The following is a 115,343-nucleotide window of genomic DNA, read 5'->3' on the forward strand; positions in this document are numbered from 1 at the left end:
GCGTGTCATGCGGCTGGCTCAGATCGAGCGACGTCATGCGCAGCACCAGTTGGTGCAGGAGCGGCGTCATCATCACCACGGAACAGCGGCCGGCAGCGTAGTCGTCCGGACGGATGGCAACGTCGGGGTGGAAATAGAGATTGCGCAGTTCCGCGTCGGTTTCGATGATGACCTGATGCGGCACGCCGCTCGGGACCCAGACGGCGTGGCTTGGCGGGACGATCCAGATGTTGTCGTTGCTGAGGAGGCGCAGCACCCCCTCGACGCCCCAGGCGAGCTGGGCGCGCGGGTGCGAGTGGGGCAGGACACCGTGCCCGGCCTGCATGCGGATGGAACGTGCGAGTACGGGCCTGGCCGGATCGAGATCCCCGGTTGCTTCAGAAGGCTCCGAGAATGGCGGGTCGGCGACATGCTTTGTCATGATGATGGTCTAACGCAAAAGGCGCCGGATCGCTAGAGTGGGACAGCTATCGGGGGCAGGGTGCCTCCGTCCCTCCAGGATGTCGGTGCGTGATGTCGAAGCCTGCCTTGCCCAAACTGCCCTTTGTCGTGTTTATCGCCTGCCTGGTGGCCGGTGTCGCCGTTGCGATCGTGCGGCCCGGAGGGCTGACCGGGGCGGAATCCTTTACCGTTGGGGCGGTGCTGGTGACGCTGTCCCTGTGGGGGACGGCCCTGGTGCCAGGCTATGTCGCCAGCATGATCTTCTTCGCGCTGGTGCTGGTGGGCGGCGTGGCCAAGCCGGACCTGGTGTTCTCTGGATTCGCTTCGTCGGCGGTGTGGCTGATCATCTCCGGTGCGGTGATTGGGGCTGCAATCGCGGTGTCAGGGTTGGGCGACCGGCTGGCCCGGGCGATGGCGCCGGCACTGACAACCAGCTATCCGCGGCTGATCGGTGGGCTGATGGCAGTGTCGGCCCTTCTGGGCTTCCTGATGCCGTCGTCGGTGGGGCGGGCGGTGGTGATGGTGCCGATCGGCATGGCGCTGGCTGATCGTTGCGGTCTCGCCAAGGGCTCGAAGGGGCGCAGCGGTGTGGCGGCGATCCTGGCGCTCGGATGCAACATGCCGAGCTTTGCGATCCTCACGTCGAACATCCCCAACATGGTGCTGTCAGGCTCGGCCGAGACGATTCTGGGGCTGCACCTCGGCTACATGAACTATCTGGTGCTGCACTATCCGATCCTGGGGCTGGTCAAGGCGGTGCTGGCGGTGTGGCTGGTGCTGCGGCTGTTTCCGGACGCGGTGCGCACTGGTGCGGCGGTGGTCGAAAGTGGTGCGGAGACGGCAAAGACTGTGGATTTCCGGCAATATCGGGTGGCGGCGCTGCTGTTGGTGACCCTGGCCTTCTGGATGACCGACACGTTGCACGGGGTGAACTCGGCCTGGGTTGGCATTGTCGCGGCGGTGCTGCTGATGCTGCCGGGCATCGGCGTGGTGGATCAGCAGCGCTTCAAGACATCGGTGGATTTTGGCCTGGTGTTGTTCGTGGCCGGTGCGCTGGCGCTGGGCTCGGTGGTGAATGCCTCCGGTCTCGGGCGGATGATGGGTGAGGGGCTGCAGGCGCTGATGCCGCTGGCGCCGGGGCGGGACTTTGTGAACTTCGTGTCGCTGGCGGTGATCTCCTGCATCACGGGTCTGTTCACAACGGTACCGAGCCTGCCGGCCGTATTGACGCCACTGGCCGAACAGTTTGCGGCCGCGACCGGCTTCAGCCGCGAGGCCGTGGTGATGAGCGAAGTGATCGGCTTCTCGACGGTGCTGTTTCCCTATCAGGTGGTGCCGCTGATCGTGGCGATGCAGCTCGCAGGCGAGCGGACCAACCACCTGGTGCGCGTGACGCTGCCGTTGGCCGCCATCACTTTCCTCGTCCTGGTGCCGCTCGATTTCCTGTGGTGGAAGCTGCTCGGCTGGATCTGAGCGCCGGCCGAGACCCTTGCGGGTTTCGACACGGCACTTGGGCGAGGCGGGTCAGTCCTTCAACACCACGCCCGGAGGATCGGGCGGCAGGGGGATGAACTCGGTCTCGCCGACGATCTCGGGGAAGCGGCGGGCGCGCCAATCGGCCTTGGCCGCTTCGATCCGGTCGCGTGAAGAAGAGACGAAGTTCCAGAAGACGTGGCGCTTTTCCGGGAAGGGCTCGCCACCGATGACGGCGAGGTGCGCGCCGTGCGGAGCCGATATCACGATTTCGGCGCCGGGCTTGAAGACAACCAGACGACCCGGCTCGAAGGCGCCGGTCTGGCCCTCCACCTCTACGGTTCCGGAGATGACATAGAGGCCGCGCTCGGCGTGTTCGGCGGGAATCTTGAATCGCGCCCCGGGCACGACGACGAGATCGGCCTGCATCAGGTCGGAATAGACCGGAACCGGCGACGTCAGGCCGAAGCCGGCGCCAGCAACCAGGGTGAGTTTGGCGCCATCGCCTTCGGTGACCGGCAGCGAGGGGGCGTCGTGGTGGGTGAAGCCGGGCGCGCGGTCTTCCTCGGAGCGCGGCAGGGCGACCCAGATCTGCAGGCCGGACAGCCGTCCGCCGCGGGCATGCATGGGCTCCGGAAAGCGTTCCGAATGGACGATGCCGCTACCGGCCGTCATCCAGTTGACCTCGCCGGAGCGGATGGTTTCGAAATGGCCGGCGCTGTCGCGGTGAACGATCTCTCCCTCGAAGAGATAGGTGAGCGTCGAAAGGCCGATATGCGGATGAGGGCGAATGTCCTCCACCTGTCCCGGGCCGAACAGGGTGGGACCGAACTGGTCGAGAAAGATGAAGGGTCCGACCATGCGGCGCAGGCGCGAGGGCAAGGCGCGGCGGACTTCGAAGCCGCCACCGAGATCATGCACTGTGGGCAGGATCACCTGATCGACGGGAGAATCGGCGGGGGCGGAAGACAGGCTCATGGGGACCTCGTCGATGGGAGAAGTGGCACGGCGCCAAATATGCAGGCAGCATCCGAAAGACAGGTGAAAGGCTTGTCCAGTCACGCTTTCGCGAGGAGCGGAATTAACTGCGGGGCGGTGACGGGGACATGAGCGCCGGAAACGCGGGGCCTGTGGAAAATACGGCTCGGAAAAATACTTATATCGATTTAAAAACAAAAACAGGGCCGAAGCCCTGTTTTCAAGTTCCGCGTGTCATCCCATAAAGCAAACCGGCTAAATGACCTCCCAATCAACCAGTAAGCGGCAGCGATTTACGCGCCTATACGGGACTATCCTCCCAAGACTCAGACCGCGATGCTTGGAACGCACATTTTTTACCTATAAAGCGACCCCATTGACTGGAGCATTACGCTGTGTGGCAGTGCGTTCCTTGTTTATGGTGGGTACCATACACATAGTTTTTTCGTTTGTCATCATTTTGTGCACAAGCAGCTGCATTTTTTTGCGCCCAAAATCGAGATGCGGAATCGGTCCCAAGGCGGTCCGCTTTCACGATATTTCTGCAGTTGGCGATTGCCGGTTCTGGTTGTGATTTTCCCTGCAGTTCTGCCAATTTGTGAGGATTTTGTGGTGTTCCGTTTGGCGTCTTGACCAAATTGCGGAGCGCCAAACTTTCATGACCCTGCCCGCAGCGTCCCGCTCTTGTGTTTTGAGCGGTAATGCGCTTTTTGTGTGCCGCGTTTTGTCGAGTGAACACGAGGATTCCATGCGTCTCAGCCGCTATTTCCTGCCCATTCTCAAAGAGGCTCCCAAAGAGGCCGAGATCGTATCGCACCGTCTGATGCTGCGCGCCGGCATGATGCGCCAGCAGGCAGCCGGCATCTACTCGTGGCTGCCGCTCGGCTACAAGGTTCTGATGAAGATCGAGCAGATCGTGCGCGAGGAGCAGAATCGCTCCGGCGCCATCGAGCTGATGATGCCGACCATCCAGTCGGCCGACCTGTGGCGCGAAAGCGGGCGCTATGACGCCTATGGCAAGGAGATGCTGCGCATCACCGACCGTCATGAGCGCGAGATGCTCTTCGGGCCGACCAACGAAGAGATGATCACCGACATCTTCCGCACCTATGTGCGTTCCTATCGCGATCTGCCGCTCAATCTCTATCATATCCAGTGGAAGTTCCGCGACGAGGTGCGTCCCCGCTTCGGCGTGATGCGCGGGCGCGAGTTCCTGATGAAGGACGCCTATTCCTTCGACGTCGACCAGGCGGCGGCCGAGAAGGCCTATGCCAAGATGTTCGTCGCCTACCTTCGCACCTACAAGCGTCTCGGCCTGACGGCGATCCCGATGCGGGCCGACACAGGCCCGATCGGCGGCAACCTCAGCCACGAGTTCATCATCCTGGCGTCGACCGGTGAGAGCGCGGTGTTCTGCGACAAGGAACTGCTGGATACGCCGGTGCCCGGCGAAGACGTGGATTTCGACGCGGACATGAAGCCGATCGTCGAGAGCTTCACCAACAAGTATGCCGCCACCGAAGAGATGCACGACGAGGCCGCCTTCAACGCGCTGCCGGAAGACCGGCGCGTTTCGGCGCGCGGCATCGAAGTGGGCCACATCTTCTATTTCGGCACCAAGTATTCCGAGCCGATGGGCGCCAAGGTTGCGATGCCGGATGGCACCGAGAAGCCGGTGCACATGGGCTCCTATGGTGTGGGCGTGTCGCGTCTGATCGGCGCGCTGATCGAGGCCAACCATGACGATGCCGGCATCATCTGGCCGGAGTCGGTGGCACCGTTCGGGGCCGGCATCATCAACCTGCGTCCGGGCGATGCGGCCGTGGATGCGGCCTGCGACAAGGCCTATGCCGAACTCAGCAAGGCCGGGCTCGATCCGCTCTATGACGACACCGACGCGCGCCCCGGCGCCAAGTTCGCCTCGATGGACCTGATCGGTCTGCCCTGGCAGATCATCGTCGGGCCGAAGGGGCTGGCCGATGGTGTGGTCGAGCTCAAGTATCGCCGTACCGGCGAAAAGCAGCTGGTTTCTCTGGATGCGGCGATTGCACGCGTCACAGAAAAGGCCTGATTGTCGGAAAGAAGACGACTCCAGTCACCCAATCCGTGGATAGGGCTCGCGCGACCCCTCTGGGTCGCGCCTGTTTTTGATAGTCTGGTCGGGTTCGGAGTTTGTCCCCGGTGAGTCGGCGGTCGCGCGTGCGGCAACGGCGGCACCTCACGGGTTGGAGGTATTGGATGAGCGAGGCGAAAGCGGGGCGGCCCTTTGCCCCCTTCGAATGGAAGCTGGCCGGGCGCTATCTCAAGTCGCGCCGCAAGGAAGCCTTCATTTCCGTGATCGCCGGATTTTCATTCGTCGGCATCATGCTGGGGGTGATGACGCTGATCGTCGTGATGGCCGTGATGAACGGCTTCCGCGGCCAGCTCATGGAGAAGATCCTCGGTATCAACGGTCATGCGGTGGTGCAGCCGATCGATACGCCGCTGACCGATTATGATTCCGTCACGGACCGTCTGTCCAAGGTGGATGGAGTGAAGCTGGCCATGCCTTTCGTGGAGGGGCAGGTGCTGGCGTCGGGGCCGGCTGGCGCCTTTGGTGTTCTGGTGCGTGGCGTGCATGCCGCGGACCTGCAGAAGATGCCGCTGCTGACCGGGCCTGAGCATGTGACTCTCGGCAGCTTCGACAATTTCGACAATGGCGCTGGGATTGCCATCGGCGAGCGCCTGGCCGAAAGCCTGGGCGTGACCGTGGGCGACAAGGTGACGTTGATCAGCCCCAAGGGGCAGGCGACGGCGCTGGGCACGACACCGCGCGTCAAGACCTATCCGATCAACGCCGTGTTCAAGATCGGCATGAGCGAATATGACTCGACCTTCGTTTTCCTGCCGATGGCGGAGGCGCAGAAGTATTTCATGATGGATGGCAAGGTCAGTGCCATCGACGTGTTCGTGAACGATCCCGACAATATCGGTCCGATCAAGGACAAGCTGACCATCGCGACGGAGCGTCCGGTGCTGATCACCGACTGGCGCCAGCGCAACGTGACCTTCTTCTCTGCGCTCGAAGTGGAGCGCAACGTGATGTTCATGATCCTGACCCTGATCGTGCTGGTGGCGGCGCTGAACATCGTCTCCGGCATGACCATGCTGGTGAAGGACAAGGGCCATGACATCGCCATTCTGCGCACCATGGGCGCGACGCGCGGAGCAATCCTCCGGGTGTTCCTGATGACCGGATCGGCCATCGGCGTGGCTGGCACGATTGCGGGCTTCCTGCTGGGGCTTGTCATCTGCCTCAACATCGAGAGCATCCGCCAGTTCATTTCCTGGCTGACGACAACCGAGCTGTTCTCGCCGGAGCTCTATTATCTCAGCAAGCTGCCGGCGGAGATGCAGATGGGTGAAACGGTGTCGGTGCTGCTGATGGCCTTGGCGCTGTCCTTCCTGGCAACCGTATATCCGGCCTGGAAGGCCGCTCGCCTCGACCCCGTCGACGCCCTGAGATACGAGTGATGGTGACCATGGAAACGCTGATCACCGGCGTCGAGCCGCCGATCCTCAAGCTTGACGGCATCGAGAAGTCCTACAAGGAAGGCGAGGGCACCTTGCCGATCCTGAAGGGCTGTGACTTCAACCTGTTCGCCGGCGAGATCACGGCGCTGGTGGCGCCGTCGGGCGCGGGCAAGTCGACGCTGCTGCATATCACGGGGCTGCTCGAGAAGCCGGACAAGGGCGAGATCACGCTTGGCGGCAGGGCCTGCGGCAAGCTGGACGACAAGGCGCGCACGGCGATCCGGCGCAATGACATCGGCTTCGTCTATCAGTTTCACCATCTACTGCCGGAGTTCACGGCGGTGGAGAATCTGATGATCCCGATGATGATCGCGGGCGTGGACAAGAAGGAAGCGCGCAAGCGCGGCCTGGAACTGCTCGCCTACATGCGGCTTGAGAAGCGCGCCAGCCATACGCCGGCGGAGCTTTCCGGCGGCGAGCGGCAGCGGGTGGCGATCGCTCGTGCGGTGGCCAATGCCCCCAAGGTGCTGCTGGCCGACGAGCCGACCGGCAACCTCGACCCCAAGACGTCGCATTACGTGTTTGAAGCGCTGGAAGCCCTGGTGCGGGCGACTGGGCTTGCCGCCATCATCGCCACGCACAATCACGAACTGGCTCGGCGCATGGATCGCCGGATCACGCTCGAAGACGGCAAGATCATCGAGCTGGAGTGACGGGGCAACCGGTCAGAGGCGGCTGGCAGGTCTTGTCTCCAGCAGGCCAGGGCCTTGGCCCGATCGCTTCGTTTTTGAGCCTAGCTAAAATAAGGGCGGCGAAAGGTCATCACACCTCTCGCCGCCCGATTTCATTCGTCTTGAGGCGCCTGAAGCGCCGATCAGTTCCGGTAAGCCACCATGGCGCTGTTCCAGGAAACGCCATTGTTCTGGATGCGGAAGATCATCGTGCCCGGCTTGGCAGCCTGTTCGACGCGACCGGCGAACTTGAAGGTCGAGCCGAGGAAGGTCGCCGAGCCCGTGAGCTTGCAGTCGGCGCTGACCGACGAACTGAACTTGGCGGTGTAGGATCGATTGGCGCTCAGGTTCTTGCAGTTCGCCGAGATGCCGCCGGATGTGTTGACGTTGGCCGTGCACATGTCCTCGCCGTCCGTCCCGAGGAAGGTCCAGCTTCCGGCCAGGCTCGCGGTGGTGCAGGCGGCGTTGGCATTGCCAATCCCAAGAGCGAACAGGGCAGCGACGATTGGGGTGATCTTCATGTGACTCTCCATATACTTGGGTTCAATGTTGCAAATCTGTGAGCGGGCTCGCTTACAGAGCCCAAAATGACGTTTGGCTGGGCATCAGGCCCGTCCCCTCAAGGAGACTGCAAGGCGAAGTGTTCGAGCCCCTCCATGAGCTCAAGGGGCAAGCCTCACCGTACAAATCCATTGGAGGGGCAGGCCGCGAGGGTGGGGCATCAGTGGCCGCAGATCAAGCGCCTCAGATCCAGATTGTCCGATCCAGACAAATTTAGACGCTCGCCGCCGACTGGCCGCAATTGCAGGGAAAAGCTCTCCAACGAAACCGCCTTGTCGCATCCCCCGATGAGGATCTCATGACGGCAGCGCTTGGAGTCGCGTTTCCGCTCGTGAGAGGGTTTTGTTTCTTCCCCGCTTCCGTCCCCTGCCAATCGCGCGAGGAGAGGACTAGAATGGGGTGAGTCCAACTTGAAGTCGCCCACATGGTGACTGTCGCGCGTTTCGCTGGAGCCAAAATGTCCCGCATTGCCTATGTCAACGGTCGCTACATTCTTCACTCAGATGCCTCAGTGCATATCGAAGATCGGGGATATCAGTTTGCGGATGGCGTCTACGAGGCCTGCCAGATTCAGGATGGTGCCATCATCGATGTTCGGCGGCATCTCGATCGCCTGGACCGGTCGCTTTATGAGCTCGACATGGACTCGCCGATGGAACGAGGCCCGCTGGTGGCGGTGCTGCGCGAAGTGGCGCGGCGCAATCGCGTGCGTGACGGACTGCTCTATCTGCAGGTGACGCGTGGTGTGGCGCCGCGCGATCATGCTTTCCCGAAGGATGCAGTGCCGTCGCTGGTGGTGACGGCCAAGTCGATCAATCCGGCCGGAGCGCAGGGCAGGTTCGAGAAGGGTGTCTCGGTGGTGACGGTGGCCGACAACCGTTGGGACCGGGTCGACATCAAGACCGTGGGGCTGCTGCCAAACGTGTTGGCCAAGCAGAAGGCGCGTGCGGCCGGCGCCTATGAGGCCTTCTTCGTGGACAAGGACGGCTTCGTGACGGAAGGCTCGTCGACCAACGCCTGGATCGTTACCAAGGATGGCAAGCTGGTGACGCGGCCGGCTGAGCACGGCATCCTGCGCGGCATCACCCGCACGGTGGTGCTGGATCTTGCCGCGGCAGAAGGTCTTGCGGTGGAAGAGCGGCCCTTCACGGTGGAAGAAGCGCAGACGGCGAAGGAAGTGTTCATCACGGCTGCATCGACGATTCTCGTTCCCGTGGTGCGGATCGATGATCGCACCGTGGCAAATGGCGAGCCCGGCCTGACGGTTGCCCGGCTGCGCAGTCGCTTCCAGGAGTTCGCCGAGAGGACCCCGATTTGAGGGCGCATCAGGCTACCGCATCGGGCAAATTTGTCACAGACTGATACAAAGGCGAGGGACAGCGGCGGCGAATGGTGGTGAAATGCATTCGCGACTGGAAATTTCCCTGACCGCCGGACTACAAAATCAGGGTTCGGGATGTCGTCCGACACGAATCCTGAAGACTGATGTCAACGATACGAAGTCGAAAAGGCCGAGCAAAAAAATGGCTGAGCGAGCCCAAAATCTGCAGGACACGTTTCTGAACCATGTCCGCAAGAACAAGATTTCGCTGACGATTTTCCTCATCAACGGTGTGAAGCTGCAGGGTGTCGTGACGTGGTTTGATAACTTCTGCGTCCTGCTTCGCCGCGATGGGCATTCGCAACTCGTCTACAAGCACGCGATTTCGACCATCATGCCGGCGCAGCCGTTGGCCCTGTTCGAGGGGAACGAGGAAGCCAGCTGATCCTTGAAGTCGAGACATTGACGACGGTGTGCGATGTGCCGGTCGCATGCCGTCGCTTGCATTTGTATTGAATGTCCTGCCTTTCGTGCCCATGTGAGACGGGCTGCGATGTAGCGGTCCGCAGGCTTTGTCGGGACGCGTTGAGCAGTTGCAGGACGCCGCCGATTGGCGGCGCGTGAGATATTTATAGCCCGTGCGGGAGACGATCTGCCTGAGTGCGGAGCACGGGCCATTGGGCTGACAGGCCCATCGGGAGGTCGCTTGACCCAAGAAACAGATTCTGAAGCCGACGAACACGAGGTGCGCGGGCCGCGTCGGAGCATCGACCGGCAGGCGGTGCGATCGCGGGCGCTTGTGTTGGTGCCCGATTTGCGCGTGCGCCCAAGCAAGGAGGCAGCGGAAGCCGCTCAGGCCGTCCGCGATCTGGATGCGCGCGTTGATGAGGCCTATGGCCTGGCGTTGGCCATCGATCTCGACGTTGTCGATCGCTTTGCCGTGTCCATCAGCCAGGCCAAGCCAGCGACGCTGTTTGGTTCGGGCAAGGTGGAGGATATCGCGGCCAAGGTGAAGGAGGGGGACGTCGATCTTGTGATCGTCGACCATGCTCTCACGCCAATCCAGCAGCGCAATCTCGAAAAGGCCTGGAACGCCAAGGTGATCGACCGTACAGGTCTGATCCTGGAGATCTTCGGCGAACGGGCGCGGACGCGAGAAGGCCGGTTGCAGGTCGAACTGGCGCATCTGCAATATCAGAAGTCGCGACTGGTGCGGTCCTGGACCCACCTTGAGCGGCAGCGCGGTGGTTTCGGCTTCCTCGGTGGTCCCGGTGAAACGCAGATCGAAGCGGACCGTCGGCAGCTGCAGGAAAAGATCTCGCGGCTTGAGGAAGAGCTGGACCAGGTGCGCCGGACGCGCGACCTGCACCGTCGGCAGCGCAAGAAGGCGCCGCATCCGGTGGTGGCGCTGGTCGGCTATACCAACGCCGGCAAGTCGACGCTGTTCAACAGGCTGACCAATTCCGACGTGTTTGCCAAGGACCTGCTGTTCGCCACGCTGGATCCCACGCTCAGGCGGATCAAGCTGCCGCACGGCACCGACGCGATCCTGTCGGACACGGTGGGATTCATCTCCAACCTGCCGACGCATCTGGTGGCCGCTTTCCGGGCGACGCTGGAAGAAGTGATCGAGGCGTCGATCATCCTGCATGTACGCGACATTTCCCACAAGGACACCGAAGCGCAGGCGCAGGACGTGGCCGATGTGCTGAAGCAGCTTGGTCTCGATCCCGACGACCGGGTGCGCGTGATCGAAGTGTGGAACAAGATCGATGCCGTTGAAGACGGGCGTCGGGAAACGCTGCTGGCGCAGGCCGCAACGACCGGGCCGGATGGCCAGGAACGGCATGTGGTGTCGGCCTTGACTGGCGAGGGGCTGCCGGCCCTGCTCGAGGCCATCGAGGGGCGGCTCTTGGGCGACAGGCCGGTGCATCGTCTGACACTGGATCCGAGCGACGGCGCGGCGCTTGCCTGGCTCTATGGCCATGGCGAGGTGCTGGAGCGGGACGATCGTGGCGAGGACGGCCTGAAGCTGGCTGTCCGCGTGGCTGAGAAGTTCCAGGATGCCTTCATGGCGCGCTACGGGACCATGCTGCAGGACAAGCCTGAACTTCAGGATCATGAAATCACGCAAGAGTGAGACAGTCTTGAAGACCTGACTCGGGCATATGGCGTTAATCAGCATTCAGTTGGTTCGTTCAAATGGATGCTGAGATCATGGGTAACCTGACGCGACGGTCTTTTCTTGCTGCAATGCCTCTGGCGCTGACTGCCTGTGCGACCACGGGCGCTCCAGTCGTGCCGATTGCCAAGCCGATTGCCTCGGGCGAGCCCGGAATCCGGCGCTATCCGTTGCCGTCCGCGCAGTTTGTTTCGATGTATGGCGAAGTCGAGGACGGCGGATTTGTTGTGCCGGCGGCTGACCTGACACTGATCAATCCGGCGTTCCTGCGGCAGGAGGTGGACTATCCGACAGATGAAGCGGTCGGTACGCTGATCGTCGATACCCCGAACCGCTATCTCTATCTCGTCATGGAAGGCGGTCGTGCGCTGCGCTACGGCGTCGGCGTGGGACGCGAGGGCTTCACCTGGAATGGTCGGGCGGTGATCCGCCGCAAGGCGCAATGGCCGAGCTGGCACCCGCCGGTGGAAATGCAGGCGCGCGATCCCAAGGCGGCGCTCTGGGCCAACGGCATGCCCGGTGGTCCGGACAATCCACTCGGCGCGCGGGCGCACTATCTCTATCAGGGCAAGGTGGACACGCTCTATCGCATCCACGGGACCAGTCAGCCCTGGACCATCGGCACCAATGTGTCCTCGGGCTGCATTCGCCTGATCAATCAGGACGTGATGCACCTTTATGAACGGGTACCCGTGGGGACCGAAGTGCTGGTGTTGCCGGCCGATGGCGGCGCGACGGCCGGTGCCTGATTTTCGAGGAAAAACAAAGGGGGCGCAGCTGATGGCTGCGCCCCCAATTTTTGTCCGCGCGGTCGCTCAGCCCATGCGTTCGGAGGCGTAGGAGCCAGGCGAGGCGGGGAAGACGACAGTACGGTTGCCGTTGATGAAGGTGCGGTGATGGATATGCGCGTGAATGGCGCGCGCCAGCACCTGGCTTTCCACGTCGCGCCCGATGGAGACGTAGTCCTCGGCCGACTGGGCGTGGGTGACGCGGGCGACGTCCTGCTCGATGATCGGGCCTTCGTCGAGGTCGGCCGTGACGTAATGGGCCGTGGCGCCGATCAGCTTCACGCCGCGCTCGAAAGCCTGCTTGTAGGGGTTGGCGCCCTTGAAGGACGGCAGGAAGGAGTGGTGGATGTTGATGATCCGGCCCGACATCTTCTTGCACAGATCGTCCGAGAGCACCTGCATGTAGCGGGCGAGGACAATGAGTTCGGTGCCGGTCTGCTCGACCACGTCCATCAGGTGAGCTTCAGCCAGAGGCTTGTTCTCTTTGGTAACCTTGATGTGGTGGAAGGGAATGTCGTGGTTGACGACCACCTTCTGGTAATCGAAGTGGTTGGACACCACGCCGACGATATCGATGGGCAGGGCGCCGATCTTCCAGCGATAGAGCAGGTCGTTGAGGCAATGGCCGAAGCGCGAGACCATCAGCATCACCTTCATGCGCTCGGTGGAGTCGTGCAGGTTCAGTGACATGCTGAAGCGCTCGGCGATGGGCGCAAAGCCGGCCTGCAAGTGATCCAGCGTCTTGCCTTCTTCGGACATGAAGGAGACGCGCATGAAGAACTTGCCGGTGCTGAGATCGTCAAACTGCGAGCTGTCGACGATGTTGCATCCCTCGGCGGCGAGATAGCCGGAGATGGCGGCAACGATGCCGCGTGTCGTCGGGCATGAAACCGTCAGAACATACTGACTCATCAACGTGCGATCCTGTTCTCGTGACCCGACCGGAACGACCGGGATTATCGGAAAATCTCTCTATCGCGGGACGATGGGCCGGGACAAGCCGCAAGGTGGCCGCGTCAATGACTGTGTCGATTTAGTGCAAGGCGTGAGCCTGCTTGTCGGTGTGTTCTCCCAAGTTGGGCGGACGGGAGCATGGCAATTCGCGACTTCGGGAAAATACGCAAAATTTGCGCACGACCCCTGGAGGTGAGGCCGCTAGGATTCGTCCTGTCCGGTCGCAAGGCAGATCGGAACCCAATTGCTCTGACGTCAGATGGAGGCGCTCGCCATGTCCACCTTGATCCTGCCCGGCCTCTATGGCTCCGGACCTGACCACTGGCAGCGGCTCTGGGCGCGAGAGATTGCGGGCGCAAAGGTTGTTGAACAGGCCAACTGGGACCTGCCCAACTTTGATGACTGGCTGAGGACCGCGGCTGCTGCAGTGGAGGCGCATCCGGGAGCGGTTCTGGTTGGCCATAGCCTTGGTGCCATCCTGGCGGCGCATCTCCTGGTGCGGCGGCCGGACCTTGATATCGCCGGCGCCTTGCTGGTGGCTCCGGCAGACGTGGATCGTCACTGTCGAACCCCTGGGCTTGGCGGATTTGCACCGCTTCCGCTCGCTCCCTTGAATGTACGCGCGGTTGTGGTTGCCAGCAGAAATGATTCCTGGATGGCTTATCCCCGTGCGAAGGCGCTGGCGCGCATGTGGGAAGCGGAACTTCACGATGCCGGTCGGCTCGGGCATATCAACGCGTCCTCCGGCCTTGGTGGTTGGGAGGCGGGCAAGGCGCTTCTGGCGCGTGTGAATGGCAAGGGCGTGCAAGGTGGCGTTGCCCACCGCGTGTCCAGTAGTGATCAGGCGTTTGCGGCGGCCTTCTGATCGAAGGACAGCAATACGTTCGTGCGGGCGTCGTCTCGGCTTGGACCGAGGCGGCGCCCGTGGTGTTTGTGCGGACGCCGATTTACGTGGTGACCATGATATCCAAAGCGCTTGGCATTTGATGAAATGCTTGGCGAAGCTATCGAATTTTTGGGAGACAAAAGATCGATCGCGCGCCATAGTAGCCATGATCGGCGATTGCCTGCGGTGGCTACCTGGTCGAGGGGATGGAGTGGTGATTGATGGAGAACTTCCCGTCAGTCCGGCGGCAGTAATGAGGATTTAACGAAAGATTCAACCAAATTGCCGGCAGGATGCGTGCAGGCAGCGGCAGCTGCTGCAGTCTGTCGGAAATCACGCGGGGTGCGATTCGCCCCTGGTCGAAGTGGCCCTTCGGCTTCGGATCGTGCCTGGACAACATTGAGAGCGGCAGTCCTGCAGATCGGCAGAAAATCCGGTTGCAGGTCCGTTTCGGCAAATTGATCGACAAGGCCGCGCAAAAAGCTGTGGCCGCAAAGCGATCTCTCGGGAGGAGCGTCATGAGGGAAGAATCAATGAGCAACCGGCGTCTTGCACGCAACGCCATGGCTTTCGTTTTGGCCGGTGGCCGCGGCAGCCGCCTCAAGGAACTCACCGATCGGCGCGCCAAGCCGGCCGTCTATTTCGGTGGCAAGAGCCGCATCATCGACTTCGCGCTGTCGAACGCCCTGAACTCGGGCATCCGGCGCATTTCGGTGGCGACGCAGTACAAGGCGCACAGTCTGATCCGTCACCTGCAGAACGGCTGGAACTTCTTCCGTCCCGAACGCAACGAAAGCTTCGACATCCTGCCGGCGTCGCAGCGTGTGTCCGAGGACAAGTGGTATCTCGGCACGGCCGATGCGGTGACCCAGAACATCGACATCATCGAAGCGCACAACATCGAATACATCATCATCCTCGCGGGCGATCACGTCTACAAGCAGGACTACGAGATCATGCTCATGCAGCATGTGGACTCGGGTGCCGACGTGACGGTGGGCTGCATCGAGGTGCCGCGCATGGAAGCCACGGGCTTCGGCGTGATGAAGATCGACGAAAGCCAGCGCATCATCGACTTCATCGAGAAGCCGGAAGATCCGCCGGCGATGCCGGGCAAGCCGGATGTGGCGCTCGCCTCCATGGGCATCTATGTGTTCAAGACGTCCTTCCTGATCGACATCCTGCGCAAGGATCAGGACGACCCCAACTCCAGCCATGACTTCGGCAAGGATCTCATCCCGGATCTGGTGAAGAATGGCAAGGCGATCGCCCACAAGTTCTCCGACAGCTGCGTGCGGTCCTCCACCGAGTTCGAGCCCTACTGGCGTGACGTGGGGACGATCGACGCCTTCTGGGAAGCCAACATCGACCTGACCGATTTCACCCCGGCGCTTGACCTTTATGATCGCACCTGGCCGATCTGGACCTATGCGGAGATCGTGCCGCCGGCCAAGTTCGTGCACGACGAGGACGGTCGACGCGGCGCGGCAACCAGCTCGATGGTGGCCGGTGCGTGCATCATCTCCGGTGCGCGCATCGACAAGTCGCTGCTGTTCACCGGTGTGCACGCCCATTCCTATGCCGATGTCGAGCATTGCGTGGTGATGCCCTATGTGCAGGTGCATCGCGGCGCACGGCTGAAGCGCTGCGTCATCGATAAGGACGTTATCATTCCGGCCAATCTGGTCGTGGGTGAGGATCCGGTGCTGGATGCCAAGCGATTCCGTCGGTCCGAGAATGGCATTTGCCTGATTACGCAGGACATGATCGACCGACTCGATCTCTGATCGGGAATCAGTCCTTTCCGAGCCATGTTGCCACCGCGCCTTTGTTTTCACCGAGGCGCGGTGGCATGCAAGCTGAGCATGGCCCGCGCGGCGTGGAACGAAATTTGTTGCCAGTGGTGCACAGATTGGCCAGTTTTTTCCTGCCGGGTTCCAAAGTCTTGAATTCACGTGTATTCCAGAGAGCCAGCGGCTGCCGTTGTGCGGGCGCTGGTGCGTGTTGAGGCACAAGCTGCAGGTCGGCTGTGCCGATGCGACGACAGCCAAGGTGTTGCCAAGGTCGGAGACGAGAAATTGCGCATATTGTTCGTAGCCTCCGAATGCTTCCCCCTGATCAAGACGGGTGGCCTTGCCGATGTGGTCGGCGCCCTGCCGTTGGCGCTGGCGCAGCTCGACTGTGACGTCCGCGTGCTGGTGCCGGCCTATCCGGGGCTGCTGGGCAAGCTGCACGGCTTCTCGGAAGTCGCCCACTATGGCGAGCTGTTCGGCGGTCCGGCGCGGTTGATTTCGGGCGACACGGCGGACGGCTTGCATGTGCTGGCGCTGGATGCGCCGCATCTCTACGACCGGCCCGGCAATCCCTATCTCGGTCCTGACGGACGCGATTGGCCCGACAATATCCGTCGTTTCGCGGCTCTGTCTGCGATCGGTGCGTCGATCGGTCGATTCAGCGTCGGCGGCTGGAAGCCCGACATCGTGCACTGTCACGACTGGCAGACCGGTCTCGTGCCCGCCTATCTGATGGCCGGCGAGGCGGATGGTCGGCCGAAGACCGTGTTCACCATTCACAACATCGCCTTTCAGGGCAATTGTGGCCGCACCGACTTCGACACCTTCGGACTGCCCAGCAGCTTCTATACGCCGGCCGGTCTTGAGTTCTACGGCCAGTGCTCCTTCCTGAAGTCGGGTCTGGTGTTCTCGGATCGCCTGACGACGGTGAGCCCGACCTATGCCCGCGAGTTGCGCACGCCGGAGTATGGCATGGGCCTCGAAGGCGTGCTGAACGACCGCTCGCGCTTCCTCTCGGGCATCATCAACGGCATCGACACGACGCAGTGGGACCCTGCCAGCGATCCGCATATTGCGGCGAGCTTCAGCGCCAAGAAGCCGCTCGGCAAGGCGCGCTGCAAGCTGGATCTGCAGGAGAAGATGGGACTGGCCACCGATCCGGACGCGCTGGTGATCACGGTGATCAGCCGTCTGACCGGGCAGAAGGGGCTGGATCTCCTGATCGCCCACATCCCCGACATCATCCGCCGGGGCGGGCAGATCGCGGTGCTGGGCTCGGGCGAGCCGGGACTCGAACGCGCCTTCAACGAGGCGGCTGCGGCCCATCCGGGTTCGGTGGCGGTGAAGATCGGCTATGATGAAGCGCTAAGCCATGTGCTGCAGGCCGGTGCGGACGCCATCCTTGTGCCGTCGCGCTTCGAGCCTTGCGGTCTGACCCAACTCTATGCGCTGCGTTACGGCACGCTGCCGGTGGTGGCGCGGACGGGTGGTCTCGCCGATACGGTGATCGACGCCAATGACGCCTCGATCCGTTCCGGCACGGCGACTGGTCTGCAGTTCGCGCCGGTGACGGTGAGCGGCCTCGGCTTTGCTATCGAGCGTCTGTTCGAACTGTTTGCCGACAAGAAGAACTGGAAGAAGATCCAGGCGCGGGCCATGACGCATCCGGTGGGCTGGGAAGACTCGGCTGCCGACTATGTGGCGCTCTACACGGACTTGCTCGTGTAATTTTTGAGGCGCGGACATGAACCTAGCCATCCGGTCCGGTCGACCCTTTCCGTTGGGAGCGCACTATGATGGCGATGGCGTCAACTTTGCCATTTTCTCGGCCAATGCGACACGGATCGAGCTTTGCCTTTTCGCGCCCCTGACGGGGCACGAATATGCCCGTCTCACGCTGCCGGAATGCACTGACGAGATTTTCCACGGCTATGTGTCGGGCCTCGGGCCGGGCACCACATACGGCTTCCGGGTGCATGGGCCCTATGACCCCGAGCGGGGGCATCGGTTCAACCCGCACAAGCTGGTGATCGATCCTTATGCCAAGCTGCTGACGGGGCGTCTCAGGACGTCCGACATGATGGCGGGCTTCCAAACCTTCACCCAGGACGACACCACTTTCGATTTGCGCGACAGCGCGCCGGTAGTGCCGAAGGCGATTGTGGTTGATCCGGCCCTCGATCCCTTTGGGCATCCGCGGCCGGACCACAAGTGGTCGGATACGATCATCTATGAAGGGCATCTGCGCGGCATGACCATGCAGATGGATGGCGTGCCGAAGGAGATTGCCGGCACCTATGACGGCTTCGCGTCGCCCGTGATGATCGAGCGTCTGGTCAAGCTCGGGATCACCGCCGTCGAGTTCCTGCCGGTGCAGGCCTATATCGACGAGGGGTTCCTGATCCGCAAGAGCCTCAGCAACTACTGGGGTTACTCGCCGCTTTGCTATTTTGCGCCGGAGCCGCGCTTTGATCATGGTCCGCGCGGGGCGGGGATGATCCACCGCTTCCGCAACATGGTCGACCGGCTGCACGAGGCGGGCATCGAGGTGATCCTCGACGTGGTCTACAACCACACCGGCGAGGTGGATCAGTTCGGCCCGACGGTATCCTTCCGCGGTATCGACAACGCGTCCTATTACCGGCTCAACCCGGATCGGCCGCGCTGGTACATCAACGATACCGGCACCGGCAACACGGTGAATGCCGGCCATCCGCGCGTCGCGCAGATGATCCTCGACAGCCTGCGCTATTGGGTCACCGTGATGGGCGTCGATGGCTTCCGCTTCGACCTTGCCACCACCATCGCCCGTGAGCCCTCCGGTTTCGATCCAGAGGGGCGGCTGCTGACGGCGATGCGGCAAGACCCCGTACTGTCACGTGTCAAGCTGATCGCCGAGCCTTGGGATATTGGTCCCGGAGGTTATCAGGTGGGGCATTTCCCGCCCGGCTTTGCCGAGTGGAACGATCGCTATCGCGACACGGTGCGCCGCTACTGGCGTGGCGACGAGGGCATGGCGCCGGAACTGGCGTCGCGCCTGCTCGGCTCTGCGGACATGTTCGACCGGCGCAACCGGCGGCCGTTTGCCTCGATCAACTTCGTGACGGCTCATGACGGCTTCACGCTGCATGATCTCGTGTCCTATGCCAGCAAGCATAACGAGGCCAATCTCGAGGATAATCGGGACGGCCATTCCGACAACAAGTCGGCCAATTATGGCATCGAGGGACCGACCGAGGCGCCGGCGATCGTGGCGGTGCGCAAGCGGCAGATGCGCAATCTGATGGCGACGCTGCTGCTGTCGCAGGGCACGCCCATGGTGCTGGCGGGCGACGATGCGGGCAACACGCAGTTCGGCAACAACAACGCCTATTGCCAGGACAATCCCAACGGCTGGGTGCGCTGGGTCAACCCCAAGGATCCCGAGTTCTTCGCCTTCGTCGCCCGGGTGATCAAGATCCGCAAGGACTACCCGATCTTCCGCCAGTCGCGCTTTCTGCATTCCAAGGCGCGCCCGGACGACGGGCTGCTGGATGTGGAATGGGTGAGCAAGAGCGGCCGGCCGATGCAATCGGCGGAATGGAACAATCTGCAGTTCAAGTGCTTTGGCGTGGTGTTGCGCGGTTCGTGGCTGCCGCATCTGGAAGACGATGGGCAGGCGGTGCTTCTGGTGATGAACCCGCACCGGACCCTGCGCCGCTTCGTGCTGCCGAAGGGCAAGGACGGGCACGGCTGGAAGCCGATTCTGACGACGCAGACGCCCACTGGCGAACCACTGCAGGCGCCGGTGCGCGCCGTCGGGTTCATTCAGGATGTGGCCGAACGCACGTTACTGGCTTTCGCCGAGGTGCCTTTGGCTTGATGCCAAGCCGGGCGCCTGAGGTGCGGCCCTGATGATTTCGGATGTCACGGTTGCGTGCTATCCGTTTGCAAGAAGAATGGTTCTGAAGGGGATTGTCCCCGGGGAGAAGCAGATGAGCGTCAAGACGGTTGCCACCAAGCCGATCGAAGGGCAGAAGCCCGGCACGTCCGGCCTGCGCAAGAAGACCAAGGTTTTCATGCAGCCGGGCTATCTTGAAAACTACGTGCAGGCCATCATCGAGGGCGTCGGCGGTTTTGCCGGCAAGACGGTGGTGATTGGTGGCGACGGGCGCTTCTTCAACGACACCGCCATTCAGGTGATCATCAAGATGGCTGCCGCCAATGGTGCGGCACATCTGGTGATCGGCCAGAATGGCCTGTTCTCGACGCCGGCGGCGTCCAATGTGATCCGCAAGCGCGGCGCCTTCGGCGGCATCATCCTGTCGGCCAGCCACAATCCCGGCGGTGAGGATGGCGACTTCGGCATCAAGTTCAACGGCTCCAACGGCGGGCCGGCGCCGGAGAATGTCACCGACCTGATCTTCGCGGCGACCAAGTCGATCAGCGCCTACAAGATCGTCGAGGCGCCGGACGTGGATCTGGGCAAGCTTGGCACGTCCAAGGTGGGCGAGACGGTGATCGAGATCGTCGACCCGGTGGTCGACTATGTCGCACTCATGGAAACGCTGTTCGATTTCGACAAGATCGCCGCCATGTTCAAGGCGGGCTTCACGCTGCGTTTCGACGCCATGCATGCGGCCACCGGCCCCTATGCCAAGGCGATTCTCGAGGGACGGCTCGGCGCCAAGCCGGGCTCGGTGGTCAACGCGGTACCGCTGCCGGACTTTGGCGGCGGCCATCCGGACCCGAACCCGATCTATGCCAAGGAACTCTATGACTATATGGCGAGCCCGAATGGTCCTGACTTCGGGGCTGCCTCGGACGGTGACGGCGACCGCAACATCGTCATCGGTCGGGGCGCGGTGGTGACGCCGTCGGACAGTCTGGCGCTGCTGGCGGCCAACGCGCATCTCGCCAAGGGCTATTCCAAGGGGCTGGCGGGCGTGGCTCGGTCCATGCCGACCTCGGGCGCCGTCGATCGTGTGGCCGCCAAGAAGGGCCTTGCCTGCTACGAGACGCCCACCGGCTGGAAGTTCTTCGGCAATCTGCTCGATGACGGCAAGGTGACGCTGTGCGGCGAGGAAAGTGCCGGCACTGGCTCGGACCATGTTCGCGAGAAGGACGGCCTCTGGGCGGTGCTGCTGTGGCTGAACATCCTGGCGGTGCGCGGCGAGAGCCTGAAGGCGATCCAGGACTCGCACTGGGCAGAGTATGGCCGCATGTTCTACACCCGCCACGACTACGAGGCGGTGGAGACGGCGGCGGCCGAAGGGCTGGTCAATCGCCTGCGCGACATGCTGCCGACGCTGCCGGGCACCAAGGTTGGCGACCTCGTGGTCGAGAGCGCCGACGACTTTGCCTACAACGATCCGGTGGACGGTTCGGTGACCAAGAAGCAGGGCCTCCGCATCCTGTTCAAGGGCGGCGAGCGCGTGGTGTTCCGCCTGTCGGGCACCGGCACCGAGGGGGCGACGCTGCGCGTCTATCTGGAAAGCTTCGAGGCCGATCCGGCCAAGCATGGTCTCGACGCGCAGGTGGCGCTGGCGAAGGTGATCACCGCTGCCGATACGCTGGCCGAGATCAAGGCCCGCACGGGCCGCACCGCGCCGGACGTGATTACCTGAGCCGGTCGGAGGCGTCTGGCGAAGAACGTCCTGATGCTGCAAGCGTGACGGGGTGGCCAAATTGTCGCCCCGTCATTGGATTCTTTTTTGGCAACACGCCTAAATCTTGAATGGTCAAGCCTGTTGCAGCGCAGTAAAAGACCTGCGAACCGCACCAGCGCGGAGGAAGGCGTGCCGCTGCTTATCGTTGATACCATCGCAGACCTGCGCGAAACGCTGGCACCCCATCGGCGTGCCGGTCGTCGGATCGGCTTTGTGCCGACCATGGGCTATCTGCACAAGGGGCACACCACACTGGTGGATCGGGCGCGCGAGCATGCCGATGTCGTGGTCGCCTCGATCTTCGTCAATCCGCTGCAATTTGCGCCGACCGAGGATTTCGCCCGTTACCCGCGCGATCTGCCGGCCGACAGCCGATTGCTGGAAGAGCATGGCTGCGACATTCTGTTTGCGCCCTCGGTCGAAGAAATGTATCCGCGCCCGATCGCCACGCATGTGGAGGTTGGGGGGCTTTCCACGATCCTTGAAGGCGAGCGCCGGCCGGGGCATTTCCGTGGCGTGGCAACGGTGGTCGCCAAGCTCTTCGGCATCGTGCAGCCGGACGTGGCCTGTTTCGGCGAGAAGGACTACCAGCAACTGGCGGTGATCCGGCGCATGGTCGCAGATCTGTCGCTGCCGGTGGAAATCCTTGGGGTTCCGACGGTCCGCGAGGCGGATGGCGTCGCCTGTTCTTCGCGCAATGTCTACCTCTCGGCTGACGAGAGGGCGCTGGCGCCCGTGCTGAACCGGTCGTTGGCGGAGGCCGAGGCTGCCATTCGCGACGGCATCCTAGATCCCGAGGCCATCGAGGCACTGATCCGGCGGGTGCTGGCAACGGTGCCGGTTGCCGAGCCGGACCTGGTGGCCGTCTGCCGCGCCGACGACCTCGGTCCGATTGATCCCAAGGCCCCGCCGGGTGCCATTGCCATGATGCTGGCCGTCCGCATCGGCCGCACGCGCCTGCTCGACCAGCGCGTGGTTTCCCTTTCCGCATGACCCAACAAGGACATAAGCCATGAGCGCACCGATCCGGTCCAAGCGTCGCACCATCGCCGACATCAAGGCGCTGAAGGGCGTCCGTCCGATCGTCAGCCTGACGGCCTATACGGCGCCGATGGCGCAGTTCCTGGACCCGCATGTGGACTTCCTGCTGGTGGGCGATTCGCTGGGCATGGTGCTATATGGCTTCGAGACGACGCTGCCGGTGACGCTGGACCTGATGATCGCCCATGGCGCGGCGGTAGTGCGCGGCTCCAAGGCAGCGCTGGTTGTCGTCGACATGCCCTTCGGCTCCTACCAGGAGAGCCGCGAGCAGGCCTTCCGCTCGGCGGCCCGGATCATTGCCGAGACGGGCGCTCAGGCGGTGAAGCTTGAGGGTGGGGAAGAGATGGCCGACACCATCCGCTTCATGACCGAGCGCGGCGTGCCGGTGCTGGGGCATGTGGGGCTCACACCTCAGCTGGTCAATGTGTTCGGCGGCTACAAGACGCAGGGGCGCAATCAGGCGCAGGTGGCCAAGATCATGGCTGATGCGGCTGCGGTTGCCGATGCCGGCGCCTTTGGCTTCGTGCTTGAAGGCACGCTGGAGCCGGTGGCGCGCGACATCGCCGCCCGGGCGCCAGTGCCGGTGATCGGCATCGGCGCTTCGCCGCAATGCGACGGGCAGGTGCTGGTGACCGAGGACATGCTGGGCATGTTCAACGAGTTCCAGCCGCGGCATGTGAAGCGCTATGCGGAGCTGGGCGTGGAAATCGGCAAGGCGGCTGCTGCCTATGCCGACGAAGTGAAGGCCCGGACCTTCCCGGCGATCGAGCATACCTTCCAGCCGAAGGCCTGATCGCGAGTTTGATTGCGAGATGAGGACCAAGCCCTTCGCCGGCTGCATCAGGCAGCTGTCGCCTTAGGCAAAAACGCGTATAATGTCCCCCTGTCTCTGTGGAAGGGACCGGGGAGGACGAGCATGTACATCGGCGGCATCGGGATCGGAAGCGCGGTCGCGATCTATTTCATCATGTGGTGGCTGAGCCTGTTCATGGTGCTGCCCTGGGGCGTGCGCTCGCAGCATGAGGCCGGCGAGATCACGGCCGGCTCCGAGCCGGGTGCCCCGGCCGTTTCGCATATCGGCAAGAAGCTGGCCGCCACCACAGTGCTTTCGGCGCTGTTTTTCGGCGTGTTCGTCTGGGTGATGAACTCGGGCCTGACGCTCGACATGCTGCCGGGGCCGCAGGTGCATCACGTTCAATGATCAGTCGGTTGCGGCGACACCCACTGGTGCCGCCGCCGTTTGCCTGTCAGCCGGCAACCGCATTCAGGCGGTCAAACCCGGCCGCGAGATCGGCGATCAGATCGTCCACGTCCTCAAGGCCGATGTGCAGGCGGATGAGCTGGCCCGGTTCGTCCCACTTGGTGGCCGTGCGCGACTTGCGCGGATCGGCGACGATGGCAAGGCTCTCGAAGCCACCCCAGCTGTAGCCGAGGCCGAACCAGGACAGGCCATCGAGCATGGCCTTGACCGCGTCGAGCGACGGGGTGCGGGTGACGAAGGACAAGAGGCCCGAGGCGCCCTTGAAGTCACGCTTCCAGAGCGCATGATCTGGATGCGAGGGCAGGGCCGGGTAGAGCACCTTGGCGACTTCCGGTCGCCCCTCGAGCCATGTGGCGACCTTCAACGCGCTTTCGAAATGGCGGGCAAGGCGGACGCCCATGGTGCGCAGGCCGCGTGTGGCCAGATAGACGTCATCAGGGCCGACGCAGAGGCCCATGGACCCATGATAGGTATGCAGCTTTCTCCAGGCGCGCGCATTGGCGGCGACGGTGCCAATCATCACGTCGGAATGGCCGACGACATATTTGGTCGAGGCCATGAAGGCGATGTCGACCCCATGGTCGAGCGGGCGGAAATAGACGGGCGTTGCCCAGGTGTTGTCCATGATCACATAGGCGTCGTGCCGGTGGGCAACTTCGGAGATGGCGCCGATGTCCTGGATTTCGAAGGTGAGCGAGCCGGGCGACTCCGTCAGCACAGCCTTTGTGTTTGGCTTGAAATGGGCTTCGATGCCGGCGCCGATGTGCGGATCGTAGAAGCTCGTCTCAATGCCGAAGCGGTTGAGCACCGTGGTGGCGGCATAGCGGCCCGGATCGTAGGCGCTATCGGACATCAGAAGATGATCGCCGGCGTCGAGGACCGACAGCAGGGCGGTGGTGACCGCACTGAGACCCGAGGGGCACAGAACCGTGCCAGCCGCCCCGTCGAGCGCGCTGAGGGCATCGGCGAGCGTGTCGGTGGTGGGGCTGCCGCGGCGGCCATACTGATATTTCTGGCGCCCGGACATCATTGTCTCGACATCGGGGAAGGTCACGGTGGAGCCGTGGTAGACCGGCGTATTGACGAAGCCGTGGAACTCGCGTGGCGCGCGTCCGGCGTGGGACAGTTTGGTGAAAGTACCCGCGGAAGAAAGATTGTGCTTGTCGTCTGACATTGAAACTCGGCTCTTGAATCTGCCGCCGGGCCGAAGGAAGGCATCGGTGGTCACAGGCTCGGATCGGCGCGGGAGGCGCTTGGTGCCAATTGATGGCCAAACCATAGCGGTTTCAAGTCCGCCAGACAGTTTTTCGCACAAGGAGGTGTGATGCTGGGGGCTCGCGAGGTAAAGCGCTGAAATTGTTGCATGATGCACATGCAGTAATGTGCATACAAATGGCGCCCAATAAAATCCTGGAGTTGATTGTATAGTATTGTCTCGCCAGGGCTGGCGCTCGGCAATAGTAGGTTACATGAAAATACTCATCTGCCGAATATCTTGAGTTTTCAGGATAATGTCTGCAAATTTGGCTGCGTGATGAAAAAATCATCGGAAATTTGCCGATATAATGGGCGGTCTATTTTATGGTCATTTTTTGCGCTGCGGCGATTGACCCTCGGTGCAATTTGTAATCTATTGTTATCGATCGTCGCCTTTCGGGGCGGCGGCTGCTTGGGGATGGTCTGTGGTTGGGGAGTCAACGGATTTTCTGATCATTTCAATCTAATTTTGGAATGGACCGTCTCAAATCAGCATTGGTCGTCACTGAACGGCCATAATATCAGTCGCGGCGCGAGTTGACGTTCAAGCAAGAAAGCAAACAGCTCGCGGGAACGATTTTGTAGCGGATCGAATGCAGGGGAGCACTCCGAATATGTACGGCAAGTCTTTGAAAACCATCCTCCTTGGTGCGGCTTTTGTGGGCGCTGGCTCGCTCGCAGCTTCGGCTGGTACGCTTGACGACGTCAAGGCGAAGGGTTTCGTTCAGTGCGGCGTCAACAACGCGCTGGCTGGCTTCTCCGCACCCGACGACCAGGGCAACTGGAAGGGTCTCGACGTTGACTATTGCCGCGCCGTTGCCGCTGCCGTCTTCGGCGACCCGACCAAGGTGAAGTTCACCCCGCTCTCCGCCAAGGAGCGTTTCACGGCCCTGCAGTCGAAGGAAATCGACATGCTGGCCCGCAACTCCACCGCCACCATGAGCCGGGACACCTCGCTCGGCATCACCTTCACCGGCGTGAACTATTACGACGGTCAGGGCTTCATGGTGAAGAAGTCGCTCGGCGTGTCTTCGGCCAAGGAACTCAATGGCGCCTCGGTCTGCGTGCAGTCCGGTACCACCACCGAGCTCAATCTGGCTGACTACTTCAAGGCCAACAACATGACCTTCAACGCGGTCGTGTTCGAGAAGCAGGAAGAAGTCGATGCCGCCTATGACGGTGGCCGTTGCGACGTCTACACCACGGACGCCTCGGGCCTCTATTCGATCCGTCTGAAGATGACCAGCCCGGACGACAACGTCGTTCTGCCGGAAATCATCTCCAAGGAGCCGCTCGGGCCGGCCGTTCGTCAGGGCGACGACCAGTGGGAGTCGATCGTTCGCTGGACGCATTATGCGCTGCTGACCGCCGAAGAGTTCGGCGTGACCCAGGCCAATGTCGAGGAAATGAAGACCTCGACCAATCCGGACGTGCAGCGCCTGCTCGGCGTTGGCGAAGGCGTCGACTTCGGTACGCCCATCGGGCTGACCAAGGACTGGGCCGTGAACGTCATCAAGGGCGTCGGCAACTACGGCGAAGTGTTCGAGCGCAACGTGGGCCAGGGCTCGCCGCTCAAGATCGCCCGCGGTCTGAACGCGCTGTGGTCGAAGGGTGGCCTGCAGTACGCCCCGCCGATCCGCTGATTTGATTGTCGGGGTGTCCGAGTGATCGGACACCCCGGTTTCTTATCAGGGGTCCTCAGCCCAGCGAGGGGTTTCTGTTCCTAGGCCATTGCTTGGCTCCGGGGCAAGACCCAAGGCGCGGTCGGGTTTTGTGCGTTCTCCTGCCGGCGTTGTCGATGGACGGCTTGTCTGGTTGGACATGTGCCAGTTCAAAGAGTTAGTGCCGTTTGTTCAGGCGTTGTCCGAACAGCGGCAGCGTTTTGGTGCCTGGGGAGCGTGCACGTCGATCGTCGTCTGTTTTGGCCCATCCGCCGCACTGTCGGCGGTGCCTTGCGAGGCCTTGGATGACGTCCCAATCTTCAAAGTCTTCCGACTCCCGCCCGACGTTGCTCCGGGCCGTCCTCTATGATCCCGATGTGCGAGGTATTGCCTTCCAGGCCCTCGTTCTTCTGGCTCTGGTGGTGTTCTTTGTCTGGCTTTCGTTCAACACGGCCAACAATCTCCGCGCCGCGAACATTCCCTTCGGGTTTGATTTTCTCTGGGCGCGTGCCGGTTTCGACATCTCGCAGAAGCCGATCGACTATACGCTGGACTCCACGCATTCGATGGTGTTCTGGGTCGGCCTGATCAACACGCTGATCGTTGCCGCGCTCGGCATCTTCTTCGCCACCATCATCGGCTTCGTGGTCGGCATTGCGCGCCTGTCCAAGAACTGGTTGCTGGCCAAGGTCGCCACCATCTATGTGGAAACGCTGCGCAACATCCCGCTGCTGCTGCAGTTGCTGTTCTGGTACAAGGCCGTGCTGTCGGTCTTGCCGGGACCGCGCCAGGGCTATGTGCTGCCGTTCGCGAGCAATCTCTCCAATCGTGGCCTGACCATGCCGCGTCCCGTCACGGGCGACGGCTTTCAGTGGGTGTTCTGGGCGTTTTTGCTGGCGCTCCTGGTGGTCATCTACGTTTCGCGCTGGGCCAAGGCGCGCCAGATGGCAACCGGCCAGCCGTTCCCGACTTTCTGGGCCGGGCTTGGCATTCTCGTCCTGCTGCCGGGCATCGTCTACGTGGTGCTTGGTGAGCCGTTGACCTTCGAGATGCCCGAACTCAAGGGCTTCAACTTCCAGGGCGGCATGGTCGTCAAGCCGGAACTGATCGCGCTGACGGTGGGCATCTCGCTCTATACCGCGTCCTTCATCGCTGAGACCGTGCGAGCCGGCATTCTCGCCATCAGCCATGGCCAGACCGAGGCGGCCAACGCCCTTGGCCTGCGGAGCGGCCTGACGATGCGGCTCGTGGTCGTGCCGCAGGCGATGCGCGTGATCATTCCGCCGCTGACCTCGCAATATCTCAATCTGACCAAGAACTCGTCGCTGGCGGTCGCCATCGGCTATCCGGATCTGGTGGCGGTGTTTGCGGGCTCGACGCTGAACATCACCGGTCATGCCATCGAGGTGATTGCCATCACCATGGCGGTTTACCTGACAATCAGCCTGCTGACGGCTGCGGCAATGAACTGGTTCAATGCCCGCGTGGCATTGGTTGAACGGTGAGGGAAGCGAAGATGACGGACATTTCCTCGCAAACGTCGTTTGTTGCCAAGGAGTTCAAGACTCCGTTGCCGCCGCCGGCGTCCACGACTGGGCTGTTGGGCTGGGCGAGGGCGAACCTGTTCTCGTCGGTGTTCAATGCCGTCGTGACGATGCTGCTGCTGCTCTTGATTGTCTGGGTGCTGCCGCCGTTCATTCGCTGGGCCTTCATCGACGCCGTCTGGACAGGTGACAATCGTGACGCCTGTCTGCCGAAGGACGGGCAGGTGGTCGGGGCCTGCTGGGCCTTCGTGCGTGCCAAGTTCGGGCAGTTCATGCTGGGGTCCTATCCCTATGATCTGCGTTGGCGGCCGGAACTGGTCGTCGGCATCTTCGCGCTTGGCCTTGCCGGTCTGGCCTATGAGAAGACGCCCGGGCGTGGACGCTTGGCGCTTTTCATGACCACGGCCTTTCCGCTGCTTGCCTTCTGGCTGCTCTACGGCGGGCTTGGCCTCGAGGTGGTGGAAACGGCCAACTGGGGCGGTCTTCTTGTGACGCTGGTGGTCGCGGTGACGGGTATCGTCGCCTCGCTGCCGCTCGGCATCCTGCTGGCGCTCGGTCGCCGGTCCAAGCTGCCGTTCATCAAGATCGTGTCGGTGGTCTTCATCGAGCTCTGGCGCGGCGTGCCGCTGATCACCGTGCTGTTCATGGCCTCGGTGATGTTGCCGCTGTTCCTGCCCGAAGGCGTGAACTTCGACAAGCTGCTGCGTGCGCTCATCGGCGTGGCCCTGTTCACTGCTGCCTACATGGCGGAAACGGTGCGCGGCGGTCTGCAGGCGATCCCCAAGGGGCAGTATGAGGGCGCGGCGTCGCTCGGTCTCGGCTATTGGCAGTCCATGCGGCTGATCATCCTGCCGCAGGCGCTGAAGATCGTCATCCCCGGCATCGTCAACAGCTTCATCTCGCTGTTCAAGGACACCTCGCTGGTGATGATCATCGGCCTGTTCGACCTGTTGGGCTCGGTGCAGAGAAACTTCGCCGACGCCAACTGGTCGACACCGTCGATTGCGCCGACCGGTTTTGTCTTCGCAGCGGCGATCTTCTGGGTATTTTGTTTCTCGATGTCCCGCTATTCTCAATATATGGAACGCAAGCTCAACAAGAGTCACCGGCGTTGATCGCCCGGCATCAGACCAGATAAAAAGCAGGCTTTCGCCGCAGGGGTAGTGTTTATGTCCAACATCGCATCCAATGTTGCCGAGGCACCGGAAATCGCCGTGCAGATGATCGGCGTCAACAAGTGGTACGGCGAATTTCACGTGCTGCGCGACGTCAATCTGACGGTGAAGCGCGGCGAGCGCATCGTCATCTGCGGTCCTTCGGGTTCCGGCAAGTCGACGACCATTCGCTGCATCAATCGCCTGGAAGAGCACCAGAAAGGCCAGATCATCGTTGACGGCATCGAACTGACCAACGACCTCAAGCGCATCGATGAAGTGCGCCGCGAGGTCGGCATGGTGTTCCAGCACTTCAACCTGTTCCCGCATCTGACCATCCTGGAGAACTGCACGCTGGCTCCGATCTGGGTGCGCAAGATGCCCAAGAAGGACGCTGAAGAGGTGGCCATGCACTTCCTCAAGCGCGTGAAGATCCCCGAGCAGGCGCACAAGTATCCGGGCCAGCTCTCGGGTGGCCAGCAGCAACGCGTGGCGATCGCCCGCTCGCTGTGCATGAAGCCGAAGATCATGCTGTTCGACGAGCCGACCTCGGCGCTCGATCCGGAAATGGTCAAGGAAGTTCTCGACACCATGGTTGGTCTTGCCGAAGAAGGCATGACCATGCTCTGCGTGACCCATGAGATGGGCTTTGCCCGTCAGGTCGCCAACCGGGTGATCTTCATGGATCAGGGGCAGATCGTCGAGCAGAACGAACCGAACGAGTTCTTCTCGAACCCGCAGCACGAGCGTACCAAGTTGTTCCTCGGTCAGATCCTGCATTGATCGCAGGCCCGAGTTTGCGCAGATTGGCACCCGGTCCTCGGCAAGAGGGCCGGGTGTTTTGTTTTGGAATGGATGCGATGACCACCAGCCTGTTTGATCGCCTTGTGGCGGCCAATGCTTCCGACTGGGAGCGCTACACCACCCATGCCTTCGTGCAGAGCATGGCCGACGGGACGCTGCCGGTTGCGGCCTTCCGGCACTATCTGGTGCAAGACTATCTGTTCCTGATCCAGTTTGCGCGTGCCTATGCGCTGGCCGTGTTCAAGGGACGGACCCTTGCCGAGATGCGGGCGGCGCAGAAAGGCTTGTCCGCGATTCTCGACATGGAGATGGACCTGCACCTCGTCTACTGCGGCGAGTGGGGGCTGGAGGCTGCCGATGTGGAAGCGGCAGAGGAAGACATGCCGACGACGGCCTATACGCGCTTTGTCATCGATGCGGGGTTGGCGGGGGATATCCTGGACCTGCATGTGGCCCTGGCGCCCTGCGTGATCGGCTATGCCGTAATCGGCAAACGGCTGGCGACCATCCCCGGCGCGCTGGCGCCCGGCAATCCCTACGCGCGCTGGATCTCGGAATATTCGAGCGCGGCCTATCAGGAGTTGGCAGTGTCGGCGATCCGGCATCTGGATGAACTGGCCGGTTCGGAGGTTGGGGCAGGGCGGTTCGACAGGCTGGCCCGGCTGTTCGGGCAGGCGACACGTCTTGAGGCGGCCTTCTGGCAGATGGGGCTGGACAAGTTGTGAGTGTTCGCTGTATGTTCCTGTTTAAAAAGCGTGGGACAGCTGGGGAGTGGCCGATATGGCGGATGCCGAGTTCGTTGAATTTCTGCGGGATCTGACCCGTCCGCTCGGTGGCATCACGTTCCGCAAGATGTTCGGTGGGGTTGCCATCTATCAGGATGGGATGATCTTCGCCGCCCAGTTCGATGAAGGCCTGCATTTGAAGGCAGACGAGCAGACCAAAGGTCGATTCGAGGCGGAGGGGCTCGGCCCCTTCACCTATGCTGGCAGCGGCGGTCGCACGGTGCAGATGCCCTATTGGAAGATGCCGGACCGTCTGTTCGATGAACCCGATGAGTTCGTCGACTGGTGCCGCGATGCCATCGGTGCCGCGCGTCGGGCGGAGGCGGCAAAGTCAGCCAAGCCCAAGCGGGTTCGCAAGGCCAAGGTGACCGAGGCGGAGTGATGGAGGCGGGTTGAGGGCGGTTTCCGCTCGGTTACAATTGAGTACACTTTGACACGGTTGCGCGGGGACTTGTGTGGCCGAAGAGCTTAGAAGTGAGGCGAACGCAAAGAGCTGCGACGCCGGGACGGGCTGGCAGGCGGCGTTTTCATAGGGCCTCAGACCATGTCTGCCAAAGACTTCATGCTTCGCTATGCGACCCCGCTTACAACGGGTCTGTTCATCGTTTCGCTGGTTTCCGGCGTTGCGCTGTTCCTGCATGTGGGCACGCAATATTTCCGCGAAATGCACGAACTCCTTTCGATGGTACTGATCGTGCCCTTCGTTCTGCACATGTGGCGGAACTGGGGGCCGCTCAAGAACTATTTCAAGCGGGTGCCCATGTATGCCGGCCTTGCGGTCTGCCTGATCATGGCTGCGCCTTTTGCCATCGAGGGGGCCAGCAGTACCGGCACCGATCCGCGCATGGCGGCCTTCGGCGCGCTGCAGGATGCAGAGGTGTCCACCCTCGCTCTGGTCGCAAAAACCGACGAGGCGACGATCATCAAGCGGCTCGAAGCGGCCGGTGTGTCCGGCGCCACGGGTGCCGATACGCTCACCGGTCTTGCGGCCAAGGCCGGGGCGAATGCCTTCGAGCTCGTGGGCGCCGTCTTCACTGCGGGCTCACCCAGCGAATAATTTCGCGGAAAACAACAAGCAGGGGGAGGGATCGACACGATTCTTCCCCTTTTTGCTTTGTGCCCGCCCGGAAGTTTGATATGGAAGCGCCGCTTCGAGCATCGGAGATGCATTCCGGTCGGGTTCGGGTCGCGGGCGTGGTGGAATTGGTAGACACGCTGGATTTAGGTTCCAGTGGCGCAAGTCGTGGGGGTTCAAGTCCCTCCGCCCGCACCAAGACCCTGTTACCGGAACCGTCGGGATGCCGCTTTCCTGGCTGCGCGGATTACCTGCGCGCGGGAGGGTGAAGAAGACGAAATCAGATTGCTCCATGGGATGCCTGCGGATGAAAACGCACCGGGCATATCGTGGGGCTTTCGCGAATTAGAGATGAAAGAACACATCCATGCAGGTGACTGAAACCTCGACCGAAGGCCTGAAGCGCGAACTGAAGATCGTCGTCACGGCGTCCGAACTCGCCGAGCGGCTCGACAGCTATCTCGATGACCTCAAGGGCCGCGCCCAGATCAAGGGCTTCCGTCCCGGCAAGGTTCCCAAGGCCCACCTCAAGAAGCTCTATGGCAAGTCTGCCATGGCCGAGATCGTCAACACCGTGATCGGCGAGACGTCTGCCAAGGCCATCGAAGAGCGCGCCGAGAAGGCCGCGATGCAGCCGCAGATCGATCTGTCGGACGACGATGCCGAGAAGATCCTGACCGGTGCCGCCGACCTTGGCTATTCGCTCAAGTATGAGGTGATCCCGAGCTTTGATCTGGCCGACGTGGCTGGCATTGAAATCGAGCGTCCGGTCGTCGACGTGTCCGACGAAGACATCGAAGAGCGCCTGAAGATCATCGCCGAGGGCGCCCGCAGCTATGCGACGCGCGAAGACGGTGCGGTTTCGGTCGACGGCGATCGCCTGACCATTTCGTACCTCGGCAAGCTCGACGGCGAGCCCTTCGAGGGCGGCGCTGACGACAAGGCCTTCATCTTCCTTGGCCAGAAGCGCTTCATCCCCGGCTTCGAAGAGCAGCTGGTCGGTGTGAAGGCCGGCGACAAGAAGGTCATCGAAGTGACCTTCCCGGCCGAGTATCAGGCTGCCCACCTCGCCGGCAAGCCGGCCACCTTCGACATCGAAGTGTTCGAAGTTGCCGCCCCCGCCGAGCTGAAGCTCGACGACGACTGGGCCAAGACGCTCGGCATGGACGATCTTGAAGGCCTCAAGGGCGTGGTCAAGAGCCAGATCGAGTCGCAGAACGGTGGCCAGACCCGTCAGAAGGTCAAGCGCCAGCTGCTCGACGCCCTCGACAAGCAGTATACCTTCGAGCTGCCGCCGACCCTGGTCGGCCAGGAGTTTGACGGCATCTGGAAGCAGGTGACCGACGAGCTGCAGCGCAACGGCAAGACCTTCGAGGACGAAGAGACCACCGAAGAGAAGGCCCGCGCCGAGTACACCAAGATCGCCGAGCGCCGCGTGCGTCTGGGCCTGGTGCTCTCCAAGTTCGGCGAAGTGAACGAGATCAAGGTGAACGAGCAGGAACTGCAGCGCGCCCTGATCGAACGTGCTCGCCAGTTCCCCGGCCAGGAACGTGCCGTGTTCGACTATTACCGCAAGGACGCCAACGCGCTCGCTTCGCTGCAGGCGCCGGTGTTCGAGGAGAAGGTCGTCGACTTCCTGCTCGAAAAGGTCAAGGTCACCGACAAGGTGGTCTCCAAGGACGAGCTGTTCAAGGACGACGAAGAGACCGTCTGATTCGGCTCTTCTTCTCATTGCAGATTGCGTGAAGCGGTCGGGGTTCACCCCCGGCCGCTTTGCCGTTTGTGTCGGTCTTGCGACACAAACGGCAGGCATGGCTCTTGCAATGTCCTCATCGGCTCCCTAGTTGCCAAAGGAATTTCGGACACCGGCCGCCCCGATGACGTGCATTTTGCCGTATACCATGCACGGAAAATTCAGAGCCTATGGTGTAGCCAAGCTGTAGCTTGGGATGTAACGATCAGGGCATGAACTGATTTGCGGGCGTGCCAACGCCATGTCGGTCCATCCGGCAGAGAGAATGAAGGCCGAGGAAGCGTATGAAGGATCCAGTCGATTTCACCATGAGCACGTTGGTCCCGATGGTCGTCGAGCAGACGAACCGCGGCGAGCGCGCCTATGATATTTTCTCGCGCCTGCTCAAGGAGCGGATCATCTTCATCACCGGCGGCATCGACGACGGCGTCGCCGCGCTGGTGTGCGCGCAGCTGCTCTTCCTCGAATCGGAGAATCCCAACAAGGAGATCTCCCTCTACATCAACTCGCCTGGCGGTTATGTGACAGCGGGTCTGGCCATCTACGACACGATGCAGTTCATTCGCCCGAAGGTGGCGACGCTGTGCATCGGTCAGGCGGCGTCCATGGGCTCGCTGCTGCTGGCAGCCGGTGAGAAGGGCATGCGCTTCACGCTGCCGAACTCCCGTATCATGGTGCACCAGCCGTCGGGCGGTTTCCGCGGACAGGCGGCCGACATCATGCTGCACGCTCAGGAAATCCTGAAGCTGAAGCGCCGCCTCAACGAGATCTACGTGAAGCACACGGGTCGTGATCTGGCTTCCGTCGAAGAGGCTCTGGAGCGCGACAACTTCATGGACGCCGAGCAGGCCAAGGCCTTCGGTCTCGTCGACGACGTGATTGCCCAGCGCGTGGCGCCGGACGCTGCGTGACGGGAAGAATTGAGCCGGCGAGCCGATTATGCCTCGCCGGTCAATGGAAGACTGGCGTTAAGCATATCTTGATTCCTCTGAGTGCAGCATGGCTGCACAGTCTTTCACCAGCGGGTGAAACAGATAAAAGAGGTTGAGAGGCGGTGTGCTGCCGCGAACCGGGCGAGAGGCCGGGGAGGGGTGGCAGGCCCGGATGGCGAGAAGCTGTCCGACAACCGAGCGGGATTGATTGGATGACCAAGGTCAGCGGTGAGTCGAAGAACACCCTCTACTGTTCGTTCTGCGGCAAGAGCCAGCATGAGGTTCGCAAACTTATCGCGGGCCCAACGGTGTTCATCTGCGACGAATGCGTCGAGCTTTGCATGGACATCATCCGCGAGGAGTCGAAGTCCAGTCTGGTGAAGTCGCGAGACGGCGTTCCCACGCCGGGCGAAATCCGCAAGGTGCTCGACGACTATGTCATTGGCCAGGAGAAGGCCAAGAAGGTGCTGTCTGTGGCGGTGCATAACCACTACAAGCGCCTCAACCACGCCACCAAGAACAACGACGTCGAGTTGGCAAAGTCCAACATCATGCTGATCGGGCCGACCGGCTCGGGCAAGACGCTGCTGGCCCAGACGCTGGCGCGCATCATCGACGTGCCCTTCACCATGTCGGACGCCACCACGCTGACCGAAGCCGGTTACGTGGGCGAGGACGTGGAGAACATTATCCTGAAGCTGCTTCAGGCTGCCGACTACAATGTGGAACGCGCCCAGCGCGGCATCGTCTACATCGACGAAGTCGACAAGATCTCGCGCAAGTCCGACAATCCGTCGATCACGCGCGACGTGTCGGGTGAAGGCGTGCAGCAGGCGCTTCTGAAGATCATGGAAGGCACCGTTGCCTCCGTGCCGCCGCAGGGCGGGCGCAAGCATCCGCAGCAGGAGTTCCTTCAGGTCGACACGACCAACATCCTGTTCATCTGCGGCGGTGCCTTCGCAGGCCTCGAGAAGATCATCTCTGCCCGTGGCAAGTCGACCTCGATCGGCTTCCAGGCGCAGGTGTCGGCCCCCGAGGATCGCCGTACCGGCGAGCTCTTCTCGCATGTCGAGCCGGAAGACCTCCTGAAGTTCGGTCTCATCCCCGAGTTCGTCGGTCGTCTGCCGGTTCTGGCGACGCTTGAGGACCTGGACGAAGCCGCGCTGGTGGTCATCCTCACCGAGCCCAAGAACGCGCTGGTCAAGCAGTATCAGCGTCTGTTCGAGATGGAAGACGTCAAGCTGACCTTCACCGAAGACGCACTCAGCGCCATCGCTCGCCGCGCCATCGAGCGCAAGACGGGTGCCCGTGGCCTGCGTTCGATCATGGAAGCGATCCTGCTCGAGACCATGTACGAGCTGCCGAGCCTCGAAGGCGTCAGCGAAGTGGCGATCTCCGGCGACGTGGTGGGCGGCAAGGCCAAGCCGATTTACGTCTACGGCGAACGCCTGAGCGAAACCGGCACCGACGCCTGATTGTTGCAATGGAAACGCACTGCGACCTCCCGCGTCTGCAGTCTGCCTTGATCTGGTAGAAGAACCGGATCAAAGTGAAAGAACTGTCGGGTCCGATCCCCGTTCCGGATTTCGTGTTCGGACCCGACCTTGAAACCGAGCCTGCTGCGGTCCATGTATCCGCTTACGCGGCAGTGACGGAAACGGGAAAGGCACCCGAACTCGCGCTCATCATGAGGCGGGTCTGGTGGCCAGATCAAAGCGGACCGGAGCCATCCGGATAAAGCTTGCCCCGTCGACCGTCGATGACCGCCGTCCCGAACCGGGGCGGTTGGCTACACCGTTGCCGCGCAACGGACGTCGACATCCTGTCCTCCGGGACGTCGATGGGCCGCAAGAAAGGAAATGATGATGGCTTCCACTTCCGCTGCCGGACCGGCCAAGGATGTATTCCCCGTCTTGCCCTTGCGAGACATCGTTGTCTTCCCGCACATGATCGTCCCGCTCTTCGTTGGCCGCGAGAAATCCATCCGCGCCCTCGAGGAAGTGATGAATGCCGACAAGCAGATCCTCCTGGCGACGCAGAAGAACGCCAGCGACGATGATCCGGCCGCAGACGGCATCTACATGGTCGGGACGCTGGCCACCGTGCTGCAGCTCCTGAAGCTGCCAGACGGCACCGTGAAGGTGCTTGTCGAGGGCAGCCGGCGCGCCGAGGTCCAGGCCTACATCGATCGTACCGACTATTTCGAAGCCGAAGTCGAGCCGATGGAAGAGGCCGAGAGCGACCAGGTCGAGGTCGAGGCTCTGGCCCGCTCGGTGGTGTCCGAGTTCGACAATTACGTCAAGCTGAACAAGAAGGTCTCGCCTGAGGTGCTCGGCACCATCAAGGAGATCGAGGACTATTCGAAGCTCGCCGATACCATCGCCTCGCATCTGGCGGTCAAGATTTCCGAAAAGCAGGAAATCCTGGCGCTGAAGTCGGTGCTGGAGCGGCTCGAGCGCGTCCTCGGACTGATGGAGAGTGAAATCTCCGTCCTGCAGGTGGAAAAGCGCATCCGCAGTCGCGTCAAGCGGCAGATGGAGAAGACGCAGCGCGAGTATTACCTCAACGAGCAGATGAAGGCGATCCAGAAGGAACTCGGCGACGGCGAAGACGGCCGCGACGAGCTCGCCGAAATCGAAGAGCGCATCAAGAAGACCAAGCTGTCCAAGGAAGCGCGCGAGAAGGCCAATGCCGAGCTGAAGAAGCTGCGGCAGATGTCGCCCATGTCGGCGGAAGCTACCGTGGTGCGCAACTATCTCGACTGGATCCTGGGTATCCCCTGGAAGCAGCGTTCCAAGGTGAAGAATGATCTGGCCTTTGCCGAACAGGTGCTGGGCGATGATCACTTTGGCCTCGAGAAGGTCAAGGAACGCATCATCGAGTATCTGGCGGTACAGAGCCGCGCCAACAAGCTGAAGGGACCGATCATCTGCCTCGTCGGCCCTCCGGGCGTGGGCAAGACCTCGCTGGCCAAGTCGATCGCCAAGGCGACCGGGCGTGAGTATGTGCGCATGTCCCTGGGTGGCGTGCGGGACGAGGCCGAAATCCGCGGTCACCGCCGCACCTATATCGGCTCGATGCCCGGCAAGGTCATCCAGTCGATGAAGAAGGCCAAGAAGTCGAACCCGCTGTTCCTGCTCGACGAGATCGACAAGATGGGCATGGACTTCCGTGGCGATCCGTCTTCGGCGCTGCTGGAGGTGCTGGACCCGGAGCAGAACTCGACGTTCATGGATCACTATCTGGAGGTCGAGTATGACCTGTCGGACGTGATGTTCGTGACGACGGCCAATACGCTGAACATTCCCGGTCCGCTGATGGACCGCATGGAGATCATTCGCATCGCCGGCTACACCGAGGATGAGAAGGTCGAGATCGCCAAGCGTCATCTGCTGCCCAAGGCCATCGCGGATCACGGTCTGCGTGCCGGCGAGTATGAGATCGATGATGAAGCGATCCGCTTCGTCATCCGCACCTATACCCGCGAGGCCGGTGTGCGTAACCTCGACCGCGAGATGATGTCGCTCGCCCGCAAGGCGGTTACCGAGCTGCAGAAGTCCAAGGGCGAGATCAAGTCGATCAGCGTCACGCCGGAGAAGGTTGAGCAGTATCTCGGCGTGCCGCGCTACCGCCACGGTGAGGCGGATGGCGAGGATCAGGTCGGTGTCGTCACCGGTCTGGCCTGGACCGAGGTTGGTGGCGAGCTGTTGACCATCGAAGCGGTGAAGCTGCCCGGCAAGGGCCGCATGACCGTGACGGGCAACCTCAAGGAAGTGATGAAGGAGTCCATCTCCGCGGCGGCATCCTATGTCCGGTCGCGCGCCGTGGACTTCGGCATCGAGCCGCCGCTGTTCGATCGTCGCGACATTCACGTGCACGTGCCGGAAGGCGCGACGCCGAAGGACGGTCCGTCGGCTGGTATCGCCATGGTGACGTCGATCGTGTCGGTGATGACCGGTATTCAGGTGCGTCACGACGTGGCGATGACGGGCGAGATCACGCTGCGTGGCCGGGTGCTGCCGATCGGTGGTCTCAAGGAGAAGCTGCTGGCTGCCCTGCGTGGCGGCATCAAGGTGGTGATGATTCCTGAAGAGAATGCGAAGGACCTGGCGGACATTCCGGAGAATGTGAAAACCGGTCTCGACATCATCCCGGTCGGTCGCATGGACGAGGTGCTGAAGGTCGCATTGACCAAGCCTCTGACGCCGATCGAATGGGACGAATCGAAAGTGGACGTGGCGCCGGCCACCAATGATGCCGATGCATCGGCAATCACGGCGCACTGAAACTTCGCATTGAGGTGCATGCTATCGGCCCCGGGTGTCACACCCGGGGCTTCTTTTTTGCCGTGACTGCAAAAATCACAACAAAGTCGCAAAGTGGCACTTGATTTTCCGCGGAAAACTGCGAAACGTGCGCCCCGGGGCGCGTGGCCTAGGCCCGCTCCGTCAGAGTTAATTAAAAGGGACACGACATGAACAAGAACGATCTGGTCACGCAGGTCGCCGAGAAGGCGTCGCTCAACAAGGCGCAGGCTGGTGCTGCCGTTGACGCGGTCTTCGCGACCATCACCGAAGCGCTGAAGGCTGGCGATGAAGTCCGCATCGTTGGTTTCGGCAATTTCGTCGTGACCGAGCGTGCTGCTTCCGAAGGCCGCAACCCGCAGACCGGCGAGCCGCTGCAGATTGCTGCTTCCAAGCAGCCGAAGTTCCGCGTCGGCAAGGGCCTCAAGGACGCTGTGAACGCCTAAGGAGTTTGCGTGCCGTACACTGTGCGGCACGCTTCATTGATGGCGCGGTCCTTAACAAGATCGCGCCTTTTTTGTTGCTCGGCGAAGAGATTGGATCGGCCGCAAGGTCGCTTGCAATCGGTGGGGCGACGGATTACAGCAATGTCGTTGCGCCGAGGCCAGCCCCGACGCGACCCCTTTGAGGGCGGTTAGCTCAGTTGGTAGAGCGCCAGTTTTACACACTGGATGTCGGCGGTTCGAGACCGTCACCGCCCACCAAATTTCCCAAATCAAAACAATGGTTTCTGCAAGTTCAGCTTGCCATGGCGTCGTCTTGTCCTGATGGGGCGCGAGCGGTGTCAGCCTGACTTGCGTTGCGCGAACTCAACCGCGCGGTCCAGGCTCAGCCAGCCGCCACCCCAGACAACCAGTGTCAGCGCCATCGCGGCCCAAGGCAGATGGAAGTTCGCCCAACCGTCGGGAACGGTGAGTTGAATCACCGCGGTCATCCCCAGGAGGCCGAGCGCGGCGAAGCGGGTGCCAAGCCCCAGGACGAGGAGAATCGGCAGCAGGATCTCGCAGCAGCCGGCAGCATAAGCCATGGGGATGGGGGCCGGGTAGGGGAACTCGGCGCCGAGAATGTGCAGCTTGAACTCTTCTTCAAAGAGGTAGCGCGCGCCGAGCGAGAGATTGAACCAACCGTCCCATTTGGTCAGTCCGGAGGTGAAGAAGGGGACAGCCAGCGCGAAGCGCAAGGCCAGAAGCGGCACTGATTGCGGGATTGCCGCGAGCCAGGTGTTTGCTCTGGCGATGGTCGACGGTGCCGGGTGCGAAGTTGCGAGCGTGCTCATGCGTGATCCTCAATGGAGGGGGTAAGGGCGACCAGTGCTCCGATGGAGACAAGACCCACCAGGCATGTTCCGAAGTCGAACTTGGGGTAAGCGGCAGCGGCTTCGGCCGCTTCGCCGAGCGTATGTCCTCTGATCAGGTGATCGACAAAGGCCGCTTCTGCGGGTTCGAGGCTATGGAGCAGCACATCGGAGTCAGGGCGGATGACGAGGACGGATTCGCCGCTCCCAAGTTCGAAGCGGGGAACGTCGGGCTCCTGGTGTAGCGCCCAGATGGTTGCGACGGGATAGTCCGAGTGTAGCCAGCCCGCAGATGGATGGAAGAACGCGCGGCAGTCGGCGAGTTGATCGGGTGGAATGCGGGCAAGGTCTGCGACCGTCATCGGCTGGACGTCGGCGGCGCCGTAGGCATGAGACCAGCGGACTTCCAGCATCGCAACGTCGGCGAGATAGGGCACTGCCGCGATCTCGACCAAGCTGGCGACGAAAGCGGGAAAATCGTCGCCATAGGCGAACATCAGCGGCGAAGCCGGCTTGTGTTCTGCCACGTAGGCGCGGGCCATGCCGCGGAAGAACGGATCGCCGACAATGCGGCGCGTCACGGCAAAGCGAGCTTCAAGCGCGCCGACCAGTCCCACGTGGACGTTGTTGCGATAGACGGCAAAGCGTAGCGGATCGATCGGCCCCTCAGGGGTGACGATGTCCTGTGGTGGGGGAAGGGCGGGATCGGTGACGGCTGCGGCAAAGCGGGCGAGGGCAGCGGCGTGGTTCATGATGCCCGCCTCAAGTTCAGGAAACCTCGCGCCAGGACGTCGTCGACCCTCGCGGCTTCGGCATAAAGCACCGGGAAGTCCGGCACGTCATTGTCCCACTCGATCAGGGTTGGGCGGGGTCCGGCGAGGGCGATGACGTGTTCATAGAGGGCAAAGACGTCCGGGCGGGTTTCCGAGCCATGGGCATCGATCAGGAAGCGCTCGCCTCGGCCGTCGACAGCCTCGTCATAGCCGCCAAGGTGAATCTCGCCGATGAGTGGCAAGGGGAAGCGGTCGATATAGGCATAGGGGTCGACGCGATGGTTGGTGCAGGAGACCATCACGTTGTTGACGTCGAGAAGCAGTCCGCAGCCTGAGCGGCGCGCGACTTGGGTGAGGAAGTCGATTTCGTCGACGTCGGAAGCCTCGAACAGCACATAGGTTGAGGGATTCTCGAGCAATATTGGCCGGCCGAGCACAGTTTGGACGGTGTCCACATGTTCGACGACGCGCGCCAGCGTTTCCGCGGTATAGGGCAGCGGCAGAAGATCGTTGAGAAAACCGATGTCGTGGCTCGACCAGGCGAGATGTTCCGAGACGGCCAGCGGTGCGTAGCGTTGCTCCAGGACCCGCAGGCGTTCGAGATGGTCGCGGTCGAGCGGACGGGCTGCCCCGATCGACAGGCCGACGCCGTGCAGGGACAGTGGATATTGCTCGGCAATGGCGGTGAGGTGCCGGTGTGCCGGGCCGCCGGCCATCATGTAGTTCTCGGCGTGAACTTCGAAAAAGCCGACGTCGGGCCTTTCTGAATGGATGGTGGCGTAGTGCTGGGGCTTGAGCCCCAGACCGGCGCGGTTCGGCAGGGAGGACGGGCGGTTCGGCATGGCTTGCTCCGCTGTGAAGGGGGCGGCCCGTCGCAGGGCCGCCCGTGATCAGGGTCAGGCCTTGGGAACGTCGCGCATCAGCGGGGTGAGCGAGCCCATGCGCCCCTCGGGCAGCATCATGGTGGCGCAGGTGCCGGCGGGGACGGCCTTCCACTCGTTGCCCTGGTAGTCGATCTTGGAGGTTCCGGCGCAGGTGGTGCCGGCGCCAGCAGCGCAGTCGTTCTGGCCCTTGAGGGCGACACCGAAGCACTTCTCGGTCTTCATGTCGGCGGCGGAGGCGGAGGAAACGGCAAGGCCGGCGATGGCCGTGGCAAGCGAACCGGCGAGGGCGAGCGAGAGATTGAGCTTGGACATGTTGAATTCCTCTTCTGGAAGGTTGGCAGGGCCGGCGTCTACCGGCCACATCTTCCAATTCGAGAGGGCGCGTGGTTTGTTACGCTGCGTCAGGATCACGAAAGCGTGATAGACATTTCGAGTTCCGGCCGGATTTTCTTGCCTGACGCTGTAACAAAACGCGTGGTCTGGCGAAGTCGTACATGGAGACAAGTGTGGCGGCTGACATGGAGCAAGAGCTGGCTGAGTTGATGCGGGCTGCGCTTGGCGGAGAGGATGTCGCTTATGCTGCGTTCCTCAGGCAGGTCTCTGGCCTGATCCGCAGCTTCGTGCGCCGCAAGCTGGGTGCCGGCGGCCCCGCTGAGCCCGAGGATGTGCTGCAGGAGGTGCTGCTCGCGCTGCATCTCAAGCGCCACACCTGGCGCGCCAGCGAACCGATCCTGCCCTGGGTTTATGCGATTGCCCGCTACAAGGTCGTCGATGCCTATCGTCGACGGGGGCAGCGGGTGGTCGTCGACATCGACGATCTCTCTGATGTGCTGGCTGCGCCAGAGCAAGAGACCGCCAGTGAGCGTGACATCGAGCGGGCTCTATCGTCGCTACCGGCCGGGCAGCGGGCGGTGGTCACCTCGATCTCGCTGGAAGGACGGTCGATCGGCGAGACGGCCAATCGGCTGACCATGAAGGAAACGGCGGTGCGTGTGGCGCTGCACCGCGGACTGGCGGCGATTGCCGCGAAATTCGGACGGACGTGACACCATGAAGACGGAAGACCTGATCCGCGCCCTGGCCAGTGATGGCACTGTGAAGGCGCCTTCGCCGGAGCGGACTTGCGCCCGGGCGATCCTGTTGGCCGTGCCGCTGGCTGCTGCGGTTTTCCTTGTGATCCTGCGACCGCGCCCGGATTTCATGGAGTCGCTGGACAGTTTGCGCTTCCTGAGCAAGTTCCTGGTGACGCTGACGCTGTTTGCCACCATGGCTTACGCGACCATGCATCTGGCGCGACCGACAGGGCGCGCGAGCGCCTGGTCCTTCGTGCTGACGCCGGTGCTGGTCGTTCTGGTTGCGGCGATGGAATGGCTGGTGCTGCCCCCCGGGACGAGGCTGCCTGCCATGTTGGGGCATAACGCATTGATCTGCATGACAGCCATTCCAGTCATCGGTCTGCTGCCGCTGGGTGTGTTCATCATGGCTTTGCGCCAATGTGCACCGACGGCGCCGGCTCTGGCGGGTACCATCGCCGGGCTTATGGCGGGTGGACTGGCCGCGACCTTCTATGCCTCCCATTGTACGGACGACTCTCCGCTGTTCGTCGCGCTCTGGTACTCGCTTGCGGTGGGTGTGCTGGCGATCGTTGGGGGCCTCGCGGGACGCTGGTTTGTCCGCTGGTGAGTCTGAGTCGACTCGTCGATCGCTTGGGTTTGTTTGTCGGGCTGTTGGCGAGCCGATCTACGGGGTTGGACTGTCTTGCACTACCAAGACTCTCGCTTATTGACGGCCTTTTTTTGCGAAATTGTCTGCGGCATCAATCCATCGCTTTGCACGCCAACCTCAAACGAGTCACCGGTTTTGTCTAGTGTCGCGCAATATGTCTTTATTTCGTTAAGTTCCAAAAAATGATGTAGCGGGTCCCTTATGAGGTTGGTCAGTGGGACTTCGACAACCAACTTCCAGGTGGATACTAGGATTTCTGTTACTGCTCAGTCCATTGGCGCCTAACTCAAGCACCAACTGTCGCAAGTTTTCGTTCAGGGCAGTAGTGTAATCACTTATGTTTTTTGAGGGTGATATCCAGACGATCGGTCACTTGTCTGTTGACCCCAGCGTAGCGGGGGGAGCAAGCGGCTTGCGAAACATTGCGTTTCCGACCAAAATCCCTCTCTGACTCAGCAGGCATTAAAGTCGGACACACAAGTTCGCGATTTGCCGTTCCGCAGCCGGGAGGCAGCATGTCGTTGCAGATGAACTCAAAAATCGCCGCTCCCCGCAGTCTGGTCACAAGTCCTGACGGGCGTTTGGCACTCAGTTACGGCTGCGATGTCACCCCTGATCCCAAAGCTGCACTTCATGTTCATTTCGACGCCTTGATCTCCATAGGCGGGACGGGATGGCTGGTTGCCGGCTGGGTGGTCGATCCGGGCCGATGTTTGACAGGTGCCGTGTTTGTCGGTTGCGGGGATGTTGTGCTCGCGGATCTGGCTCTGAAAAGGGCCGCACCGGGTCCCGCTGGCGATGGTTCCAGCTTTCCGTTTCTAGGCTTGTTGCCGCAGCAGCGTGGTTCTGTCGGACTGACCGTCACACTCGAAGCTGACGATGGCGCGGCGTTGACCGGATTGATCTGGCCGACAGGTAACGTTCAAGACGTAGAGGAATTCATCGGACGCTGTTCCTTTGAGGCCGCTCTGGCAGCAATGCAGCGCCTTGTCGACCAGCACCGGGTCTTGTTTGGCGATAACACGGTCATCGCTTCGCAAATCGACGAGGTGCTCGAGACGTTTTATGGACGAATCCAGAAGAATCCCCTCGAAGAAGCTTCGCTTGGGATGCCCATCGCCGCTTATCTCGACGTGGCGCAACGTGTCGGCGCCATCGGTATTCTGCTGAAGGGATGGGTCGTTCACGTCACCCAGGACAAAATGGTGTCGGTGACGCTCAAGAGCTTTTTCGGTCGGCAGGTGCAGCTCGATCTTCCCTTGCCGGCATCGACCCGTCTCGACGTGGTGGAAGCGCTTGCCAGCACTGTTCCCGGCGGCAATCTCGATTGCGGAATCGTGGCCTTCGCGCCTTGCGCCGATGTTCACGCTGAGGACAAGCGCTGGTTTGCCGAGTTTGCGACCATGAGCGGGTCTCTGTTCAGAATCCCGTTTCGACTCGCCGTTCCGACTTCACCACGCAAACTGGCCGAAGAGGTTTCGATGTGGGCCGAGGAGACGGTGATAGATGCCGTGGATCTTTATGCGCGGGCGCTCGGACCGGCGTTGTCCGAGCTCTGGCGGCTGGCTCTCGAACAGAAGCCTCACCCCAAGGATAACGTCTATGGTCGCTTGCCTGAGGATCCAGAGGTTTCCATCATCATTCCGCTCTACGGGCGGGTGGACTTTCTGAAGCACCAGATCGCCAACTTCGCCAATGACGCGGACTTCCGCCATGGAACGGCACGAGCCGAGTTGATCTATGTTCTCGACGATCCGCGGCGGGCCAAGGAGGTGGCCTTGCTCGCCGATACGGTTGCCAAGCTCTATGACGTGCCGTTCCGGCTTGTCGACCTGCGCGCCAACTTCGGCTATTCCACCGCAAATAACGTTGGGGCGTCCGTCGCGCGGGGGAAATACCTAATCCTTTTGAATTCCGACATCATCCCAAAGGCCAAGGGCTGGGTGTCGCAGCTCTTGGCGACAGCGGAAACGGTGCCGTCACTTGGTGCTCTCGGATGCCGTCTGCTGTTCGACGACGGATCGATCCAGCATGCCGGGATGGAGTTTCGCCCGGCTCCGGTCCTGCCGGGAACGTGGCTGAACCATCATTCCAACAAGGGCTTGGCCGTATCCTTCGATCCGGTTCGGGGGCAAGCCGAGGTGCCGGCCGTGACGGGGGCTTGTCTGCTGACGCCACGTGCCGTGTTTGCCGAGCTGGGCGGTCTGTCGACCAACTATATCATTGGCGATTTTGAGGACTCCGACTATTGCCTCAAAGCGCGCCAGTCCGGACGTGCGATCGTCTATACCTCCGAGGTCGAGCTCTATCACCTTGAGCGACAATCCATGCGAATGATCGGCGATGGTCGTTACAAGTTGACGCTCTTCAACATGTGGCAGCACACGAACCGCTGGGGAGATTTGATCGAGCAGGTCATGGACGCTCCCGGCGTCTGACGGCACGGCTGCGATTGCGATGGTTGTCATACCTACCCGTTAGTCCGGAGCGTGGTGATCGCTCGCGAGCTATGCTCCGCAGGCCAGCTTGCATCTGGTGCTCGACCTGCGGCAGCGGTGATCGACGGCATTCCCTGGGGATTTCGATGCCGCCCAAATGCCGGATCTGGTCTTCCCTTGGAGGGGGTGGCTAATTTAATCGTTTTCTGTCAATACCTTATTGCACTCTAGGTCCTCAATCGGTCGATGGAGAAAGACGACCTGTAGGCGTGATCGTTTTTTGACGGGTTGGGGGTGGTCGTATAGTCTTGCCGCGTTGCTGGGTGAATAGAATCAAGTTGGATTTTAGGGGGCGGCGGGACATGAGCGGGGTTACGACGATCATCATTGCGCGCGACGACCTGTCTGTACCCGGTGTCACGCGCAAGCCGACTGGCGGCGGTCTGCAGGCTGCGGAGGACCGTAATCTGTTTGATGTGTTGGACGAACGCGTTCCGGATGTTCTGGTGCTCGATTGCCGCGGTCCCACACGCAATGGCTTGCCCGCGATCGAAAAGATACGGGAACGGACGTCGGTTCCGCTTCTGGTCATCTGTGAGGCTGACGACCCTCTGCAGGGCAAGTATCTGATGAATGGCGCGACCGACTGCCTGCAGTCACCGTTTGACATCCTGATTTTCAACAGCATGCTGCAGGATATTGTCCAGCGTTCCCGGCAAGGGCATGACGACGCTCTTAACCGCCTGCTGCCGATGTCCTTTTCGGGCATCAACTTCGATCCGCGCGACAACTCATTGCAATATGGCGCCAATGTGCTGAAGTTGACCACGTCCGAGAGCCGACTGATCGTGCATTTTGCCCGCAAGCCTGGTCTGATCTGCTCGCGGCAGGAGCTATCCGAAGTGCTCTATGGTGACCGCCGCCCGGTCAGCGACAGGGCGATCGACGCGATCATCGTCCGACTGCGCAAGAAGCTCGGCGATGTCAGCAACGGCACTGCCGACGGTCTGATCAAGACGGAATTCCGGCTTGGCTACATGTTCACCAGCCGCGTTGACGACGTCATGCCTGTCTGAGAGTGCTGCGTGCAAAGGCCAGGTCCGCGACCGTAAGTTTGATCGGTCGGGTGGGCGGCCAGCCAATGAGGGAAATGTGGGGGATGGAGATCGAGCGGACCGCGATCGCCGATGTGCTGCTGATGCGGCCCAAGAAATTCGGTGACGCTCGGGGCTATTTCATGGAAACCTTTCGCGCCGACCAACTGGCCGAATGGATTGGTCCACAGGCTTTCGTGCAGGACAACCAGTCGATGTCGGCTGAGCAGGGTACCGTGCGTGGTCTGCATTTTCAACTTGAGCCGCGGGCGCAGGGCAAGTTGGTTCGCTGCGTCGCTGGCGCGCTGTTTGACGTGGCGGTCGACCTTCGCCGGGGATCACCGACCTTCGGCCGCCATGTCGGCGTCGAACTCACGGAAGAAAATGCGCTACAGTTGTGGGTCCCTGCCGGATTCGCACATGGTTTCTGCACTTTGGTCGACAGGACAGTGATCGCCTACAAGGTGTCGGACTATTATAGTCCGGAGCATGATCGCGGCCTTAGGTGGGACGATCCCGCGCTTGGGATCGACTGGCCGGTCGAGCCCGACAAAGCCGTTCTGTCCGTCAAGGACAAGATGCAGCCGGCCCTGGCGGATCTGGCGTCCAATTTTGTCTATCGGCCGTGAGCATGGACGGCGACGGTTTCGTTCATCGGCTGTCATAGGAAGCGAGTGATGCGTGTTCTGGTCACCGGCGGTGCCGGATTCATAGGGTCTGCGGTCGTTCGTCATCTTGTGCTCGTCAAGGGCTACGAGGTGCTGACTGTCGACAAGCTAACCTACGCAGGTACGCTGACATCTCTGTACAAGGTCGATGGACATCCGCTGCACCGGTTCTTGAGGGCCGACATCTGCGATCGCTCGGCCATGGTAGAAGCCTTTGCGAGCTTCCGGCCCGACCGTGTGATGCATTTGGCAGCCGAGAGCCATGTCGACAGGTCGATCACCGGTGCGCGCGATTTCGTCGAGACCAATGTCATCGGCACTTTCACCCTGCTCGATGTGGCGCGCAACCATTGGGAAGGCTTGCCTGCCGTCGATCGGGCTGCCTTCCGTTTCCTGCACGTGTCGACCGACGAAGTCTACGGATCGCTTGGCGCGGATGGCCTGTTCACAGAAGCGACGGCCTATGATCCGTCGTCGCCCTATTCGGCATCCAAGGCGGCGTCAGACCACTTGGCCAAGGCCTGGCAGCGGACCTACGGGCTACCGGTCGTCGTATCAAATTGCTCCAACAATTACGGCCCCTATCATTTTCCCGAAAAGCTCATCCCGCTGATGATCCTCAACGCGTTGGAGGCCAAGCCGCTGACCATCTATGGCGACGGAGCCAATATTCGCGATTGGCTCTATGTGGAGGACCATGCGCGCGCTCTTGATCTGATTGCCGAACGGGGGCGACCGGGGCAGACCTACAACGTCGGCGGTCGCAACGAACGCCGCAATCTGGACGTGGTGCAGCACATCTGCACGCTGATGGATGCCCTTCATCCGCAAAGTGGGCCGCATGAGCGGCACATTGCGTTCGTCGAGGATCGTCCAGGCCATGATGCCCGCTACGCCATCGACGCGACACGACTGGAAACAGAACTCGGCTGGCGAGCCGAGGAGACTTTCGAAACCGGCATAGAGAAGACGGTCCGCTGGTATCTTGAGAACGAATGGTGGTGGGCGCCGCTGCGCCAAGGCTATGACGGGCGCCGCCTGGGGCTTGTTGGCACGGGGCGCGAGCCATGACGCGGCGCCGTTATGTCGTGACGGGATGTCAAGGGCAGGTGGTGACCTCGCTCAAGGAGCGTGTCGCCGACAGGCCTGACATCGAACTGGTTGCACTCGGGCGTCCCGAGCTTGACTTGTCCGATCCCTTGACGATCGACGTGGCAATCGCCTCGGCGCGTCCGGACCTACTCATTTCCGCAGCCGCCTATACCGCCGTTGACCAGGCAGAAGACGACCAGGCTGGTGCGATGGCCGTCAACGGGGTGGCGCCAGGCAAAATCGGCGAGGTTGCAGCCCGGTTGGGTGTGCCGGTGATCCATCTCTCGACGGATTATGTTTTCGACGGGAGCAAGGCGAGGTCCTACATAGAAGACGATATCGCAGAGCCCGTCAGTGTCTATGGAACCTCCAAGCTGTTCGGCGAGCGGGCTTTGGCGGCGGCGACCTCCGACCATGTGATCTTGCGAACAGCCTGGGTCTTCAGCCCATTCGGTCGGAATTTCGTAAGGACCATGTTGCGCCTTGCAACGACCCGGTCTTGCCTCAGCGTGGTCGACGACCAGATCGGCAATCCCACCTCGGCTCTGGATCTCGCGGACGGCATCCTTGCGGTGGCGGACAATCTTCTGACTTCGCGCCGTCCAGAGTGCAGGGGGCTATTCCACATGGTGGCTGCCGGTGAAGCCACTTGGGCTGACGTCGCGGTCGAGATCTTTCGATTGTCAGCCGAACGAGGCGGGCCGAGCCCACAGGTGGAACGCATCCCCACGTCAGCCTTTCCGACGGCGGCGCGGCGGCCGGCAAATTCCCGGCTGGATTGCAGCAAGCTGGCCGCCTGCCATGATGTTCAGTTGCCCGACTGGCGAACTGGATTGGCGTCGGTGGTTGCCCGACTGTTGGAGACGAAAAAACTTGGTGCGAAGAGTTGCTGACCTTTCGGATCCATTGAAGCGCGAAGACTATGCAGGCAGCGCCGGATCAAGGGAGTTGATTCGATTCTTGCATATGTGGGTTCGCTGCAGGCTCGGGGCTGTCAGCAGTAGATCGGTGCAAAGCCGGTCGGGGGCCGTTCAAACGGACTTCAGAGCGGTGAGTGTGGTGAGGAGTTGGGGGCATGAAGGGCATAATCCTTGCCGGCGGCAGCGGGACGCGTTTGCATCCGATGACGCTGGTGACCTCGAAGCAATTGATGCCGGTCTACGACAAGCCGATGATCTACTATCCGCTGTCGACCCTGATGCTCGCCGGGATTCGCGAGATTCTCATTATCTCGACGCCGCATGATCTGCCTCAGTTTGAACGCCTGCTGGGCGACGGGCGCGATTGGGGGCTGTCCTTGAGCTATGCCGAGCAGCCGTCTCCGGATGGACTGGCGCAAGCCTATGTCATCGGCGCGGATTTTGTTCGCGGCGAGTCGTCCTGCCTCATCCTTGGCGACAATATTTTCTACGGCCACGGCATGACCGAGCTTCTCACCCACGCCGCTCGGCGGACCGAAGGTGCCACCGTCTTCGCCTATCACGTCAGCGACCCCGAACGGTATGGTGTCGTCGAGTTCGACGATGCGATGACGGCAGTCTCGATCGAGGAAAAGCCAGCCACTCCCAAATCCAATTGGGCCGTGACCGGTCTCTATTTCTACGACGCGCAAGTGGTTGATATCGCTGCCAACCTGAGGCCATCCGCACGCGGGGAGTTGGAGATCACCGACGTCAACCGCGTCTACCTCGAGCGCGGCGCGCTGAACGTTGAGTTGATGGGGCGCGGCTATGCCTGGCTCGACACAGGAACCCCGGACAGCCTGATGGACGCGGGCGATTTCGTCGGTACTTTGCAAAAACGTCAGGGCATCAAGATCTGCTGCCCCGAAGAAATCGCCTATCGACAAGGTTTCATCGATACGGTCCAGGTCACTGAACTGGGGCGTCGGCTCGGCAAGAGCGAATATGGACGGTATTTGCTCGGTCTCGGATCTCGTCGGTGAGGAAACCGCTACTGAAGGGGCTGCTCGTGGATTGGCATGACGAAAAATTGCGAGGCGTGTCGGTCTTGGTGACCGGCGGGCTTGGCTTCATCGGTTCGAATGTTGCCTGCCGGCTTGCCGATCTTGGCGCCGATGTTCTTGCCGTGGATGCCATGATGGCCAATTGCGGCGGTAACCTTGCCAATATCGCTGGCTACGAGGACCGCATCAAGGTCGACCGGACGGATCTCAGCCAGGATGCCAATCTCGACAGGTTGGTCGAGGGGCGACAGATCATTCTGAATTGCGCCGGGCGGGTTGCCCATTATGACTCCATGGTCAATCCGATCGCGGATCTCGACTCCAACGTGGTGGCGCAGGTCAACCTGCTGGAGGCTTGCCGACGGTCGGCGCCGCAGGCGGCCATCGTCTTCACCTCAACGCGGCAGATCTACGGCAAGCCGCAGAACTTGCCGGTGGACGAGCAGCACCCGTTGCGCCCGGTTGATGTGAATGGCATCAACAAGCTGGCGTCCGAACACTATCATCAGCTCTATCACGACATTCACGGCTTGCATGTGGTGTCACTCAGGCTGACCAACACGTTCGGCCCACGCATGCGAATCAAGGATGCGCGACAAACCTTCCTGGGCGTCTGGCTGCGGGCCGTGGTCGAAGAAAGGAGCTTCGAGGTCTGGGGTGGCGATCAACTTCGCGACTTCAGCTACATCGACGATGTTGTGGAAGCGATGCTGCTAGCCGCCACGGTGTCGGCTTGTTGGGGACAGATCTACAACATCGGGGGAACACCGCCGGTTTCCTTGTTGGCTTTGGCCGAACAGCTTGTTCAAATCGCCGGTACGGGTCGATTCGAACGCAAGGTCTTTCCGGCCGAACGCAAGGCGATCGATATCGGCGACTATTTTGCCGACGACACGAAATTCCGGCGGGCGACGGACTGGTCCCCGAAATGGAGCCTGGAGGCCGGTCTGGCTGCAGCCCTCGACTATTACAGAAGGTATCTCGATTGCTATGTCTGACCCTTTGGCCCGCCAAGCATTCGTCCCTCAGATGGACCTCAAGGCATTCTACGATCAACACGGAGCCGAGGTTGATGCTGCCGTCGCCAGGGTTCTGAGCAGCGGCTGGTATATTCTGGGCAAGGAAGTGGAAGCCTTCGAAGCTGCCTTTGCCTCCGAATTGGACCTCGGTACGGCCGCCGGCGTCGGCAACGGTACCGATGCGCTCATGCTGGCCCTGCGCGGTCTTGGAGTTGGACCCGGCGATCGGGTTGCCACCGTATCGCACACGGCGGTTGCGACGGTGGCGGCCGTCGAACTGATCGGGGCGGTGCCGATATTCGTGGACATTGATCCGATCTTCTTCACCCTGTCGCCCCAGTCTCTGGCTCGCTGCGTCGAGTCCGTCGACGGAATCAAGGCCGTCGTGGCGGTTCACCTCTATGGACAGCCCGCTGACATGGCTGGTATTCTCGATGTCTGTCGGCCCCGTGGTATTTGGGTGGTCGAAGACTGTGCGCAGGCGCATGGCGCCAGGATTGGCGCGACGACCGTGGGGGGTATTGGCGACTCGGCGAGCTTCAGCTTCTACCCGACAAAGAATTTGGGAGCCTTCGGCGATGGGGGGGCCGTCTCGGCCCGCAATCCGTCCGTCATCGAGACTGTTCGCTGCTTGCGCCAATACGGTTGGCGGGAGCGCTATATCAGCGATGTTCCTGGCTACAATAGCAGGCTTGACGAACTGCAGGCGTCCATTCTGAACGTCAAGCTCGGCTATCTCGCCGAGGGTAACAAACGGCGTCGTGCCATAGCCGCACGTTATCAAACCGGATTGTCGGGGCTGAACCTTGTGCTACCGCAGGAAGCGCCGGGAACCACACATGTCTACCATCAGTATGTGGTTCGACACCCCGAGCGGGATCGAATAGCCGCGGAACTGCGAAGCGTCGGAATCGGCACGAACATCCACTATCCGGTCCCGGTTCACTTGCAACCGGCCTATCGCGGGCGGCTTGCGGCTGACCCGGACGGACTGTTGGCCACGGAAGCCGCTGCCCGCGAGGTGTTGAGCCTGCCCATGTATCCAGAGCTTGAAGATAAGGCGGTCGATCGGGTGATCGAGGCGGTGAGGAGCGTGGTGTAGGTTGGTCGCTTCGCAATCCGATTGGCCCGGCCTTCCCCTGTGAGTTTTTGTAGACGATCACTCCCGCGTGCAATGCATACTAGAGAGAAGTTGCTCCGATGACTGAATTGAGAGGCCAGCCGACGGCCCAGGCCGAAAGGTTCCGGAACTACGAGACGTTGCAGGATGAGGATCGCTTTGTTGCTGCGGGCGGACATGCTTTCCTGGATCGCCTGAAGGCGATTTGCGACGACCCTTCGCTGGTAGCGGTCAGCTTTGACTTCTTCGACACCATCGTGTGGCGGCCCTATCAGCAGCCTGTGGATTTGTTCTGGGAACTGGGGGAGAGGCTGGTTGCCACAGGCATTCTTCCTGTCGATTTTACTCCGGCCAAGTTCATGCAAGCGCGGATCATCGCCGAAGGCAAGGCTCGGCAGCGCAAGACCCGCGAAGGTCGTTTCCACGAGGTTTCACTTGCCGAAATCTACGCCGAGTTCACCGGCCTCGGTGCTGAAGCTCGTGGTCGTGCGGCCGACACCGAGGTCGCAGTCGAAGCCGCCCGGACCTGCCTTGATCCCGTGATCGCCGAGGCGATCGACTATGCCGTGGCCGCCGGCAAACAGGTTCTGATCATCTCCAATACCTATCTGTCCAGGGAGCAGCTTGCGCAGTTGTTGGTGGGGAAGGGGGCTGCGGAGTTCGCACTTGAGAATATCCACTGCTCGTCGGACTATGGAATAGACAAGGAGGCCGGCCTGGTCTCCCTTGTCTTGTCCGAGCGGCGGCTTCAGCCGTCCGCTGTACTGCACGTCGGGGACAGTTGGCACGCAGACGTTGATGTACCCGGTCTGGCCGGTGTCAGGACCCTGCATTACCCGAAATTTGTCGACATCTATCCGGCGCTTGTCGATCGGGAAGCGCAGATGCGTTCCTTTGGTCAGGCTTCGGAAGTCCCCGTCATGTCGGTGCTGCAGCAGGTGAGGAGGTCGCATCTCAACGCGACGGGGATCGAAGTGCCGATGTCCGTCAGCGAGCGGATCGGCGCCTTCATCGTCGGCCCCACGCTGGCGGCCTATGCGCATTGGCTGCTTGAAGAGGTGGAGCGGCAGGGAAACGCGCCGGTCCTTTGCCTGACTCGCGAAGGCCTGCTGCTCAGCGAGACCTTCCAGTCGGTGGCAGCGCAGATCGGCCGGACCGATTTTCTCTCGATTCCGTTCCTGTCGTCACGCGCCATCCTCTTCAGTGCGTCATTTTTCGATTTCTCCGAAGACGAACTCGAGACCTTCCTGCTGTCGCGTCGCACCCCCTTTACCATGCGCTCCTTCTGCACCCTCGTCGGATTGGACGCAGAGAAGCTATCCGGAGAGCCACTGCCTGCCGCCTATCTCGATTTTCCCCTCATTGCCGACACCCCGCTGACGTCTGTCTTGATCGCCGAGCTCGCCAGGAACGCGGACTTGCGGCAACAGACGCTCGCCTACTCGGCGGCGCGGCGGGACATGTTCAAACGCTATGTGGATGCCGTCTTTGCGCGTCACGGCGTCGGCATCGAGCAGGGACACCTCTATGTCGCTGACGTCGGATGGTCGGGGCGGTCGCAGCGGTTGCTGGAGCGGATTCTGGGTGCCATTGGTTATCCGGTCTCACTGCATGGCCTCTATATGGCGACGGACACGTCTTCGCACGTGGAGCATATGCTGGGCCTGAGGGCCAAGGGCTGGCTCTATGACGGTGGCAGCCCGGTGCAAAGCAGCCGTCTCGGTCTCCAGTCCAAGGAAATCATCGAACAGGTTTGCTCCTCGCATCTGGGCGCAGTGAACAGATATGACGATCAGGGAGACCCGGTTTTCGGCAGCGAGAGCAAAAGCTTCCGGCAGCGGAATGAACTGCGCAAGCTGCGTAATGCGGCGCGCGGTGCGATCCGCGAACATGGCGCCAATCACGCGATGACCAAGGGATCGGGCCTCGTGTCGACCCTGCTTGATGCGGCTGCCTACCGAAATGCCTATGCCGCCCTCATTGCCTTTCCGTCCGACGACGAATTCGAACTGTTCGGTACCTGGGCGCACGAGGAAAACAACCTGTCGGACAATGTGGAAAGTCTGAGTTCGCCTTACTGGCGTACCTTTGCGGCCTATGCGACGCCACAACAGTTTTTGGAAGCAAATGTCTACTGGAAATTGCCCGAGTACCAACGGACACGTCCAGCCTTAGCTGATGGCCTGTTGCTCAAGATGGCCGGGTTTCATGCGAGCGCCGGTGAGACGCCTCAGGCTTATTCAGTACGCTTCACCACGCAAGGCGAGAACCATGACGCGCAGAAGCTGGCGTATTTCTCTGCGGATGGTCGAGCGATCCTGTCGGCAGCCCGGGTCTGCGACGCGGAATGCAGCGTCACCTTCCGGAACTTGGGCGCGCGTGCATTTGTCGTCGATGCCGTGTTGACCTGCGTGCACGACACGCGCGACCGGTCGCGACATGAAAAGGCGATGACCGGCGATCTGACCAAGTATCCGGAGACATCGGCTAGTGCCGCCTTCGTGCCTGAGGGTGGCGAATTTACGGTGAGGATTTCAAGACCGGCGATGATGATGGTGCCGCTTTCCGTCATTCTTTGCGTGCGCGTCGCGTGATTTGGGGGATTTGAGAGATGGCCAGGATTGCAATGGTGTCGCCGGCGCCGATCAAGGGATCTGGTGGAGTGCGCACGATACTCACCTACGCGGATGCCTTGAGGTCGAGGGGACACGACGTTACGGTATCGTTCTTGCCCGACGGCAAGGCGCTTGGCGGAGATCTGTCCGCCTTGGTGGAACGCTACTACGGGATATCAGGCCTGCGAGCTGGGGTCTTTCCGTTCGGTCTAGATACGGCCGATCTGGCCATTGCGACCCGATGGGATACCCCAGCAGCGATCCGCCGCCAGTTCACCGGCCGATTGGTGCATCTCATTCAGGACATCGAAGCCTGGTTCAATCCGGTCGGCGACGCCTACCTGACTGCGGAAAACAACTTCCTGTTCGACTCAACCTTTGTCACGCTGGGGCACTGGCTCGCAAAGAAGCAACAGCTCGACTATCAGGCGCCGTCCTTCACCATGGACTTTGGCTTTGACAACCAGACCTATGGCTTGAAGACCGCCTATGAGGATCGACCAAAGCGCATCTGCTTCATCTATCAGCCCGAAAAGCCGCGCCGCTGTGCCCGGATCGGCATCGAAGCCCTAGGGATCGTCAAGCATTTTCATCCCGATTGCGAGATCGCCTTCTATGGCAATGATACGCCGGCGCGGCTTTGGTATCCGGTCGTCAACCTTGGCATTCTCCCGCCGCACGGTTTGAATGATCTCTACAACTCCTGCGTGGTGGGGCTTTGCATCAGTTCGTCCAATCCGTCGCGCATCCCCTTCGAGATGATGGGATGTGGTTTGCCGGTGGTGGACGTCTATCGCAGCAACAATCTTCATGACTACTCGGACAAGGATGGCGTTCTCCTTGCTCATCAGACCCCTGAATCGCTGGCCAAGGCCATGATGGCGATTCTGGAGGATCCGGCTCTGGCCAATCGTCTGTCGAAGGGCGGGCTCCAGTTCTCCATCGATCGATCCCTTGAGATCGAGACCTCGCAGTTCGTCGCCTATGTCGAGCGTGTCCACAGCGGCGCAGCCCCGGATATTCGTACCGATGCGATGCCCCGCTATCGTCGCGCCCCGATCATTGCCGATGCCTATGATCTTTCAAGGGCGCGAGCCTTCTGCGATCGCCAAGGGAGGGAGTTCCTGTCGCTGTCGGTGGAGGAGGGCGTCGGGTCGACACATAAGGTGGCTGGCGGAGCGACTGAAGACCCATGCAACATCATCCCCGTTTCGAAAATGATCCGCGCGTTGCAGACGAGTACGTCGCCGGGAATTGATTGGGATCAGGTGAGCTTTCCGGAAGAGCGCTCGATACAGACCCATCCGGTTACCGGAACGCCGATAACGGCTGTGTTGCACAAGGCCGTGCCGGTCGGTGTGCGGGAACTTCGGGCTGTCGTGAAAATCGCACATGCTTCGGCAAGCCCGATGGAATTTGCTTTCGCCCTCGTGCCGGCCCTCGACGGCGAGGATACGCTAGCTGCTCCTGACGATGATGTCTGGGTGTCGCCCAATGCCTCGTCATGGAATGTCGTGCATCCGGTGGACGATGTGGAGATCTCTGCGGTGCTGCCGGAACCGACCAAGGAAGTTATGGATCTTCATCTGGCTGTGCGGGTTCCGGACGGGTCGGTTGATGCCTTTTCCTGGTGCCGCTGGCTGTTGTTCCGCTATCTGACGACCACGGTCGCAAAGGAGACGGACGATGCCGCGCCTCATCGTTGATCGTGCCGGGCGCCGAGTTTTCGGCTGGGCTTTTTCGCAGGATGATCGGCAAGTTGTTCCGACGGTGGAGCTGCGGCTCGACGGCGTCGCCATCGCTAGCCAGCCGGCAAACCTTTCGCTATCCGATGCCAATTTCCTGCTGACTATTGACGAGACTCATCGGCACGGTTTCGAATTTCTCGTGCCGCCCGAGGTGTTGCGGATGCATGCCGCGGATCTGACTGTGGGTGTGTCGGGCAGTCGGTCGGCTACGCCGGTCCCGCTTCCGGAAGACCGTGTCACCGGAACGATGTCGGCCCTCTTCGTTGACCATGTCGATTTCCGCGGTTTCCGAGGGTGGGCATGGGACGCGCACACGCCTGACGGCCCTGCGAATGTGGAATTGACTGCAAAGGTGACCGCCTCGGATGGCTTTACGATGAGTTTCCGCGCCGATCAATTTCGTCAGGATCTGACGGTCAAGGGGATCGCGCGCGGCAACTGCGGCTTTGCCATGGCTTGGCCAGTAGGCTTGCCGCTGGCGGCCCGCCCGCATGCGATCTTGAAATGCGGGACGGTCCGCGTGCTGATCGGCCGCAAATATGCGAGGCTTGAGACACCGGTCGGCCTCGATCTGCCTGGATATGTTCTGAGCTTGTAGATCTGGGCTAGTGCCAATTCTGCATGAATTGTTCGTCGGTCTCACGTTTCATATCGAGAGCCGATTATCCCGTTGAAGACTTTTCGTTGGAGAGAATGGACATGTCAGGCCAGAAATTCCCTATCGAAGAGGGGCCTTCCTACGTCAATCCGACCCATCCTCGCGCTGCGGGCTATTGGAAACAATATGAGGGCTTGTCTACCAGACTAAGCGGCCGGATCTATCTGTCGGACATTCTAGACGCCAATACCGGCTGGGAGAATTTCAAGGGGGAACCGGTCGAGCCGGTCGATCTTGCCAAGCAGACCCCTGAAAATTATCACGACACGCACAATCATTATCAGCTGTTGATGTCCGAGGTCAGCAACTTCCTGCCGGGCGCCAATGCGGTGCCGATCTGGGGCGACGGTGCGGCCATCCAGAATGGTTCTGCTGCCTGGGGGGCGTTCTTTTCCGCCAGGTCGGATTATCTGATCGGCAGCGGATCGGTAGTCGAGGCGCTGGTGCCCGAGGGGACCAACCGGGACTGTGCCCGGGAGGACTACGACTGTTCGCTGACCGGTATCGAGGTCGATGTCATCAACGCCGGCAAGCCGGGGGTTTTCCCCAACAAGGCCAAGCACGGCATCACAGTCGTCGGCTTCGGTAATCCCAATTCGCACGCCCTGTCGATCATTTGCGAGAACTTCGATTGCGCTCCGGACTTGCGGCGCGGTCAATTCGAGGCAGGGATCTATCTTCAGAATTCGCTGCACCCAGTTTATGGGCGCCTGATCGTTTCGGATATGGAAAAGGCCCATATCGGGCTCGATTTTCGTACGACGGTGTTCGACTGGGGCGCCATACAGATCAAGGGCGCTGGGCAGGGAACCGGAATCGTGTTCAACTCCGGTGCAGGGGGTGAAATATACACAGGTCAGCGCTGGGGAGGGCAGGGAGAGCCCTGCGCCGAGTGGCTCACTATACGCCTGCCAGAAGTGGGACTGCGGATCGTTTCCGCTGACTCCACCCACGAGATTCTGACGATCGAGGCGCCACCCGCTTCGGAAGAGCAGGGCGAAGACGCGCCGCGCCACAGAATCTTGGTGGATGGGCAGGACATCATTGCCGAACTCGACCGAACCCGCCGGGAATTGGCCGAGTTGCACGAGCGGGTGTCGGCTCTTGAGAGTCTGCGCCAGAGGTTGGCCGATCTCTTGGGGCAATAGTGGCGGCGACCGCGGGCAAGATGGTGTGCTGGCTTTGTCCACGGACGGGAATTTCCGGCTTAGGCTCTGCGTTAACGCTCGTGTACCCGAAGATGCGATCGTGCGACGAGCAGGATTCGTCGAAGGGCTCGGCGAATTGAGGAGGGGGCGTCGGTCGCATGTGAACTGGCTTCACTTTCGACTATTTCAGCAGATCTGCGAAATATGGCGGCGCGGAATTCGGTGTGAGGTAAGGCTTTGTCTGTCTTTGATGCGGTGCGTCACATTCTGGCGCAATGTGGCCCCGGTGGCATTCTGTTCGACGGGCGTCTGGACGAGCGGATTCCGCAGCTCGTCCGCCGGCATGGTGTGTATTGTGGCGTCTTTCAACTGCCTGGGACTGGAGCTATCGCCGCCGGCTCGACCGACTCCGCCAGTCTGCTGGCTGCAACGGGGAGCGGTCGTTATGCGACGTTGATATGTCAGGCGGATACCGAATGCGAAGCCGCCGCCAGAACTGTCGACGGCCTCCTCGCACATGTCTCCGACTATGTCGCTTTCGTTGGGAAGGCGGGGGCAACTTGCTTGGTCGTCTGTCCGACCGGCTTTTCTGCACTCAGCCGCGAGGTCTTCGTGTGGAACGGAGAAAGCCACGTCATCTCGATTTTTCTGCGTGTGAAAGAGCACGCGAGTTTGTGGGATGCGGACGCGGCGAGTGAGTTGTCCGAGGTGCTGTCATCGACCGGGGACAAAGAGTCGTCCGAACTGCCGGGACGTGCAGCGACTGGAAACAACTGGTCTACGGTCAATCGGACGGAAAGGAATCGCCTGCGTCTTGGTGCCGGGCTGCTGCAGGCGACGGCTCGGATGCTCGACGGGGTGCTGCACAATCTCAGATCGATCGACGTCATCGTCGACGCGGGATTTCCGAAGCTGGCGGAAGGCGCGCATGCGCTGTGGCAGGCGCTCGGCTGTGACGTCCGCGTCATGGAAGACGCACACTATCCTGACAGCGGCGCGCAGCACACCATTCTCCTATCCGGCGGAGGGGCTGAGATCGAGACGGCGCTTGCGAGAATTGCCCTGGCTTCCCCAGGCAATGTCGACTCCTGCGTCATTGCTATACTCCCCAAGGATGTGCTTTCAACGGAGGCCGATGTTCGCCGCCTTGCGCGCCCAAATACAAGTGGATTGTTCCCGGACCAGATTTGTTACTTGCGTGAAGCAAGGGATGGTGCGCGGTTCGATATAGTGACCAGCGACGTGGAAGGAAGTCTGCTGGGCAATGACTGGCAGGATGAAGCCGGTGATACGGGGTGGTGGCTGGTGCGATATGGCACCGTCAAGGGACTGGAACGCGCGCTCTCCTGCGGTCCCCTCAAGTTCGAACGATATTTCACAGCAATCCAGAGACGGGCCTATGATTCCATCCATGCCTATCGGGCCATGGTGCGGCACCTGATACGGTCGCTGCCGGTGCCATGCAACGTCGAGGTTCTCCTGGTCGCGATGGAAGCGGCTTGCATCTACGCTTACAAGCTTCTGTCGTCCAAACAGGCCGAGCGTGCGGAGGTCGATGAGGCCATTTCGAGCATAGATGGGATCTTGCATTCGCAGATTGCCATTCCCTATCTCGGAGCCGTCAATTCCGATGCCGGCAACTCGCTGTACATGCTGAGCGTCCGGTGGCGTCTTTCGCTTCAATATGTGAAGGCGTCCTTGTTGCTGCGGATAGATCAACTGGAACAGGCCGAGCGCGCCTTTGCATCGTGCCGTGTGCCCGATCGGGAATTGCTCCCGGCCCACTCGCGTATTCGGCAGCTGAACGGCTCGTTCATGGCCAGCGTCATCGCTTATTCGCTCAACGAATATGAAAGGGCCGAACGCCATGCGGCGAATGCGTGGACCGACTTCGAACGCTTCGTGAAACGCATCCCCGGGGCCGGTTTTTTGGACCGGGCCGAGTTTTCCGAGATTGCGCAGACAATTCTGTTCGGCGAGCAGATTCAGTTGCTGCAGCGGACGATTGCGGTGGGTAAAGCAGGACAGCGCCTCGATTCAGCCGAATATCCGGATCTCTTCAAGGTCGCCTCGGTTCAATGTGTTGCCGCAGACCGCTTCCGCGAGCAGATGTTGTTTGCGGACGCAGGGCAGTTGTTCGGCTCAGTTCCGCATGAAGTGGCCTCGCAATTCCGGCCCGCGATGCCCTTCACGCATGAGGCAATTCAGCAAACGATCGAGCAATTCGTCAAGTGGATCGATCGAGATCGCATCGAGCGCACCCTGTTCAAGGCAAGGAGCGAGGTCGACTTCGTCAACATGGCGAAGAGCGGACGGATAGAGTTGCTCAACGCCAACGACTTCTGCGATTTTCTGGGCAACGAGGGCTCGTTCATACTGCATCCCAACGATGGCTGGGCACCGAGCATTGGGCTCGTGTTCCAGGATTGGCTCAATCTGGGCGGAGCGGAAATCACTACGGAAGTCGAGTTGGCGCACGCCGAGGCGCAACCGGTATGTGTCACGCTGCTGCTTGTCCCGGAGAACGGCGCGCCGTCTGCTCCCGTGTCCACAGTTCTTGAAGCACTCGAGCGCAAGACCTTGACCCTATCTTGCCCCGCGACGGGGCAGCTTCAACGTGTCCAGATCACGGTGGCTATGGCGGAACAGGGCGCCCGCAGCCATTTCGCCTGGCTGACTGTCAACTCTCTCAAGGCAAAATTGCCACCGGATTCTTCGTCGGCATCATGATCCTCAGCGTCACCAGCTGGTACAAGCGCGGCGATCGTCAACTCGTCGGCAGCGTATGTGTTGTCGTGCTGGCGAGGAGGCGGTCGTAGATGGCACGCAATCCGCCCTCGGAGTCGTAGCGCTGCGTCAGCGTCTCGAAACGCTGCTCGACGGCGGCCTCGGCTTCGCGAATGCCGTCCAGCGCCCTGAGAGCCTCACAGCGCTGCCTCACCGCCCGCAGCAAGGGCTCATCGGCCGCAACGAAACTTTCCGGCGTGTCCGCCGCATTCCATTCGAAGAATTGTACGAAGCTTCGGCTATATTCGTTGTCGACATCCTGCAGCGTGTCGCCGCGTGCCTTCTTCAAGGAATATTCCTGGAACGACTTGGGCCAGTAGTGGTTCAACCGACCACCGCCATAAGCAGGCGCGTGGGGCATCCACACGGTGGCCAAATCGACCGGCTGCAACTCGCTGTTGACCATCGTGGTCCGATGGAAAAGTTCCGGAATGTGCTGCAAGCGCATCGTCAACAAGTCCTGCAAACGGACCAGCGGCTTCGTCAGCCAATGCGGTGCAGCATGCTGGAAGCGTTCCTGCAGAAGGCCGCCTCGACGCTCGAAAATCATGTCGCTGTTGAACCACAGCCACTCGAACAGCACGGCGGCCGGGCCGCTTCCCTGAACAGAGCGCGGCAGCGAACCGACGAAGCGCTTGATGTCATTCTCATATTTTGGAGCGAGCATCAGGAATTCGTCGGAATCGACGAAGAGCGCCCACTCGCACTCGCGCACTTCGGGAATGAAATAAAGCGCGTGATCGAAAGCCTTGACCTCCGGACGAATGCCTGTGTCCATCTGGCTTTCGACGAAGATGATGACGCCATGTTCGGCGAGGCGCCGCAGCAAATGCTCGGAGCCATCGGCATTGTCGTTGCTGTAGATGACGATGCGGTCAAACCCAAGCGCCTGATAGTGTGCGATCCACTCCAATGCATATAATCCATCGTCCCTCATGGTGCCGACGACGGCGGCAGTCTGGGTTGGCTTGACCTTGCGCAGAAACAGATAGGCGAGTGCTTGGGCGATCGTCCAGTCGCCAACCTCGTGCCGGGCGCCGAGAAAGTCGAAGTCCGTCCCGATCTCGCGCCGGCCATCTTGGCGGTTCGGGTGAACATTCGCTGTCCCATGGGGCCAGCGCTGGCGAAGATTGCGGATGTTGGCGACGAATTTTGCGCTTGTGGGCGGCAATGGTGCGGTGAATTCCCGTCCCTTGAGGGTCAGGTCAACCAGTTGCGGTGCAAAGTCTCGATCGCTTGCGTCAGGAAAGGCGGATATCAATATGCGTCGCAGGCCTCTGGCGTCACCGATCGAAAAATAGGTACTGGCGACTTCGAGCTGCTCAACGATATTCATCGGTCTACTGCACTGTGAATATGAAAAGGTCGCCGGCTGGGTACCGACGACCTCAAAAGCATAGCCCCTGAGAAAAAAGGCATCAACCCTGGAAGAAGCTATCGTCGATGTGGTTGGTCCCGACGATGTTGATCGACGAGCCGTCCGCGAACTGCAACGACACGCTGCCTCCCGGCTGAACCGTCTGCGTGGCAAGCACGCTTTCGGTGGTAACGCCGCCAAGACCCGCGAAGGTCAGCGGACCGTGCGCGCCGCCGGTCAGATCGCTCGTGCCGAGGTTCGATGCCACGAATTCGGTATTCAGCCCAAAGGCCGAGCCGCTTTCGCCAAGACCGCTGCTGAGCAGCTGGTCATGAATCGAGCCAAAATTGGTCGCCGCAAACTGATCCTGCAACGCGTTCGGATTAACAAGGCTAGAGTGGTGTTTGCCACCAGTAACGGAAGCCATGAGTACAATCCTTCATTGCGTGGATTTTACAGCCAATTCATAACAAATCGGACGCCATACGGTCTAGCGCAAACGCATGACAACCTGTGTTGAGATGTGATAACTTGTTACAAACGGGGTAGGTGAGTCGTTGACTAGCAAACGCCCGGTGGATACGGAAAATCTGCCGAATGTTAACACTGGGCAAAGGGTAGTAAGCTGATTTTGTTGTGAATTTCTGGATTTTTATAGTTATGGGAGATTGTCATTTACCTCTGAATTGTGCTGTTTGTGGTGGGGGTGGTGGTTTAGCTCACCTGTATTTGCATAGCTCGGGGAAAGTGAAAATGCGTCTGATTTGTAACTGAGCCGTCTTGGCGGGGGGGTGATCGCGGGATTAAGGCAAGGATTGCGATCGTGATTCGCTCGTCTCGTTGATAGTAAAAAATGCTAATTGAGTTATTAACTTTCTATTAATGGTTGTTTCGTCTTTGTGACGAGCTTGGCATGCGAGCCCTACGGACCGGGCCATCAGCGGCGTTGAGTATGTTGTCGTTGGTTGGATGAAGGTGGCTTGACCTGATGATGCCAGTTCAAGGACTGGCGCGACGGAAGGAGTGAACATGGAGACCGGATATTTCCCGCCGTTTCATATTCTCAAGGATGGCCTTGAGATATCCGAGGATGGGCTGTCCGTTACGATGTCGCAGGATCTGTTTCGCCTCTTTGTGAAGGCGGCGGCTGTGTCTGTCGGTTTTGATCCGATCTGGTATCGAACCGAGAACCCGGATGTGGGGGCTGCCGTAGCTGCTGGCGATCTGGCAAGCGAACTCGATCACTTTGCGGTCGCCGGATATCAGGAAGGGCGGTTGCCTGCGTATTTCCCGGTTGATGAAGAATGGTACTATGAGCGGAATCCTGATGTTTCCGAGGCGGTTGCGTCCGGAGAAATCGCCGATGGCGATACGCATTTCAACGAGATTGGCTATCACGAAGGCCGGGCGCCGGATGAAGACAAGCTGCTTTGGGTCGAGCAATGGCAGGAGGCGATTGCTGCGTCGGCTGACCGACTCCATGAGAGGCGCCAACAGTCGGAGTAGCCTTTGAGCGAGGATTGTATTGTGCGTGGGTGTCGGGCAAAGCCTTGCGTGATCATGCGGGCGTGCAGGGGCTGGTGGATCGTGCAGGTCGCCTAGTTTTCTGATCAAGTGACAAAGGGGGGAATATTGACGACGACCGCGCCGAAGCAACTTGCGGCCCGCGAAACACCCGCGCCGGTCGGGCGGTCGTTGGTGGAAGCCTTGGTCATCGTCGGTCGTCATCACGATCAGGTATGGTCGACGGAGCGGATCGAGCGTGTTCTCGGCGCTCCGGCGTCGAGCGTCGGCTGGAGCGATCTGGAACGTGTCGCATCTCTGATCGGTCTGCGGTCGTCTGTAACAAAGCTCAAGGCAGGATATGGCCTGCTTCGCCTGAAAAAGCTGCCGCCTTCGATCGTCCTGCTCAAGAGTGGACTGGCGATGGTTCTGGTCAAGGTGGAGGAGGCGGAGGGAACCGTCGTCCTGACACTCCAGGATCCTCTTGCCGCCGGCGACGCTATGGTTCGGCTCGACGCCATACGTTTCGAGGCCGCCTGCACCGGCGACATCATGTTCCTCAAGCGGGACTATCCGTTCGAGAGCGATGCGCAGCCCTTTGGCCTGCGATCTGTGGCAGGTCGGATATTTCAGTCGAGGACCATCGTTCGGGATCTCCTGCTGGCGTCCTTCATGCTTGGTCTGCTGAGTGCATCGCCGATCGTATTCTGGCGTCTTCTGATTGATCGGGTCCTGTTCTACAACGCGTCCAATACGATGGTGGTGCTCTGCATTGCCATGGTCATCCTGGTGACATTTGAAACGGCCTTTGCCTGGTTGAAGCGACACATGTCGCAGAACATCGTCCGCCGCATCGACGTGGCGCTCTGGAACAAGCTGTTCGACGAACTCTTGAAATTGCCCATCAGCTTTTTCGAACGCAGTCAGACCGGCGTTATAACGCGCGACATGTTCGAATTGACCAAGATCCGTAACTTTCTGACGGATCAACTGTTTGGCGTCGCCCTGGATTCCCTGATCCTGATCGTGTTCATTCCGGTGCTGTTTCTGTTCAGCGTCAAGCTCACCCTCATCGTGCTCGCTCTGTGCGCTCTGATCTGCGTCTGGATTGTTGTGATGCTGCCGGTTCTTCATGTGAAGAACCAGCGGGTCTTCAGGGCGGAGGGCAACAAGGGTGCCTTCCTGGTCGAGACTCTGCATGGCATACGGACGGTGAAATCGCTGTCCCTCGACGATCGCCGTCGTCGCGAATGGGACGTTCTGGTCGCCCGTGCCGCCAACCTGCGCTACGACGAATCCAGCACGGTCAACCTGATCAGTACGGTGTTGCTGCCGCTGGAACGCCTGATGACCTCCGGCGTCATTGCCGTTGCGGTCTACCTGGCCATCACGTCCCACGAGCAGGTCTATGTGGGTGCTCTGTTTGCCTTCATGATGCTGACCATGCGCGTGGCTGCGCCGCTCATGCAGTTGTCTGGGCTCATCCAAGCCTATGACGAGGCCCGCACTGCGGTCGAGACGATCCGGGCGCTGGTCAATCAGCCCAAGGAATCCGGCCGCTCATCGCTAGCGTTGCATACGCCGCTGACCGGCCGCATCGAGTTCAGGGACGTCACGTTTTCCTATCCCGGGAGCCTGACGCCGGCGCTGGACAAGCTGACCTTCACCATTCCCCAGGGAACCATCTTCGGCATTGTCGGGCGCAGCGGATCCGGCAAGACCACCATCACGCGCCTGCTTCAGGTTCTGCATTCCGATTATCTCGGGATGATCCGCATCGACGGGATCAATCTCAGTCAGTTCGACGTCGACCATGTCCGCTCCAGTATCGGCGTGGTGCTGCAGGACAATTTCCTGTTCAGTGGGACGGTGGCGGATTCCATCCGCGCGGCCTGTCCCGGCGCATCGTTTGACCAGGTCGTTCGCGCGGCGCGGTTGGCGGGGGCTGAGGAGTTCATCGAACGCCTGCCGGATGGATATAATACTTTCATCTTCGAAGGGTCCGCCAACTTGTCCGGCGGGCAACGTCAGCGCCTCGCAATTGCGCGGGCCCTGATCAACGATCCCAAGGTTCTCATCCTCGACGAGGCCACCAGCGCTCTGGACGCCGAAAGCGAGGCGATCGTGAACGCCAACTTGTTGAACATTGCCAACGGGCGCACGGTCATCATCATTTCGCATCGGCTATCGTCGCTGGTACAGGCCGATTCCATTCTCGTGCTGGAGCGTGGCCTCGTCTACGACAACGGTCCGCATGAAGATCTTCTGGACCGGTGCGATATCTACCGCAATCTGTGGGATCAGCAGCATCGTCATCTGAATCTGAAGAAGTGACTCCTATGCGTGCGTCGAAGGCCGAAAAGCAAGCAACAAGCCAGGACCAGGAAGTCGAGCGCCTCATTTCGGTCTTTGAGTCCGAGCAGGGCGAAATTCGCGCGGCCCGCGGCCCCTTCGGCGCGAGCGTGGCCATAGTGCTGTTGTTTTCGCTGATGGTTGCGTTGTTCGTGCTGACGACGCTCGTTCAGATCGATCGCGTCGTCGGTCCGGTGAGCGGACAGATCGTTTCTCCCAAGCCGGCTGTCACGCTCGTCGCCGTCGAAACCGGACCGCTCGGTACCCTCAATGTGTCGGAGGGACAGCACGTGCAGCGAGGGCAGGTCCTGGCGACGCTCGATACCACGTTCATTGATGCGGACCGGACTGCGCTGGAAATTCGGATCGCGGGTCTGCGGGCGCAACTTGCGCGCATCGAAGCCGAATTGAACGACGGTCAGCTTTCGACCGCCTCTGCCAGCAGCGATCCGCAACAGGCCAAGGCTCTGGCCCTGCAGAGTGAACTGCTCGGCAGCCGCCGCGCTGAAAGCGCTATCGTCAAGAAGACCTTCGACACTCAGCGGGAACTGCTCCAAGGGGCGGTTGAGCAGTTAGCCGGGCAGCCGCGCGACGATGCCGAGCGAAAGCTGACCCTGTTTGTTGGCGAGCACGATCTCGCGCTGGAGCGACAGCGCGCGGCACTGCGCGAAGAACGGTTGGCGGCACAGCAGTCGCTCGATGATGCGGAGCAACAGGCGGCAAAGGTAATTCGGCATGCCGACTTGCTGCGTCTTGTCGCGCCCGATGACGGCATGATCACTTTCGTATCCAAGAAGCCGGTTGGCGCACTCATCGCGCAACAGGAAGCCTTAGTCACCCTGCAGCCGGACGTCGCCGAACCGGAAGTGGACGTTTCCATATTGCCGCGCGACATCGGCTATGTACAAGTTGGAGACAAGGTCCGCATCAAGCTTGATGCCTTCGAATATGCCGAGCACGGGGCCCTCGTCGGACGAGTCCGGTCGATCAGCGGAGTTCCGACGGAAGCACCCGGCGCACCAGCAGTCTACAAGGTGCGCATAGAGTTGGCGCAGACCGATCTTTACGACATGCCGGCCGGCTTCGAATTCAAACCGGGCATGACGTTGACGGCGGACATCAATGTCGGCACGCGCTCGCTGCTGCGTTACATGCTCAAGGGCTTTGTTCGGACCGGATCGGAAGCCTTCCGGGAGGCCGACTGATGGAGGGCGGTCCCGCCACGACGTGGTTGAGCGCAACGGCTCATGCGGTCCTGTCCGGGCTGGGCGCTGCTCTGCGGCCGCGCGCGGAGAGGTTGTTTGCACGGGGCGAGGCACTGGCCGCCAAGGGTGACTTTACCGGTGCGCGTCGACTTTTCGAGGCCGCTGCCGGCAGCAATCATGCCCGGGCAATGGCGAGGATCGGAGCCCTTTATGCCGCGGGCTCCGGCGTGCTCGTCTCTCTGGGCGATGCGGCTCGCTGGTACGCCCGTGCGGCGGAACTCGGCGATACCGAGGCGCAATTCGAACTCAGCCTTCTGACGCTTGATGAACGTGGCGGACGTTACCTGCGGGAGGTTCAGGCCTGGTATCAGGCCGCGGCGGCACAAGATGCGACGTCGGCTGACCTTAATCGCAGCGCCTTGTTTCCGCAGGGGATTGGACCCTTGCGCAATCCGGAGCAATCCTTCCGGTGGGCGCATGCCGCCGCAACCGCCGGCCATGTGAAGGCCGCTGCCAATCTCGGTCTCATGCTGCTCGTTGGTCTCGGATGCCAGAAGGATCTGGCGTCCGCCGAGCAGTGGCTGGTGCAAGCGGACCGCGAGGGCAGCGCGGAGGCGGCCTACGGTCTCGGCCGTCTTGCCGAAGAGACCGGTGATGATCCTGCCGCCGCTGCCCATTATACGCGTGCGATCGAGCGGCAACACGACACTGCCTGCCTTGCACTCGGACTCCTGTATGTCAACGGAAAGGGCGTTGATCGCGACCTCGTCGAGGCGGCCCGCCTTTTGGCCAAGGCGGCCGAGGGGGGCAACCCTTATGCCGACTACCATCTCGGTCTGCTGTATCTGACGGCTGTAGATGTTGATGAAGAAGCGCGCTTTCGCGCCGAGACCCATTTGCTGAAGGCTGCCCGCAGCGGAATGATCGCGGCCATGATGCGACTTTCGCAGGCCTATAGAACGGGTGGCCTTCTCATCTGCTCCCCGTCCGAAGCATTGACCTGGTTGCGCAATGCGGCCGACGTCGATGCCAATGCACAATTTCAGCTCGGTCTCGAATATGCCGGTGGCGATTTGGTGACGGCCAACCCGCGCGCCGCCGTTCGCTGGTTCAGGGCCGCGGCGGAAGCGGGGCACACCGCGGCTCAGGTCAATCTCGCTACATGTCTCATCCGCGGCATCGGCGTTGAGCGCGATGCCGACGAAGCCGTGAACTGGTTCGTCCGTGCAGCCGAGCAAGGCGACACGCGGGCGCAGGTTCGTCTGGCGCAATTGCTGCTTGCCGGGCGCGACACGCCGCGCCGGCCGAGCCTTGCTGCGCGATGGCTGGAAAAGGCGGCGGCCGACGGGGATATGGAAGCCAAGGTCATGCTCGGCGTTATCCTGGCAACCGGCGTGGGTATTCCCGCGGCGCCCAAACGCGCGCACGCCCTCTTGCACGCGGCCGCTCTTGCCGGCAGCCGGGATGCCAAGTTTCATCTCGGACAGCTCTATTGTCAGGGGATCGGCGTGGGACGAAATCCCGTGCGTGGCCTGAAGTGGTATCGAGCTGCCGCGGAGGCGGAGCATGCCGCTGCAGCCTGCAACGTCGGTGTCATGCTTGCAAGAGGAGAGGGCGTCGATGTCGATCTGGATCAGGCGCGCGCGTGGTTCGAGCGCGCTGTTGACCTCGGTTTCACCAAGGCGGCCGAAGGGCTTGAGATCCTGCGTCGGTGGACCGCGGGAGAGGGGGGCGACGACATGTTCGAAATGTTCGTAGAAGAGGGCGAGGCGATGATGGAAGCAGGCAGCGCGTCGACCCGACACTGATCGAAATTTTGATGAGCCGGGATTTTCAAAAGGGTGGGGGCGAGATCGTGGTGGAAAAAATACTTGTTGTCGCACATGGGCACCCGGACCTGTCGGCGGGCGGTGCCGAGCATTGCGCCTATTCCCTGTTCACCGAACTCAAGAAGAGTCCGTCCATCAAGGCTTCGTTTCTGGCCTGGACGGGCAAGCCGGCCTATGAGCGTGGCGGCACGCCGTTTTCCTCGTTTCAGGGGCGCGAGGATGAGACCATCCTGTTCACCCATGACTTCGATCACTTCCTGTTTTCTCAGAAGAGCGACATTTTCGATGAATTCGCCGACTATCTTCGGCACTTGGCACCTGATGTCATTCATCTCCATCACTACACAAAGATTGGCCTGGAGTTCATTGCCTTGGCGCGCCGGTTGTTGCCGTCCGTGCGGATCGTGCTGACGCTCCACGAGTACCTGGCCATCTGCCACAACTATGGTCAGATGGTGAAATCGGATGGCCGGACCTTGTGCTACGCCTCAAGCCCGCAAGACTGTACAGGCTGCTATCCCGACATTCCGCCGACTGAATTCCTGCTGCGCAACAAGTTCATCCAGTCGCATTTCGAGATGGTCGACCTGTTCATCTCGCCGAGCGAGTTTCTCCGCAGGCGCTATGTGGACTGGGGGCTTCCGGCCGACAAGATCCTTGCTCTCGACAATGCGACCCGCTCGTTCCGTCCCCTGCCGCCGCGTCCGCTTGGTCCCAGCGAAGGCCGGGCACAATTTGCGTTTTTCGGACAGATCAACCCTTACAAGGGATTGCTTGAGCTGTTGAAGGCGTTTGAGCTGATGTCGCAATCCGCTGAAGCTGGGCGACTGAACCTGCGTCTTGTCGTCCATGGCGCCAATCTGGAATACAACAAGAACGAATATGTCGAGGCGGTGACCAAGGCGCTGATCCGCAATGCCGGTCGGGTGCATTTTGCCGGACCCTACCGGTTCGAGGATCTTCCCCGCCTGATGTCCGCCGCCGACTGGGTCGTGGTGCCCTCGGTCTGGTGGGAAAACTCGCCTCTTGTCATCGAGGAGGCGCTCGCTCACAAGCGGCCGGTGCTCTGCAGCAACATTGGCGGCATGGCGGAGAAGGTGGTGCCCGGTCGCGATGGCTATCATTTTCAGGCGGGCAATCCGTTCGACATGGCCGGAACCATGCTTCAGCTTGCTTCAAATCCAGAAGTCTGGGACCGGCTGTATCGATCAATGCGCAAGCCGATGTCGGTTGCAGAGTGGACCGAACGCCATCTCGCAATTTATGCCAGCTTGCAAAGAACAGCTGCATGATGTGGAAGGTGGCGCTGGCACCGGACGATTTGCTCTTGGGCTGGGGTCGAGCGGGTGCAACTTTCGCTCGTGCCGCTGATAGTACTTCGCAAGTCCGGATGAAATGGAGGGGGCTGTGAAAGTTCTGTTCCTTCACAGAAGCTTTCCGGGACAATTCGTCCATTTTGCACGTGACCTTGCAGCACGCGGCCATCAGGTTGTCGCACTCGCTCATACCCATTTGGAGGCGGTCGAGGGGGTGCGCCAGCACCGCTATATGCCGCCGACCGTCCAGCACAGTTCACTGCCACATACTCGCTACTACGAGGAAGCCATTGCCTTCGGGCTTGCGGTGGTCGGCGCCTGTCGCGCGCTCGATCGCGAGGGGTTTCGTCCCGATATCGTCATCGGCCACACTGGTTGGGGTGAAACCACATTTTTGAAGGACGTCTGGCCAGATGCGCCGGTCCTTGGATATTTCGAATTCTTTCACCGGGCGCTGGGCGCGGATGTTGGCTTTGATCCGGAGTTTCCGGAGCCGTCCGATATCGCGTTCCGCTTGCGCGCTCGCGTGGCTTCGGAGCTTGTGAATCTCGACGCCGCTGATTGGGGCTTCATCGCCTCCCGTTGGCAGCGCAGCCTGTACCCACCGGTTTACCAGGGCAAACTTTCCGTATTGCATGAGGGGGTAGATACCGCCGTAGTCCGCCCCAACCGGCAGGCTCGGATCAATCTCGGTAACGGGCAACAGCTTGGTTTCGATGATGAGGTCGTAACCTATTGCGCGCGCGATCTTGAGCCCTACCGCGGGTTTCACATCTTCGTGCGAGCGCTGCCGCGCCTACTCGCTACGCGACACTCAGCCCAAGTCCTGATCGTTGGAGGCTTCGGTGCAAGTTACGGTCCGATGCCGCCGTCGGGGAACAGCTGGAAAGACGAGCTTCAGGCTGAACTCGGCGATCGCGTCGACTGGAGCCGGGTGCACTTCCTCGGCAAGCTTCCCTACGCCCAGCATCTCCGCGTTCTGCAGATTTCGTCTGTCCATTGCTACTTGAGCTATCCCTTCATAGCGTCATGGTCGTTGTTCGAAGCGTTGGCAACGGGTTGCGTCGTCGTCGGATCGAAAACGCCTCCGGTGGAGGAAGTGATCAACGCGGGCCACAACGGCTATCTTGTCGATTTCTTCGACATCCAGACTCTTGCCGATACTGTTGCCGATCTGCTGGCCAGGCCGCACGAAGAGCTTGATTACGTTCGAACTCATGCTCGCGAGACCATAGTCAATAAGTACGAACTGCATCGTCACAGTTTGCCGAAATTTCGGGATCTTATCGGTATGGTTGCGTGCAAAAATACCCATGGTACCGGCAAATTTCCCGATCAGACATGTCGTAGTTCGTGATGAGGGCTTCCCGATTTGGGTCCGCACCAGCACGAGAATTTTCTTGGGTAAGAGTAGCCTTTCAGGAGCAAAATTGGCGTTTTGGCGCCGATCTCGCTGAATTGCTTGGGATGATCAATCCATCTGAACATGGAAAGGCGGCGGACGTTGATCAACTGCGATTGCGCTCAAAGTTGCTCGCGCTACATCAAGTGCTTCGCGGATCGTCACGTCCATGTCGAGATAGCGATACGTGGCTAGGCGACCGACGAAGGTTACTCCTGCCAGGTTTTTCGCACGCGCGACATATTTGGCGAGGAGCGCCTTCTCGTTGATCTGGCGGATCGGATAGTAGGGAATGTCGCTCGGTTCGCAGGCGCGCGAATACTCCTTGTATAGGATCGACCCATCGTGGTGTTCCCATGGGGAAAAGTGTTTGTGCTCCGTGATGCGTGTCCATGGAACATCCGCATCACCGTAGTTCATTACTGCGCAGCCTTGCCAATCGCCATTATGGCGAAACATCTCAAAATCCAGAGTGCGATAGCCTAGGCGGCCAAGGTCAAAGCCAAACCAGGCGTCCAACGGCCCCGACCAGAATACGTGATCCCATGCAGATGCTTCAGCAGGCGTAAAGCGTGTCCCAAGACGAACAGAGATACAACGATGGTCCAGTATTGCTCCGATCATCGCGGTGTAGCCATTCTCCGGCATACCTTGGAAACGATGGAAGAAGTAGTTGTCGTCGTAGTTGAAACGTACGGGCAGGCGCTTCAAGATCGAAGCGGGCAAAGACTTAGGGTCAAGGCCCCATTGCTTGCGGGTGTAACCTTCGAAAAAGGCTTGGTACAGTTCCTTTCCGATAAAGCGTAGTGCTTGCTCTTCGAAGTTCGCAGGCTCGGTGATTGTCTGGTCAGACTTGCTTTCGATGAAAGTGCGTGCCTCATCCGGCCGCATGGTCTTTCCGAAGAACTGATTGATGGTATGTAAGTTGACTGGGAGCGAATAGACGGCACCGCGAGAAGTCGTCTTCACACGGTTTTGGTAAGGCATAAATCTTTGGTAGCCGTTGACATAGTGCCATACTTCTTCGTCGTCAGTGTGGAAGATGTGTGGTCCATAGACATGCACCATGACACCAGACTCAGCGTCGCGCTCCGTGTGGCAGTTGCCGGCAATCGTGGCGCGGCTCTCGAATATTGTGACAGAGTGTCCGGCTTCCGCCAGTTCTCGTCCGATGACCGCGCCAGAAAGCCCTGCTCCTACAATTGCAAACTTCATTGTCGTGGTGCTCTCCAAAACACTTACTGCCAGTGATATCATTTCAAGTATTTCAGGCAAAGGAAAAGACGATATGTGGCTCGTCGAGAGCGCCTGAATGGATATCATAAGTCCTTGGCATCAAACGAAACTCAGTAGCTTTACTCGCTTCATCTCGCGCGTTTTGACAGCGAAGGAAACACCTGTGACTGGGGTTGAGGGGCGGGTATGTTGGTAGATCGAAGACGGCTGGTGGGCAGTCCATTTAGGGATCGGCGTTTTTGCAACTGGTGTTGCCCGTAGTGCCCTTGCGGTACAGGATTGCTGGATTGATTCTTCAACCGATCGCAAAATGGCATCTGTTCGAGCGGAAATTGATGCTTTTCAGAGAGGGCGTTTTTTCCTAGGTCCGTGAGTGTATGCAAACGGACGAGGTGCAAGATGACGGACCGGTTCTATTGGAATGAGCTGACCAGCCCCGAGTTCGCCGCGCTTGATCCGGAAACGACCATTGCCATTTTGCCGCTCGCTTCGACCGAGCAGCACGGTCCGCATCTGCCTGTCGCTACCGATGTGGCGATCGCAAATGGCCTCCTCGGCGAGGTCCGCAAGATCCTTCCCGATCACTTCAAGGTGCTGGTGTTGCCGACGCAGGAAATCGGCAAGGCAAATGAGCACGTGTTCGGCCCGGGCACGCTGTCCCTGCCGGCCGAGCTTCTGATTCAGATGTGGACGACGATCGGGCAGAAGGTGTCGGAAGCTGGACTGCGCAAGATGATCATCGTCAATTCGCACGGCGGCAATCTCGACCTGATGAGCATCGTCGCCCGCGAAATGCGAGTGCGCTTTCAGATGGCTGTGGTGTCCACTCAGTGGAGCCGCTTCGGCAGTCCGGACGGTTTGTTCAGCGCGCACGAGATGGCCTATGGCATCCATGGCGGCGACGTCGAGACATCGATGATGCTGTACCTGCGGCCCGATCTCGTCCGCATGGACAAGGCGGAGAACTTCGTGTCCAAGGCAGAGTGGATGCGCGCCAATACCAAGTATCTGCAGCCGCTGCCGCCGCACTCGCTCGCCTGGATCGCGCACGATCTCAATCCGGCCGGCGTGGTGGGGGATGCCAGCAATGCCAACGCCGAGAAGGGCCGGCTCTATTGCGAGCATGTGGCACGCGGCTTCATCGACCTGATTGCAGACCTGACCGGCTATCCGCTGTCCAATCTCTACAAGGGCTGAGACCGTAGAGGCCGGAACGGCTTTCTCAGGCCAGCTTGGGCTCGGTCACTTCCCGTATCATTTCAATGAGTTCGCCTAGCAGGAACTCGATGAAGACGGATGTCGCCGGATCAAGCGAAGCGCGGGCGCGGGCGAAGAGCTTCATCGGTTGCGGTCGCACATGCGCATCCGTCAGCGGCCGATAGACGAGTTCGCCGCGCCGGCATTCCATCAGTACGTCCAGGGGATTGAGAAAGCTGACGCCGGCACCCTTGCGGATCAGCGCCTTGATCATTTCCGACGAGTTTGTCTCGAGAATGGGTTCGACCGAGATCGGCAGCGGCGCGACCGCGAGGTTGATGGTGTCGCGCAGCGACGTGCCGGGGAGGGCGAGCAGCAGCGGCTCCTGCATCATGTCCACGATGCTGATGCGTTCCCGTTCCGCCAGCGGGTGACCGACCGGAAGTACCGCTCCGAGCGGCACGTCAAAATTTGCGACGGAGCGGATGCCGGGCAGGGCGGGGATGTTGAAGCCAAGCCCCAGATCCACTTCGCCTGCGATGACTGGCATGGACGTCGTGACGCCGCCGTCGCTGCGGACCAGGACGCGGATACGCGGGTGTTCTTCGAGAAAGCGGGCCATCAGTGACGGTAGCGGACCGGCGGCAAGGCCGATTGTGGTGACCAGAGACACCTTGCCGGCCTGCGGCGTCTTCAGGTTCTTGATGCGGCCTTGCAGCTTCTCGTAGTTCTTCAGCACGTCCCGGATATGCTCGACGCAAAGCTCGCCGACCGATGTGAGCCGCAGCCCACGGGGCAGCCGCTCGAAGATCGGAGCGCCAAGCTCCTCCTCAAGGGCGAGGATCTGTCTGTTCACCGCCGATGACGCCACGTTCATCCGCTCGGCCGCCTTGCGGATCGAGCCGCATTTGGCGATTTCGTTGATGTAAAGGAGCTTGCGTGAGTGCAGCATCATCAACTCCAGTTCATTTTTTGAGCAGCCTGCCCAAGCGCTCAACAATCGTGATCGAGATGCCGAAAAGGCATCAAAGTGTGCACAATTAGGTGCTTTTCAACGCGCATTGCAAGTGGTCCACTGCCTTTATTCGCCTCGTGTCAGAGGCGCTTGGTCGACAGAGGGGAACGACGCGGAATGCGCAACACCATCAAGATCAGCACGATTTCCGTCTTTGGCGCTTTGAGCCTCTCGGTGACGGCGCAGGCTGCCGACAAGGTGACCTTCGGCACCAACTGGCTCGCCGAGCCGGAGCATGGCGGCTACTATCAGGCTATCGCCGACGGCACCTATGCCAAATACGGCCTGGATGTCACCATCCTGCAGGGCGGACCGAATGCGGCCAACAGCGCGTTGCTGGTGGCTGGCAAGATCGATTTCTACATGGGCGGCAGCATGGGCGAACTGTCCGCCGTGGAGCAAGGCATTCCCATCATGGATGTGGCGGCCATGTTCCAGAAGGATCCGCAGATCCTGATGGCGCATCCGGGTGTCGGCATGGATACGTTCGCCGACCTCGCCAAGTCTGACGCCATCTTCCTCGGCAAGGAAGGCTACACCACCTTCTTCGAGTGGATGAAGGCCAATTTCCAGGGCTTCAAGGATGAGCAGTACAAGCCCTATACCTTCAATCCGGCGCCCTTCATTGCCGATCCGAATTCGGTGCAGCAGGGCTATTTGACCTCGGAACCCTATGAGGTCGAGAAGCAGGCGGGCTTCAAGCCTGTGGTCTATCTGCTGGCCGATCAGGGCTATGCGCCCTACTCGACCACGATTGCGGTGCAGACCAGCCTGGTCGAGAGCAATCCGGATCTGGTGCAGCGTTTCGTCGATGCCTCGATCGAGGGGTGGTACAACTATCTCTACGGAGACAACAAGGGTGCCAACGATCTGATCAAGAAAGACAATCCGGAAATGACGGATGGTCAGATCGCTTTCTCGATCGCCAAGATGAAGGAGTATGGCATCCTGGAATCGGGCGAGGCGCTCGACAAGGGTATCGGCTGCATGACCGACGCCAAGTACAAGAAGTTTTTCGACACGATGGTGTCGATCAAGGTGTTCAAGCCTGAGACCGACTACACCAAGGCCTTCACGACCAAGTTCGTCTGCAAGGGCGTCGGAATGAACCTCAAGAAGTGAGGTTTCAAGCGAAATGGTCCGTCCCGGAGATTCCGGGACGGAACTTGCATGGGCACAAGAGAACGGGGCCGCGCGACGGTCCCCGTAGCCCTGAACACAGAGCTTGAAAAAGAGACGCCCGTGATTACCCCGGTCAAGTCGACGCGACCCTTGCTGACCATGCGCTCGGTGTCGAAGAATTTCTCGAATGGAACGCAGGCGCTGTCCGACGTGTCGCTGACCGTGCACGCGGGCGAGTTTGTCAGTCTGCTCGGGCCATCCGGCTGCGGTAAGTCGACGGCGCTCAGGATCATTGCCGGGCTCGGCGGTGTGTCGTCGGGCGAAGTCGACTGGCCGAGCTCGCAGATCGGCGCGCGCGGTACGCCTGAGGGCGACATTTCCTTCGTGTTTCAGGAGCCGACCTTGCTGCCCTGGCGCACCGTGGTCGACAATGTCTATCTGCCGCTTCAGCTGGCGCGCGTCTCCCGCAAGGACGCGATGCCGCGCATCGAGGAAGCGCTCGCCACGGTTGGCCTGACAGATTTCGGCAAGGCTTATCCGCGGGAACTCTCCGGCGGCATGAAGATGCGCGTTTCGATCGCGCGCGCCATGGTGACCAAGCCCAAGCTGCTGCTGATGGACGAGCCCTTCGCCGCGCTCGACGAGATCACCCGGCAAAAGCTCAATGAGGATGTGCTCGGCCTGTGGCGCAACACCGGCGTCTCCGTGATCTTCGTCACCCATTCGGTGTTTGAATCGGCCTATCTGTCGTCGCGCATCGTGGTGATGAAGGCGCGGCCCGGTCGCATCCACGAGGACTTCGCCGTCAACGAGGGCGTCGACCGTGACGGCGAGTTCCGCACGTCCGAGAATTATCGCCGCACCTGCGAGCGCGTGTCGCACTCGCTTGCCGGCGCCATGCATGACGCGGGAGGCCACTGATGCTGTCCGATAATGGCCTGTTCTCCAGGGATCGGGTGCTGCAGATCGCGATCCCCGTGGGTGTCGTCCTTGCGATGCATGTGGCCTGGTATATCGTGGTTCGGGCGACCAACACGCCAGCCTATATTCTCCCCGATCCGATCATGGTCCTGCAGGCACTGGTCAAAGACTGGTCCATCCTGTGGCCGGCCTTTCTGGTGACCACCAAGATCACCTTCCTGTCGCTAGGGCTGGCGCTGATCGGTGGTTCGGCCTTCGCCATCTTCCTGGTGCAGTCGCGCTGGATCGAGCTTGCCTTCTATCCGATCGCCGTGGTTCTGCAGGTGACGCCGATCATCGCCATCGCGCCGCTGATCCTGATCTATGCGCCCACGACCGAAGTGGCGCTGCTGGTCTGCGCCTTTCTGGTGGCCTTCTTTCCGATCCTCTCCAATCTGGTGCAGGGGCTGAAGAGCGTCGATCACAACCACCTCAATCTGTTCGAACTCTATGGCGCCAACCGCCTGCAGACGCTGTGGTATCTGCAGATCCCCGCGGCGCAGCCCTATTTCATGACCGGCCTCAAGATCGGCGGTGGGTTGTCGCTGATCGCCGCTGTGGTGGCGGAGTTCTCGGCCGGGTCGAGCGGCGTCGGGTCGGGGCTTGCCTTTCGCCTGCTGGAAGCGCAGTTCCGCCTCAACATTCCGCGCCTGTTTGCGGCGCTGTTCATGTTGTCAGCGCTGGGTGTCGCCATCTTCGCCCTTACCTCCTTCATCTCCTGGCTGGTGTTGCACCGCTGGCATGAAAGCAGCCTCAAGAGGGAAAACTGATGTCGGCGGATTTCATTGCCCTGCCTGAGGCGCAGCGGTTTGCGTTCACCAATGCGGCGCTGCCCGCCAATCTGCTGGCGCGACCCGTGGCTGGCAAGCTGCGGGAAGGGCTTGTCAGGGCGCATATCATCGTTGCTGGCGACCGGATCGAAGCCATTCGTCCCGCCCATGAGGATGTGGGCGACATCGCCAAGGTGGATCTCGCCGGCGGCATGATCTTCCCCTGCTTCACCGACATGCACACGCATCTCGACAAGGGGCACACGTCGCCGCGCAATCCCAATCCCGATGGATCCTTTGCCGGAGCCATCGAGGCGGTAACGCGCGATCGGATCACCCACTGGTCCGCCGAGGACGTGGCTGCGCGCATGGACTTCTCGCTGCGCACGGCCTTTGCCCATGGCACCCAGCTGATCCGCACCCATCTCGACGCCCTGGCGCCGCAGCACCGCATTTCCTTCGAAGTGTTCGAGAGCGCGCGCGAGCGCTGGCGCGGCCGGATCGATCTGCAGGCCGTCGCGCTGTTTCCGCTCGACCTCATCGCCGATGAAGCGTTCTTCCACGACCTCGTCGAAGTAGTGACGACCTCGGGCGGTCTGCTCGGCGGGGTGACCTATCTGCATCCGCATATCGAGCAACAGCTCGACGCCCTGTTCGCCGCCGCCGCTCGGGCCGAACTCGACATCGACCTGCACGTCGACGAGACTGAGGATCGCGAGGTGCTGACGCTTGAGGCCATTGCACGCGCCAAGCTGCGCCATGGCTTCAAGGGGGCGGTGACCGTTGGTCATTGCTGCTCGCTTGCCAGACAGGACGAGGCAACGGCGAAGCGGGTCATCGATCTGGTGGCGCAGGCGGAGATTTCCGTGGTGTCGCTGCCCATGTGCAACATGTATCTGCAGGATCGGCATGCCGGGCGGACGCCTCGGTGGCGCGGGGTGACGCTGTTCCATGAACTGGCTGCTGCCGGCGTGCGGACGGCCGTCTCCTCGGACAACACGCGCGACCCCTTCTATGCCTATGGCGATCTCGACCCGGTCGAGGTGCTGCGCGAGGCGGTTCGCATCCTGCATCTCGACCATCCGCTCGATACGGCGGGCAGGGTGGTCACCCACACGCCGGCCGACATTCTGGGGCACGCCGACAAAGGGCTGATCGCTGTCGGAGGCAAGGCCGAACTCGTAGTGTTTCGGGCACGGCGTTGGAGCGAGTTGCTGTCGCGGCCGCAGTCCGACCGCGTGGTTCTGCGTGGCGGCCGGGCCATCGATCGCGTGCTGCCCGATTATTCCGAACTCGACGATCTCCTGGGAGTGAGCCATGCCTGATTATGACGCCATCAAACGGGACCTCGAGGGTATCGCCATCGAGGACAATCCGCAGCTCGTGCTGCAGAAGAGCCGGGACTTCTATTGGTACTCGCCGGTGCTGAAAGAGCAGCTCGCCAATGTGAAGGGCGATCTGCTCGTCTCGCCGGCGAACGAGAAGGAAGTCATCCAGGTTCTGAAGGTTGCCTATGCCCATGGCGTGCCCGTCACGGCGCGCGGCACCGGCACCGGCAACTATGGACAGGCCATGCCGCTCTCCGGCGGTATCGTGCTCAGTCTGGCCAACATGAACAAGGTCAAGGCGATCCATACCGGTCGCGTGATCGCTGAGCCGGGCATCGTCATGTCCAAGCTGGACGAGATCACCCGCGCCGAATCCGGGCAGGAAGTGCGGTTCCATCCCTCCACCAACAAGACGGCGACCTTGGGCGGTTTCGTCGCCGGCGGTTCGGGCGGGGTCGGCTCGATCACCTGGGGTGGCCTGCGCGACCTCGGTAACATCCTGCGCCTGCGCGTCGTAACCATGGAGGCCGAGCCGCGCGTACTGGAACTCACGGGACTCGACCTGCACAAGGTCTCGCATGCCTATGGCACCAACGGCATCATCACAGAGGTGGAGATCCCGCTGGCTCCAGCCTACGACTGGGTCGATGTCATGGTCGGCTGTGCCAGTTTCGCGGAGGCTGCCCGCTTTGCCGATGCGCTGGCGCATCAGAACGGCATTCTGCTGAAGGAACTTGCGGTGATTGCCGCTCCGGTGCCGGAGCTCTACTTCACCCGCCACAAGAACTGGATCGGCGAGGGCCAGTCGGTGGTGCTGACCATGGTGGCGCCTTTCGCCATGGACGCCTTCGCCGCCTTTTGCGCGACGCGCAAAGCCGAGATCTCCTTCCGCTCCGACAAGCTCGAGAGCCGCAAGGGCATTCCGGAAGTCTATGAACTCGCGTGGAACCACACGACGCTGCGCGCGCTCAAGGTGGACCCCACCTTCACCTATCTTCAGGTTCAGTATGCCAGCCCTGACCATGTGCAGAAAGCCGTGCGCATGGCGGAGATCTTCGGTGACGAGGTGATCGGGCATCTGGAGTTCATGAAGTTCGACGGTGAGATCCAGGCTGCGGGTCTGCCGCTTGTGCGCTTCACCACGGTGGAGCGGCTTGAAGAGATCATGCGCATTCACGAGGAGAACGGCTGTCCGATCTTCAACCCGCATCGCTACACGCTGGAGGAGGGCGGCATGAAGCAGACCGATCAGGTTCAGCTTGCCTTCAAGCGCGAGACCGATCCCAAGGGATTGCTCAATCCCGGCAAGATGATTGCCTGGGACAATCCCGATTTCGACTTCAATGCCGGCAAGACCTATCTCTTCCCCGGCCTTGCTGCGCTGAGTGCCGCAGAATGAGAGTGCTGCTGCTCTTTTCCCATCCGGTCGAGTCGAGCTACGGCGCGGCCTTGCACAAGGAAACGCGCGAGGCCCTGATCCGCGCCGGCCATGAGGTCGATGACTGCGATCTCTATGCGGAGGGCTTCGATCCCGTGCTGTCGCGCCATGACAGGCTCGTCTATCACGACTATCCCGAGAACACGAAGCTGGTGGATCGCTATTGCGAGCGCCTGAAGGCGGCCGAGGGGCTGGTGATCGTGACGCCGGTTTGGAACTTCGGCTTTCCGGCCATGCTGAAGGGCTATTTCGACCGCGTCTGGCTGCCGGGCGTGTCCTTCGCGCTCGTCGATGGCAAGGTGGAGAGCCGTCTGCGTCACATCCGCAAGATGGCTGCGGTCTTGACCTATGGTGCGACACCCTTCCGTGCGTTCGTCGCCGGCAATCCGCCCAAGAAGATCGTCAAGCGCGTGTTGCGCGCGCAGATCAATCCCTGGAAGCCGGTGACCTTCCTCGCCCATTACGACATGAACAATGCCACGCCCGAGACGCTCAGTGCCTTTCTGGCCAAGGTGCGCCGCAAGATGGAGCGCTTCTGATCGCCATGAAGACCGCGCACAATCCGCCGCACGTTCGCCGTCCGTTCGGGGCCTACAGTCACGGGCTGTCCCTGCCGGCTGGCGGGCGGATGCTGGTGACTTCAGGGCAGCTCGGGATCAGTGCGGAGGACCGGGTGCCGCCTGACGTGGAAGCGCAGGCGGTTCTCTGCTTTGAGGCGATTGGCGCCATCCTGGCCGACGCCGGCATGGACTTCGGCGATGTGATCCGCATCGGGGGCTTCGTGACGCGGCGAGAGGATTTTCCCGTGTATATGGCGGTACGTGACCGGTATACCCGCGCGCCCTATCCGGTCTCGACGCTGGTGATCGTCTCGGGCTTCACCCGGCCGGAGTTTCTGGTCGAGGTGGAGGTGACGGCCCTCAGGGCCTGAGCCCCTCAATCGAGACTGATGGGCGCATTCTCGGTTTTCGCAGACATTTCAGCGAGCGACAGCTTGTCGAGTACGGCGGCCATGGCGTCGCGCACTTCGATCATGGTCAGGCGGACAGCGCAGCCATTGAGGTCGGTGCAATCATCACAGGGCTGGAACGCGGTGCGGCTGGCGCAGGCGATCGGGGCGAGCGGTCCGTCGAGGGCGCGGACGACCGGACCGATCATGATGTCGCCGGCGGGTTTGGCGAGGGCATATCCGCCGCCCGGACCTTTCCAGGACCTGACGAAGCCAGCGTTCTTGAGATCGCGCAGGATGGCGTCGAGGAACTTCTTGGAGATGTTCTCGGCTTTGGCAATGTCGGCGATCAACGTCGGCTTGTCCGCGTCGACGCGCGCCAGGTGCACCAGCGCCTTCAAGCCATATTTGCCCTTGTTCGTCAGCATGTTCAAACCCCAACCATGATCCGGCATAGCTGGCGGCGCTTCTGGGGTCAATGCGGGGGGCAATCCGTCGCACGCAAATGGCCGCGGATCGGGTCACTTGTTGTCGATAGGGAACATTATTTCAGTCTCTCCGTGGCAAAAGCACGAAAAATCTACAAATCAAATGGACTTTTGCGATGCCGTAACTCGGCTTTCGGCGCGATAGGCGGCATCCTTGCAACTGTAGGATAAAAGCTCAAGGCGACACAAAATGCAGCCGGTATGGCGACAGGCACGGAAACTCTGGGGCAGGCGATGTCGCACGACTGCTGCATGCTCCCTGTAGTTATGAACCCGAATCATGGACGAGCAGCCCAAAGGCTTCTGCCGGGATTTCGTCCGACCGTGCTCAGGTTTCGAAAGAATTGCCATGTCCGCAGGATATTTGATTGAGCTCGACGATGAAGCCGTCGGGATCTTGGTAGCCCAGGGGGCGGTATACGCCTTCCATGCAGTTGATGAAGAGTTCCGCCAACTCGAAGGCGCCGTGTTTCGCACTGCGCTTGAAGCCGAAGGCGCGGCTCGTCGCCTGCGCCGGCGCGGTGGTGGGCTTCCTCCGGTCCGCGGCCGCAAGGTCTATGACGCTGTTCGCTTCGGATGAGTGCCCGTCGGGGCTGTCCACATTGATCGGCGCGAAGGGAAACCCTGCAACCACCTTCGGCGTCACATAGGTTCAGATCTTCTCCCTCGGCTCTGCCGCCTTCCTCGCGGGCCGAAAAACTGGCCCGGACGCTTCGGCGTGCCGGGCCTTTCTTTTTGTCATTTTGGTCCTGTCTCGGCTTGATGTGATTTCGTCAGGAAATCTTTCGGCTGTAGCTCATCGACTTTGCCAGTCACCCACCGATCACGAATTTTCATTTAGATAAAACACGACTTGAACCATTTGGGCAGTCGGGGCAAAGATGCGCTGCGCGAGTTATGCTCTCAGGTTCTGATGGAATTTCATCGTCCGCTGTGGGCGACCGGAGTCGAGGGGTATGACGTTGCGTGCACCGGGCGCAGTTCTTCCGCCGGGGTTTCTCCGTGCTGCACCGGGCCAAGGATATGCCGCAAAGGCAGTCAACCGAACAGGACTATAGCACCATGCCCCTGATTTCTCTCGCAGACATGTTGAAGACCGCCCGCGCGGGCAAGTTCGGGGTGGGGGCGTTCAATGGCGTCGACAGCCACTATATCGACGCCATCTTCGATGCAGCCAAGCGCCTGTCGTCCCCGATCATCATCAACGTTGCCGAGGTGCACCTGAAGTTCTTCGAGCTTGAGGACATGGCTGCCTATGTGCGCTACAAGGCTTCGGCCAGCAATCTGCCGGTGACGCTCAATCTCGACCACGGCCTGACCATGCCGACGGTGATGCGGGCGCTCGAGGCCGGCTTCACCTCCGTCATGTTCGACGGTTCGCACCTGCCTTATGAAGAGAATGTCCGACAGACCGCCGAAGTGGTCAAGCTCGCCCATGCCCGCGGTATCTCGGTTGAGGGCGAACTCGGCGCTGTTGGTGGCGACGAAGGCGGCAATCTTGAAGGCGCGGCCGATGTTGCGCTCTATACCGATACCGAACAGGCGGTGGACTATGTGCGCTCCACCGGTATCGACGCTCTGGCTGTGGCCATCGGCAACTCGCACGGCAAGTACAAGGGCGTGCCCAAGCTCGACTTCGACCGCCTGGCAGTGCTGAACCAGCGCATGCCGGTGCCGCTGGTGCTGCATGGCGGTTCGGGCCTCTCCGTCGACGACTTCCAGCGTTCGATTTCGCTCGGCATCGCCAAGATCAATTTCTTCACCGGCATGTCCCAGGCGGCACTGGACGCCATGGCCTCGGGCCTTGCCGACGACGAGATTGCGCGCAAATACGATCATTATCTCTTCACGATGCAGCGCGTCCGCAAGGGTGTTTCCGAGGCGGTGGCCGAGCAGATGCGCATCTTCGGATCGGTGGACAAGGCGTCTCATTATGCTGCGTGAACCGGCCGGCGGGGTGGCGCGTCGCGGCATCCTCGCCATCGGCAATCTGCTGGTCGACAAGATGCACCGCATCGGTGCCTATCCGGCTGAATCGATGCTTGAGGTGATCACCGAGAGCTCGATGAGTCCGGGCGGCGGGGTGCTGAACGTGCTGTTCGATCTTGCCGTTGTCGACCCGACCCTGCCTCTGGCGGCGGCGGGCCTTGTGGGGCGGGACGAGGACGGCGCCTATCTGCAGAGCGAGTGCGAGCGGCGGCACATCGATGCGCGCCGCATCGCCGTTCTCGACGACGCGCCCACCTCCTTCACCCATGTGATGATCAGCCGCAGCAATGCGACGCGCACCTTCTTCCATGCGCATGGGGCGAACGCGCGGCTGGGGCTCGATCAATTCCGGGCAATCGAGAGTTCGGCGCGCATTGCGCATGTGGCCTATCTGCTGATCCTGCAAGGGCTCGACGTTGCCGGCGGACCTTGCGGCAGCCGGGGGGCCGAAGCGCTCAAGATCCTGCGCGACAAGGGCTTCGTCACATCGCTGGACCTGATCTCCGATCCGGATCCCACGCGCTATGGCGAGATCGTGCGCCCGGCGCTGGCCCATACCGACTATCTGATCGTCAATGATGTGGAGGCGGCCAATCTCACCGGTCTTGCCAAGGTGACGGCAGGGGCGGAGGTGGATTGGGATCTGGCCCGTCGGCAGGCGGCCACGCTGATCGACATGGGCGTCAGCTCTGTGGTGGCGATCCACTTTCCCGAGGGCGCCGTCGCCATGTCGCGCAGCGGCGACAGCGTGGCGCTGCCGAGCTACCGCGTGCCCAAAGCGGAGGTGGTCAGCGCGCTCGGTGCCGGCGATGCGTTCTGTGCCGGCTTGCTCTATGGCTTGCACGAGAGCTGTGCGCTCGAGACTTGCGTGAAGCTGGGCGCGGCGCTGGCGCATTTCAATCTGTTTGCGGCCTCCGCTACCGACGGCGCCGTGTCGCGCGATCGCCTGTTTTCCTACATAGCCGAACGCGATCGCTCCGGAACGTAAGTCTGGGCGAAACCGATAGAGAAGGCCGGGGCGTGTCGAGACGCCCCGGCCTTTTGTCATTTCTGCTGCGCGGCGTAGCTGGCGAAGGTCGCCGTGAAGCGGCCGTTCACATAGTCGCCGGAGCTGATGGGCGGATACTTGGCGGGATGGGTCTCGTCAACGCAGCTCGGCAGGGCCTCGACGACGGTGTCGTAGTTCGGGCCGAAGAAGAAGGGGATCGAATAGCGCTCCTTGCCGGACCGATTGATGGCGCGGTGAATGGTGGACGCGAACAGGTCGTTGGTCCAGCGGGCCATCTGGTCGCCGATGTTGACCACGAAACAGTCGGGAATGGGATCGGCGGCGATCCACTGATTGTCGGCGTTCAGCGCCTGCAACGCCGAGATGCCATCCTTCTGCGCCAGAATGGTGAAGCACTCATAGTCCGAATGGGCGCCGATGCCGATCAGGCGCTCGTCCACCTCACCATATTGCGGCGGATAGTGGAGGATGCGCATGGTGGCCAGCGGCTTGTCGACCAGGGCGTCGAAATAGGTTTCCTCAAGGCCGAGCGCCAGCGCAAAAGCGTGCAGCAGGTGATGGCTGAGCTTGATCATCTCGGCATGATAGGCGCTGAGCGCGGCGCGGAACTCCGGCTTGCCCTCGGGCCACTGGTTCGGCCCATAGAGCACCTTGCCGGCCAGAACGTCTGGATCGTCGGCCGGAACTTCAAGGGCAATGTCGAAGGACTCGTGCAGGTCGCCGCGCGCCGTCGGGTCGGTGTTCTCCTCAAGAAGCGCCGCGTAGCCGCGCAGGTTCTTCGACTTGGAGACATGGTTGGCCATCTTGTCGGCGTCGGGCAGGGCGAAATAGTCCTCTGCGATGGCGAAGACCTTCTGCAACACGTCCTTCGGGAAATGGTGGTTCTTGATGTAGAGGAAGCCCACCTCCGTACACACCTTGCGCAGCTCTGCCGCCAGGGCTGCCTTGGCGTCGGTATCGCCCGAGAACATCGGTTCCAGGTCGATAACGGGGATCTTGTCGAAGCTGACGCGAATGGGGTCGAGGCCCGCACCGATGGTGCGCGCGCCATTGCCGGTTTCAAGCTGTTTCATGAGGGGTCTCCGGGTAGATCGTTCGGGGCGTTGAGCACGGTCTCGACATAGTAGCGAGGGCCGTGAAAGACGTAAGTTGGCGAGAAATAGTCGCGACAGAAGTCGCGGAATGCGGCCATGCGGTGCGAGACGGCCTGCGGGCGGATCATGCGCAGCGTCACCCGCTGTTCCGCCGATTTCCAGGCGGGCAACACGGGCACGAGGTGGCCACGCCGGCATTCGATCTCGGTGAAGAAGGTGGGCAGATAAGCGATGCCTTCGCCGGCGACAGCGAAATATTTGACGGTCCAATATTCGTTGGCAATCAGATCACTGCGCGGCAGGATGGCGATCTGCTCGGTGTCGCGCTGCAACCGCCAGCCCTGCGGCCCGGCGGGCAATCGGAACAGGACGCCCTGGTGATTGTCGATGTCGGCAGGTGCCGAGGGAGCGCCCATGCGAGCCAGGTAGTCGCGGCTCGCAAAGAGGGCGAAGCGATCGGTCCAAAGCGTCTCGCTGTCCTCGGCGTTGCCGTCGTCCCAGGAGATGATGGCGTCCATCATCTCCAGCCGCTCGGGGAGATAGAGGGCCTGCGGCGAAAAGAAGGTGAGGTCCAGCTGCACTTTCGGGTGGCGCTTGCGAAAGGCGTGGATCATCTGGGAATAGAAGGCGGTGCCGAACTCGCCCGTCGCGCCGATGCGCAGGGTGCCGACTGCTTCATCCAGCGTTTCGCTCACCGCGATCCGCGCCGCCTCGCACCGCTCGACAATGTCGAGGGCGTGGGCGAGCAGGGTCTGGCCGGCCTCGGTCAGGACCATGCTGCGGCCATCGCGAATGAAGAGGTCGGTGCCGATTTCTCCCTCAAGTTGCTTCAGGCGCAAGCTGAGCGTCGACTTCGGCAAGCCATAGAGCTTTGCCGCCGCCGACAGCGACTTCATTTCCGCGATCTTCAGGAAGGAGCCAAGCGCTTCGATATTCATGCCATCGTCCAGGATTGTGAACGAAATGCCCTAGTTTTGAACATGTCTAATTCTATTGCATGGACGACCGTAATCGGCTTTAATGTGGGAAGCAAGAGTCAGAAAACGGCCAGACCGGACGCTTGCCGACTTTTTTCACCACGACGTCTCCCGATCCCAAGCGGTGAGATGGCGTGTGAGGAATGTCGACCAATGAATTGAAAAATAAGGGGAACCATATGAACGTCATTTCGCCCTTGGCGACCGGTCGGCGCCGGTTCCTGGCGCTTGCCTTGCTCGCTGGCAGCTGCCTTGCGATCGATCCTGCCTTTGCCTTCAAACTGGATGCGCCTCCGAAAGTGGCATTCATCTATGCTGCCTCGGTGAATGATGGCGGCTGGAACGAGGCGATCGACAAGGGGCGCAAGGCTGTCGAGGATCAGCTCGGTGTGCCCGTGGCGGTGACGGAGAACATTCCCGAAGATGCGACGAAGCTGCGTGCGGCCATCGATCTCTATGTGAAGCGTGGCTTCAACGTTATCGTCGGAACAACCTACGGTTATTCTGCGCCGATCGCCGAGGCCGCCAAGGCCTATCCCAATGTCGCCTTCCTGAATGCTTCGGGCACCACCAATGGCGCCAACCTCGAGAGCTTCTACGCCCGCACCTATCAGGGCTGGTATCTCGCCGGCATTGCGGCGGCTGACGCCACCAAGACCAAGACCATCGGCATGCTCGGTGGCTTCCCGGTGGGCGTGATCAACTGGGACATCAACGCCTTCGCACAGGGCGCCCGTTCGGTTGATCCCTCGATCAATACCATCGCCGTCTTCACCAACTCCTGGTGGGATCCGGTCAAGGAAGGCCAGGTTTCTGAAGCCATTCTCGACCAGAAGGCTGACGTGATCGCCACCGACCTCAGTGCCGCCTCGGCGCTCGATGCTGCGGAAAAGCGCGGCGCCAAGTCCTTCGGCTATCAGATCGACATGAGTGCGGCCGCGCCCAAGGGCATTCAGACCTCCGTGGTCTTCCGCTGGGACCGTTATCTCGTGCCGACCATCAAGCACATCATCGATGGCGACTGGACGCCGCAGGAATATGGTGCCTTCGCCGGCATCGAGACAGGCGTCGTCGATCTCGCGCCCTATGGGCCGAGCGTCAGCGATGCCACCAAGGCCAAGATCGAGGCGGCCAAGCAGGCGATGATCGCCGGCAAGCTTGATCCGTTCCAGGGGCCGCTCAAGAAGCAGGATGGTAGCGAGGCGGTGAAGGCTGGCGACAAGGTCAGCGACGAAGCGCTGTGGAACATGGATTATTTCGTCGAAGGCATCACCGGCACCATGCCGGCGGCTGCGGCGCAGTAACGAGGTCGCATTTTGCACGTTTTGCCAGCCGGAACCCCGCCGGCGCTTGACCTGCGGGGGATTTGCAAGGCCTTCGACGGCAAGCCCGCGCTTGATGATGCGCATTTCTCCCTGGCCTGGGGCGAAGTGCATGCGCTCGTTGGGGAAAATGGCGCCGGCAAGTCGACGCTGATGAATGTGGCCACCGGCGTCTATGCCGCCGACCATGGATCTCAGATCGTCGACGGCAGCGAGCTGTCGCCCCGCTCGCCGCAGGAAGCCACCGACGCGGGCATCGGCATGGTGCACCAGCATTTCCGTCTGGTGGACCGCTTTTCGGTGGCGGAAAACGTGCTTCTGACCCTTGGCGGCCGCGTGCGCTCCCTGCGTGCGGCCGCCGATCTGATCGCCGCCAAGGCCAGGGAAGTCGGCCTTGACGTCGATCCGTTCAGGCAGGTTTCGACCCTGTCGATCGCCGAACGGCAGCGGGTTGAGATCCTGAAGGTGCTGCTGCTGGGCGCCCGGATCATCATTCTGGACGAGCCGACGGCGGTGTTGACCGAAGAGGAATCGTCGGCGTTGCTGGTCTTCACTCGCCGCCTGGCCGACGCCGACCATGCGGTGGTGCTGATCACCCACAAGCTCAAGGAAGTCGCTGCCCATACAGACCGCATCACGGTGATGCGGCACGGCAAGACCGTGCTCGCCGGTGCGCCGATGGCGGAGGTGAGCGAGGCCGAGGTGGGGCGGCTGATCGTCGGCGAGGCGGTGGTAGCTGCCGCAAGGCCACAATCCAGGCCGGGCGAGGAACGCCTTGTGGTCCGCGGTCTCGGCTTTGACGGACAGAAGCGCGGCGGCGCTGTGGAACTGACCCTGCGCGCCGGCGAAGTGCTGGGGCTTGCCGGCGTCGGCGGCAATGGGCAGGAACAACTGGTGGCCTGTCTTGCCGGAACGCTGGCCGCCTCCGCCGGCAGCTTCACACTTTCCGGCGTCGACGTGACGCGGGCGACGCCATCCAGACGACGCGACCTCGGCTTGCGCGTCATCCCTGCGAGCCGCTTCGCCACAGGCCTTGTGCGGCAGATGAGCATTGCCGAGAACCTGGCTATGACCAATGTCAGAACGGGGCATTTTGGCGGTCGCTGGTTTCTTGACCGCCGGCGCATGAAGGCAGCGGCTCTCGCGGCCATCGAGCGCTTTGACATCCGTGGCGCCGGGCCGAACCGACGCACGGAGCTCTTGTCAGGGGGCAATGCGCAGAAAGTGCTGCTGGCGCGCGAACTTGATGACGGACTCAAGGTGTTGATCGCCCATTCTCCCTCGCGCGGCCTTGATGTAAAGGCGAGCGAGTTCGTTCGTGACGCGATCCGCGCGGCAGTGGAAGCGGGCGCCGCCTGCCTGCTGATCAGCGAGGACCTGCAGGAAGTCATGGGTCTGTCGCATCGTGTGGCGGTGATGAATGGCGGCGTCATCGCCGGCAATCGACCGATCGCCGACGTTACGCCCGAGTGGATTGGAGCGCTGTTGACCGGCCATGCCTAGCACCGCCTATCTCATGCGCCGGCAGGAACCCGGTCGGCTGCGCACCGCGCTTTCCTATTCGATCGGCCTCATCATCGGCCTGGCGCTGTCGGCGGCCATTCTGGTCGCCGTCGGTGTGCCCGCCGGCGACCTTGTCGACGAGTTCCTGGTGGAAACCTTCCTGACCAGCGACGGCCTCGCACAGACGGTGACGGCGGCCGGGCCGCTGATCCTCGTCGGTCTGTCGTCGGCGCTGGCCATGCGGATTCGCTTCTGGAACATTGGTGTCGAGGGCCAGATGTGGTTCGGCGCCATCGCCGGCACCTTCGTGGCGCTCAACCACATCGGCCCTGCCGCCTTGCGCCTGCCGCTCGGATTGGCGCTGGCCTTTGCCGCCGGCGCGTTGTTCATCTGGCCGTGTCTGGTGTTGAAGCGCCGCTTCGGCATCAGCGAGGTGATCTCCACGCTGCTTGCCTCCAACATGGCGTTCCTGCTGGTGCAGCATCTCCTGTTCGGCGTCTGGCGCGACCCGGCCAACAGCTTTCCCATCACAGTGGAGTTTCCGCCTGAAAGCCAGTTTGCGGCCCTCGGCTGGGGACAGACCCATACGGGTGTGATCCTGAGCTTGGTGGCCGCTGTGGTCGCCTGGTTCCTGCTGGAGCGGTCGCCAGTGGGCTATTATGCCGACGCGGTCGGTCACAACCCGGCCGCAGCGACGGAAACGGGCCTCCCGGTCAAGGCCATCGTGCTGGGAATGACGCTGGCCTCGGGCGGCTTGTCGGGACTGGCCGGGGCGCTGGTCCTGTCGGGCACCGAACACCGCCTCAGCCAGGCGCTCGGCAATGGCTATCTGTTCAGTGCCATTGTCATCGCCTATCTCGCCCGCTCCAAGCCCACATGGGTGGTGGTGGCGTCGATCGCGCTGGCGGCCATCTATACGGCCGGCAATGTGCTGAAGGTGTTCTATTCGGTGTCCGAGGCGGTGATCGTGCTGGCGCAGGGCACGGTGCTGATGTCCATCCTGATCGCGCAGTTCTTCAGCCACTATTCCATCCACTTCTCGGAAAACACCCGTTCCTGAGCGAAGGTTTCCTCCATGGACTTCCTGATCGGCTGGCTGGCCATCATCCCGAGCTATACGACACCGCTGCTGCTGGCGAGTGTCGGCCTGATCCTGTCGGAGCGAGCCGGCGTGCTCAATCTCGGGGCTGAAGGCATGATGGCGCTCGGCGCCATGACGGCGGCGATCACCGTCCTCGCAGGCCATGATCCCTGGATGGGCATAGCGGCGGGAGCTGCGGCGGCCGTTGCGGTGTCGCTGCTGTTCGGCCTCGCCGTGGTGGTGTTCCGCGCGGACCAGACGCTTGCCGGCCTCGCAGTGGTCGCCATCGGCCTCGGCGTTACCGGAACGGTCGGACGCCCCTATGTGCAACAGACCTTCGGCGGGCTGCCAAAGCTGGGTGATCTCCTGGCGCTCGATCCGGCCAATCCGCTGGGCCGAATCATCGCCGCGCAGGATGTGATCAGCCTTGCGGCCCCGATCCTTGCGCTGGCCGCCTGGTGGTGGCTAATGAAGACACAGGCGGGTCTGCGCCTGCGTGCTGCCGGCGAGAACCCGGCCGCCGCCGACGTGGCGGGCGTCGATATCCAGTTGACCCAACTCGCCGCCGTGCTGTTTGCCGGCCTTATGTGCGGCCTGGCCGGCGCCTATCTGTCGGTCGCCACCAGCCATGTCTGGGTGGAGAACATGGTCGCCGCCCGCGGCTGGATCGCGGTGGCGCTGGTCATCCTCGCCAAGTGGAGCCCGGCCCGCGCCGTGATCGGCGCCATGCTGTTCGGCAGCGCCGACGCGCTGGTGCCGCGCCTGCAGGCCATCGGCGCCGACGTGCCGGTCTACCTCATGATGATGCTGCCCTATGCGCTGACGCTCTTCGTGCTGTTCCTGACGTCGCTGTCGGGACGCGGCTCGGGCGAGCCGGCGTCACTGGGCGCGGTCTATCTCAGGCAGGACAAGCACTGATCAGCGCGACAGCCCTGTTCGTCAGGCGACCTTGCCACGCGCGGCCACGGGGACCGTCTCGATCGTTCCGTCCGGCGACTTCAGATTGACCACATCGAAGAGGTTACTGACGACGCAGCAGTGATTGGGGATGATCTCGATCCGCTCGCCGATGGCGGGCTTGCGGGCGCAGGCCGTGAGATCGATGACCCCGTGCTCCTCGGACAAGGACGTGATTTTTGCTTCCGGATAGGCGGGGATGAAGCCGAAGCCGTCCTGCCCCAACAGGTCCGAGGTCAGCGCCTTGGACCCGGCATCGATGACGGCGCGGGTTTCGGTCGGTCGACTGACGACGGTGGCGAGCACGGTCAGAGCACATTGGTCCATGGAGTTGACTCCACGCGACACCTGGAAGCGGTCGGAATAGATATAGGTGCCAGGGCGGTACTCGGTTACGAGATCCCCGCTTTCGGCCCGGTAGAGGTCCGGCGTACCGCCCGACGAGATGACCGGCGGGTGCAGGCCGGCGGCGTCCAGCGCTGCAACGGCTGCCGACAACCATGCGAAGGCTTCGTCCGGCTTGCCAGCGGCAGGGTAGGTCATCAAGCCGCCGAAGGTGAGTCCGGGTGCGGCGGCGATCCGCTTGGCAAGCTCTACCGCCTCCGCAGGTGTCGTCACACCGCAGCGGCCGAGGCCGGTGTCGCATTCCACCAGCACGATGAGCGGATGCGCCGCGTCAGTGAAGGCGGCGGCATAGCCGTCGATGGTGTAGGCACTGTCGGCGGTCACCGAGATGCGGATGCGTCCGTGCAAGGCCTTGAGGCGGGCGAGCTTGGCAGTCCCTATCAGATTATAGGGCAGGAAGATGTCGTCGAGGCCGGCGTCGGCCATGATCTCCGCTTCGCCGAGCTTCTGGCAGGTGATGCCGACGGCGCCGAGCGCCACTTGAGCCTTGGCAAAGCGCGGCAGCTTGTGCGTCTTGATATGCGGACGCAGTCGCAGGCCCTTGCTGTTGGCATAGGCCTGAGCCCGTTCGAGATTGGCTTCGGCCTTCGCGAGGTCGATCAGCACGCAGGGCGTTTCAAGTTGGTCTGAAGTCAGGGGCATGGATTGTCTCAGTCGCCAATCGGCAGGGAAGGGTCATTGACCTTGTAGGTGTTGAGGCTCTGCTTGATGCGCCGGAGCCGTTCCAGCACCGCCGGCCCGACCGCCTCGGCGGTCAGCATGGCCAGATAGTCGACAGCGACCAGGAGGCCATAGCGGGACGGGGAGGGCTTGTAGAGGTCGAGATCCTCGGCAATGCGGAAGGTGATCGCGTGCTCGGCGGCTGCAGCCAGGCGCGAGCCGGGTGCGGTGATGGCCACGGTATAGGCACCATAGCCGCGGGCAATCTCAACCGCGTCGATCACGGACTTGGCGTGACCTGAGAGCGAGAAAGCGACGACGACGGTCTTCTTGTCGGCGACCGATGCCGTCATGCACTGCAGCTGTCCGTCCGAATAGGCATTCACCTGCACGCCGAGGCGGAACAGGCGGTGCTGTGTCTCCAGCGCCGCAATGGTCGACGAGCCGCCGGAGCCGAACACCAGCACCTGCGAAGCCTTGGCGATTCGATGCGCGGCCAGGGCAAAGGGCTCGCGAACCAGACCGGCGCGCATGCGTTCGACGGCGCCCATGGCGCTGTCGCAGATGCGGTCGAGCTCGGTGCGATCGTCGGTGTCCCCCTTGCCGTCGGTCAGGTAGGCGCCGCCAATGGCGAGCGCCTGGGCCAGATGGAACTTGAAGTCGCGGATGCCATCGCAGCCCACCGTGCGGCAGAAGCGCGTTACAGTTGGTTCACTGACTTCGGCCCGCTCGGCAAGCTCGGCAATCGAGGCGCGGGACGCAAAGCCAATGTCCGAAAGGACCATTCCGGCGAGACGCTGGTCGGAGCGACTGCCGCTTTCGCTGATCTGCCGAAGGGCTTCGACGATGTCGTCCATGCGTTATGTCCTACTGTCCTTCCAGGATCTCCCGGATGAAAGGCAGTTGCCCCGCCGTCAGTCCTGCGTCAACCGCCAAGGCTGTTCCCGTGATGCCCGAGGCAAAGGGCGAGGCGAGGAAGGCGATGGTCTGGGCCACTTCCTTCGGCGTGACGAGGCGGCCGAGCGGATAGAGGCCGAGCAACTTTTCGCGGATGGCCGGGTCGCGTGCGAAGCGGTGATCCCATGCCGGGGTCATCACAGAGCCCGGGCAGACCGCGTTGGCGCGAATGCCATCGCGCCCCAACTCGACTGCGATCGACCGGATGAAGGCGATCAGTCCAGCTTTGGCTGCGGAATAGGCAGGATTGCCGAAATGAGCGAGGCCATTCACCGAGGCCACGGCCACGATGCTGCCTCGTCCTGCGGCACGCATGGCCGGCAGAACCGCATTGATCACCCGGTAGGAGCCGGTGAGATTGATGTCGATTTCACGCAGGAAGGCGGTCTCGTTCAGGTCGTCGAGAGTTTCCGCACGGGTGTATCCGGCGTTGGAGACGACGATATCAGGCGCTCCATTGCGGGCCACGTGGTCGGCCAAAACGGCGCTGATCTTCAGTCCGTCCTCAAGCTCAAAAACCAGCTTTTCCGCGCAGTTGAGCGGTTCCAGCAGCTTTCCGTCGCGGTCAATGGCGGTTACGTCGGCTCCTGCTGCGGTGAACAGATCGACGACCACGCGGCCAATGCCGCCGCCGGCGCCAGTAATCATCACCTTTGAGCCCGAGAAGTCCCACATGACGATGCGCAATCCCCTTTTGCATGCCTTGGCGTCATGCCTCAGTGATAGGCAGACTGCCTGCAAAAATGAAAATCAGCAACATCAATTTTCGCTATTGACAGAAAATTATGAAAGGAATTTACATAGGGACAACAACAAAAAACGAGGGGCTCAATGACGAAGATCGCCTACGGGACGTCTCACGTTCCGTTGTCGCCGGCCGTGCGCGCTGGTGACTACGTCTACATTTCCGGGCAGGTTCCTACGCTCTCCGATGGCTCGGTAGTCCCGGGTGGCATCGAGGCGCAGACCCGTCAGGTCTTGGAAAACATCAAGGCTGCACTGGCCCTTGCCGGTTGCGGGCTTGAGCACGTGGTCAAGACATTCGTCATTCTGGAGGATGCGCGCGACTTTGGTGCCTTCAACAAAGTCTACGCCACCTATTTCCAAAAAGACCCGCCGGCACGAACAACGCTCGAGGCCCGGCTGATGATCGATATCAAGATCGAGATCGAGGCGGTTGCTTACGCGCCACTCGGCTGACCAGGTCGGTTGGGCTCGGGCTGTAACCTGCTGGAAAAGGCAGGGCGGCCAGTTGCCCATCCGCGAGTGTCATGCGACTGGCGCAAGGTCTGAATGATAATCGGGCGCGGCTTGAGCCGCTTCCCGCAACGCTAGTGGTTTGTCCGCGCAAACCTCAATCAAGAACGGTGTAACATGAAAGTCGGAATAGTCGGTCTCGGATTCAGGCTTGGGTATCTCGCCCGCGTCTTCAGTGCGCTGGTTCCGGGCTTCAAGATCGTTGGCTACGTGGACGATGCGCCCGCCGGCATGGTGACGCTCGAGAAGCACAACATCGATCCCGGCAAGCAGTTTGCCTCGATCGAGGAGATGGCCAAGGCGGAAAAGCTTGATCTTTTGATGATCGGTTCGCCCAACCATCTGCATCTGACCCATCTCAAGGCCGGTCTGGCGCTGGGGCTCAAGATCTTCTGCGAAAAGCCGGTGGTCATTTCCGAAGACGAGACCATCGAGCTGCTGGAACTCCTGCGCGAAAGCGGCGGTGTCGACCGCGTGATGGTCGGTCTGGTGCTGCGGTATGCGCCGCTCTATATCGACCTGCGCAACGCGCTGTCCTCAGGTCAGCTGGGCGACATCGCGTCCATCGAGGCTTCCGAGCATATCGCGCCCTATCATGGCGCTTTCTTCATGCGCGACTGGCGCCGCTACACCGAGTATTCCGGCTGCTTCATGCTGGAGAAGTGCTGCCACGACCTCGACCTGTATCAGGGCGCGGTCGGTGCGCGGCCTTCGCGCGTCGCAAGCTTCGGCGGCCGCAAGTCCTTCGTGCCGGGCAATGCCGTGAACACCAACAGCGAAGTCTACCATGTCAAGCCGTCCGGCTGGATGGGCAGCGACAAGGTGTTCGACAGCGACGCTGACATCATCGACTACCAGACCGCGCTGATCGAATATCAGAACGGCGTGTCGATGACCTTCCACACCAATCTCAACGTGCCCGACCTGTTCCGTCGCTTCTGCGTCATCGGTTCCAAGGGCATGGCGGAAGGCGATTTCGTGCGCAACTTCCTGAAGGTGCACGACGCCTACACGTCCGACTGCCTGGTCGACAAGACCTATGAGAACACCGAACTGTCCGACCACTCGGGTGCCGACGAGCGCATGGTGGCCGACATCGCGGCGCATCTGACGACCGGGGCTCCGCTGCCCGTATCGGTGCTTGATGCGCTAGAGGCCGGGCTGACCGCGATCAAGATCGATGAGGCGCGGGTCACAAAGTCCGTGGTTGATATGGCCCCCGTCTGGGCGCGCTTCGACGCCGCGCTCAACGGCACGTCGTGATCTTGGGGAGGGCAGGGGCATGAACCACGAACGCGGCGCTCGAATGTTTGCCTACGCACTGCTTGCGCCGGCCGTGCTTTATGTGGCGGCCATTGTCGCGTGGCCCCTCGTGCAGGAAGTGCAACTGTCCTTCACCAACGCCGGTCTCGCCAAGACTTACTCCTACGTGGGTTTTGACAATTACACCAAGATCTTCCGTTCGGGTTTTGGCGAGATCATCTGGCGGACCTTCACCTGGACCTTCTTTTCGGTCTCCTTCAAGATGATCATCGGCACCTGCGGGGCGCTGATGCTCAATGTCGCGCTGCCGGGGCGTGCGATCTTCCGCACGCTCACGCTGCTGCCGTGGATCGTGCCCATGGCCATCGGCATCTTCATGTGGGGCTGGATGTACAACGGCCAGTTCGGGATGATTTCCGGTCTGCTGCAGAATTTCGGCATCACCTCGGGGCCGGTCGCCTTCCTCGCCCATGGCGATACCGGCTACTGGGCGACCGTCATGACCGACGTCTGGATCGGCACACCGATGGTGACCTTCTACTTTCTGGCCGCCATCCAGTCGATCCCGCGCGATCTCTATGAAGCTGCCTGGGTGGACGGTGCCGGTCGCGCCTACCGCTTCCGTCGCATCACGCTGCCGATGATGGTTCCGGCGATCCTGACCATGTCGATCATCTCGCTGATCTCGACCTTCAACTCCTTCGACATCATCTGGATCCTGACGCACGGCGGGCCGAACGGCGAGACCACCACCATGGTGATCGACACCTACAAGGTGGCAATCGGCTCCTACAAATACGGCGAAGGTGCCGCCCGTTCTGTGATGGTGGGGCTGTGCCTCGGCGTGTTCTGCCTCTTCTACTTCCGTCTCGTGAACCGGCTGTCCTCAGCCGAGCAACTCTGAGGAACCGCCGCCATGATGGACAAATTCCGCTGGTACGAAAAGCTGGGCATCTACTGCGGGCTCTTCGTCTTCCTGTTCTACATCGTCGGGCCGTTCATCGAGGGTTTCAACGTTTCCCTCAAGCCGCTGTCGCTGCTGTTTTCCTCGCCATACCGCTTCTGGCCGGAGAATCCGAGCCTCGAAGCCTACCAGACCATGTGGGTGAACGTGCCGCTGCTCGGGCGTTACATGCTCAACAGCGTGTTCATCGGCATCATCGCCACAATGATGGGCCTGCTTCTGATCGTGCCAGCCGCCTATGCGCTGGCCCGCCTGCCGGTGCCGGGCCGCTACATGTTCCTCAACGGCCTGATGATGGTGAACATGTTCTCGGGCGCCGTGCTTATCATCCCGCTCTACCGGATGATGCGCACCTTCGGCATCCTCAACACCTATGCCGCCATGATCATTCCGGGCGTCGCCTTCATCATCGCCACCGGTGTCTGGCTGTTGCGCGCCTATTTCCTGCGTATCCCCAAGGAGCTTGAGGAAGCGGCCTATGTGGATGGCGCTAGCCGTCTCTATACCCTGCGTCGCGTGATCCTGCCGCTGGCCGCTCCCGGCATCCTGGTTGTCGCGATGTACTGCTTCCTGACCGTTTACTCGCAGCAGTTCATCTATGCGCTCACGTTCAATTCCAAGTCTGAATACATGCCGCTCGCCGTGGGCCTGCACGCCTTCTTCGGCCGGCAGGAGGTTTCCTGGAACGAGTTGATGGCCGCCAGCTTCGTCGGCATTGCGCCGGTGGCGATCGTCTTCACGCTCCTGCAACGCTATCTCGTCGCCGGTCTGACGGCTGGCGCCGTGAAACAGTGAGACTGTCGTCTGGTCGGACATCTCATTGAACAAGAACGAAACTGTTTCCAGAGGAGAAGGACCAAGAACATGACGAAAGCTTCCAAGATTGCGTTCGGTCTGGCTGCCGCTTTGCTGTCGACCACCTCGCTGGCCCTCGCCGAAGACACCACGATCACCTTCATCCAGTGCGGCGACAGTGTCGACCCGACCTATCCGCCCTTCATTTCCGAATGGGAATCCAAGAACCCCGGCTTCAAGGTCAACATCGAGCCGGTCGGCTGGGATCAGTGCCAGGACAAGGTGACGACGCTTGCCGCCGCCGGCAACCCGCCCGATCTCGCCTATGTGGGTTCGCGCACCCTGAAGCAGTTTGCCTCGAACGACCTGATCGTTCCGGTGCCGATGTCGGATGCCGACAAGGCCGGCTATTATCCGAACATTCCCGATACCGTGACCTTCCAGGGCAATCAGTGGGGCATTCCGGTGGCCTTCTCCACCAAGGCTCTCTACTGGAACAAGGACCTGTTCAAGGCCGCCGGCCTCGATCCCGAGAAGCCGCCGCTGACCTGGGAAGAAGAGCTCGCCGACGCCAAGGCCATCAAGGAAAAGACCAACATTGCCGGCTTCGGCATTGTGGCCAAGACCTTCGACAACACCATGCATCAGTTCATGCACTGGGTGTACACCAACAACGGCAAGGTGATCGACGCCGACGGCAAGATCGTCCTCGACAGCCCCGAGAATCTCGAGGCGCTGACCGCCCTCAAGGCCATGGTTCCCTATGCCGAGGAAGGCCCGACCGCCTACGAGCAGAACGAAGTGCGCGCCATCTTCCTCGATGGCAAGATTGGCATGATCCACGCCTCCGTCGGCGCGGTGAACAAGCTCAAGGACGCCAAGTTCGCCTGGGGCGTGACCAACCTGCCGCTCGGCCCGCATGCCAAGGGTCCCGGCACGCTGCTGATCACCGACTCGCTGGCGATCTTCAAGGGCACGGGCCACGAGGAGAAGGCGACCGACCTCGCCAAGTTCCTGACCAACCCGGACAACCAGTTCAAGTATGAAGTCTCGAACGGTCTGACGCCGCTGCGTCCGGTGCCGGGCGTCAAGGACCTGGTTGCCAAGGATCCGAGCTGGAAGCCGTTCCTCGAAGGCATCTCCTTCGGTGGTCCGGAACCGCTGTTCCTCGACTACAAGGGCTTCCAGGACGTGATGATCAACATGGTCCAGTCCGTGGTGACCGGCGCTGCCGAACCGGCTGACGCCCTCAAGAAGGCCGCTGCCGACCTCGAGCAGTACAAGTAATCGAACCCCAGTCCCGCGGCGCATGTTCCCCGCGCCGCGGGACCTCTCGCCCCGTTGAGACAGACGGGACACCTTGCAGTTTTGATTGAAGACCGGAGGATGGCGCGTGGGCCAGCTCAACATCAGGAACCTGTGCAAGCGCTTCGGTGAGGCGGAAGTTCTGCGCGACATCTCTCTCGCGATCGAGAATGGCGAGTTCGTCGTCTTCGTCGGCCCGTCCGGCTGCGGCAAGTCCACGCTGCTGAGGTCCATCGCCGGCCTTGAAGAAGTGACGTCCGGCGATATCGTGATCGACGGCAAGGTCGTCAACATGCTGCCGCCGGTCAAGCGCGGCATCGCCATGGTGTTCCAGTCCTATGCGCTCTATCCGCATATGACCGTGTTCGAGAACATCGCATTTCCTCTGCGTGTCGAAGGACTTACTGAGAGCGACGTACGCACTCGCGTGGAAGCGGCCGCCGAGGTCCTGCACCTCAAGGAACGGCTGCAGCACAAGCCCGGACAGCTGTCCGGCGGCCAGCGCCAGCGCGTCGCCATCGGTCGCGCCATCGTGCGCCAACCCAAGATCTTCCTCTTCGACGAGCCGCTTTCCAACCTTGATGCGGCGCTGCGTTCAGACATGCGCGTCGAGCTGCTGCGCCTGCATAACCAGCTTGGCTCGACGATGATCTATGTGACGCATGACCAGATCGAAGCCATGACCATGGCCGACAAGATCGTCGTGCTCAATGCCGGCAAGATCGAGCAGGTCGGCGGGCCGATCGAACTCTACAAGCGTCCTGCCAATCGCTTCGTCGCCGAGTTCATCGGCTCTCCCAAGATGAACTTCTTTGACGGCACCTGCGTTGATGCCGGCGGCGCCACCACCACGGTGGAGGTGGAACTCGTCGGCCGTGTGACTGTGCCGCAGTCTACACCGGCGACACTGGCCGGGCAGAAGATTTCTCTCGGCATTCGTCCAGAGCATATCGTGCTGGGCGCCGGCCCGGTGACGTTGACCTACAAGGCGGCCGTGGTCGAACGGCTCGGCCTGCACACCATCGTGCATCACTACATGGACGACAACGGACGTAACGCGACCGGCCTGTTCAACGGCGACGTGGGCGTGTCCGTCGGCGACGATTTTGCGGTTAGTTTCAATCCCGAGGATTGCCTGCTGTTCGATGCGGCCGGCATCCGTCAGGGCAACGCGGACTGAGCCATGACCCACCAAGACGTACTCTCCGGCGGGCAGCCCGGTGCTGCCGCGCGCTGCACCCTCGTCACTCGCTGGACGCCCCCGACCGCCACCGAGCGTGGGCGCTATCTGTTCACCCTGACCAACGGAACAGGAGAACGCCTCAAGGGCTTTCGTCTTGCCTTCTGCGGTCCGGCGCGTATCGACCTCAAGGCGCCCGCTCCGGACAACGCGTTGCTGTTGCGTCGCTTTTCCAATTTCACCGAGGTCGCCATGCTGGGCGACGGTGTGGTGGAACCGGGCGAAAGCTGGACCTTTCTGATCCACGGGACCCAGGCGCCGCTGCGCCATTTCACCGATGCTGCGCGCACCTCCTATGTGACGCTCAGCAACGGCAAGATCCTTCCCGTCGACGTGGGTTATTCGGTCTCCGACGCCTTTGGGGCTGGCGAGCCGAAGTTCGGTTATGACGAGATCGGCCCGCTCGGTGACATCGTTGACGGGCTCGCCCTGGCACCCTGGCCGGCAAACGTCAAGGTTTCCGGCAGCCGCGCCGCAATGCCGATGTCGGTGGCAACGGATGGTGTCGAGCAGGCCGCTGCCGTCAATGCTTTCCGCGACATTGCCGCGACCGTGTTCCCCCAGCACATCTTCATCGGCAACGGCTTGCAAGCGATTGCGGTGCGGCTGCAAAAGGCTGATCTGGCTGCTGAAGCCTATCGGATTGTCTTCGGCGAGACCGTGATCCTCTCCGCCGCCGGCGAGGCTGGCTGGCTTTATGGACTGATCACGCTGGGGCAGATCCTGCGTGGCGCCTGGGAAGCGCCTGATGCGTGCCGCTTCCCTGAGACCGGTCAGATCGATGACGCGCCGCGTTTTGCCTGGCGCGGGTCGCATCTCGATGTGGCGCGCCAGTTCTATCCGATCGGGGAAATCCGCGACCTTCTGGCCATCATGGCCTGGAACAAGCTCAACCGCTTCCACCTCCATCTCACCGAGGACGAGGCCTGGCGCTTCGAGGTGGCGGCCTATCCGGAACTGACCGCAGTGGGGGCCTATCGTGGCGCCGACATGCCGATCCCGCCGCTGCTCGGCAGCGGTCCGGAGGCGAGCGGCGGCCATTATTCCAAGGCCGACCTCAAGGCTCTGGTGGCAACCGCGGGCGCCTGGGGCATGGACGTGGTGCCCGAGGTGGACGTGCCGGGCCATTCCTATGCCGCGATTGCCGCGCTGCCCAAGCTGCGCGACCCCGGTGAGAACGGCGAGTATCTGTCGATCCAGGGCTTTCCCAACAACTGCCTGAACTCCGGCGTGCCCTTTGTGCGCGAGTTTGCCGAGGCGGTGTTTGCCGAGCTGATGGACATCTTCCCCGGCAAGTGGATTCACGTCGGCGCCGACGAAGTACCTGACGACGCTTGGGAAACCTCGCCCGCCGCCAAGGCGCGGCTTGCCGAGATCGGTGGCGGCGGCTGGCATGAGTTGCAAGCCGACTTCCTGAAGCGGGTCTACGGCCAGATCCGCGACGCCGGCCGTGTGGTCGGTGCCTGGGAGGAGGGCGCCCATGGTGGCGGCATTGCGCCGGAAGGCAGCTATCTCGTGGCCTGGCGGAATGCGGCCATTGGTGCGGAGCTTGCGGCGCAGGGCTATGACGTGGTGATGAGCCCCGGGCAGGCCTATTATCTCGATATGGCCCGCTCCACCGACTGGTGGGAGCCGGGTGCCAGCTGGGCCGGGGTTTCCAGCCTGCAGCATACCTATGAGTTCGATCCGCTCGATGGTTTTGCCAAAGAGCATCAGGGCCGCATGATCGGCATCCAGGCCTGCATCTGGTCGGAGCCGATGAGCGACCGGCGGGTGTTCCGCCGTCTGGTGTTTCCCCGCCTGTCGGCCATTGCCGAGACGGCATGGTCGCAGGAAAAGAACCGCGATTTCAAGCGCTTCGTGGCGGTCGCCCGCTTCCTGCCCTATCGCCCGCTGGAGGACTGAGGGATGCGTGTTGCCGTTGCCGGCCTGCATATCGAATGCAGCACCTGGAATCCCGTTCTCACGCGGATGGAAGAGTTTCGCGTGCTGCGCGGCGCTGCGCTGACAGCGGCGCCGCAGTTCGACTATCTCGCTGAATCAACGCTGGAATTCGTTCCACTGCTGCATGCGCGCGCCATCCCGGGCGGGCCAGTGGCCCGCGAGGTCTATGAAAGCCTCAAGGCCGAGGTGCTGGAGCGTCTTGCCGCCGCCGAACCGCTCGACGGCGTCTATCTGCCCATGCACGGGGCCATGTTCGTCGAGGGCTACCAAGACGTCGAGGGTGACTTCATCACGGCCATTCGCGCTGCTGTCGGGCCGGACCTGCCGATCGCCACGTCCTATGATCTGCATGGCAACGTGACGGCCAGGATCGTCGATGCCATTGATATCTTTGCCGCTTACCGCACCGCGCCGCATATCGACACGCGGGAGACGGCGGTGCGGGCGGTGCGCATGCTGGAGCGCTGCCTGACCACGGGCGAGAAGCCCTTCGTTGCCTATGCGCCCATTCCGGTGCTGCTGCCCGGCGAACGGACGGCCACGACCGACGAGCCGATGAAGTCGCTCTATGTGCCGCTGCCGGCGTATGACACCCGGGCCGGGGTCTGGGATGCCAACCTGATGGTCGGTTATGTCTGGGCGGACGAGCCGCGCTCGACGGCGACGGCGGTGGTGACGGGCACGGATCGCCAAGCTGTGGCGCAAGTGGTTGAGACCATTGCCAAAAGCTACTTCGATGTGCGCGAAGCCTGCGTCTTTCCGGTGACGGTTGGGTCGATTGACGAATGTGTTGCCGCCGCCAAGATGGCCCCGACGGGGCCCGTTATCCTCGCCGACAGCGGGGATAACCCGACCGGTGGCGGCGCCGGCGATCGGCCGGATCTGCTCAAGGGGCTGATTTCAAACGGCATTTCAGATGCCGTTGTGGCCGGCATCGCCGACCCGCAAGCGACGGTCGCCTGCTTTGCGGCCGGCGAGGGCGCCGAGATTTCGACGACGGTCGGTGCCGCCCTCGATTCCATCAACGCGACGCCGCTGCCGGTGCGCGGCAAGGTGTTGCGTCTCGTCGAAGGCGCCGGCGGCACGGATCGCCAGGCTGTTCTCGACGTAGGCGGCATTCGCGTCGTGCTGACTGCCAAACGCCGCCCGTTCCACAACATAACAGACTTCGCGGCACTGGGGATTGATCCGGCAAGTGAAAAGCTGGTGGTGGTCAAGTCCGGCTACCTGTCGCCTGAGCTGGCGCCGCTTGCCAATCCCGTGTTGATGGCGCTTTCGCCCGGCGTGGTGGATCAGGACATCGAGCGGCTGCCGGTTCGGCAGATCGGTCGTCCCATGTATCCGTTCGACAAGGCCTTTTCCTTCGCACCGTCGGTGCATTTCAGTTCGCGTTCCGGGAGGACCCAATGACCAAGCCGCTTATCGAAGTCTGCGTCGAGGGGATCGATGGCCTGATGGCCGCCGAGGCTGCGGGAGCCGACCGCGTGGAGCTCTGCGCTTCGCTGATGGAAGGCGGGCTGACGCCCTCCATGGGCACGATCAAGACCGCGCTCGAACGGGCAAAAATCCCGTTTTATCCGATCATTAGGCCGCGTGGCGGCGACTTCCTCTATTCGGACCTCGAGTTCCGGACCATGCTGGCCGACGTGATCGCCTGCCGGGAGATCGGCATCAAGGGCGTGGTTTTCGGTTGCCTGACGCCGGATGCACGCTATGACGAGGCGCGCATGTCGGCTCTGGTTCAGGCGGCCGGACCGATGTCGACCACCTCGCACCGCGCCTTCGACATGACGCGCGATCTTGGCGAGGCTGTCGAAGCGCTGGTGCGCTGCAAGGTGGAGCGCGTGCTCACCTCGGGCCAGCGCGACAGCGCGCTTGAAGGGCTCGAAAACCTCAAGACGACCGTTCAGCTGGCGGCTGGCCGGGTCAAGGTGATGGCCTGCGGTGGGCTGACGCCGGACAATATCGTGAAGGTGCGCGACTATTCCGGCGCGCCGGAGCTGCATTTTGCCTCGCTCGCCAAGGTGCAGAGCGGCATGGTCTGGCACAATCCGCATGTGGGCATGGGCTCGACCGACAAGGCGCGCGAATATGAATTGACCATTACGGATCAAGCGCTTGTCGCTGCAACCATCGCGGCTGCGAGGTCCTGACGAATGGGAGAAGCCATGGCGTCCCCGCTGTTCATTCGCGACGCGCGCGTCATCGACGGGACCGGTGCTCCCTGGTTCCGGGCGAGCGTGCGTCTCGCGGGCGGGCGGATTGCCGAGATCGGCCCGAAGATTGCTCCGAAGGCCGGCGACAGGGTGATCGACGCCGGCGGTCGCTGGCTGGCGCCGGGCTTCATCGACGCCCATTGCCACGACGATCTGGTGTTCCTGCGGGACCCCGACCGGCCCGAGAAGATCGCCCAGGGCGTGACGACCATCGTCACAGGCAATTGTTCCTTCTCGCTTTTTCCGGCGACGGAACCGACCCGGGAGCTGATTGCCGGCCATTTCGGCTCGCTGCTCGGGTCCACGGATCCCGACGAGATCTTCCTGGATTTTCAAGGCTATCGCGACCGGCTGCACAGCCAGGGGATTGCGCCCAACATCGTACCGCTCTGCGGGCATGGGCCGATCCGGCTGGCGGTGATGGGTTATGACAACCGTCCTGCAACCGACGCCGAGCTGGAGCGCATGCAGGCGCTGCTGAAGGCGCAGCTGGATGCCGGTGCGGCGGGACTTTCCTACGGCCTCGTCTATCCGCCAAGTGCCTTCGCCGATCCGCGCGAACTGGTGGCGCTGGCCACCACGGCGGCTGACTGCGGGCGGCTGGTGGCGGCGCATGTGCGCTCCTACGAGGGCGGCCTGATGACCTCGATCGAGGAATTTCTCGAGATTATTCAACAGGCTGGCGCGGCAGGCCTCTTGTCGCATCTGCAGGCGGCGGGGCGCCCGAACTGGGGGGTGATACCCCGGGCGATCGACCGTCTGGAGACCGCGCGGCAGGACGGCATCGACGTTTCCTTCGACATGTATCCCTACATGGCCGGATCGAGCTACGTGCTGCAGCTGCTGCCACCCTATGCGCTCGATGGTGGTTTGCCGGCGCTTCTGGAACGGCTGGCCGATCCCAGGATTTCCGCCGAGCTCAAGCGCTGGGTGGAGGAGGGTGACGGCAACCCGGACATTCAGTCGAAGATCTCGCTGATCGGCTGGGGCAACATCCAGCTTTCGGCGATTGGTGCCGAGGAACTGAAGCCGCTCGAAGGCATGCGGATGGATGCGGCGGCGGCTCAGCTGGGTATCGATCCCTTTGATTTGCTTGTGCGTTTCGTCCGCGAAGACGAGGGGCAGACGTCGATCGTCATGTTCCAGCTGGATGCCGAAGACGCCCGTTGCGCCTGTTCGAACCGGCTGCACATGGTGGGATCGGACGGCCTGCCGCGACCGGGTGCCAAGGTGCATCCACGCGCCTACGGAACCTTCCCGCGCATGGCTGGGCCCTTGGTAAATCAGGAGAAATGGTTCGCGATCGAGGATGCGGTGCGGCGGATGACGTCGATCGCGGCGCAGCGTTTCGGCCTGTATGACCGCGGCATCCTGCGGCCCGGTGCCGTGGCGGATCTGGTGCTGTTCGGCGACGATATCGGCGATCGCGCCACCTTTGCCGACCCCTTGCAGTCGCCGACGGGCATCTCCGACGTGATCGTGGCGGGCGTGCCCGTCATCGAAAATGGCGTGGCGACAATGTCACGTCCAGGTCGCGTTCTCTGACGGTGCGCCAGGCGCCAATGTCACCCTTATGGAACCCATGTAACAACGACCCGGAGCAGGCCCGAAAATGCCCTTCATGACCAACCCATTCCCCAACGATCCCGACCGCAAGGCGATCTGGACCATGCTGGTGCAGCGCGACATCGACGCCTATATCGCCGGCGACTGGTCCATGGTGGCGGGCGACTTCGTCGAGGACGGCTTCCTCGGCATCAACGCCAAGGCCTCGGCCAACCCCGACACCTGGCGGATCGGCTTTCCGACGCTGGCCGCTTATCGCGACGAGTGGCTGCGGCAGGCAGCCGAGACCAAGGCGACGGCCTTCGCCGAGGATCCGCGCGCGGCGATCTACCGGGCGACCAACCTGCTGCACATCGACCTGACCGGGGACATCGCCGTCGCACACAAGAAGTTCGACGGCACCATCGCCAAGGCCGACGGAACCAAGGACGTGCTGAACTGGCAGACGCTCTACTTCTGCCGCAAGGTGGATGGGGTGTGGAAGCTGACCGGCTTCGTCGGCTACATGCCGTTCCCCATGGGCGGCAAGTGATCTCGTGAGACCTGGAACACTCGCCGATCAGGTTGAACCAAGCTGATCGGCCAGCGGCGGCTCAAACTTTTGAATGGGGAGCGGGGTGACGGTCGTCACTCCGCTCTCTTGATTCAGGCGGGCATGCGGCCGGCGGCCTTGAGAGCCGACAGGAAGGCCTCGGCCTTGGCGGCGACCACTTCGGGTGCGTCGCCGGCCTTGTAGAGCGACGAGCCGATGCCGAAACCGGCGACCGGGACGCCCGTCCAGCGGTCGATATTGTCGGCGGCAACACCTCCCACCATCAGCACCGGCACAGCACGCGGCAGGACGGCGGATAGGGCGCGGATGATGGCTGGGCTGGCGGCTTCGCCGGGGAAATATTTCAGCACATGGGCGCCGGCCTTCAGCGCGGCGAAGGCCTCGGTGGGCGTCATGAAGCCGGGCATGCTGAGGAGACCGGCGGCGCGGCTGGCGGCGATCACGTCCGGGTCGGTGTTGGGCGAGACGATCAGGCGGCCGCCGGCCCTGGCGACGTCGGCGACATCCTGCGGCGTCAGCACCGTGCCGGCTCCGATCAGGGCGCGGCCTTCGAAGGCCCTGGCCATGGCGGCGATGGAGGCGAGCGGGTCGGGCGAATTGAGCGGCACCTCGATGACGGTGACGCCGGCGGCGACGAGAGCCTCGCCGACCGCGACGGCTTCCTCAGGCTTGACGCCGCGCAGGATGGCGACCACGGGGCACTTGGCGAACCAGCCTTGAAACTCGGCGAATATGGTCATGACACTCAACTCTGCTGGCTTTGGAGGATGCGGGCGAGGCCGGACAGGAAGGCCTGTTCGCCGCTGATGAGGGAGGCGCGCCGGCCCTTGGCGGCGAGCGCGCGGCTGTAATTGTCGGCGATGACGCCGGCGGCGACCAGGACGATCGGCAGATCGGCGGGCATCAGGGCAATGGCCTCGTGAACCTCGCTGCCGATCAACAGGCCGGAGAGATAGGGCTTGACGCCGGTGGCGGCGAGGTCGCCGCCGAGCACGAGAGTGCGGGCGTGGAAGGCACGGTTGGTGAGGCCGCCGTCGGCAGATGCGGCGGCGAGGCCACGGTCGAAATCGGCGGTCGTGTCGATTCCGGCGGCGGCATCCTCGGCCAGCAGCCGCAGCACGGAATGCTGGGTGAGGAGCGCGAAGAACTCGCCGGTCATGAAGGAGCGGAAGGTGGTGATGCGGCCGCCCTGGCGCAGCGCCCATTTGGAATGGGTGCCGGGCAGGATGACGATGGCGTCGCCATCGCCCGCGCCGAGGATCTGGGTTTCCTCGCCGCGCATGACGTCGACCACGGCGGCGGACCGGTCGATCAGGCCGGGGATGATGGAGATGGGGCTGCCCTGGCTCGCCTTGAAGGTGAGGCCGGCGGCGGCAATCTCGGCAAGACCGGCGGGACAGGGGGCATAGGGCGCCTCGCGCCAGCCGTTGCGGCTGCCGATCATGCCGGCCATGACGACAGGCAGGGCGGGATCGGCGGTGAGCCAGTCGCCGCATTCGCGGAGCAGGACCGGCTCGAAGGCGCCATTCTTGACCTGGGCGACGCCGTCGTCGCAGGAGCGGACATCGAGAACCGTACCGTCGCTGGCGACCAGATAAGCGCGAAAGCGGCTGGTGCCCCAATCGACGGCCACAAACAGGGGACGCTTGGCGACAGCGGTTTCCAGGGCTTCCTCAGCCATGCGAGCCTCGCTTTTTCCGGAGGATTTGGGGGAATCGGTGACTGGCACGCGAGGCCCTCGGACGAGGAGAGCATAATGGCAGAAAAGCCGTTGGAAATCATGGGGCTTGCGCGAAAATCTTCACAGAAAATGTGCTGCCGGTTTGGGGGGAGTCCGCGGCGTAGGGGGCAGCAGACGGCGAGGTTGACAAGGCTGGCGAGCAAGCCGCAATTCCTGCTTCAGGAGGGGGCCATGACCAAGCTCAGGGTTTACGACGAGCACGACCATCTGCTCGCGCTTGATCTGCGCGACTTGTTGAAGCTGCTGGCGCCGCGGTCGTTGGCTGCGCGCTGGACGGTGGCGCCCGTGAGGGAGGCGGACGGCGAAGCCCGTTTCGAGGCAACGGGCGAGGAGGGCGAGCGGCTTGAGCGTCTGGCGCAAGTGGGGGCGACGGTGACCGGACAGGAGCTGGCGGCGATGGCCGCAAAGGTCGGGCAGGTCATCTGGGGCGAGTTTGTCGGGATGGAGACGACGGCACCGGGCTCGCCATGGGTGATCATCCGCGCCATCGATAGCACATGCTATGAAATCGAGACAGATGACATGGCGGTGCTGAACAAGGTCAAGGTGACCTATCGGCAGGTCCGCTAGGGCGTTGGTCGAAACACTGGTCGCGTATTGGGTGTCCGGTGATCTGTCGCCAAATTGCAATCCTGATACGAATTACTACAGACTGACATGGTTCAGACACACATGTTTCCCCCTGTTTTCTGGTGCCTGCATCGAACAATCAATTCCTCTTCATTTCAGATGTTTACGCTTGTCTTGGCCTGGGGCGAGGGCCATGTCTCAAGGGAACGCGCGCGCTGCCGTCGCTGATGCCGGGATCGGGGATGCGGCGCGCCCAAACGCAAAGATTGCAGATGCCGACCTTCCTTTCCGCCGAACACGCCCCATCTTCAGGTGACTTTTTCGAACGCGGCAGGGCCGTGACGAAGATGGGCGTGAGCCTGCCAACCCCGGAGCTTTCATCATGAGTTCGCCAGCAAAGCGCAGCCGGGGCGGCAAGACCGTGGTGTATCTGCTTCTGATCCTGCTGCTCGCAGGCGGCGGCTACTGGGTGAAGACAAGCTATTTCGGCAAGGCGGCGCCGACCTACATGACCTCGGTGGTCGGCAAGGGCAACGTGGAGGTGACGGTGCTCGCCTCCGGCACGCTGCGGCCGGTCAAGCTGGTGGCGGTGGGCGCGCAGGTATCCGGGCGGATCACCAAGGTGCCGGTGGGCCTGGGCGACAGCGTGAAGGCGGGCGATCCCATCGCGGAAATCGACTCTGTGACGCAGCAGAATGCGCTCAGGACGGCACAGGCCTCGCTGGCCAATATCGAGGCGCAGCGGGACGAGAAGCAGGCGACGCTGACGCTGGCCGAGCAGACGCTGGCGCGCCAGCAGGCCGTGCTGGCCCAGAATGCCATTTCGCATGCCGATTTCGAGACGGCGGAAGCGCAGGTGAAGACGACCAAGGCGCAGATCGCGGCGCTGGAGGCGCAGATCAAGTCGGCGCAGGTAGCTGTCGATACGGCCAAGGTCAACCTGGGCTATACGCGCATCACCGCGCCGATCGACGGGACGGTGCTCGCCATCGTCAGCCAGCAGGGGCAGACGGTCAACGCGGCGCAGTCGGCACCGACCATCGTGATCCTGGGACAGCTCGATCAGATGACCGTGCAGGCCGAGATTTCCGAGGCCGACGTGGTGCGGGTGGCGCCCGGCCAGAAGGTGTATTTCTCCATCGTCGGCGATCCCGACCGGCGCTATGACGCGACGCTGCAATCGATCGATCCGGCGCCGGAGAACATCAAGTCGGACTCGAGTTTCTCGACGTCGAGTTCGTCGAGCAGTTCGTCGTCATCGTCCACGGCGGTCTATTACAACGGCAATTTCAACGTGCCCAATCCGGACGGGCGGCTGCGCACCTACATGACGGCGGAGGTGCACATCGTGCTGGGATCGGCGCAGGATGTGCTGACCGTGCCCTATGCGGCACTGGGCGAGCGCGACAAGGACGGCCGCTACAAGGTGCGGCTGCTGGCCGCCGAGGGGCGGGTGACCGAGGCCTGGGTGAGCATTGGCCTCACCGACAAGATCACGGCGCAGGTGACGGACGGCTTGTCGGAAGGCGATCGGGTGATCACCGGCGAACGGGCGGCCGGGGCCGCGGCATCCTCCGTCCGTCTGGGCGGCCCGCCGGGAGGGCTGTGAGCCATGGCGGCCTTCATCGAGATCGAAAAGCTCCGGCGGGATTACCCCTCGGGAGAGGGCACCATCACCGTGCTCAAGGACATCGACCTGACCATCGAGGCCGGGGAGATGGTGGCGATCGTCGGTGCGTCCGGCTCGGGCAAGTCGACGCTGATGAACATTCTCGGCTGTCTCGACCGGCCGACGTCGGGCAGCTATCGCGTGGCGGGACGGGAAGTGGCGTCGCTGGAGGCCGATGAGCTGGCGGCGCTGAGGCGCGAGCATTTCGGCTTCATCTTCCAGAAATACCATCTGCTGTCGGAGTTGACGGCGCTCGGCAATGTGGAAGTGCCGGCGGTCTATGCCGGTCTGCCGCCGCAGGCGCGCGCCGAGCGGGCCAACCAGCTGCTGACGCGGCTCGGCATGTCCGACCGCACCGAACACAAGCCGGGGCAGCTTTCCGGTGGCCAGCAGCAGCGCGTTTCCATCGCGCGGGCGCTGATGAATGGCGGCGAGCTGATCCTGGCCGACGAGCCGACCGGCGCGCTCGACCGGCGGTCGGGCGAGGAGGTGCTGCGCATTCTCGAAGAGCTCAACGCCGAAGGCAAGACGGTGATCATCGTCACCCACGACATGCAGGTGGCGGGACGGGCGCGGCGGGTGATCGAGATTTCGGACGGAGAAATCCTCGCCGACCGCAGGAACGAGCGTCCGCCGGTGGAGACGACGACGCTGGAAGCGGACGGGACGGCGCCGGGGCGATCGCGCGGCGGCTGGCTGCGCAGCGTCGCGGACCGGTTCAAGGAAGCGCTGCGCATGGCCGTGCTGGCGATGCTGGCGCATCGGCTGCGCACCTTCCTGACCATGCTCGGTATCATCATCGGCATTGCCTCGGTGGTGACGGTGGTGGCGCTGGGGCAGGGCACGCAACAGATGGTGCTGGCCAACATCTCGAGCCTTGGCACCAGCACGCTGGAGGTTTTTGCCGGCAAATCCTTTGGCGACACGCGGTCGGGCCGCATCACCACGCTGGTGGTGGCCGACGCGGAGGAGCTGGCCAAGCAGCCCTATGTGACGGCGGTGACGCCGACCGTCTCGACCTCGGCGGTGGTGCGCTCGGGTTCGATCGTCGCCAATGCCATGGTCAACGGCGTGGGCGACCAGTATTTCGCCGCCAAGGGCACCAAGCTGGCGAGCGGCCGGTTTTTCGGGGCCGACGACGTGGCGGCGCGCGGCCAGGACGTGGTGATCGACGAGAATACGCGCAAGACGCTGTTCGAGGACAGCGGCGTCGACCCCTTGGGGCAAGTGATTCTGGTGGGCTCGGTGCCCTGTCGCGTGGTGGGCGTGACCGAGCCGCAGCAGGGCGGCTTCGGATCGAGCCAGAATCTGTCGATCTTCGCGCCCTTCACCACGGTGCAGACGCGATTCCAGGGATCGAGTTCGCTGCGCTCGATCACCGTGCGCGTGGCCGATGACGTGGACACCAAGCTGGCCGAGCAGGATGTGACGCGCTTTCTGGAGGCGCGGCACGGAACCAGGGACTTCTTCATTCTCAACACCGACGACATCCGCGCCACCATCACCAGCACCACGGAAATGCTGACGCTGCTGGTGGCCGCCATCGCGGTGATCTCGCTGGTGGTGGGCGGCATCGGCGTGATGAACATCATGCTGGTGTCGGTGTCCGAGCGCGTCAACGAGATCGGCGTGCGCATGGCGGTCGGGGCGCGGCAGAGCGACATCCTGCAGCAGTTCCTCATCGAGGCGGTGCTGGTGTGCCTGATCGGCGGCTTCATGGGCATCGCGCTGTCGGTCGGCGCCGGACAGGCGATTGCGCTCAGCACCACGAAGTTCCAGCTGATCTATTCGACCACCTCGATCGTTGCGGCCTGCCTGTGCTCGACACTGATCGGCGTCGTGTTCGGCTATCTGCCGGCCCGCAACGCGTCCAAGCTCGACCCGGTGGTGGCGCTGGCGCGGGACTGACGGTGTGCTGCGCCAAAGGTTGCCAAATAATAAATCGCAGATTCCCAAAACAAGACGCCAGCGTAAAGCATTTGCTTACCATGATTTGTCATGATTGCTTCACCGGTCGAAGCCTGCCTTCGGATTGCCACAGCTGTTCTCAAGTGTTGCGGTGAACCAGCGGGTTTCTGTGCTTACCGACCGGCGGTGTAACTGTTGAGTGCGAGTAGATGGCGGCGGCAGCGGCAGTTTTCAGTAGCGGATGCGAGCCGGTTTCTTTCCGGATCCCTGTCAGGATTGACGGGCTTTACCGTAGCGCCCTGGTCGCGTTGACCGGTGTTGCGACGCTTTCGTGGATGGCCATGACCTTGAACATGGTCGGCACCATGAACGAGACGCTTTCGACGGTGCACTTGTCTTCCTATGACGCAGGACTGGACCTGCGGCCCTTGCCGCTGACGGTGCTGCCGGGCGCGCATCAGTCGGCCTTCGATCGCCCCTCGCTGTTGCCGGCTGCCGGCATGGACGACGCGTCCGGGCTGACGGCGGATGCCATCCGCCTGTCGCGCGAGAAGGCGGCGACCGCGGCGCTGGCCGGGCGGATGTCCGATGCGCTCGGCGGTTATGCGGCGACGGCTCTGGCCTATGCGGCGCCGACGATCACCCGCCTTGAGCAGGCGCACATGCGCCTGGTGCTGAACGATCCGGCGGAAGCCGCCGTGAATCGCGAACGGCACGCTCTTGATTTCACACAGAAATTTGTCAGCGGCCAGTGGGATTCCTACAAGATTGCCGTGGCGCCGCCGCCGGTGCCGATTGTTCGGCCAAAGCCGCCGGTGGTGCTTGCCGCGCCGGCCAAGACGGAAGCGCCCAAGGTGGTTGCGGCCGCGACGGTTCCGGCTGTCGCCGCGCCTGAGCAGCGGGTGAAGCCCAAGCCGACCGTGGAAGCCGAGCCGAAGGTGGCGGCGATCAATCCGGGCTCGCTGCAGGGGCTGCCGGGCCGCGACAGCGGCGTCGCCGTCTATGATCTGTCCGCCGGCGTCGTCTATCTGCCGAGCGGCGAAAAGCTGGAAGCGCATTCGG

At 61.8% G+C, this 115,343-nt stretch carries 100 protein-coding genes and 2 tRNA genes (2 of these 102 only partly in view); 80 read left to right on the top strand and 22 right to left on the bottom strand.

Annotation, left to right across the window (positions count from 1 at the left end):
- On the bottom strand, nucleotides 1-421 hold the 5' portion of the coding sequence (locus L2I41_RS01295) for an AraC family transcriptional regulator (protein ID WP_237151689.1). 416 nt of this gene lie to the left of the window's left edge; only the first 421 of its 837 coding nucleotides appear in the window; its start codon is at nucleotides 419-421; the stop codon falls past the left edge of the window.
- Between the two features lie 92 nt (nucleotides 422-513).
- On the opposite strand from L2I41_RS01295, the gene L2I41_RS01300 reads away from it, so the two are divergent.
- Complete coding sequence (locus tag L2I41_RS01300; RefSeq protein ID WP_237151690.1) at nucleotides 514-1,914, top strand: SLC13 family permease; 1,401 nt, start codon at nucleotides 514-516, stop codon at nucleotides 1,912-1,914.
- Nucleotides 1,915-1,965: 51 nt separating this feature from the next.
- Here the strand turns inward: L2I41_RS01300 and L2I41_RS01305 are convergent, their stop codons facing one another.
- Entirely contained in the window at nucleotides 1,966-2,892 is a 927-nt protein-coding gene (locus tag L2I41_RS01305; RefSeq protein WP_237151691.1) for a pirin family protein, read from the bottom strand.
- Between the two features lie 748 nt (nucleotides 2,893-3,640).
- Between L2I41_RS01305 and proS the strand changes: the two genes are divergently transcribed.
- From proS to L2I41_RS01320, 3 genes are all read left to right on the top strand, one after another.
- Nucleotides 3,641-4,963, top strand: a complete 1,323-nt coding sequence (gene proS / locus L2I41_RS01310) for a proline--tRNA ligase (RefSeq protein ID WP_237151692.1) — start codon at nucleotides 3,641-3,643, stop codon at nucleotides 4,961-4,963.
- A 167-nt stretch (nucleotides 4,964-5,130) separates the two neighbouring features.
- Complete coding sequence (locus L2I41_RS01315; RefSeq protein WP_237151693.1) at nucleotides 5,131-6,405, top strand: lipoprotein-releasing ABC transporter permease subunit; 1,275 nt, start codon at nucleotides 5,131-5,133, stop codon at nucleotides 6,403-6,405.
- The gene (locus L2I41_RS01320; RefSeq protein WP_237151694.1) at nucleotides 6,405-7,118 is read left to right on the top strand and encodes an ABC transporter ATP-binding protein; all 714 of its coding nucleotides are present in this window, start codon (nucleotides 6,405-6,407) and stop codon (nucleotides 7,116-7,118) included. Before L2I41_RS01315 ends, L2I41_RS01320 begins: the two co-directional genes overlap by 1 nt.
- A 161-nt stretch (nucleotides 7,119-7,279) precedes the next feature.
- On the opposite strand, the gene L2I41_RS01325 is transcribed toward L2I41_RS01320, so the two are convergent.
- Complete coding sequence (locus tag L2I41_RS01325; protein WP_237151695.1) at nucleotides 7,280-7,657, bottom strand: hypothetical protein; 378 nt, start codon at nucleotides 7,655-7,657, stop codon at nucleotides 7,280-7,282.
- Between the two features lie 497 nt (nucleotides 7,658-8,154).
- Here L2I41_RS01325 and L2I41_RS01330 point away from each other — a divergent pair, with 497 nt between their 5' ends.
- The 4 genes from L2I41_RS01330 (at nucleotide 8,155) to L2I41_RS01345 (ending at nucleotide 11,949) form a co-directional block, all read left to right on the top strand.
- Nucleotides 8,155-9,015 (top strand): D-amino-acid transaminase, encoded by an 861-nt coding sequence (locus L2I41_RS01330; protein WP_237151696.1) that lies wholly within the window; start codon nucleotides 8,155-8,157, stop codon nucleotides 9,013-9,015.
- A 205-nt stretch (nucleotides 9,016-9,220) separates the two neighbouring features.
- On the top strand, nucleotides 9,221-9,463 hold the full coding sequence (gene hfq, locus L2I41_RS01335) for an RNA chaperone Hfq (RefSeq protein WP_237151908.1): 243 nt from the start codon (nucleotides 9,221-9,223) through the stop codon (nucleotides 9,461-9,463).
- A 261-nt stretch (nucleotides 9,464-9,724) separates the two neighbouring features.
- Nucleotides 9,725-11,158 carry a GTPase HflX gene (hflX, locus tag L2I41_RS01340; RefSeq protein ID WP_390633667.1) on the top strand — a complete coding sequence of 478 codons (1,434 nt, stop codon included), beginning with the start codon at nucleotides 9,725-9,727 and terminating at the stop codon, nucleotides 11,156-11,158.
- 158 nt (nucleotides 11,159-11,316) lie between these two features.
- Nucleotides 11,317-11,949 carry a L,D-transpeptidase gene (locus L2I41_RS01345; RefSeq protein WP_313791115.1) on the top strand — a complete coding sequence of 211 codons (633 nt, stop codon included), beginning with the start codon at nucleotides 11,317-11,319 and terminating at the stop codon, nucleotides 11,947-11,949.
- 66 nt (nucleotides 11,950-12,015) lie between these two features.
- On the opposite strand, the gene purU is transcribed toward L2I41_RS01345, so the two are convergent.
- Nucleotides 12,016-12,900 (bottom strand): formyltetrahydrofolate deformylase, encoded by an 885-nt coding sequence (gene purU / locus L2I41_RS01350; RefSeq protein WP_237151698.1) that lies wholly within the window; start codon nucleotides 12,898-12,900, stop codon nucleotides 12,016-12,018.
- Between the two features lie 316 nt (nucleotides 12,901-13,216).
- Between purU and L2I41_RS01355 the strand changes: the two genes are divergently transcribed.
- From L2I41_RS01355 to L2I41_RS01390, 8 genes are all read left to right on the top strand, one after another.
- Complete coding sequence (locus tag L2I41_RS01355; protein WP_237151699.1) at nucleotides 13,217-13,807, top strand: RBBP9/YdeN family alpha/beta hydrolase; 591 nt, start codon at nucleotides 13,217-13,219, stop codon at nucleotides 13,805-13,807.
- A gap of 554 nt (nucleotides 13,808-14,361) precedes the next feature.
- Nucleotides 14,362-15,615 carry a glucose-1-phosphate adenylyltransferase gene (gene glgC, locus L2I41_RS01360; RefSeq protein WP_237151700.1) on the top strand — a complete coding sequence of 418 codons (1,254 nt, stop codon included), beginning with the start codon at nucleotides 14,362-14,364 and terminating at the stop codon, nucleotides 15,613-15,615.
- Between the two features lie 291 nt (nucleotides 15,616-15,906).
- The gene (glgA, locus tag L2I41_RS01365; RefSeq protein WP_237151701.1) at nucleotides 15,907-17,349 is read left to right on the top strand and encodes a glycogen synthase GlgA; all 1,443 of its coding nucleotides are present in this window, start codon (nucleotides 15,907-15,909) and stop codon (nucleotides 17,347-17,349) included.
- Nucleotides 17,350-17,365: 16 nt separating this feature from the next.
- Nucleotides 17,366-19,483 carry a glycogen debranching protein GlgX gene (glgX, locus tag L2I41_RS01370; protein ID WP_237151702.1) on the top strand — a complete coding sequence of 706 codons (2,118 nt, stop codon included), beginning with the start codon at nucleotides 17,366-17,368 and terminating at the stop codon, nucleotides 19,481-19,483.
- Nucleotides 19,484-19,595: 112 nt separating this feature from the next.
- Nucleotides 19,596-21,227: an alpha-D-glucose phosphate-specific phosphoglucomutase gene (locus L2I41_RS01375; RefSeq protein ID WP_237151703.1), complete on the top strand. Its 1,632-nt coding sequence runs from the start codon at nucleotides 19,596-19,598 to the stop codon at nucleotides 21,225-21,227.
- 177 nt (nucleotides 21,228-21,404) lie between these two features.
- Nucleotides 21,405-22,262, top strand: coding sequence for a pantoate--beta-alanine ligase (gene panC / locus L2I41_RS01380; RefSeq protein WP_237151910.1), 858 nt, complete (start codon nucleotides 21,405-21,407; stop codon nucleotides 22,260-22,262).
- A 19-nt stretch (nucleotides 22,263-22,281) separates the two neighbouring features.
- A complete protein-coding gene (gene panB, locus L2I41_RS01385) occupies nucleotides 22,282-23,103 on the top strand; it encodes a 3-methyl-2-oxobutanoate hydroxymethyltransferase (RefSeq protein WP_237151704.1) in 822 nt (273 codons plus the stop codon).
- A gap of 123 nt (nucleotides 23,104-23,226) precedes the next feature.
- Entirely contained in the window at nucleotides 23,227-23,511 is a 285-nt protein-coding gene (locus L2I41_RS01390) for a DUF1467 family protein (RefSeq protein ID WP_237151705.1), read from the top strand.
- Between the two features lie 46 nt (nucleotides 23,512-23,557).
- On the opposite strand, the gene metC is transcribed toward L2I41_RS01390, so the two are convergent.
- A complete protein-coding gene (metC, locus tag L2I41_RS01395) occupies nucleotides 23,558-24,745 on the bottom strand; it encodes a cystathionine beta-lyase (RefSeq protein ID WP_237151706.1) in 1,188 nt (395 codons plus the stop codon).
- A 697-nt stretch (nucleotides 24,746-25,442) separates the two neighbouring features.
- Here metC and L2I41_RS01400 point away from each other — a divergent pair.
- From L2I41_RS01400 to L2I41_RS01465, 14 genes are all read left to right on the top strand, one after another.
- Nucleotides 25,443-26,471, top strand: a complete 1,029-nt coding sequence (locus L2I41_RS01400) for an amino acid ABC transporter substrate-binding protein (protein ID WP_237151707.1) — start codon at nucleotides 25,443-25,445, stop codon at nucleotides 26,469-26,471.
- Between the two features lie 323 nt (nucleotides 26,472-26,794).
- Nucleotides 26,795-27,994, top strand: a complete 1,200-nt coding sequence (locus tag L2I41_RS01405) for an amino acid ABC transporter permease (RefSeq protein ID WP_237151708.1) — start codon at nucleotides 26,795-26,797, stop codon at nucleotides 27,992-27,994.
- Nucleotides 27,995-28,005: 11 nt separating this feature from the next.
- The gene (locus tag L2I41_RS01410; RefSeq protein ID WP_237151709.1) at nucleotides 28,006-29,148 is read left to right on the top strand and encodes an amino acid ABC transporter permease; all 1,143 of its coding nucleotides are present in this window, start codon (nucleotides 28,006-28,008) and stop codon (nucleotides 29,146-29,148) included.
- Nucleotides 29,149-29,202: 54 nt separating this feature from the next.
- Nucleotides 29,203-29,970: an amino acid ABC transporter ATP-binding protein gene (locus L2I41_RS01415; RefSeq protein WP_237151710.1), complete on the top strand. Its 768-nt coding sequence runs from the start codon at nucleotides 29,203-29,205 to the stop codon at nucleotides 29,968-29,970.
- A gap of 77 nt (nucleotides 29,971-30,047) precedes the next feature.
- A complete protein-coding gene (gene tenA, locus L2I41_RS01420) occupies nucleotides 30,048-30,716 on the top strand; it encodes a thiaminase II (protein WP_237151711.1) in 669 nt (222 codons plus the stop codon).
- Nucleotides 30,717-30,771: 55 nt separating this feature from the next.
- The gene (locus L2I41_RS01425; RefSeq protein WP_237151712.1) at nucleotides 30,772-31,158 is read left to right on the top strand and encodes a TfoX/Sxy family protein; all 387 of its coding nucleotides are present in this window, start codon (nucleotides 30,772-30,774) and stop codon (nucleotides 31,156-31,158) included.
- A gap of 162 nt (nucleotides 31,159-31,320) precedes the next feature.
- Entirely contained in the window at nucleotides 31,321-31,833 is a 513-nt protein-coding gene (locus L2I41_RS01430) for a DUF4405 domain-containing protein (RefSeq protein ID WP_237151713.1), read from the top strand.
- A 131-nt stretch (nucleotides 31,834-31,964) separates the two neighbouring features.
- Nucleotides 31,965-32,049 (top strand) — tRNA-Leu (locus tag L2I41_RS01435).
- A gap of 169 nt (nucleotides 32,050-32,218) precedes the next feature.
- On the top strand, nucleotides 32,219-33,565 hold the full coding sequence (gene tig, locus L2I41_RS01440; protein WP_237151714.1) for a trigger factor: 1,347 nt from the start codon (nucleotides 32,219-32,221) through the stop codon (nucleotides 33,563-33,565).
- A gap of 323 nt (nucleotides 33,566-33,888) precedes the next feature.
- The gene (locus tag L2I41_RS01445) at nucleotides 33,889-34,515 is read left to right on the top strand and encodes an ATP-dependent Clp protease proteolytic subunit (protein WP_237151715.1); all 627 of its coding nucleotides are present in this window, start codon (nucleotides 33,889-33,891) and stop codon (nucleotides 34,513-34,515) included.
- Nucleotides 34,516-34,748: 233 nt separating this feature from the next.
- On the top strand, nucleotides 34,749-36,011 hold the full coding sequence (gene clpX, locus L2I41_RS01450; protein ID WP_237151716.1) for an ATP-dependent Clp protease ATP-binding subunit ClpX: 1,263 nt from the start codon (nucleotides 34,749-34,751) through the stop codon (nucleotides 36,009-36,011).
- A 390-nt stretch (nucleotides 36,012-36,401) separates the two neighbouring features.
- Nucleotides 36,402-38,822 carry an endopeptidase La gene (gene lon / locus L2I41_RS01455; protein WP_237151717.1) on the top strand — a complete coding sequence of 807 codons (2,421 nt, stop codon included), beginning with the start codon at nucleotides 36,402-36,404 and terminating at the stop codon, nucleotides 38,820-38,822.
- Nucleotides 38,823-39,010: 188 nt separating this feature from the next.
- On the top strand, nucleotides 39,011-39,286 hold the full coding sequence (gene hbs / locus L2I41_RS01460) for a non-specific DNA-binding protein Hbs (RefSeq protein WP_237151718.1): 276 nt from the start codon (nucleotides 39,011-39,013) through the stop codon (nucleotides 39,284-39,286).
- Between the two features lie 182 nt (nucleotides 39,287-39,468).
- Nucleotides 39,469-39,544 (top strand) — tRNA-Val (locus L2I41_RS01465).
- A gap of 80 nt (nucleotides 39,545-39,624) precedes the next feature.
- Here the strand turns inward: L2I41_RS01465 and L2I41_RS01470 are convergent.
- The 4 genes from L2I41_RS01470 to L2I41_RS01485 are packed head-to-tail and all read right to left on the bottom strand — an operon-like array spanning nucleotide 39,625 to nucleotide 42,103.
- The gene (locus L2I41_RS01470) at nucleotides 39,625-40,116 is read right to left on the bottom strand and encodes a DoxX family protein (RefSeq protein WP_237151719.1); all 492 of its coding nucleotides are present in this window, start codon (nucleotides 40,114-40,116) and stop codon (nucleotides 39,625-39,627) included.
- Complete coding sequence (locus L2I41_RS01475) at nucleotides 40,113-40,886, bottom strand: HvfC/BufC N-terminal domain-containing protein (RefSeq protein ID WP_237151720.1); 774 nt, start codon at nucleotides 40,884-40,886, stop codon at nucleotides 40,113-40,115. Before L2I41_RS01475 ends, L2I41_RS01470 begins: the two co-directional genes overlap by 4 nt.
- Complete coding sequence (gene bufB, locus L2I41_RS01480) at nucleotides 40,883-41,749, bottom strand: MNIO family bufferin maturase (protein ID WP_237151721.1); 867 nt, start codon at nucleotides 41,747-41,749, stop codon at nucleotides 40,883-40,885. The genes L2I41_RS01475 and bufB overlap by 4 nt, the downstream gene beginning before the upstream one ends.
- 54 nt (nucleotides 41,750-41,803) lie before the next feature.
- Entirely contained in the window at nucleotides 41,804-42,103 is a 300-nt protein-coding gene (locus tag L2I41_RS01485; protein WP_237151722.1) for a BufA1 family periplasmic bufferin-type metallophore, read from the bottom strand.
- 194 nt (nucleotides 42,104-42,297) lie between these two features.
- Between L2I41_RS01485 and L2I41_RS01490 the strand changes: the two genes are divergently transcribed.
- From L2I41_RS01490 to L2I41_RS01560, 15 genes are all read left to right on the top strand, one after another.
- Entirely contained in the window at nucleotides 42,298-42,837 is a 540-nt protein-coding gene (locus L2I41_RS01490; protein WP_237151723.1) for a sigma-70 family RNA polymerase sigma factor, read from the top strand.
- 4 nt (nucleotides 42,838-42,841) lie between these two features.
- The gene (locus L2I41_RS01495; RefSeq protein WP_237151724.1) at nucleotides 42,842-43,474 is read left to right on the top strand and encodes an NrsF family protein; all 633 of its coding nucleotides are present in this window, start codon (nucleotides 42,842-42,844) and stop codon (nucleotides 43,472-43,474) included.
- Nucleotides 43,475-44,031: 557 nt separating this feature from the next.
- On the top strand, nucleotides 44,032-45,954 hold the full coding sequence (locus L2I41_RS01500) for a glycosyltransferase family 2 protein (protein ID WP_237151725.1): 1,923 nt from the start codon (nucleotides 44,032-44,034) through the stop codon (nucleotides 45,952-45,954).
- A 308-nt stretch (nucleotides 45,955-46,262) separates the two neighbouring features.
- Nucleotides 46,263-47,030: a winged helix-turn-helix transcriptional regulator gene (locus tag L2I41_RS01505; protein WP_237151726.1), complete on the top strand. Its 768-nt coding sequence runs from the start codon at nucleotides 46,263-46,265 to the stop codon at nucleotides 47,028-47,030.
- A gap of 83 nt (nucleotides 47,031-47,113) precedes the next feature.
- Nucleotides 47,114-47,677, top strand: coding sequence for a dTDP-4-dehydrorhamnose 3,5-epimerase (gene rfbC / locus L2I41_RS01510; RefSeq protein ID WP_237151727.1), 564 nt, complete (start codon nucleotides 47,114-47,116; stop codon nucleotides 47,675-47,677).
- Between the two features lie 48 nt (nucleotides 47,678-47,725).
- On the top strand, nucleotides 47,726-48,787 hold the full coding sequence (gene rfbB / locus L2I41_RS01515) for a dTDP-glucose 4,6-dehydratase (protein ID WP_237151728.1): 1,062 nt from the start codon (nucleotides 47,726-47,728) through the stop codon (nucleotides 48,785-48,787).
- A complete protein-coding gene (gene rfbD, locus L2I41_RS01520) occupies nucleotides 48,784-49,701 on the top strand; it encodes a dTDP-4-dehydrorhamnose reductase (protein ID WP_237151729.1) in 918 nt (305 codons plus the stop codon). The genes rfbB and rfbD overlap by 4 nt, the downstream gene beginning before the upstream one ends.
- Nucleotides 49,702-49,883: 182 nt before the next feature.
- Nucleotides 49,884-50,753 carry a glucose-1-phosphate thymidylyltransferase RfbA gene (gene rfbA / locus L2I41_RS01525; RefSeq protein ID WP_237151730.1) on the top strand — a complete coding sequence of 290 codons (870 nt, stop codon included), beginning with the start codon at nucleotides 49,884-49,886 and terminating at the stop codon, nucleotides 50,751-50,753.
- Nucleotides 50,750-51,772, top strand: a complete 1,023-nt coding sequence (locus L2I41_RS01530) for an NAD-dependent epimerase/dehydratase family protein (RefSeq protein ID WP_237151731.1) — start codon at nucleotides 50,750-50,752, stop codon at nucleotides 51,770-51,772. Before rfbA ends, L2I41_RS01530 begins: the two co-directional genes overlap by 4 nt.
- 31 nt (nucleotides 51,773-51,803) lie before the next feature.
- The gene (locus L2I41_RS01535; protein ID WP_237151732.1) at nucleotides 51,804-52,895 is read left to right on the top strand and encodes a DegT/DnrJ/EryC1/StrS family aminotransferase; all 1,092 of its coding nucleotides are present in this window, start codon (nucleotides 51,804-51,806) and stop codon (nucleotides 52,893-52,895) included.
- Nucleotides 52,896-52,993: 98 nt separating this feature from the next.
- Nucleotides 52,994-55,507: a hypothetical protein gene (locus L2I41_RS01540; RefSeq protein ID WP_237151733.1), complete on the top strand. Its 2,514-nt coding sequence runs from the start codon at nucleotides 52,994-52,996 to the stop codon at nucleotides 55,505-55,507.
- Nucleotides 55,508-55,524: 17 nt separating this feature from the next.
- Complete coding sequence (locus L2I41_RS01545) at nucleotides 55,525-57,234, top strand: rhamnosyltransferase WsaF family glycosyltransferase (protein ID WP_237151734.1); 1,710 nt, start codon at nucleotides 55,525-55,527, stop codon at nucleotides 57,232-57,234.
- Nucleotides 57,215-57,874 carry a hypothetical protein gene (locus L2I41_RS01550; RefSeq protein ID WP_237151735.1) on the top strand — a complete coding sequence of 220 codons (660 nt, stop codon included), beginning with the start codon at nucleotides 57,215-57,217 and terminating at the stop codon, nucleotides 57,872-57,874. Before L2I41_RS01545 ends, L2I41_RS01550 begins: the two co-directional genes overlap by 20 nt.
- 101 nt (nucleotides 57,875-57,975) lie before the next feature.
- Nucleotides 57,976-59,082 carry a hypothetical protein gene (locus L2I41_RS01555; RefSeq protein WP_237151736.1) on the top strand — a complete coding sequence of 369 codons (1,107 nt, stop codon included), beginning with the start codon at nucleotides 57,976-57,978 and terminating at the stop codon, nucleotides 59,080-59,082.
- 237 nt (nucleotides 59,083-59,319) lie between these two features.
- Nucleotides 59,320-61,812, top strand: a complete 2,493-nt coding sequence (locus L2I41_RS01560; RefSeq protein ID WP_237151737.1) for a hypothetical protein — start codon at nucleotides 59,320-59,322, stop codon at nucleotides 61,810-61,812.
- Between the two features lie 37 nt (nucleotides 61,813-61,849).
- Here the strand turns inward: L2I41_RS01560 and L2I41_RS01565 are convergent, their stop codons facing one another.
- Together L2I41_RS01565 and L2I41_RS01570 are read right to left on the bottom strand one after the other, a co-directional pair.
- Nucleotides 61,850-63,205 (bottom strand): glycosyltransferase family 2 protein, encoded by a 1,356-nt coding sequence (locus L2I41_RS01565; RefSeq protein ID WP_237151738.1) that lies wholly within the window; start codon nucleotides 63,203-63,205, stop codon nucleotides 61,850-61,852.
- 82 nt (nucleotides 63,206-63,287) lie between these two features.
- Entirely contained in the window at nucleotides 63,288-63,653 is a 366-nt protein-coding gene (locus tag L2I41_RS01570; RefSeq protein ID WP_237151739.1) for a hypothetical protein, read from the bottom strand.
- Between the two features lie 602 nt (nucleotides 63,654-64,255).
- Between L2I41_RS01570 and L2I41_RS01575 the strand changes: the two genes are divergently transcribed.
- From L2I41_RS01575 to L2I41_RS01600, 6 genes are all read left to right on the top strand, one after another.
- Nucleotides 64,256-64,732 carry a hypothetical protein gene (locus tag L2I41_RS01575; RefSeq protein WP_237151740.1) on the top strand — a complete coding sequence of 159 codons (477 nt, stop codon included), beginning with the start codon at nucleotides 64,256-64,258 and terminating at the stop codon, nucleotides 64,730-64,732.
- 126 nt (nucleotides 64,733-64,858) lie between these two features.
- The gene (locus L2I41_RS01580) at nucleotides 64,859-67,063 is read left to right on the top strand and encodes a peptidase domain-containing ABC transporter (RefSeq protein WP_237151741.1); all 2,205 of its coding nucleotides are present in this window, start codon (nucleotides 64,859-64,861) and stop codon (nucleotides 67,061-67,063) included.
- A 5-nt stretch (nucleotides 67,064-67,068) separates the two neighbouring features.
- Nucleotides 67,069-68,286, top strand: coding sequence for a beta-barrel domain-containing protein (locus L2I41_RS01585; RefSeq protein WP_237151742.1), 1,218 nt, complete (start codon nucleotides 67,069-67,071; stop codon nucleotides 68,284-68,286).
- The gene (locus tag L2I41_RS01590; RefSeq protein ID WP_237151743.1) at nucleotides 68,286-70,094 is read left to right on the top strand and encodes a tetratricopeptide repeat protein; all 1,809 of its coding nucleotides are present in this window, start codon (nucleotides 68,286-68,288) and stop codon (nucleotides 70,092-70,094) included. The genes L2I41_RS01585 and L2I41_RS01590 overlap by 1 nt, the downstream gene beginning before the upstream one ends.
- Nucleotides 70,095-70,105: 11 nt before the next feature.
- On the top strand, nucleotides 70,106-71,407 hold the full coding sequence (locus L2I41_RS01595; RefSeq protein ID WP_237151744.1) for a glycosyltransferase family 4 protein: 1,302 nt from the start codon (nucleotides 70,106-70,108) through the stop codon (nucleotides 71,405-71,407).
- Nucleotides 71,408-71,522: 115 nt separating this feature from the next.
- On the top strand, nucleotides 71,523-72,788 hold the full coding sequence (locus tag L2I41_RS01600) for a glycosyltransferase (RefSeq protein ID WP_237151745.1): 1,266 nt from the start codon (nucleotides 71,523-71,525) through the stop codon (nucleotides 72,786-72,788).
- Nucleotides 72,789-72,902: 114 nt separating this feature from the next.
- On the opposite strand, the gene glf is transcribed toward L2I41_RS01600, so the two are convergent.
- Complete coding sequence (gene glf / locus L2I41_RS01605) at nucleotides 72,903-74,048, bottom strand: UDP-galactopyranose mutase (protein ID WP_237151746.1); 1,146 nt, start codon at nucleotides 74,046-74,048, stop codon at nucleotides 72,903-72,905.
- A gap of 420 nt (nucleotides 74,049-74,468) precedes the next feature.
- On the opposite strand from glf, the gene L2I41_RS01610 reads away from it, so the two are divergent.
- Nucleotides 74,469-75,266 (top strand): creatininase family protein, encoded by a 798-nt coding sequence (locus tag L2I41_RS01610; protein ID WP_237151747.1) that lies wholly within the window; start codon nucleotides 74,469-74,471, stop codon nucleotides 75,264-75,266.
- Nucleotides 75,267-75,291: 25 nt separating this feature from the next.
- On the opposite strand, the gene L2I41_RS01615 is transcribed toward L2I41_RS01610, so the two are convergent.
- Entirely contained in the window at nucleotides 75,292-76,218 is a 927-nt protein-coding gene (locus L2I41_RS01615; RefSeq protein ID WP_237151748.1) for a LysR family transcriptional regulator, read from the bottom strand.
- 180 nt (nucleotides 76,219-76,398) lie between these two features.
- Between L2I41_RS01615 and L2I41_RS01620 the strand changes: the two genes are divergently transcribed.
- From L2I41_RS01620 to L2I41_RS01650, 7 genes are all read left to right on the top strand, one after another.
- A complete protein-coding gene (locus L2I41_RS01620; RefSeq protein ID WP_237151749.1) occupies nucleotides 76,399-77,403 on the top strand; it encodes an ABC transporter substrate-binding protein in 1,005 nt (334 codons plus the stop codon).
- Between the two features lie 159 nt (nucleotides 77,404-77,562).
- Nucleotides 77,563-78,324, top strand: a complete 762-nt coding sequence (locus L2I41_RS01625) for an ABC transporter ATP-binding protein (protein ID WP_237151911.1) — start codon at nucleotides 77,563-77,565, stop codon at nucleotides 78,322-78,324.
- A complete protein-coding gene (locus tag L2I41_RS01630; protein ID WP_237151750.1) occupies nucleotides 78,324-79,133 on the top strand; it encodes an ABC transporter permease in 810 nt (269 codons plus the stop codon). Before L2I41_RS01625 ends, L2I41_RS01630 begins: the two co-directional genes overlap by 1 nt.
- The gene (locus L2I41_RS01635; RefSeq protein WP_237151751.1) at nucleotides 79,133-80,458 is read left to right on the top strand and encodes a cytosine deaminase; all 1,326 of its coding nucleotides are present in this window, start codon (nucleotides 79,133-79,135) and stop codon (nucleotides 80,456-80,458) included. Before L2I41_RS01630 ends, L2I41_RS01635 begins: the two co-directional genes overlap by 1 nt.
- Nucleotides 80,451-81,860 (top strand): FAD-binding oxidoreductase, encoded by a 1,410-nt coding sequence (locus L2I41_RS01640; RefSeq protein ID WP_237151752.1) that lies wholly within the window; start codon nucleotides 80,451-80,453, stop codon nucleotides 81,858-81,860. Before L2I41_RS01635 ends, L2I41_RS01640 begins: the two co-directional genes overlap by 8 nt.
- Nucleotides 81,857-82,438 carry an NAD(P)H-dependent oxidoreductase gene (locus tag L2I41_RS01645; RefSeq protein WP_237151753.1) on the top strand — a complete coding sequence of 194 codons (582 nt, stop codon included), beginning with the start codon at nucleotides 81,857-81,859 and terminating at the stop codon, nucleotides 82,436-82,438. Before L2I41_RS01640 ends, L2I41_RS01645 begins: the two co-directional genes overlap by 4 nt.
- A gap of 5 nt (nucleotides 82,439-82,443) precedes the next feature.
- Nucleotides 82,444-82,830, top strand: coding sequence for a RidA family protein (locus L2I41_RS01650; RefSeq protein ID WP_237151754.1), 387 nt, complete (start codon nucleotides 82,444-82,446; stop codon nucleotides 82,828-82,830).
- A 5-nt stretch (nucleotides 82,831-82,835) separates the two neighbouring features.
- On the opposite strand, the gene L2I41_RS01655 is transcribed toward L2I41_RS01650, so the two are convergent.
- Nucleotides 82,836-83,276, bottom strand: a complete 441-nt coding sequence (locus tag L2I41_RS01655) for an RrF2 family transcriptional regulator (RefSeq protein ID WP_237151755.1) — start codon at nucleotides 83,274-83,276, stop codon at nucleotides 82,836-82,838.
- Nucleotides 83,277-83,664: 388 nt separating this feature from the next.
- A complete protein-coding gene (locus L2I41_RS01660; protein ID WP_237151756.1) occupies nucleotides 83,665-83,982 on the bottom strand; it encodes a hypothetical protein in 318 nt (105 codons plus the stop codon).
- A 416-nt stretch (nucleotides 83,983-84,398) separates the two neighbouring features.
- On the opposite strand from L2I41_RS01660, the gene L2I41_RS01665 reads away from it, so the two are divergent.
- Entirely contained in the window at nucleotides 84,399-85,280 is an 882-nt protein-coding gene (locus tag L2I41_RS01665) for a ketose 1,6-bisphosphate aldolase (protein WP_237151757.1), read from the top strand.
- A complete protein-coding gene (locus L2I41_RS01670; RefSeq protein WP_237151758.1) occupies nucleotides 85,270-86,313 on the top strand; it encodes a carbohydrate kinase family protein in 1,044 nt (347 codons plus the stop codon). Before L2I41_RS01665 ends, L2I41_RS01670 begins: the two co-directional genes overlap by 11 nt.
- A 56-nt stretch (nucleotides 86,314-86,369) precedes the next feature.
- Here the strand turns inward: L2I41_RS01670 and L2I41_RS01675 are convergent, their stop codons facing one another.
- A complete protein-coding gene (locus tag L2I41_RS01675; protein WP_237151759.1) occupies nucleotides 86,370-87,407 on the bottom strand; it encodes an isopenicillin N synthase family dioxygenase in 1,038 nt (345 codons plus the stop codon).
- On the bottom strand, nucleotides 87,404-88,366 hold the full coding sequence (locus L2I41_RS01680; RefSeq protein WP_237151760.1) for a LysR family transcriptional regulator: 963 nt from the start codon (nucleotides 88,364-88,366) through the stop codon (nucleotides 87,404-87,406). Before L2I41_RS01680 ends, L2I41_RS01675 begins: the two co-directional genes overlap by 4 nt.
- Before the next feature lie 218 nt (nucleotides 88,367-88,584).
- On the opposite strand from L2I41_RS01680, the gene L2I41_RS01685 reads away from it, so the two are divergent.
- Genes L2I41_RS01685 through L2I41_RS01700 form a run of 4 tightly spaced genes read left to right on the top strand, consistent with a single transcriptional unit; the run spans nucleotide 88,585 to nucleotide 93,229 of the window.
- Complete coding sequence (locus tag L2I41_RS01685) at nucleotides 88,585-89,709, top strand: BMP family ABC transporter substrate-binding protein (RefSeq protein ID WP_237151761.1); 1,125 nt, start codon at nucleotides 88,585-88,587, stop codon at nucleotides 89,707-89,709.
- Nucleotides 89,710-89,721: 12 nt separating this feature from the next.
- Nucleotides 89,722-91,230 (top strand): ABC transporter ATP-binding protein, encoded by a 1,509-nt coding sequence (locus L2I41_RS01690; protein ID WP_237151762.1) that lies wholly within the window; start codon nucleotides 89,722-89,724, stop codon nucleotides 91,228-91,230.
- Nucleotides 91,223-92,290, top strand: a complete 1,068-nt coding sequence (locus L2I41_RS01695) for an ABC transporter permease (RefSeq protein WP_237151763.1) — start codon at nucleotides 91,223-91,225, stop codon at nucleotides 92,288-92,290. The genes L2I41_RS01690 and L2I41_RS01695 overlap by 8 nt, the downstream gene beginning before the upstream one ends.
- A 15-nt stretch (nucleotides 92,291-92,305) precedes the next feature.
- Complete coding sequence (locus tag L2I41_RS01700; protein ID WP_237151764.1) at nucleotides 92,306-93,229, top strand: ABC transporter permease; 924 nt, start codon at nucleotides 92,306-92,308, stop codon at nucleotides 93,227-93,229.
- Nucleotides 93,230-93,250: 21 nt separating this feature from the next.
- On the opposite strand, the gene L2I41_RS01705 is transcribed toward L2I41_RS01700, so the two are convergent.
- Genes L2I41_RS01705 through L2I41_RS01715 form a run of 3 tightly spaced genes read right to left on the bottom strand, consistent with a single transcriptional unit; the run spans nucleotide 93,251 to nucleotide 95,965 of the window.
- Nucleotides 93,251-94,315: a D-TA family PLP-dependent enzyme gene (locus L2I41_RS01705; RefSeq protein ID WP_237151765.1), complete on the bottom strand. Its 1,065-nt coding sequence runs from the start codon at nucleotides 94,313-94,315 to the stop codon at nucleotides 93,251-93,253.
- An 8-nt stretch (nucleotides 94,316-94,323) separates the two neighbouring features.
- Nucleotides 94,324-95,190, bottom strand: a complete 867-nt coding sequence (locus tag L2I41_RS01710; protein ID WP_237151766.1) for a MurR/RpiR family transcriptional regulator — start codon at nucleotides 95,188-95,190, stop codon at nucleotides 94,324-94,326.
- Between the two features lie 10 nt (nucleotides 95,191-95,200).
- The gene (locus L2I41_RS01715; protein WP_237151767.1) at nucleotides 95,201-95,965 is read right to left on the bottom strand and encodes an SDR family oxidoreductase; all 765 of its coding nucleotides are present in this window, start codon (nucleotides 95,963-95,965) and stop codon (nucleotides 95,201-95,203) included.
- 156 nt (nucleotides 95,966-96,121) lie between these two features.
- Between L2I41_RS01715 and L2I41_RS01720 the strand changes: the two genes are divergently transcribed.
- From L2I41_RS01720 to L2I41_RS01770, 11 genes are all read left to right on the top strand, one after another.
- Nucleotides 96,122-96,490: a RidA family protein gene (locus L2I41_RS01720; protein ID WP_237151768.1), complete on the top strand. Its 369-nt coding sequence runs from the start codon at nucleotides 96,122-96,124 to the stop codon at nucleotides 96,488-96,490.
- Between the two features lie 174 nt (nucleotides 96,491-96,664).
- On the top strand, nucleotides 96,665-97,810 hold the full coding sequence (locus tag L2I41_RS01725; protein WP_237151769.1) for a Gfo/Idh/MocA family protein: 1,146 nt from the start codon (nucleotides 96,665-96,667) through the stop codon (nucleotides 97,808-97,810).
- A 19-nt stretch (nucleotides 97,811-97,829) separates the two neighbouring features.
- Complete coding sequence (locus L2I41_RS01730; protein WP_237151770.1) at nucleotides 97,830-98,714, top strand: carbohydrate ABC transporter permease; 885 nt, start codon at nucleotides 97,830-97,832, stop codon at nucleotides 98,712-98,714.
- Between the two features lie 12 nt (nucleotides 98,715-98,726).
- Nucleotides 98,727-99,569 carry a carbohydrate ABC transporter permease gene (locus L2I41_RS01735; RefSeq protein ID WP_237151771.1) on the top strand — a complete coding sequence of 281 codons (843 nt, stop codon included), beginning with the start codon at nucleotides 98,727-98,729 and terminating at the stop codon, nucleotides 99,567-99,569.
- A 69-nt stretch (nucleotides 99,570-99,638) separates the two neighbouring features.
- Nucleotides 99,639-100,856 carry an ABC transporter substrate-binding protein gene (locus L2I41_RS01740; protein WP_237151772.1) on the top strand — a complete coding sequence of 406 codons (1,218 nt, stop codon included), beginning with the start codon at nucleotides 99,639-99,641 and terminating at the stop codon, nucleotides 100,854-100,856.
- A 106-nt stretch (nucleotides 100,857-100,962) separates the two neighbouring features.
- Nucleotides 100,963-102,054, top strand: coding sequence for an ABC transporter ATP-binding protein (locus L2I41_RS01745; RefSeq protein ID WP_237151773.1), 1,092 nt, complete (start codon nucleotides 100,963-100,965; stop codon nucleotides 102,052-102,054).
- Between the two features lie 3 nt (nucleotides 102,055-102,057).
- The gene (locus tag L2I41_RS01750) at nucleotides 102,058-104,019 is read left to right on the top strand and encodes a beta-N-acetylhexosaminidase (protein ID WP_237151774.1); all 1,962 of its coding nucleotides are present in this window, start codon (nucleotides 102,058-102,060) and stop codon (nucleotides 104,017-104,019) included.
- 3 nt (nucleotides 104,020-104,022) lie between these two features.
- Nucleotides 104,023-105,468: a M81 family metallopeptidase gene (locus L2I41_RS01755; protein ID WP_237151775.1), complete on the top strand. Its 1,446-nt coding sequence runs from the start codon at nucleotides 104,023-104,025 to the stop codon at nucleotides 105,466-105,468.
- Nucleotides 105,465-106,211: a copper homeostasis protein CutC gene (locus L2I41_RS01760; RefSeq protein WP_237151776.1), complete on the top strand. Its 747-nt coding sequence runs from the start codon at nucleotides 105,465-105,467 to the stop codon at nucleotides 106,209-106,211. Before L2I41_RS01755 ends, L2I41_RS01760 begins: the two co-directional genes overlap by 4 nt.
- Nucleotides 106,212-106,226: 15 nt before the next feature.
- A complete protein-coding gene (locus tag L2I41_RS01765) occupies nucleotides 106,227-107,819 on the top strand; it encodes an N-acyl-D-amino-acid deacylase family protein (protein ID WP_237151777.1) in 1,593 nt (530 codons plus the stop codon).
- A 67-nt stretch (nucleotides 107,820-107,886) separates the two neighbouring features.
- Nucleotides 107,887-108,372, top strand: a complete 486-nt coding sequence (locus L2I41_RS01770; RefSeq protein WP_237151778.1) for a hypothetical protein — start codon at nucleotides 107,887-107,889, stop codon at nucleotides 108,370-108,372.
- A 113-nt stretch (nucleotides 108,373-108,485) separates the two neighbouring features.
- Here the strand turns inward: L2I41_RS01770 and L2I41_RS01775 are convergent, their stop codons facing one another.
- Both L2I41_RS01775 and L2I41_RS01780 read right to left on the bottom strand, forming a co-directional pair.
- Nucleotides 108,486-109,133, bottom strand: a complete 648-nt coding sequence (locus tag L2I41_RS01775; RefSeq protein WP_237151779.1) for a 2-dehydro-3-deoxy-6-phosphogalactonate aldolase — start codon at nucleotides 109,131-109,133, stop codon at nucleotides 108,486-108,488.
- Between the two features lie 5 nt (nucleotides 109,134-109,138).
- Entirely contained in the window at nucleotides 109,139-110,074 is a 936-nt protein-coding gene (locus L2I41_RS01780; RefSeq protein ID WP_237151780.1) for a 2-dehydro-3-deoxygalactonokinase, read from the bottom strand.
- Nucleotides 110,075-110,305: 231 nt separating this feature from the next.
- Here L2I41_RS01780 and L2I41_RS01785 point away from each other — a divergent pair, with 231 nt between their 5' ends.
- The 4 genes from L2I41_RS01785 to L2I41_RS01800 all read left to right on the top strand — a co-directional run.
- Nucleotides 110,306-110,704, top strand: coding sequence for a hypothetical protein (locus tag L2I41_RS01785; protein WP_237151781.1), 399 nt, complete (start codon nucleotides 110,306-110,308; stop codon nucleotides 110,702-110,704).
- 382 nt (nucleotides 110,705-111,086) lie between these two features.
- On the top strand, nucleotides 111,087-112,313 hold the full coding sequence (locus tag L2I41_RS01790) for an efflux RND transporter periplasmic adaptor subunit (protein ID WP_237151782.1): 1,227 nt from the start codon (nucleotides 111,087-111,089) through the stop codon (nucleotides 112,311-112,313).
- 3 nt (nucleotides 112,314-112,316) lie between these two features.
- Entirely contained in the window at nucleotides 112,317-114,281 is a 1,965-nt protein-coding gene (locus L2I41_RS01795) for a MacB family efflux pump subunit (protein WP_237151783.1), read from the top strand.
- Nucleotides 114,282-114,622: 341 nt separating this feature from the next.
- On the top strand, nucleotides 114,623-115,343 hold the 5' portion of the coding sequence (locus tag L2I41_RS01800) for a DUF2778 domain-containing protein (RefSeq protein ID WP_237151784.1). 341 nt of this gene lie beyond the right edge of the window; the window shows 721 of its 1,062 coding nt (coding positions 1-721); its start codon is at nucleotides 114,623-114,625; its stop codon lies beyond the right edge, outside the window.

Origin of the sequence: Oryzibacter oryziterrae (assembly GCF_021864535.1) — a bacterium.
GTDB lineage: Bacteria > Pseudomonadota > Alphaproteobacteria > Rhizobiales > Pleomorphomonadaceae > Pleomorphomonas > Pleomorphomonas oryziterrae.

Bases quoted from the DNA above. Each gene is read 5' to 3' on its own strand.
- L2I41_RS01300 (WP_237151690.1), top strand. From the start codon at position 514: ATGTCGAAGCCTGCCTTGCCCAAACTGCCCTTTGTCGTGTTTATCGCC.
- L2I41_RS01305 (WP_237151691.1), bottom strand. From the start codon at position 2,892: ATGAGCCTGTCTTCCGCCCCCGCCGATTCTCCCGTCGATCAGGTGATC.
- proS (WP_237151692.1), top strand. From the start codon at position 3,641: ATGCGTCTCAGCCGCTATTTCCTGCCCATTCTCAAAGAGGCTCCCAAA.
- L2I41_RS01315 (WP_237151693.1), top strand. From the start codon at position 5,131: ATGAGCGAGGCGAAAGCGGGGCGGCCCTTTGCCCCCTTCGAATGGAAG.
- L2I41_RS01320 (WP_237151694.1), top strand. From the start codon at position 6,405: ATGGTGACCATGGAAACGCTGATCACCGGCGTCGAGCCGCCGATCCTC.
- L2I41_RS01325 (WP_237151695.1), bottom strand. From the start codon at position 7,657: ATGAAGATCACCCCAATCGTCGCTGCCCTGTTCGCTCTTGGGATTGGC.
- L2I41_RS01330 (WP_237151696.1), top strand. From the start codon at position 8,155: ATGTCCCGCATTGCCTATGTCAACGGTCGCTACATTCTTCACTCAGAT.
- hfq (WP_237151908.1), top strand. From the start codon at position 9,221: ATGGCTGAGCGAGCCCAAAATCTGCAGGACACGTTTCTGAACCATGTC.
- purU (WP_237151698.1), bottom strand. From the start codon at position 12,900: ATGAGTCAGTATGTTCTGACGGTTTCATGCCCGACGACACGCGGCATC.
- L2I41_RS01355 (WP_237151699.1), top strand. From the start codon at position 13,217: ATGTCCACCTTGATCCTGCCCGGCCTCTATGGCTCCGGACCTGACCAC.
- glgC (WP_237151700.1), top strand. From the start codon at position 14,362: ATGAGCAACCGGCGTCTTGCACGCAACGCCATGGCTTTCGTTTTGGCC.
- glgX (WP_237151702.1), top strand. From the start codon at position 17,366: ATGAACCTAGCCATCCGGTCCGGTCGACCCTTTCCGTTGGGAGCGCAC.
- L2I41_RS01375 (WP_237151703.1), top strand. From the start codon at position 19,596: ATGAGCGTCAAGACGGTTGCCACCAAGCCGATCGAAGGGCAGAAGCCC.
- panB (WP_237151704.1), top strand. From the start codon at position 22,282: ATGAGCGCACCGATCCGGTCCAAGCGTCGCACCATCGCCGACATCAAG.
- L2I41_RS01390 (WP_237151705.1), top strand. From the start codon at position 23,227: ATGTACATCGGCGGCATCGGGATCGGAAGCGCGGTCGCGATCTATTTC.
- metC (WP_237151706.1), bottom strand. From the start codon at position 24,745: ATGTCAGACGACAAGCACAATCTTTCTTCCGCGGGTACTTTCACCAAA.
- L2I41_RS01400 (WP_237151707.1), top strand. From the start codon at position 25,443: ATGTACGGCAAGTCTTTGAAAACCATCCTCCTTGGTGCGGCTTTTGTG.
- L2I41_RS01405 (WP_237151708.1), top strand. From the start codon at position 26,795: ATGACGTCCCAATCTTCAAAGTCTTCCGACTCCCGCCCGACGTTGCTC.
- L2I41_RS01410 (WP_237151709.1), top strand. From the start codon at position 28,006: ATGACGGACATTTCCTCGCAAACGTCGTTTGTTGCCAAGGAGTTCAAG.
- L2I41_RS01415 (WP_237151710.1), top strand. From the start codon at position 29,203: ATGTCCAACATCGCATCCAATGTTGCCGAGGCACCGGAAATCGCCGTG.
- tenA (WP_237151711.1), top strand. From the start codon at position 30,048: ATGACCACCAGCCTGTTTGATCGCCTTGTGGCGGCCAATGCTTCCGAC.
- L2I41_RS01425 (WP_237151712.1), top strand. From the start codon at position 30,772: ATGGCGGATGCCGAGTTCGTTGAATTTCTGCGGGATCTGACCCGTCCG.
- L2I41_RS01430 (WP_237151713.1), top strand. From the start codon at position 31,321: ATGTCTGCCAAAGACTTCATGCTTCGCTATGCGACCCCGCTTACAACG.
- tig (WP_237151714.1), top strand. From the start codon at position 32,219: ATGCAGGTGACTGAAACCTCGACCGAAGGCCTGAAGCGCGAACTGAAG.
- L2I41_RS01445 (WP_237151715.1), top strand. From the start codon at position 33,889: ATGAAGGATCCAGTCGATTTCACCATGAGCACGTTGGTCCCGATGGTC.
- clpX (WP_237151716.1), top strand. From the start codon at position 34,749: ATGACCAAGGTCAGCGGTGAGTCGAAGAACACCCTCTACTGTTCGTTC.
- lon (WP_237151717.1), top strand. From the start codon at position 36,402: ATGGCTTCCACTTCCGCTGCCGGACCGGCCAAGGATGTATTCCCCGTC.
- hbs (WP_237151718.1), top strand. From the start codon at position 39,011: ATGAACAAGAACGATCTGGTCACGCAGGTCGCCGAGAAGGCGTCGCTC.
- L2I41_RS01470 (WP_237151719.1), bottom strand. From the start codon at position 40,116: ATGAGCACGCTCGCAACTTCGCACCCGGCACCGTCGACCATCGCCAGA.
- L2I41_RS01475 (WP_237151720.1), bottom strand. From the start codon at position 40,886: ATGAACCACGCCGCTGCCCTCGCCCGCTTTGCCGCAGCCGTCACCGAT.
- bufB (WP_237151721.1), bottom strand. From the start codon at position 41,749: ATGCCGAACCGCCCGTCCTCCCTGCCGAACCGCGCCGGTCTGGGGCTC.
- L2I41_RS01485 (WP_237151722.1), bottom strand. From the start codon at position 42,103: ATGTCCAAGCTCAATCTCTCGCTCGCCCTCGCCGGTTCGCTTGCCACG.
- L2I41_RS01495 (WP_237151724.1), top strand. From the start codon at position 42,842: ATGAAGACGGAAGACCTGATCCGCGCCCTGGCCAGTGATGGCACTGTG.
- L2I41_RS01500 (WP_237151725.1), top strand. From the start codon at position 44,032: ATGTCGTTGCAGATGAACTCAAAAATCGCCGCTCCCCGCAGTCTGGTC.
- rfbC (WP_237151727.1), top strand. From the start codon at position 47,114: ATGGAGATCGAGCGGACCGCGATCGCCGATGTGCTGCTGATGCGGCCC.
- rfbB (WP_237151728.1), top strand. From the start codon at position 47,726: ATGCGTGTTCTGGTCACCGGCGGTGCCGGATTCATAGGGTCTGCGGTC.
- rfbD (WP_237151729.1), top strand. From the start codon at position 48,784: ATGACGCGGCGCCGTTATGTCGTGACGGGATGTCAAGGGCAGGTGGTG.
- rfbA (WP_237151730.1), top strand. From the start codon at position 49,884: ATGAAGGGCATAATCCTTGCCGGCGGCAGCGGGACGCGTTTGCATCCG.
- L2I41_RS01535 (WP_237151732.1), top strand. From the start codon at position 51,804: ATGGACCTCAAGGCATTCTACGATCAACACGGAGCCGAGGTTGATGCT.
- L2I41_RS01540 (WP_237151733.1), top strand. From the start codon at position 52,994: ATGACTGAATTGAGAGGCCAGCCGACGGCCCAGGCCGAAAGGTTCCGG.
- L2I41_RS01545 (WP_237151734.1), top strand. From the start codon at position 55,525: ATGGCCAGGATTGCAATGGTGTCGCCGGCGCCGATCAAGGGATCTGGT.
- L2I41_RS01550 (WP_237151735.1), top strand. From the start codon at position 57,215: ATGCCGCGCCTCATCGTTGATCGTGCCGGGCGCCGAGTTTTCGGCTGG.
- L2I41_RS01555 (WP_237151736.1), top strand. From the start codon at position 57,976: ATGTCAGGCCAGAAATTCCCTATCGAAGAGGGGCCTTCCTACGTCAAT.
- L2I41_RS01565 (WP_237151738.1), bottom strand. From the start codon at position 63,205: ATGAATATCGTTGAGCAGCTCGAAGTCGCCAGTACCTATTTTTCGATC.
- L2I41_RS01570 (WP_237151739.1), bottom strand. From the start codon at position 63,653: ATGGCTTCCGTTACTGGTGGCAAACACCACTCTAGCCTTGTTAATCCG.
- L2I41_RS01575 (WP_237151740.1), top strand. From the start codon at position 64,256: ATGGAGACCGGATATTTCCCGCCGTTTCATATTCTCAAGGATGGCCTT.
- L2I41_RS01585 (WP_237151742.1), top strand. From the start codon at position 67,069: ATGCGTGCGTCGAAGGCCGAAAAGCAAGCAACAAGCCAGGACCAGGAA.
- L2I41_RS01590 (WP_237151743.1), top strand. From the start codon at position 68,286: ATGGAGGGCGGTCCCGCCACGACGTGGTTGAGCGCAACGGCTCATGCG.
- L2I41_RS01595 (WP_237151744.1), top strand. From the start codon at position 70,106: ATGAGCCGGGATTTTCAAAAGGGTGGGGGCGAGATCGTGGTGGAAAAA.
- glf (WP_237151746.1), bottom strand. From the start codon at position 74,048: ATGAAGTTTGCAATTGTAGGAGCAGGGCTTTCTGGCGCGGTCATCGGA.
- L2I41_RS01610 (WP_237151747.1), top strand. From the start codon at position 74,469: ATGACGGACCGGTTCTATTGGAATGAGCTGACCAGCCCCGAGTTCGCC.
- L2I41_RS01615 (WP_237151748.1), bottom strand. From the start codon at position 76,218: ATGCTGCACTCACGCAAGCTCCTTTACATCAACGAAATCGCCAAATGC.
- L2I41_RS01620 (WP_237151749.1), top strand. From the start codon at position 76,399: ATGCGCAACACCATCAAGATCAGCACGATTTCCGTCTTTGGCGCTTTG.
- L2I41_RS01625 (WP_237151911.1), top strand. From the start codon at position 77,563: ATGCGCTCGGTGTCGAAGAATTTCTCGAATGGAACGCAGGCGCTGTCC.
- L2I41_RS01630 (WP_237151750.1), top strand. From the start codon at position 78,324: ATGCTGTCCGATAATGGCCTGTTCTCCAGGGATCGGGTGCTGCAGATC.
- L2I41_RS01635 (WP_237151751.1), top strand. From the start codon at position 79,133: ATGTCGGCGGATTTCATTGCCCTGCCTGAGGCGCAGCGGTTTGCGTTC.
- L2I41_RS01640 (WP_237151752.1), top strand. From the start codon at position 80,451: ATGCCTGATTATGACGCCATCAAACGGGACCTCGAGGGTATCGCCATC.
- L2I41_RS01645 (WP_237151753.1), top strand. From the start codon at position 81,857: ATGAGAGTGCTGCTGCTCTTTTCCCATCCGGTCGAGTCGAGCTACGGC.
- L2I41_RS01650 (WP_237151754.1), top strand. From the start codon at position 82,444: ATGAAGACCGCGCACAATCCGCCGCACGTTCGCCGTCCGTTCGGGGCC.
- L2I41_RS01655 (WP_237151755.1), bottom strand. From the start codon at position 83,276: ATGCTGACGAACAAGGGCAAATATGGCTTGAAGGCGCTGGTGCACCTG.
- L2I41_RS01665 (WP_237151757.1), top strand. From the start codon at position 84,399: ATGCCCCTGATTTCTCTCGCAGACATGTTGAAGACCGCCCGCGCGGGC.
- L2I41_RS01670 (WP_237151758.1), top strand. From the start codon at position 85,270: ATGCTGCGTGAACCGGCCGGCGGGGTGGCGCGTCGCGGCATCCTCGCC.
- L2I41_RS01675 (WP_237151759.1), bottom strand. From the start codon at position 87,407: ATGAAACAGCTTGAAACCGGCAATGGCGCGCGCACCATCGGTGCGGGC.
- L2I41_RS01680 (WP_237151760.1), bottom strand. From the start codon at position 88,366: ATGAATATCGAAGCGCTTGGCTCCTTCCTGAAGATCGCGGAAATGAAG.
- L2I41_RS01685 (WP_237151761.1), top strand. From the start codon at position 88,585: ATGAACGTCATTTCGCCCTTGGCGACCGGTCGGCGCCGGTTCCTGGCG.
- L2I41_RS01695 (WP_237151763.1), top strand. From the start codon at position 91,223: ATGCCTAGCACCGCCTATCTCATGCGCCGGCAGGAACCCGGTCGGCTG.
- L2I41_RS01700 (WP_237151764.1), top strand. From the start codon at position 92,306: ATGGACTTCCTGATCGGCTGGCTGGCCATCATCCCGAGCTATACGACA.
- L2I41_RS01705 (WP_237151765.1), bottom strand. From the start codon at position 94,315: ATGCCCCTGACTTCAGACCAACTTGAAACGCCCTGCGTGCTGATCGAC.
- L2I41_RS01710 (WP_237151766.1), bottom strand. From the start codon at position 95,190: ATGGACGACATCGTCGAAGCCCTTCGGCAGATCAGCGAAAGCGGCAGT.
- L2I41_RS01715 (WP_237151767.1), bottom strand. From the start codon at position 95,965: ATGTGGGACTTCTCGGGCTCAAAGGTGATGATTACTGGCGCCGGCGGC.
- L2I41_RS01720 (WP_237151768.1), top strand. From the start codon at position 96,122: ATGACGAAGATCGCCTACGGGACGTCTCACGTTCCGTTGTCGCCGGCC.
- L2I41_RS01725 (WP_237151769.1), top strand. From the start codon at position 96,665: ATGAAAGTCGGAATAGTCGGTCTCGGATTCAGGCTTGGGTATCTCGCC.
- L2I41_RS01730 (WP_237151770.1), top strand. From the start codon at position 97,830: ATGAACCACGAACGCGGCGCTCGAATGTTTGCCTACGCACTGCTTGCG.
- L2I41_RS01735 (WP_237151771.1), top strand. From the start codon at position 98,727: ATGATGGACAAATTCCGCTGGTACGAAAAGCTGGGCATCTACTGCGGG.
- L2I41_RS01740 (WP_237151772.1), top strand. From the start codon at position 99,639: ATGACGAAAGCTTCCAAGATTGCGTTCGGTCTGGCTGCCGCTTTGCTG.
- L2I41_RS01750 (WP_237151774.1), top strand. From the start codon at position 102,058: ATGACCCACCAAGACGTACTCTCCGGCGGGCAGCCCGGTGCTGCCGCG.
- L2I41_RS01755 (WP_237151775.1), top strand. From the start codon at position 104,023: ATGCGTGTTGCCGTTGCCGGCCTGCATATCGAATGCAGCACCTGGAAT.
- L2I41_RS01760 (WP_237151776.1), top strand. From the start codon at position 105,465: ATGACCAAGCCGCTTATCGAAGTCTGCGTCGAGGGGATCGATGGCCTG.
- L2I41_RS01765 (WP_237151777.1), top strand. From the start codon at position 106,227: ATGGCGTCCCCGCTGTTCATTCGCGACGCGCGCGTCATCGACGGGACC.
- L2I41_RS01770 (WP_237151778.1), top strand. From the start codon at position 107,887: ATGCCCTTCATGACCAACCCATTCCCCAACGATCCCGACCGCAAGGCG.
- L2I41_RS01775 (WP_237151779.1), bottom strand. From the start codon at position 109,133: ATGACCATATTCGCCGAGTTTCAAGGCTGGTTCGCCAAGTGCCCCGTG.
- L2I41_RS01780 (WP_237151780.1), bottom strand. From the start codon at position 110,074: ATGGCTGAGGAAGCCCTGGAAACCGCTGTCGCCAAGCGTCCCCTGTTT.
- L2I41_RS01785 (WP_237151781.1), top strand. From the start codon at position 110,306: ATGACCAAGCTCAGGGTTTACGACGAGCACGACCATCTGCTCGCGCTT.
- L2I41_RS01790 (WP_237151782.1), top strand. From the start codon at position 111,087: ATGAGTTCGCCAGCAAAGCGCAGCCGGGGCGGCAAGACCGTGGTGTAT.
- L2I41_RS01795 (WP_237151783.1), top strand. From the start codon at position 112,317: ATGGCGGCCTTCATCGAGATCGAAAAGCTCCGGCGGGATTACCCCTCG.